Annotated in this window: 104 protein-coding genes and 1 other RNA gene (2 of these 105 cut by a window edge); 52 read left to right on the plus strand and 53 right to left on the minus strand. The window is 45.0% G+C overall.

Annotated features, from left to right (window positions below; all coding sequences use genetic code 11):
* The 5 genes from E0Z06_RS02245 to E0Z06_RS02265 all read right to left on the minus strand — a co-directional run.
* Positions 1-2,047: the 5' portion of an AAA family ATPase gene (locus tag E0Z06_RS02245; protein ID WP_132581494.1), read on the minus strand. Its footprint begins 92 nt before the window's first position; only the first 2,047 of its 2,139 coding nucleotides appear in the window; it begins with the start codon at positions 2,045-2,047; its stop codon lies beyond the left edge, outside the window.
* A gap of 44 nt (positions 2,048-2,091) precedes the next feature.
* Positions 2,092-2,421: a hypothetical protein gene (locus tag E0Z06_RS02250; protein ID WP_207903127.1), complete on the minus strand. Its 330-nt coding sequence runs from the start codon at positions 2,419-2,421 to the stop codon at positions 2,092-2,094.
* A gap of 242 nt (positions 2,422-2,663) precedes the next feature.
* Entirely contained in the window at positions 2,664-2,879 is a 216-nt protein-coding gene (locus E0Z06_RS02255) for a hypothetical protein (RefSeq protein ID WP_132581496.1), read from the minus strand.
* 532 nt (positions 2,880-3,411) lie between these two features.
* Positions 3,412-4,689 (minus strand): tyrosine-type recombinase/integrase, encoded by a 1,278-nt coding sequence (locus E0Z06_RS02260; protein ID WP_132581498.1) that lies wholly within the window; start codon positions 4,687-4,689, stop codon positions 3,412-3,414.
* A gap of 302 nt (positions 4,690-4,991) precedes the next feature.
* Entirely contained in the window at positions 4,992-6,032 is a 1,041-nt protein-coding gene (locus tag E0Z06_RS02265; RefSeq protein WP_243695542.1) for a TlpA disulfide reductase family protein, read from the minus strand.
* A gap of 36 nt (positions 6,033-6,068) precedes the next feature.
* Here E0Z06_RS02265 and E0Z06_RS02270 point away from each other — a divergent pair, with 36 nt between their 5' ends.
* From E0Z06_RS02270 to E0Z06_RS02295, 6 genes are all read left to right on the plus strand, one after another.
* A complete protein-coding gene (locus E0Z06_RS02270) occupies positions 6,069-6,593 on the plus strand; it encodes a TIGR00645 family protein (protein WP_132581500.1) in 525 nt (174 codons plus the stop codon).
* A gap of 92 nt (positions 6,594-6,685) precedes the next feature.
* Complete coding sequence (locus E0Z06_RS02275) at positions 6,686-7,177, plus strand: MgtC/SapB family protein (RefSeq protein WP_132581502.1); 492 nt, start codon at positions 6,686-6,688, stop codon at positions 7,175-7,177.
* Positions 7,178-7,534: 357 nt separating this feature from the next.
* Positions 7,535-8,764 (plus strand): efflux RND transporter periplasmic adaptor subunit, encoded by a 1,230-nt coding sequence (locus E0Z06_RS02280; RefSeq protein ID WP_132581504.1) that lies wholly within the window; start codon positions 7,535-7,537, stop codon positions 8,762-8,764.
* Positions 8,761-9,984 carry an FtsX-like permease family protein gene (locus E0Z06_RS02285; protein ID WP_207903128.1) on the plus strand — a complete coding sequence of 408 codons (1,224 nt, stop codon included), beginning with the start codon at positions 8,761-8,763 and terminating at the stop codon, positions 9,982-9,984. The genes E0Z06_RS02280 and E0Z06_RS02285 overlap by 4 nt, the downstream gene beginning before the upstream one ends.
* Entirely contained in the window at positions 9,977-10,684 is a 708-nt protein-coding gene (locus E0Z06_RS02290; RefSeq protein WP_132581506.1) for an ABC transporter ATP-binding protein, read from the plus strand. The genes E0Z06_RS02285 and E0Z06_RS02290 overlap by 8 nt, the downstream gene beginning before the upstream one ends.
* Positions 10,685-10,746: 62 nt before the next feature.
* On the plus strand, positions 10,747-11,679 hold the full coding sequence (locus E0Z06_RS02295) for a dienelactone hydrolase family protein (protein ID WP_132581508.1): 933 nt from the start codon (positions 10,747-10,749) through the stop codon (positions 11,677-11,679).
* A 63-nt stretch (positions 11,680-11,742) separates the two neighbouring features.
* On the opposite strand, the gene metE is transcribed toward E0Z06_RS02295, so the two are convergent.
* Positions 11,743-14,064, minus strand: a complete 2,322-nt coding sequence (metE, locus tag E0Z06_RS02300) for a 5-methyltetrahydropteroyltriglutamate--homocysteine S-methyltransferase (RefSeq protein ID WP_132581510.1) — start codon at positions 14,062-14,064, stop codon at positions 11,743-11,745.
* Positions 14,065-14,196: 132 nt separating this feature from the next.
* On the opposite strand from metE, the gene E0Z06_RS02305 reads away from it, so the two are divergent.
* Positions 14,197-15,105, plus strand: coding sequence for a LysR family transcriptional regulator (locus E0Z06_RS02305; protein ID WP_132581512.1), 909 nt, complete (start codon positions 14,197-14,199; stop codon positions 15,103-15,105).
* Here the strand turns inward: E0Z06_RS02305 and E0Z06_RS02310 are convergent.
* The 3 genes from E0Z06_RS02310 to E0Z06_RS02320 form a co-directional block, all read right to left on the minus strand.
* Positions 15,066-17,012: an acyltransferase gene (locus tag E0Z06_RS02310; RefSeq protein WP_132581514.1), complete on the minus strand. Its 1,947-nt coding sequence runs from the start codon at positions 17,010-17,012 to the stop codon at positions 15,066-15,068. The two genes, E0Z06_RS02305 and E0Z06_RS02310, sit on opposite strands and share 40 nt — an antisense overlap.
* A 133-nt stretch (positions 17,013-17,145) precedes the next feature.
* Entirely contained in the window at positions 17,146-18,501 is a 1,356-nt protein-coding gene (gorA, locus tag E0Z06_RS02315; protein ID WP_132581516.1) for a glutathione-disulfide reductase, read from the minus strand.
* A 99-nt stretch (positions 18,502-18,600) separates the two neighbouring features.
* Entirely contained in the window at positions 18,601-19,176 is a 576-nt protein-coding gene (locus tag E0Z06_RS02320; protein ID WP_132581518.1) for a hypothetical protein, read from the minus strand.
* A 144-nt stretch (positions 19,177-19,320) separates the two neighbouring features.
* Here E0Z06_RS02320 and prlC point away from each other — a divergent pair, with 144 nt between their 5' ends.
* The 5 genes from prlC (at position 19,321) to E0Z06_RS02345 (ending at position 24,017) form a co-directional block, all read left to right on the plus strand.
* Positions 19,321-21,369 carry an oligopeptidase A gene (gene prlC, locus E0Z06_RS02325; protein ID WP_132581520.1) on the plus strand — a complete coding sequence of 683 codons (2,049 nt, stop codon included), beginning with the start codon at positions 19,321-19,323 and terminating at the stop codon, positions 21,367-21,369.
* Between the two features lie 73 nt (positions 21,370-21,442).
* Positions 21,443-21,940 carry a hypothetical protein gene (locus E0Z06_RS02330; RefSeq protein WP_132581522.1) on the plus strand — a complete coding sequence of 166 codons (498 nt, stop codon included), beginning with the start codon at positions 21,443-21,445 and terminating at the stop codon, positions 21,938-21,940.
* 75 nt (positions 21,941-22,015) lie between these two features.
* Complete coding sequence (locus E0Z06_RS02335; RefSeq protein ID WP_132581524.1) at positions 22,016-22,717, plus strand: DNA-3-methyladenine glycosylase I; 702 nt, start codon at positions 22,016-22,018, stop codon at positions 22,715-22,717.
* Positions 22,718-22,751: 34 nt separating this feature from the next.
* Positions 22,752-23,501, plus strand: a complete 750-nt coding sequence (locus E0Z06_RS02340) for a class I SAM-dependent methyltransferase (protein ID WP_132581527.1) — start codon at positions 22,752-22,754, stop codon at positions 23,499-23,501.
* A gap of 42 nt (positions 23,502-23,543) precedes the next feature.
* On the plus strand, positions 23,544-24,017 hold the full coding sequence (locus tag E0Z06_RS02345) for a peroxiredoxin (RefSeq protein ID WP_132581529.1): 474 nt from the start codon (positions 23,544-23,546) through the stop codon (positions 24,015-24,017).
* A gap of 22 nt (positions 24,018-24,039) precedes the next feature.
* Here the strand turns inward: E0Z06_RS02345 and gmhB are convergent, their stop codons facing one another.
* The 5 genes from gmhB to E0Z06_RS02370 form a co-directional block, all read right to left on the minus strand.
* On the minus strand, positions 24,040-24,588 hold the full coding sequence (gene gmhB / locus E0Z06_RS02350) for a D-glycero-beta-D-manno-heptose 1,7-bisphosphate 7-phosphatase (protein ID WP_132581531.1): 549 nt from the start codon (positions 24,586-24,588) through the stop codon (positions 24,040-24,042).
* A 13-nt stretch (positions 24,589-24,601) separates the two neighbouring features.
* Complete coding sequence (locus tag E0Z06_RS02355; protein WP_347812436.1) at positions 24,602-25,648, minus strand: glycosyltransferase family 9 protein; 1,047 nt, start codon at positions 25,646-25,648, stop codon at positions 24,602-24,604.
* A 7-nt stretch (positions 25,649-25,655) separates the two neighbouring features.
* Positions 25,656-27,116 carry a bifunctional D-glycero-beta-D-manno-heptose-7-phosphate kinase/D-glycero-beta-D-manno-heptose 1-phosphate adenylyltransferase HldE gene (gene hldE / locus E0Z06_RS02360; protein WP_207903130.1) on the minus strand — a complete coding sequence of 487 codons (1,461 nt, stop codon included), beginning with the start codon at positions 27,114-27,116 and terminating at the stop codon, positions 25,656-25,658.
* Entirely contained in the window at positions 27,116-27,697 is a 582-nt protein-coding gene (locus E0Z06_RS02365; protein ID WP_132581535.1) for an SIS domain-containing protein, read from the minus strand. The genes hldE and E0Z06_RS02365 overlap by 1 nt, the downstream gene beginning before the upstream one ends.
* Before the next feature lie 112 nt (positions 27,698-27,809).
* On the minus strand, positions 27,810-28,787 hold the full coding sequence (locus tag E0Z06_RS02370; RefSeq protein WP_132581537.1) for a hypothetical protein: 978 nt from the start codon (positions 28,785-28,787) through the stop codon (positions 27,810-27,812).
* Positions 28,788-28,939: 152 nt separating this feature from the next.
* Between E0Z06_RS02370 and waaA the strand changes: the two genes are divergently transcribed.
* Positions 28,940-30,955: a lipid IV(A) 3-deoxy-D-manno-octulosonic acid transferase gene (gene waaA, locus E0Z06_RS02375; protein ID WP_243695543.1), complete on the plus strand. Its 2,016-nt coding sequence runs from the start codon at positions 28,940-28,942 to the stop codon at positions 30,953-30,955.
* 44 nt (positions 30,956-30,999) lie between these two features.
* On the opposite strand, the gene E0Z06_RS02380 is transcribed toward waaA, so the two are convergent.
* A complete protein-coding gene (locus E0Z06_RS02380; RefSeq protein ID WP_011789342.1) occupies positions 31,000-31,761 on the minus strand; it encodes an IS5-like element ISSpu10 family transposase in 762 nt (253 codons plus the stop codon).
* Between the two features lie 185 nt (positions 31,762-31,946).
* Between E0Z06_RS02380 and E0Z06_RS02385 the strand changes: the two genes are divergently transcribed.
* From E0Z06_RS02385 to E0Z06_RS02400, 4 genes are all read left to right on the plus strand, one after another.
* Positions 31,947-33,947, plus strand: coding sequence for an SEL1-like repeat protein (locus tag E0Z06_RS02385; RefSeq protein WP_132581539.1), 2,001 nt, complete (start codon positions 31,947-31,949; stop codon positions 33,945-33,947).
* Between the two features lie 122 nt (positions 33,948-34,069).
* Positions 34,070-35,251, plus strand: a complete 1,182-nt coding sequence (locus E0Z06_RS02390) for an NAD(P)/FAD-dependent oxidoreductase (RefSeq protein ID WP_132586648.1) — start codon at positions 34,070-34,072, stop codon at positions 35,249-35,251.
* A 23-nt stretch (positions 35,252-35,274) separates the two neighbouring features.
* Complete coding sequence (locus tag E0Z06_RS02395) at positions 35,275-35,583, plus strand: hypothetical protein (RefSeq protein WP_132581541.1); 309 nt, start codon at positions 35,275-35,277, stop codon at positions 35,581-35,583.
* 13 nt (positions 35,584-35,596) lie between these two features.
* The gene (locus tag E0Z06_RS02400) at positions 35,597-36,562 is read left to right on the plus strand and encodes a DUF4862 family protein (protein ID WP_132581542.1); all 966 of its coding nucleotides are present in this window, start codon (positions 35,597-35,599) and stop codon (positions 36,560-36,562) included.
* Here E0Z06_RS02400 and E0Z06_RS02405 read toward each other — a convergent pair.
* The 8 genes from E0Z06_RS02405 to E0Z06_RS02440 form a co-directional block, all read right to left on the minus strand.
* Positions 36,559-38,643 carry a S9 family peptidase gene (locus E0Z06_RS02405; protein WP_132581544.1) on the minus strand — a complete coding sequence of 695 codons (2,085 nt, stop codon included), beginning with the start codon at positions 38,641-38,643 and terminating at the stop codon, positions 36,559-36,561. The genes E0Z06_RS02400 and E0Z06_RS02405 overlap by 4 nt on opposite strands.
* A 179-nt stretch (positions 38,644-38,822) precedes the next feature.
* Positions 38,823-39,383 carry a CBS domain-containing protein gene (locus tag E0Z06_RS02410; protein ID WP_132581546.1) on the minus strand — a complete coding sequence of 187 codons (561 nt, stop codon included), beginning with the start codon at positions 39,381-39,383 and terminating at the stop codon, positions 38,823-38,825.
* A gap of 76 nt (positions 39,384-39,459) precedes the next feature.
* A complete protein-coding gene (locus tag E0Z06_RS02415) occupies positions 39,460-39,786 on the minus strand; it encodes a hypothetical protein (RefSeq protein WP_132581548.1) in 327 nt (108 codons plus the stop codon).
* 119 nt (positions 39,787-39,905) lie between these two features.
* Positions 39,906-40,844: a diguanylate cyclase gene (locus E0Z06_RS02420; protein ID WP_132581550.1), complete on the minus strand. Its 939-nt coding sequence runs from the start codon at positions 40,842-40,844 to the stop codon at positions 39,906-39,908.
* A gap of 9 nt (positions 40,845-40,853) precedes the next feature.
* Positions 40,854-44,654, minus strand: a complete 3,801-nt coding sequence (locus E0Z06_RS02425; protein WP_132581552.1) for a response regulator — start codon at positions 44,652-44,654, stop codon at positions 40,854-40,856.
* A complete protein-coding gene (locus tag E0Z06_RS02430) occupies positions 44,647-45,219 on the minus strand; it encodes an Hpt domain-containing protein (protein ID WP_132581554.1) in 573 nt (190 codons plus the stop codon). Before E0Z06_RS02430 ends, E0Z06_RS02425 begins: the two co-directional genes overlap by 8 nt.
* Positions 45,220-45,361: 142 nt before the next feature.
* A complete protein-coding gene (locus E0Z06_RS02435; RefSeq protein ID WP_132581556.1) occupies positions 45,362-45,967 on the minus strand; it encodes a YkgJ family cysteine cluster protein in 606 nt (201 codons plus the stop codon).
* 167 nt (positions 45,968-46,134) lie between these two features.
* Positions 46,135-48,246 (minus strand): diguanylate cyclase, encoded by a 2,112-nt coding sequence (locus E0Z06_RS02440; protein ID WP_132581558.1) that lies wholly within the window; start codon positions 48,244-48,246, stop codon positions 46,135-46,137.
* 198 nt (positions 48,247-48,444) lie between these two features.
* Between E0Z06_RS02440 and E0Z06_RS02445 the strand changes: the two genes are divergently transcribed.
* Entirely contained in the window at positions 48,445-48,750 is a 306-nt protein-coding gene (locus E0Z06_RS02445; RefSeq protein WP_132581560.1) for a cytochrome c, read from the plus strand.
* Here E0Z06_RS02445 and recQ read toward each other — a convergent pair.
* Complete coding sequence (gene recQ, locus E0Z06_RS02450; protein ID WP_132581562.1) at positions 48,720-50,543, minus strand: DNA helicase RecQ; 1,824 nt, start codon at positions 50,541-50,543, stop codon at positions 48,720-48,722. The two genes, E0Z06_RS02445 and recQ, sit on opposite strands and share 31 nt — an antisense overlap.
* A 148-nt stretch (positions 50,544-50,691) precedes the next feature.
* On the opposite strand from recQ, the gene E0Z06_RS02455 reads away from it, so the two are divergent.
* The 3 genes from E0Z06_RS02455 to E0Z06_RS02465 all read left to right on the plus strand — a co-directional run bounded on the left by E0Z06_RS02455 (position 50,692) and on the right by E0Z06_RS02465 (position 52,855).
* Positions 50,692-51,144 carry a thioesterase family protein gene (locus E0Z06_RS02455; RefSeq protein ID WP_132581564.1) on the plus strand — a complete coding sequence of 151 codons (453 nt, stop codon included), beginning with the start codon at positions 50,692-50,694 and terminating at the stop codon, positions 51,142-51,144.
* 80 nt (positions 51,145-51,224) lie between these two features.
* Complete coding sequence (gene rarD, locus E0Z06_RS02460) at positions 51,225-52,136, plus strand: EamA family transporter RarD (protein WP_132581566.1); 912 nt, start codon at positions 51,225-51,227, stop codon at positions 52,134-52,136.
* A 41-nt stretch (positions 52,137-52,177) separates the two neighbouring features.
* Positions 52,178-52,855, plus strand: coding sequence for a DUF599 domain-containing protein (locus E0Z06_RS02465; protein ID WP_132581568.1), 678 nt, complete (start codon positions 52,178-52,180; stop codon positions 52,853-52,855).
* A gap of 57 nt (positions 52,856-52,912) precedes the next feature.
* Here E0Z06_RS02465 and dolP read toward each other — a convergent pair whose 3' ends face one another.
* The 4 genes from dolP to E0Z06_RS02485 are packed head-to-tail and all read right to left on the minus strand — an operon-like array spanning position 52,913 to position 56,241.
* Positions 52,913-53,482 carry a division/outer membrane stress-associated lipid-binding lipoprotein gene (gene dolP, locus E0Z06_RS02470; protein WP_132581570.1) on the minus strand — a complete coding sequence of 190 codons (570 nt, stop codon included), beginning with the start codon at positions 53,480-53,482 and terminating at the stop codon, positions 52,913-52,915.
* Complete coding sequence (locus E0Z06_RS02475) at positions 53,479-54,060, minus strand: SIS domain-containing protein (RefSeq protein ID WP_132581572.1); 582 nt, start codon at positions 54,058-54,060, stop codon at positions 53,479-53,481. Before E0Z06_RS02475 ends, dolP begins: the two co-directional genes overlap by 4 nt.
* Positions 54,061-54,081: 21 nt before the next feature.
* Positions 54,082-54,429 (minus strand): YraN family protein, encoded by a 348-nt coding sequence (locus E0Z06_RS02480; protein WP_132581574.1) that lies wholly within the window; start codon positions 54,427-54,429, stop codon positions 54,082-54,084.
* Between the two features lie 6 nt (positions 54,430-54,435).
* Positions 54,436-56,241: a penicillin-binding protein activator gene (locus tag E0Z06_RS02485; RefSeq protein ID WP_243695544.1), complete on the minus strand. Its 1,806-nt coding sequence runs from the start codon at positions 56,239-56,241 to the stop codon at positions 54,436-54,438.
* Between the two features lie 110 nt (positions 56,242-56,351).
* On the opposite strand from E0Z06_RS02485, the gene rsmI reads away from it, so the two are divergent.
* Both rsmI and rnpB read left to right on the plus strand, forming a co-directional pair.
* A complete protein-coding gene (gene rsmI / locus E0Z06_RS02490) occupies positions 56,352-57,203 on the plus strand; it encodes a 16S rRNA (cytidine(1402)-2'-O)-methyltransferase (protein WP_132581578.1) in 852 nt (283 codons plus the stop codon).
* Positions 57,204-57,222: 19 nt separating this feature from the next.
* Positions 57,223-57,603: RNase P RNA component class A (gene rnpB, locus E0Z06_RS02495), an RNA gene on the plus strand.
* Between the two features lie 114 nt (positions 57,604-57,717).
* Here the strand turns inward: rnpB and E0Z06_RS02500 are convergent.
* Positions 57,718-60,561 carry a TonB-dependent receptor gene (locus E0Z06_RS02500; RefSeq protein WP_132581580.1) on the minus strand — a complete coding sequence of 948 codons (2,844 nt, stop codon included), beginning with the start codon at positions 60,559-60,561 and terminating at the stop codon, positions 57,718-57,720.
* 246 nt (positions 60,562-60,807) lie between these two features.
* Between E0Z06_RS02500 and E0Z06_RS02505 the strand changes: the two genes are divergently transcribed.
* A complete protein-coding gene (locus E0Z06_RS02505; RefSeq protein ID WP_132581582.1) occupies positions 60,808-62,184 on the plus strand; it encodes an SH3 domain-containing protein in 1,377 nt (458 codons plus the stop codon).
* Positions 62,185-62,195: 11 nt separating this feature from the next.
* On the plus strand, positions 62,196-63,296 hold the full coding sequence (locus E0Z06_RS02510) for a dipeptide epimerase (protein WP_132581584.1): 1,101 nt from the start codon (positions 62,196-62,198) through the stop codon (positions 63,294-63,296).
* A 23-nt stretch (positions 63,297-63,319) separates the two neighbouring features.
* On the opposite strand, the gene E0Z06_RS02515 is transcribed toward E0Z06_RS02510, so the two are convergent.
* Complete coding sequence (locus E0Z06_RS02515; protein ID WP_132581586.1) at positions 63,320-64,156, minus strand: MurR/RpiR family transcriptional regulator; 837 nt, start codon at positions 64,154-64,156, stop codon at positions 63,320-63,322.
* 377 nt (positions 64,157-64,533) lie between these two features.
* Between E0Z06_RS02515 and mraZ the strand changes: the two genes are divergently transcribed.
* The 16 genes from mraZ (at position 64,534) to lpxC (ending at position 82,163) form a co-directional block, all read left to right on the plus strand.
* Positions 64,534-64,998: a division/cell wall cluster transcriptional repressor MraZ gene (mraZ, locus tag E0Z06_RS02520; RefSeq protein WP_132581588.1), complete on the plus strand. Its 465-nt coding sequence runs from the start codon at positions 64,534-64,536 to the stop codon at positions 64,996-64,998.
* A gap of 1 nt (position 64,999) precedes the next feature.
* A complete protein-coding gene (gene rsmH / locus E0Z06_RS02525) occupies positions 65,000-65,944 on the plus strand; it encodes a 16S rRNA (cytosine(1402)-N(4))-methyltransferase RsmH (RefSeq protein ID WP_132581590.1) in 945 nt (314 codons plus the stop codon).
* Entirely contained in the window at positions 65,937-66,245 is a 309-nt protein-coding gene (gene ftsL / locus E0Z06_RS02530) for a cell division protein FtsL (RefSeq protein ID WP_132581592.1), read from the plus strand. The genes rsmH and ftsL overlap by 8 nt, the downstream gene beginning before the upstream one ends.
* 14 nt (positions 66,246-66,259) lie before the next feature.
* Positions 66,260-67,993, plus strand: a complete 1,734-nt coding sequence (locus E0Z06_RS02535) for a penicillin-binding transpeptidase domain-containing protein (protein ID WP_243695545.1) — start codon at positions 66,260-66,262, stop codon at positions 67,991-67,993.
* Positions 67,983-69,440: a UDP-N-acetylmuramoyl-L-alanyl-D-glutamate--2,6-diaminopimelate ligase gene (locus E0Z06_RS02540; protein WP_132581596.1), complete on the plus strand. Its 1,458-nt coding sequence runs from the start codon at positions 67,983-67,985 to the stop codon at positions 69,438-69,440. Before E0Z06_RS02535 ends, E0Z06_RS02540 begins: the two co-directional genes overlap by 11 nt.
* Positions 69,437-70,813, plus strand: a complete 1,377-nt coding sequence (murF, locus tag E0Z06_RS02545) for a UDP-N-acetylmuramoyl-tripeptide--D-alanyl-D-alanine ligase (RefSeq protein WP_132581598.1) — start codon at positions 69,437-69,439, stop codon at positions 70,811-70,813. Before E0Z06_RS02540 ends, murF begins: the two co-directional genes overlap by 4 nt.
* On the plus strand, positions 70,807-71,889 hold the full coding sequence (gene mraY, locus E0Z06_RS02550; protein WP_132581600.1) for a phospho-N-acetylmuramoyl-pentapeptide-transferase: 1,083 nt from the start codon (positions 70,807-70,809) through the stop codon (positions 71,887-71,889). The genes murF and mraY overlap by 7 nt, the downstream gene beginning before the upstream one ends.
* 2 nt (positions 71,890-71,891) lie before the next feature.
* Entirely contained in the window at positions 71,892-73,244 is a 1,353-nt protein-coding gene (gene murD, locus E0Z06_RS02555) for a UDP-N-acetylmuramoyl-L-alanine--D-glutamate ligase (protein WP_243695546.1), read from the plus strand.
* Positions 73,241-74,452, plus strand: a complete 1,212-nt coding sequence (ftsW, locus tag E0Z06_RS02560) for a putative lipid II flippase FtsW (protein WP_132581602.1) — start codon at positions 73,241-73,243, stop codon at positions 74,450-74,452. The genes murD and ftsW overlap by 4 nt, the downstream gene beginning before the upstream one ends.
* Positions 74,445-75,545: an undecaprenyldiphospho-muramoylpentapeptide beta-N-acetylglucosaminyltransferase gene (gene murG, locus E0Z06_RS02565; RefSeq protein WP_132581604.1), complete on the plus strand. Its 1,101-nt coding sequence runs from the start codon at positions 74,445-74,447 to the stop codon at positions 75,543-75,545. Before ftsW ends, murG begins: the two co-directional genes overlap by 8 nt.
* The gene (gene murC, locus E0Z06_RS02570) at positions 75,542-76,996 is read left to right on the plus strand and encodes a UDP-N-acetylmuramate--L-alanine ligase (protein WP_132581606.1); all 1,455 of its coding nucleotides are present in this window, start codon (positions 75,542-75,544) and stop codon (positions 76,994-76,996) included. Before murG ends, murC begins: the two co-directional genes overlap by 4 nt.
* On the plus strand, positions 76,993-77,919 hold the full coding sequence (locus E0Z06_RS02575; RefSeq protein ID WP_132581608.1) for a D-alanine--D-alanine ligase: 927 nt from the start codon (positions 76,993-76,995) through the stop codon (positions 77,917-77,919). Before murC ends, E0Z06_RS02575 begins: the two co-directional genes overlap by 4 nt.
* Positions 77,920-77,924: 5 nt before the next feature.
* The gene (locus tag E0Z06_RS02580) at positions 77,925-78,677 is read left to right on the plus strand and encodes a cell division protein FtsQ/DivIB (protein ID WP_132581610.1); all 753 of its coding nucleotides are present in this window, start codon (positions 77,925-77,927) and stop codon (positions 78,675-78,677) included.
* Positions 78,674-79,909 carry a cell division protein FtsA gene (gene ftsA / locus E0Z06_RS02585; protein ID WP_132581612.1) on the plus strand — a complete coding sequence of 412 codons (1,236 nt, stop codon included), beginning with the start codon at positions 78,674-78,676 and terminating at the stop codon, positions 79,907-79,909. The genes E0Z06_RS02580 and ftsA overlap by 4 nt, the downstream gene beginning before the upstream one ends.
* 27 nt (positions 79,910-79,936) lie before the next feature.
* Positions 79,937-81,097 carry a cell division protein FtsZ gene (ftsZ, locus tag E0Z06_RS02590; RefSeq protein ID WP_132581614.1) on the plus strand — a complete coding sequence of 387 codons (1,161 nt, stop codon included), beginning with the start codon at positions 79,937-79,939 and terminating at the stop codon, positions 81,095-81,097.
* A gap of 154 nt (positions 81,098-81,251) precedes the next feature.
* A complete protein-coding gene (gene lpxC, locus E0Z06_RS02595) occupies positions 81,252-82,163 on the plus strand; it encodes a UDP-3-O-acyl-N-acetylglucosamine deacetylase (RefSeq protein ID WP_132581616.1) in 912 nt (303 codons plus the stop codon).
* A gap of 26 nt (positions 82,164-82,189) precedes the next feature.
* On the opposite strand, the gene E0Z06_RS02600 is transcribed toward lpxC, so the two are convergent.
* Entirely contained in the window at positions 82,190-82,663 is a 474-nt protein-coding gene (locus E0Z06_RS02600) for a DciA family protein (RefSeq protein WP_132581618.1), read from the minus strand.
* A gap of 155 nt (positions 82,664-82,818) precedes the next feature.
* Between E0Z06_RS02600 and secA the strand changes: the two genes are divergently transcribed.
* Together secA and mutT are read left to right on the plus strand one after the other, a co-directional pair.
* On the plus strand, positions 82,819-85,539 hold the full coding sequence (secA, locus tag E0Z06_RS02605) for a preprotein translocase subunit SecA (RefSeq protein ID WP_132581620.1): 2,721 nt from the start codon (positions 82,819-82,821) through the stop codon (positions 85,537-85,539).
* A gap of 193 nt (positions 85,540-85,732) precedes the next feature.
* Entirely contained in the window at positions 85,733-86,146 is a 414-nt protein-coding gene (gene mutT / locus E0Z06_RS02610; protein WP_132581622.1) for an 8-oxo-dGTP diphosphatase MutT, read from the plus strand.
* Here the strand turns inward: mutT and yacG are convergent.
* The 13 genes from yacG to E0Z06_RS02675 all read right to left on the minus strand — a co-directional run bounded on the left by yacG (position 86,143) and on the right by E0Z06_RS02675 (position 96,463).
* On the minus strand, positions 86,143-86,370 hold the full coding sequence (gene yacG / locus E0Z06_RS02615) for a DNA gyrase inhibitor YacG (RefSeq protein ID WP_132581624.1): 228 nt from the start codon (positions 86,368-86,370) through the stop codon (positions 86,143-86,145). The genes mutT and yacG overlap by 4 nt on opposite strands.
* A gap of 29 nt (positions 86,371-86,399) precedes the next feature.
* On the minus strand, positions 86,400-87,146 hold the full coding sequence (zapD, locus tag E0Z06_RS02620; RefSeq protein ID WP_132581626.1) for a cell division protein ZapD: 747 nt from the start codon (positions 87,144-87,146) through the stop codon (positions 86,400-86,402).
* 45 nt (positions 87,147-87,191) lie between these two features.
* On the minus strand, positions 87,192-87,800 hold the full coding sequence (gene coaE, locus E0Z06_RS02625; protein WP_132581628.1) for a dephospho-CoA kinase: 609 nt from the start codon (positions 87,798-87,800) through the stop codon (positions 87,192-87,194).
* 16 nt (positions 87,801-87,816) lie between these two features.
* Positions 87,817-88,695, minus strand: coding sequence for an A24 family peptidase (locus tag E0Z06_RS02630; protein WP_132581630.1), 879 nt, complete (start codon positions 88,693-88,695; stop codon positions 87,817-87,819).
* Positions 88,695-89,924: a type II secretion system F family protein gene (locus E0Z06_RS02635; protein ID WP_132581632.1), complete on the minus strand. Its 1,230-nt coding sequence runs from the start codon at positions 89,922-89,924 to the stop codon at positions 88,695-88,697. Before E0Z06_RS02635 ends, E0Z06_RS02630 begins: the two co-directional genes overlap by 1 nt.
* An 80-nt stretch (positions 89,925-90,004) precedes the next feature.
* Complete coding sequence (gene pilB, locus E0Z06_RS02640; protein WP_132581634.1) at positions 90,005-91,696, minus strand: type IV-A pilus assembly ATPase PilB; 1,692 nt, start codon at positions 91,694-91,696, stop codon at positions 90,005-90,007.
* A gap of 420 nt (positions 91,697-92,116) precedes the next feature.
* Positions 92,117-92,404: a NadS family protein gene (nadS, locus tag E0Z06_RS02645; protein ID WP_132581636.1), complete on the minus strand. Its 288-nt coding sequence runs from the start codon at positions 92,402-92,404 to the stop codon at positions 92,117-92,119.
* 1 nt (position 92,405) lies between these two features.
* Positions 92,406-92,759 (minus strand): type II toxin-antitoxin system RelE/ParE family toxin, encoded by a 354-nt coding sequence (locus E0Z06_RS02650; protein ID WP_243695547.1) that lies wholly within the window; start codon positions 92,757-92,759, stop codon positions 92,406-92,408.
* Between the two features lie 269 nt (positions 92,760-93,028).
* Positions 93,029-93,478 (minus strand): pilin, encoded by a 450-nt coding sequence (locus tag E0Z06_RS02655; RefSeq protein WP_347812433.1) that lies wholly within the window; start codon positions 93,476-93,478, stop codon positions 93,029-93,031.
* 2 nt (positions 93,479-93,480) lie between these two features.
* The gene (locus E0Z06_RS02660) at positions 93,481-93,906 is read right to left on the minus strand and encodes a pilin (RefSeq protein ID WP_279432805.1); all 426 of its coding nucleotides are present in this window, start codon (positions 93,904-93,906) and stop codon (positions 93,481-93,483) included.
* A gap of 381 nt (positions 93,907-94,287) precedes the next feature.
* Positions 94,288-94,956 carry a cold shock and DUF1294 domain-containing protein gene (locus E0Z06_RS02665; RefSeq protein WP_132581638.1) on the minus strand — a complete coding sequence of 223 codons (669 nt, stop codon included), beginning with the start codon at positions 94,954-94,956 and terminating at the stop codon, positions 94,288-94,290.
* Positions 94,957-95,069: 113 nt separating this feature from the next.
* The gene (gene nadC, locus E0Z06_RS02670) at positions 95,070-95,939 is read right to left on the minus strand and encodes a carboxylating nicotinate-nucleotide diphosphorylase (protein WP_132581640.1); all 870 of its coding nucleotides are present in this window, start codon (positions 95,937-95,939) and stop codon (positions 95,070-95,072) included.
* 2 nt (positions 95,940-95,941) lie between these two features.
* Positions 95,942-96,463: a TIGR02281 family clan AA aspartic protease gene (locus tag E0Z06_RS02675; RefSeq protein ID WP_132581642.1), complete on the minus strand. Its 522-nt coding sequence runs from the start codon at positions 96,461-96,463 to the stop codon at positions 95,942-95,944.
* A gap of 68 nt (positions 96,464-96,531) precedes the next feature.
* Between E0Z06_RS02675 and ampD the strand changes: the two genes are divergently transcribed.
* From ampD to lpdA, 6 genes are all read left to right on the plus strand, one after another.
* On the plus strand, positions 96,532-97,101 hold the full coding sequence (ampD, locus tag E0Z06_RS02680; protein ID WP_132581644.1) for a 1,6-anhydro-N-acetylmuramyl-L-alanine amidase AmpD: 570 nt from the start codon (positions 96,532-96,534) through the stop codon (positions 97,099-97,101).
* Positions 97,098-97,955 carry a regulatory signaling modulator protein AmpE gene (gene ampE, locus E0Z06_RS02685; protein WP_132581646.1) on the plus strand — a complete coding sequence of 286 codons (858 nt, stop codon included), beginning with the start codon at positions 97,098-97,100 and terminating at the stop codon, positions 97,953-97,955. The genes ampD and ampE overlap by 4 nt, the downstream gene beginning before the upstream one ends.
* Before the next feature lie 482 nt (positions 97,956-98,437).
* Positions 98,438-99,196 carry a pyruvate dehydrogenase complex transcriptional repressor PdhR gene (gene pdhR, locus E0Z06_RS02690; protein ID WP_132581648.1) on the plus strand — a complete coding sequence of 253 codons (759 nt, stop codon included), beginning with the start codon at positions 98,438-98,440 and terminating at the stop codon, positions 99,194-99,196.
* 63 nt (positions 99,197-99,259) lie between these two features.
* Positions 99,260-101,926, plus strand: coding sequence for a pyruvate dehydrogenase (acetyl-transferring), homodimeric type (gene aceE / locus E0Z06_RS02695; protein WP_132581650.1), 2,667 nt, complete (start codon positions 99,260-99,262; stop codon positions 101,924-101,926).
* 11 nt (positions 101,927-101,937) lie between these two features.
* Entirely contained in the window at positions 101,938-103,554 is a 1,617-nt protein-coding gene (aceF, locus tag E0Z06_RS02700; protein WP_132581652.1) for a pyruvate dehydrogenase complex dihydrolipoyllysine-residue acetyltransferase, read from the plus strand.
* A 140-nt stretch (positions 103,555-103,694) separates the two neighbouring features.
* Entirely contained in the window at positions 103,695-105,107 is a 1,413-nt protein-coding gene (gene lpdA / locus E0Z06_RS02705; RefSeq protein WP_132581654.1) for a dihydrolipoyl dehydrogenase, read from the plus strand.
* A gap of 75 nt (positions 105,108-105,182) precedes the next feature.
* Here lpdA and E0Z06_RS02710 read toward each other — a convergent pair whose 3' ends face one another.
* From E0Z06_RS02710 to E0Z06_RS02730, 5 genes are all read right to left on the minus strand, one after another.
* Complete coding sequence (locus E0Z06_RS02710) at positions 105,183-105,911, minus strand: GDSL-type esterase/lipase family protein (RefSeq protein ID WP_132581656.1); 729 nt, start codon at positions 105,909-105,911, stop codon at positions 105,183-105,185.
* A gap of 130 nt (positions 105,912-106,041) precedes the next feature.
* On the minus strand, positions 106,042-106,296 hold the full coding sequence (locus E0Z06_RS02715; RefSeq protein WP_132581658.1) for a TIGR03643 family protein: 255 nt from the start codon (positions 106,294-106,296) through the stop codon (positions 106,042-106,044).
* A 2-nt stretch (positions 106,297-106,298) separates the two neighbouring features.
* Positions 106,299-107,003: a cupin domain-containing protein gene (locus E0Z06_RS02720; RefSeq protein ID WP_132581659.1), complete on the minus strand. Its 705-nt coding sequence runs from the start codon at positions 107,001-107,003 to the stop codon at positions 106,299-106,301.
* Positions 107,004-107,016: 13 nt separating this feature from the next.
* Complete coding sequence (locus E0Z06_RS02725) at positions 107,017-107,388, minus strand: VOC family protein (protein WP_132581661.1); 372 nt, start codon at positions 107,386-107,388, stop codon at positions 107,017-107,019.
* Between the two features lie 113 nt (positions 107,389-107,501).
* Positions 107,502-108,017, minus strand: coding sequence for a malate synthase (locus tag E0Z06_RS02730; RefSeq protein WP_132581663.1), 516 nt, complete (start codon positions 108,015-108,017; stop codon positions 107,502-107,504).
* A gap of 136 nt (positions 108,018-108,153) precedes the next feature.
* Here E0Z06_RS02730 and E0Z06_RS02735 point away from each other — a divergent pair, with 136 nt between their 5' ends.
* Positions 108,154-109,656: a DUF3612 domain-containing protein gene (locus E0Z06_RS02735; RefSeq protein WP_132581664.1), complete on the plus strand. Its 1,503-nt coding sequence runs from the start codon at positions 108,154-108,156 to the stop codon at positions 109,654-109,656.
* 72 nt (positions 109,657-109,728) lie between these two features.
* Here the strand turns inward: E0Z06_RS02735 and E0Z06_RS02740 are convergent, their stop codons facing one another.
* Positions 109,729-110,172 carry a GreA/GreB family elongation factor gene (locus tag E0Z06_RS02740; protein ID WP_132581666.1) on the minus strand — a complete coding sequence of 148 codons (444 nt, stop codon included), beginning with the start codon at positions 110,170-110,172 and terminating at the stop codon, positions 109,729-109,731.
* Positions 110,173-110,603: 431 nt separating this feature from the next.
* Here E0Z06_RS02740 and glsB point away from each other — a divergent pair, with 431 nt between their 5' ends.
* A complete protein-coding gene (gene glsB, locus E0Z06_RS02745; protein ID WP_132581668.1) occupies positions 110,604-111,530 on the plus strand; it encodes a glutaminase B in 927 nt (308 codons plus the stop codon).
* A gap of 41 nt (positions 111,531-111,571) precedes the next feature.
* On the opposite strand, the gene E0Z06_RS02750 is transcribed toward glsB, so the two are convergent.
* The 3 genes from E0Z06_RS02750 to E0Z06_RS02760 are packed head-to-tail and all read right to left on the minus strand — an operon-like array spanning position 111,572 to position 114,061.
* Positions 111,572-112,066, minus strand: a complete 495-nt coding sequence (locus E0Z06_RS02750) for a GDYXXLXY domain-containing protein (protein WP_132581670.1) — start codon at positions 112,064-112,066, stop codon at positions 111,572-111,574.
* Positions 112,063-113,103 carry a DUF4401 domain-containing protein gene (locus E0Z06_RS02755; RefSeq protein ID WP_132581672.1) on the minus strand — a complete coding sequence of 347 codons (1,041 nt, stop codon included), beginning with the start codon at positions 113,101-113,103 and terminating at the stop codon, positions 112,063-112,065. Before E0Z06_RS02755 ends, E0Z06_RS02750 begins: the two co-directional genes overlap by 4 nt.
* Positions 113,093-114,061, minus strand: a complete 969-nt coding sequence (locus E0Z06_RS02760) for a DUF2157 domain-containing protein (protein WP_132581674.1) — start codon at positions 114,059-114,061, stop codon at positions 113,093-113,095. The genes E0Z06_RS02755 and E0Z06_RS02760 overlap by 11 nt, the downstream gene beginning before the upstream one ends.
* A gap of 151 nt (positions 114,062-114,212) precedes the next feature.
* Between E0Z06_RS02760 and E0Z06_RS02765 the strand changes: the two genes are divergently transcribed.
* Positions 114,213-115,343: the 5' portion of a M13-type metalloendopeptidase gene (locus tag E0Z06_RS02765; protein ID WP_132581676.1), read on the plus strand. Its footprint extends 939 nt past the window's final position; only the first 1,131 of its 2,070 coding nucleotides appear in the window; its start codon is at positions 114,213-114,215; its stop codon lies beyond the right edge, outside the window.

Consider the following 115,343-nt stretch of genomic DNA (forward strand, 5'->3'; position numbering starts at 1 on the left):
ACAAATAACTATCTAAAAGGTCTTCTGCAGCAATTTTGGAACCTTTATCAATATTGCCATTTGTAAATGCACTAATAAGCCGATGTCTATAAATACTATTGATGAGTGCAATACCAAGCTCTTTTTTAGCGGTGAAAATGGCTTCGTAAATATATTTTGGAATTATCGTATCCGTTGTAACATGTTTTCCTAATAGAATTGCAAACCAGCCTTTGCCGCAGTTAGAAGCCATAGTAAGCACTCTTTTACCATAGTCACTAATTACTCCTGACGTGAGTTCCGTCTTTGCCAGTGATATCGTTTTTGGGTCAACATAGACCTGATCTACTACGTTAGAAACAACGACTCCGTTACCTGATTTTATGAAGTCCACTTCAAATGTGTGTTCTGCATAATGGACAGATAACCAAATATTATTAAGGGTATATGAATCCAGATCCGATTTTCGAAGTTTTCCTGATGCTTCAGATGATGCACACTTTTTCTTAAATTCGCTGATCACTGGGGTGTCTAAAGGTTCTGGTATGGTGTTGATGAAAGATGAATCAAGATCAGTAATTATGGCACAGTTTTTTCTAATTCTTGTGTCGTGAAAAAGCTGGGCAACATTTTTGAATCCGGTGCTACGAATATTAATAAGGCTTATACCAAGTTCATCTAGACTAAGCCCTAGTACTTTTTTGAAAAGAATAGGTATAAGTATTTCTTCCGCATCACCTTCAATTAGCACAACGCTTTTAGCGAAGAGAAGATTGTTACGTACAGCGTCTAAGTAACGTTGAATACGTTCAATTTCGTTAGGTGATAAGTCTGTACTAGGTTGAAATGCTTCAGATACGCCATCAGAAAAACCAATTACGTTGATATTTTCAACATTACTCACTTCAGATATATGAGTAGAATGAGTTGAGTAAATAATCTGTGTATCAATGTAATTGAGCTTGTCGAAGAGACTTTTCTGGATATGAGTATGGATATGAGCCTCTGGCTCCTCTATCAGTAAAAAGTTTGCTATTGAATTCTTTTCTTTCTGATATTTGAATTCCAGTAATTTTAATGTAAGAAAAATGAGATTAGCACCACCTAGACTCAATTCATGAATGGCGCCTTCATAGCTCTCGTCTGACTCTCCTATAAATAACTTTAACGACTGAAATAATTTATCTGCCTCTTCAGGCAAATCAGAACGAATTGATAGTGAGTTTGGAGCGTATGTTTCACCTACAGTATCTTTTATAGTATTTTTTATATCTACTCTAATTGTCTGAACATCGTCTAGTTTCTCTATGGACTGATTAAGTTCTTGTACCTTAGTAACAATAGGAAGCATAACTGCGTTCGGTATTTCTCCACTTTTACTCTTTAGCAGTTTTAGCAGAGGGTTCGTTCTGTTGTTATGGAACTCTGCAACAACATCTCTTAGGGCTTGGACAAATGAAAGTGATATTTCTTTACTGACAGATAGAAAAGTTGGTAAACGTGCTCCAATAGTCGGCGAATCTATCTCGTTGTTGAAAATACATTTTTCAAAGTCACCTACCAATGATTTATAAATAACTTCATTAGTAAAATCTGCTGTGCTTCTTCCTGTAAAAAGCGTTTCATAATCATCTATTGTTATTTGTTCTCGGATAGCGTTCATTCCAACAGTATCAAGAGCTTTTAAAGCGGAAAATTTTAAGCGAACATCCTTTTTCGGTCTAAAAATCAGATTATAAGTAGCTTTTTTGACAACTGGTGTTTGAAGTTGTGCCGTGCCGTGCAAAAACAAAGCCTGTATTGCCTCGTCTGGTCCAATATCACTGAACTCAGCGCTGATAACAATCCAGTGGCCTCGCCAGTCCCCTATTTTTCTATTGAAATCTTGTTCCTCTAACTTAAATGCTAAACGGAGCATGTTATCGTCAAGTAGCAGCCGTATTGCTCTAAACGCGTTAGATTTCCCTGAACCATTTTCGCCAATAATCGTGTTCACGCCTTTATTAAATAGAAAACTCGTTCTGGCGAAATTACGATAGTTTACAAGCGACAGTTTTGATATGTACATGTTGTAAATTCATCCTTGCAATAATAACAATTTCAGTTGTGGCCCTATATACAGCCTCTTCGTTTGTAGCTGCCTTCCCAAGCTATATATCTACGCTCCCAAAGCTTTGCCGCCAACTCCTCGCGTTCCCACTTCTTTTCAATTTCTTTCTTATCGGGCAATTTGACACCTGACAGCTGTTGGCTGAACATGCGTGGGATCACATGGCTATAGTGGCGCTCTATCATCTCTATACTCGTACCACACTGACGAGCTAGCACATCAATAGTCACTTTTTGGGCAATAAGTTCCCATGTTATAAACGAGTGGCGTAAAGAGTAAAGTGTTCTTTTGCCATGAGGTGAATTGTCTAGCCCAAGATCTTTCAATGCCACGTAAAAGTGCGGCCTATTACTTTAGCTTCTTTACCATTTGGTAGCAGGAAAATTTTGTCTTCTGCTTTACGCGGGTACGGGCAGGAAAACGCTTTGCATGCTAGCGAACTACTGAAAGAGCGGAAAATATGAGCTTATACACAGCCTGGGTAAAGTGTCGACTGTCAGATTTGACTGCGCTCACTTACTTTAAGGTACAAGCTGCTTCACCGTAAAATATGGGACATCCGTGTCCACATTATTTATTTGGTATGGCAATTTGGGCTGCAGTAGTAGCAGCCGTCAAATTTATTATTTGGATACTGGCGATATGCTTCCTTTACAGCTGATTGGCAGGTGTCATGCTCACCAAGGGAAATCTGATTTTCCGCATTAGGTAAATACTGACATGTATTTGCATTGTGAACTTCATGCTCGCCTGTTGGTTGAGCGTTTTTATTGACGATGTATCTAGCCATAAACGGCTCCTAAATTGTAGTAAGTTAAAGCCCCAGTAATTAAGGGGCTTTCGACATAGATCAATTGGGTGTAGATCTGTAGTGTTCAGGGACCTTCGTACCATCTTTCTTGGTATACGGTGGAACGTGAACTTTCTTCTTGCCGCTTTGCGTCTTAGCCATGCTAAAAACTCCTGGCTTGAAAGTTAATGTCTGGCTGCTACAATTCAGATCCTGCTAAAGGGGTAGCAACCGCTCTGGTTGATACTAAGATCTCTGACCGATTCGCACTCGGTTAGAGATCACATCAACTCTCACCAACACAACATATAGTGGTGTCATATCAAGATAGTGCGGCTATGTAGATATTGCAAGGTGGGAAACTGTATTTTTAAACAGTTATTTGGGTCGGTTAGTAATTACTAACTGGTTAACATATGTGTTTAAAAGGTGTACAGTATGGCAAGCTTTTTTTGTGCAATAAATTTATTTGTTCTATCAATATTTTTTTATAACACCATCCCTTAACGATCTTATATTTGCGGTTAATGAGCTAAATACTACCTCGGCTCTTGTAGTTCTTTTCCCAGAGAGTAAATCGTTTTTCCCACAAGCGGCTCAGCTTTTCCCCATTTTTCCATTTTTGTTCAATTTCTTCTTTTTTGGGCATATCCACTCCTGACAACTGCTGGCTAAACATGCGTGGTATTACATGGCTGTAGTGTTTTTCAATCATTTCGATACTGGTGCCACACTGGCGGGCTAGTACGTCTATCGTTACGCTTTGTGCAATTAGCTCCCAAGTGATAAATGAGTGGCGTAGTGAATATAGTGTTCGTTTACCGTATGGTGATTTGTCTAATCCAAGATCTTTAAGTGCATTATTGAAGGTGCGGCCAATCTCATTGGTAACAGAGCCGTCGGGCAAACAGAAGATTGCGTCTTGTGGCTTACGATTTGGAAAGCGTTCAGTTAACCTTAAAATGGTATTTTGAATAGCGCGTTTGCAAACAACTTCCCTTGTTCCTGTGTGAATCGTCGTTTTACCTTTGCGGATACTGATAAAAAAAGTAGCCTTATCACCATGGCGTTCAATGTGCAGGTCGCTCCATGTCAGATTGTCTACTTCAGTTCCTGGGCGCATGCCCGTATAAATAACAAATTCTGCGTAGTCCTGAGTAAGTTCGCGGATTTGTCGAGTGATCTCTTTCCGACCGTTTGTTTCCAGTTCATAGAGGTGATCCATCACTTGCTCAAAGTCGGCAGGTGTTAGTGAAGCTCGTCTTACTGTATTTGTCCCTTTGACTGACAGCCCCGGAATTTGATTGTGAAGCATCCACTTATTCTCGACCGCTTCTTTAAACACCATTTGCATCGCTGCGTTGTGATTTAGGATGGTTGACTTAGCTGGTTCACGACCAATTTTCTCGATACGCCACTTATCAAATTCTCGCAGTATATCGCTGTCGATGCTGGTTATCGGCGTACGGTCGAAAAATGGAATGTGGTATTTACGCAGAACAAGTATGTAGTCTTTATAAATAACCTTGCCTGTGCCACGGTAAAGTTCGGCCTCCATAGTCTGAATAGCCTTTTCCGCAACATCTTTGAATTGTTTTGAGCTAATCAATGTGCCTGTTTGATGGCGTATCTGATACTCGACCATCATCCTGTAAGCGATATCGATTGCTTTAAGCTTGTCTAGTTGTTTGGTTGCACGAGAGTACCACTTGCCCTCAACCTGAAAACGCGCATACCACCACTTGCTATTTGACTGCTTGAAGATGTGTGCATCGTCACTAATTTGGTGACGCTCAGTTTGCTTTGCCATAACGTTCTCATGCGAAGTTTTTGCAAAGTTTATAGCAAAATCATAAAAAACAGTAGTATGCAAAGCGCAATGAGCGTTCAAAATCCGCCGGGGGAAACTCCGTGTCGGTTCGAGTCCGACCCTAGGCACCATATATTCAATATTCTGCTGTTTGGCAGTACACGCGAAAAATAACTGACGCCAAAAGTATAATTTCTTCGTAACATAAACGCAGGAGATGCTGCGGCTAATAAGCAGTTATATGCACTAGCTAAAGCCGTTGCTATGCACTAACTGGTTGCGCAACCCAAGTTATTAACCAATCAAAAATACTGCTCAATACTTTGCTGTAAACTGGCTGCCGATAGCTCGCCCATATGGCTATGTACCAATTGACCGTTAGCATCAAAATACAAGGTAACGGGTAAACCAAACGCGCCCATACTGGTTGCCATATCACCTTTACTATCTAACAGCACATGCTTAAAGCTCAAGCCTTTCTGCTGTAAAAAATGCTCAACGGTATGACTGGGTTCTTGCTGATTAAGCAGAATAAATTTCACATCGTTATGGCGTTGTTCCGCCTGCTGTAACACTGGCATTTCACGCCGACAAGGCGGGCACCAAGTAGCCCATAAATTAACCACCGTTGGCTGTTGTTGACTAATTTCTGGCAGCGTTACAGTTTGACCGTCTAGCTGCATAAAGCTGCTGTGCGGTAACACCAATTGCTCGCGCCCTGCGCTAATTACTAAGCTAAAAACCACATATAAACCTGCCATTGTTAATACACCAGACAGCAAGGCCTTACGTAAGTGTCGTTGGCGTAACTGTAAAAACAACACCACGACAAAGCTAAATAAGGCAGCCGTATAATCGATACCACGATCTCGTATATCAAACATCTGCCAAACGCTGTCGTAACTATCAGCAAAGCGCAGCACAAACACCAATCTACCTATCACTAACCCGGCCAACAAAATCAGCATTAACGCGTTTGACGCCTTTTCTTTCTTTTCTGTGTCGCCCTTTTTTGCGGCTAATGAGCTGACGGTAAAACCAATAATGACACTAATTAACACCAGTAATGGCGACACCGGTAAAGCCAAAGAGCCAATGTTAACCGTTATCATTATTTCTCCATTTTCATCATTATAAAAACTGGTTGGCGTTGCTGAATATCCTAACTCTTGCGGCATCGTAGTATTCGCATTAACTGCTTCAATACCATTTCTATTCGCTTTTTGATCGTATTTAGTGCCGTCTTTACCTAACACAGTGTAATGCAGCAATAATACATGAGCCGGATCATGAAATGGTAACGGCGATAAGCAACTACTGTTTCCGAAATGTAACAGACTCATATATAATTTACTCCTTCTTAAAAGTATGAGAGCTGTATGTTAGAAAAAATTGAACAAAGTTTGGAAACGACTATTTTTAGAAGTCGCTGGATATTAGCGCCGTTTTATGTCGGTTTAATTCTTAGTGTATTTATATTATTTATTAAATTTGCTCAAGAGTTATGGCATTTGATCACGGGAGTTTTTAGCGCGACTGAAGCAGACGTTATCGTTGGTATGCTGGCGTTAGTTGATATGTCTTTGGTAGCCAGTTTGTTACTAATGATTATATTCAGTGGGTATGAAATATTTATATCAAAAATCGATATTGGTGATCACAAAGACCGTCCAGATTGGATGGGTAAAGTTGATTTTTCTGGCTTAAAATTAAAAGTTATTGGCGCTATCGTTGCCATTTCTGCTATTGATCTTTTAAAGTCATTTATGGATATATCTGCCGATATGAGTGATGCAAATGAGAATAGTTTAAAGTGGAAAGTCATCATTCATATGGCGTTTGTAGTGTCTGGCGTACTCTTTGCCATAATGGATAAAGTTGCGGGCGATACAAAAAAACATTAGTGAATTCAGTCTCAGTCAGACACGCCGACTCGCATCATCGTAACGTTTCCAAGTATACATTTGACAACAGTACGAAAACATAAGAGGTAACTATGGAAGTTTGGCTAGATGAGATAGTAAACACTATTAGAGATGAATTTTCTGATCTGCCGGATATAGCGGGTGTAACAAGGATAACCGTCAGATTGTTGTTGGCGGCGATACTTGGCGGCCTACTTGGGTTTGAGCGAGAGCAAAAAGGTAAATCGGCAGGGTTGAGAACGCATATGCTCGTTGCGCTTGGCGCTGCGCTTTTTGTGCTCATTCCACAACAAGCGGGCGTGTCGGATGCTGACCTAATGCGAGTATTACAAGGTTTAATCACAGGTGTTGGTTTTCTTGGTGCGGGGACAATCATTAAAAGTGCTGGGGGCGAGGATGTCAAAGGATTAACTACCGCAGCTGGGATCTGGTTAACTGCAGCAATCGGCATGGCAGCTGGATTAGGTCGTGAGGCAACAGCTATTCTCAGTACTTTGTTGGCACTATTTATTCTTTATGTAATACCTAGATTTATTCTGATATTTGAAAATCGAATTAAGTAGGTGTGATTTTAAAGATTACTATTCTATGAGATGTGTCTACATAAATCAGACTATCTGGCGTAGATGCCATTGTCATGTTAACGATGCTAGGTACTTCAAAAGAGGCAATATCTATATTAGTTAAGGTAATATTTTGTTTAATCGCGTGTCATCAGCAAGGCATTTAAAAAATTTCGTATGTGCTGACTGAGTGGCTGGTTAATTAAATTTTTAGATTATTAGCCGATTTATAATCTAACAATAATATTCTCGTTTAAACATGTGTTTATTAGCCCATAATACAAACCGCCTAGCACATTGCGAAATCGTACCTCGTACATGCTATTCTTCTAATCTAAACCATATTGGAGAGATCGATTGCACGCTAGCCGTTATAAGCCGTTAATTATTATCTCGCTGTTGCTCTTTACCGTGGGCTTTGCTGTGCTGCGTTGGTGGCAGGGGCCTAAGCTTGCTGGCTATGTTGTTGCGTCAACGCCGCTGGTACAAACCGTGGTAGCAACCGGGCGGGTAGTTACCGTGTCGCGGGCGCAAGTAGGCAGTGAAATTACCGGTGTTGTGCTAGAACGCCATGTAAAAGAGGGTGACCAGGTTGCCCCAGGTGATGTGCTATTAGTGTTACGCGCTGACGATATTGCTGCGCAAGTGCGACAGGCTGAAGCTGCACTAATGGAATTGACGACAAGCACACGGCCCCAAGCAGCAGTAGCCATGAATAATGCTGAAACCCAGTTAGCTCAGGCTAATCGCGAATTAGCGCGGCGGCGCGATCTGACTCAACGCGCATTATTACCAGCAGAAGCACTAGAGCAAGCAGAGCAAGCGCAGCGTTTAGCGAGTAATGCTTATGAAACGGCACGGCTAAACGCAGCCGCGTTAGCCGGCAATGGTGTTGAAGAGCAGCAGGCGCAACAGCGTCTTGCCGCGCTGCAAGCGCAGCTAGCCAAAACGATAGTGCGCAGCCAGGTAGCTGGCACCGTGCTAACACGTAATGCCGAGCCTGGCGACTTAGTACAGCCAGGCAAGGTGCTGTTTACTATTGCATTAGCTGGCCATACTGAAATTTTAGTACCCTTAGATGAGCGTAATTTATCGCGACTAGCCTTGCAGCAACCGGCTTTTGCTATTGCTGATGCCTACCCTAATCAGCCGTTTGCCGCACACGTTAACTTTATTGCGCCCAGTATCGACCCGCAGCGCGGTACGGTAGATGTGCGCTTAAGTGTGGTGCCAGAGCCAGCGTTTTTACGCCAAGATATGACAGTATCTGTGAATATTGAAACCGGGCGACGCGAGCAGGCATTAACCATTGCCAATGATGCGCTAAGTGCAGTGCAGGCCGACCATGCGCAGGTGTTGCTAGTGCGCAGTGGCAAAATACAACGACAAACCGTGGGCTTAGGCTTACGGGGTTTAGTTAGAACCGAAGTGCTAACGGGTTTACACGCCGGTGATCAGGTGCTTGCCGATGCCGCTTCTACATTAGAAGAGGGTACGCGGGTGCGTTTTGTTGAGCAAAACATGCTACCCAATAGCGGTACTAATAGTGCAAATACCCGCAACGAACTACCGGTAAAGCTTAATTGACGCGCTTTTTTGCACGGCTATGGATAGAGTGGACAATTGCACTCGGCTTTTTGCGTGAGGGGCGAGCGCAATCGGTAATGATTAGTGTTGGTGTGGCCGTTGGCGTGGCAGTAATTGTGTTTGTTACCGCGTTAATTCAGGGGTTACAGTCGAACATTATTGAACGCACCCTTGGCACGCAAGCACATATTCGTTTAATTTCGCCCGATGAAGTAAACATTGTGCTGCCCACAGCAAAGGGTACCTTGCAATTAATACAAGAAGATAAACGTGCCCAGCGTTTGCGTTCAATTAATAACTGGCAGCAAATTAGTGCTAGCTTAGACCAATTACCGCTACTTACCGCTGTGTCACCGGTGGTATCTGGCCCTGCCTTTGCTCGGCGTGGTGAGGCCGTTGGCTCTGTCGCTTTGGTCGGGATAGATCTTGCGCGTTACCAAAAAATTATTCCATTAAAAAACTATCTGATTGGTGGCCAACTACGAGTAGGGGCGGGCGATGCGCTTATTGGTAGTCAATTAGCCAAAGATCTGGGTGTGCAAGTGGGCAGTAAGCTACGCTTAGATACTGGGCAGCAAAATAGTGCGGTGGTTAATATTGCCGGTATTTTTGAATTGGGTGTGCGCGAGCTAGATGCGCGTTATGTGTATTTAGATTTAAAGCAGGCGCAGTCGCTACTGGGTTTGCCTGGCGGGGTTACGGTAATCGATCTTAGGGTTGCTGATATCTTTGCCGCCGAAACCATAGCCGGCCAAGTTGGGCGTTTAACCTCGTTACAAGCCGAAAGCTGGATAAAAACTAACGCGCAACTTATGAATGCGCTTACCGCGCAAAGCCTGTCGACCAATATGATTATTGTGTTTGTTGCTATTTCTGTGGCCTTTGGTATTGCTAGCGTGTTGTCAGTTAGCGTAGTGCAACGCACGCGTGAAATTGGTATTTTGCGAGCAACAGGTGCCACACGACAGCAAATTTTACGCATATTTTTAATTCAAGGCGCGGTGTTTGGCTTGTTAGGCTCGCTGATTGGCACCGGCGTTAGCTATGCGCTAGTGTGGGTGTTTAATCGCTTTGGCCCTGGTTTATTTTATATTCCGGTATCTAGCACACTCATTTTAGTTACCATGTTATTAGCGACGCTAACCGGAGTGTTGGCCGCGGCTGTGCCATCGCGCCGTGCGGCAGCGCTAGACCCGGTAGTAGCGATCCGTTATGTCTGATAATACGCGCGAGGTGCTGCGCCTCGACAACTTACGCAAGTCTTATAACCTTGGTCAGCCGAACGAAATTGAAGTGCTGCATGGTATTAATTTTAATATTGGCCGTAATGACTTTGCGGCCTTAGTTGGCCCGTCAGGGTCTGGTAAGAGTACGCTGCTAAATATTCTCGGCTTGCTAGATAAGCCCACAAGCGGCGAGCTGTATCTACTAGGCCAAGCTACCAGCGGCATGGATGATGCCACACGTACAGCGCTACGTGGAAGCAGTATTGGCTTTGTGTTTCAGTTTCATCATCTTATTCAAGCTTTTACAGCGCTAGAGAATGTGCTGATGCCGTTAATGCTTACCCGAGGTAAACCTGATAAGTTGGCACTGCAGCAAGCGCATGAGTTATTAGCTGCAGTGGGTTTAGCAACGTTTGCCAATAGTAAGCCTAATCAGCTATCGGGAGGGCAACAACAACGCGTGGCTATTGCTCGGGCACTGATCACCGAGCCTGCGTTGCTATTAGCCGATGAACCCACGGGTAATTTAGATACGCGTACAGCGGCAGACGTGTTCGACTTATTTCGTAAGGTTAATCGTGAGCGCGGCTGTGCGGTGTTGTTGGTAACACACGATCCACGCTTATCAGCATCTTGCGAGCGTACCATTAACCTAGTTGATGGCCGTATTGAAAGTGACACGTTGAATAACTAAACACGGATCGATTTTTCAAAATGAACCGTAGTGCTAAATGAACAGAACACGGAGCAACATCGATGAAAAATACAGTGCGTCAGCTACTTAAAACAGAATTTAAGCCAGAATCAGAGCAAAAACCACAGTTACCAGCTCAAGCTTATAAGTTATACGATAAATACGCTCACGGCATGCTAAGTCGGCGCGATTTCTTTAGTGCTATGGCAGGTTTAGCCGTTAATGCGGCATTGGCGGCTACCTTTATTAATAGCATGTTGCCCAACTATGCGTTAGCGCAGCAGGTATCGTTTAACGATGATGATATTACTGCTAGCTATCAGAAATTTACTTCTCCGCAGGGATATGGCGAAGGACGAGGATATTTAGTTAAGCCAAAACATCTAACTGCTGCGACATCAACGGTATTAGTGATCCATGAAAACCGCGGTTTAAATCCTTATATAGAAGATGTTGCTCGCCGCTTAGCTAAAGCCGGCTTTATTGCCTTTGCACCGGATGCCTTATGGCCGCTGGGCGGTTATCCGGGCAACGATGATGAAGGCCGTACTATGCAAAGTAGCCTGCAGCCAGAAAAAATTGTTGCCGATTTAAAAGCTGCCGCAACCTGGCTGAAACAGTTAGATGGTGGTAATGGCAAGCTTGGCGTCGTTGGTTTTTGTTTTGGCGGCTCTATGACCGGCCGTTTAGCCGCTGAATTGCCCGAAGCAGTAAACGCTGCCGTGCCTTTTTATGGCGCACCACCGGCGGCCGATAGCATTGTGGATATTAAAGCGCCAATGTTAATACAGTTGGCTGAACTTGATGAGCGGGTAAACCAGCAATGGCCTGCTGCAGAAGTGTTATTTAAGCAGCATAAGTTGAATTACAAAATTGAAATTTACCCGGCGTCTCACCATGGGTTTCATAATGACTCTACTGCGCGTTATAATAAAGAAATGGCCGACTTAGCTTGGCAGCGTACATTGGCCTTTTTCCAGCAGCATTTAAGCTAAATAAAATATTTTACGGTTTAACAAGAGCCAATTTCTAATTGGCTCTTGGCGACGTAACTCGTTTTAGGCTACTTGTTCTGCGGCTGCAGCGCGCAGGGCTTTAGCTGCGTCGACCATGTTTTGTAGAGCAGGTATTACCTCATCCCATTGCCGAGTTTTTAGGCCGCAGTCTGGGTTTACCCACAAGCGTTGCGCTGGAATACGCTCGGCGGCTTTTTGCATTAGCTTAGTAACCTGTTCAGCTGCAGGAATATTTGGCGAGTGAATATCGTACACGCCTGGCCCTATCTGGTTCGGGTAGGCAAACTGTTCAAATACATCGAGTAATTCCATATCAGAGCGTGAGGTTTCTATAGTGATAACATCGGCGTCCATGTGGGCAATGGCAGCAATAATGTCATTAAATTCTGAATAACACATATGAGTGTGAATTTGCGTTTCGTCTTTTACGCCGTTAGCGCTAATACGAAAGGCTTCTACCGCCCAGTCTAAATAGCTCTGCCATTGTGCTCGGCGCAGCGGTAAGCCTTCGCGCAGCGCTGCTTCGTCAATTTGAATTACGTTAACACCGGCTGCTTCTAAATCTTGTACTTCTTGGCGCACTGCTAACGCAAGTTGCAAGCAGCTATCGCGGCGGCTTTGATCGTCACGCACAAAAGACCAATTTAAAATAGTCACCGGGCCGGTTAACATGCCTTTCATCGGTTTGTCGGTTAGTGACTGGGCGTATTTAGTCCAGGCCACTGTCATGGGCTGCGGCCGGCTAATATCACCGAATAAAATGGGTGGTTTTACACAGCGCGAGCCATAAGACTGCACCCAGCCAAACTGGCTAAAAGCATAACCTTGCAGCTGTTCGCCAAAATATTCGACCATGTCGTTACGTTCAGCTTCGCCGTGCACCAATACATCTAGCCCCAGCTTTTCTTGTTCGCGTACCGCGTATTCAATTTCGGCTTTCATTTTTACTTCATATTCGCTGGCACTAATGCTGTGCTTTTTAAAGGCAAGCCTTGCTTGGCGAATTTCTTTAGTTTGCGGAAATGAGCCAATCGTGGTGGTGGGATACAGTGGCAATGGCAAATGCTTAGCTTGTTTCGCTGCGCGCACGCTATAACTACTTTGGCGTTTGCCTAGCTGTGCGCTAATGTTACTTACTGCCGCTTTTACTGCCGGGTTATGCACGCGAGGCGATGTATGGCGGCTGTTAATCGCAGCAAGGTTATCGGCTAGTTCACGGCCTACCGCATTTGGCCCGTCGTTTAGGGCTTTACCTAGTACAGTTAATTCGATTAGTTTTTGCTCAGCAAAAGCCAGCCAGCTAAGAATATCGGTATCAAGTTTTGTTTCATTATCCAAGTTTACCGGCACATGTAATAGCGAGCACGAAGGCGCTAACCATAAGCGCTCAGCCAGTTTAGCGGCTATAGGTTGCAGGTAAGCTAGTGTGATGTTTAAGTCGGTTTTCCAGATATTCCGGCCGTCAATAACACCCAGTGACAGCACCTTATCGCTGGGTAAGCTTGCCACAACTTGCTCAAGTTCGGCTTTACCGCGCACTGCATCAAAGTGAATGCCGGCAACGGGTAGGTTTAATGTTAACGTTAAATTATCGCCCAGGGTACCAAAGTAGGTGGCGAGTAATAGTTTAACAGGGCTAAATTTTAACGCCTGATAAGCCTGAGTTACCGCCTCTTGCCATGCCTGATCCAACTCGGTTACTAACGCGGGTTCGTCAAGTTGCACCCAGTCGGCACCGGCTTCGGCTAGCTCGATTAACAACTGTTGGTAAACTGGTAGTAGTTTATCTAACAGGTCGAGTTTGTTAGAGCCGTCTTTCTCTTTGCTTAGCCACAAGTAAGTGACTGGACCAATAAGTACCGGCTTAAACTTAACGCCTTGGGTTTTTGCTTCAGCTACTTGCGCCAAAATACGCGCACTATTAAGCGTAAATACGGTATCGGTTGTTACTTCAGGCACAATGTAATGGTAGTTCGTATCAAACCATTTAGTCATTTCGCCAGCGTGTATGCACTGGCATGGGCTATCGTTAGCCGAGCGGCCGCGCGCAATACGAAAATAATTGTCCAGCTCGCTATCGTTTAAATGCGCTACCCGCTTAGGGAGATTGCCTAAGGTGAAGCTCATATCGAGCACCTGGTCGTATAGTGAGAAATCACCAACAGGTACAAGATCTAAGCTTTGTTGTAACGTCCAGTTTTTACTGCGGATTTGCCCCGCGGTAGCCAGCAACTCGGTTGCTGTGCTGTCGTTTTTCCAAAAGCTTTCTAACGCAAATTTTAATTCGCGCTTATTGCCAATACGCGGAAAGCCTAAGTTATGTAATTTTACTCGTTGTAACGAAACGTCGTGTGCAGTAGCCATAGTCACATCCTATTTATAATTCAATTTAACCATCTAGACGTCTAAATCTTATCGTGTAATATGTATGACTTGAAATGGTATGTTTTCATAGATAAATGAATATGGCTCATCAGTGGCAGGCGCGAGAACAACATGATTGAAAAAATTCACTTAAGTGTACTGCGCGAAATATCTCGCAATGGTTCATTAACGGCAGCGGCGAATAGATTGCACCTAACGCAGTCGGCGCTTAGCCATACCATAAAAAAACTAGAACGGCAGATTAATGTGAGCCTATGGCTGAAAGATGGCCGCAGTATTAGGCTAACTGAAGCAGGGCAATATTTGTTAGAGCAGGCCAATAGATTATTACCGCAGTTTGAGCGGATGGACGATACATTAAAACAGTTTGCTAACCATGAAACCGGCAGTTTACGTATTGGCATGGAATGCCACCCCTGTTATCAGTGGTTGTTAAAGGTTGTGCAGCCATTTTTAGCCCAATCGCCAGGGGTAGATATTGATGTAAAACAGAAATTTCAGTTTGGTGGTATGGCGGCACTGTTTAATTACGAGATTGATTTACTGATCACACCTGATCCAATAAATAAAGATAGTATTGTGTTTGAACCGGTGTTTCCGTATGAGCAGGTATTAGTGGTTAGCGTAGACAACAAGCTCGCTGCACTAAAACAACAGCAACACATTACGCCGCAACAGCTTTGTGATCAAACCTTGCTAACTTATCCGGTTGAAACCGCGCGCCTAGATATTTTTCAGCAGTTTTTATTACCAGCGCAATGTATGCCAAAACAGCATAAAACGCTGGAGTCTACCGATATTATTTTACAGATGGTGGCAGCGAATCGTGGTGTAGCAAGCTTACCTAAATGGCTAGCGTTGGACTATGCGAAAACACTGCCGCTACATATTATTCGCCTAGGTCGTAGCGGTATTTATAAGCATATTTATATCGGTTATCGCAAACAGGAGCGAAGTAACCGGCATATTCAAACCTTTATTCAGTTAGCAAAGCGAAGTAATTCATTGGGTAGCCTTTGACTAAAACGCACTTTGCCAAGCTGAGAAAAGTGATCGCCATCATCCCAAAATTTTTCCTGGCATGACAGTAAATCTCGCGAGAAATCAAATTGCATTAAGGCATTTTGGGAAATAAAGCGTAGCTTTTTATCGGCTGGCAGATGGCGGCTAATATACTGATCTAGTTCATCAAACGGTTGTTGTTGGCCGTCTCGTAACGTGAAGGCGTAGTTACAGCCCCGTTGTAGAATTTGCCGCGTGCTGATATGCGGTTCAAGTCGACTACCAAACCAGGTAACAGGGGTAAAGTTACTAAGCTCAGTAAGATACTGCATCACCTTATCTACGTTATCGGTGTTAACACTAATGCCCGTAACCGGTTCTGACAAGGCTAAACGGCTAAACATTGCTCTACTGCCACTATCGCCTTGTTTATCGCGCAGTAAGTAAAAACCACCCTGTTCAAAAATAATGTGTTTGAATAAGGGTTGCTCAGTAATCAAGCGCTTTACATCGTTATATTGGCAGTTTGGGTCGTACTTATGTGGGCGGCAACCAACACTGGTAATACCAACAATAAAAGCATCATTAAACTTTGTCGTTACAGTGCTAAATAGGTCAATGGCATGGCTATCGCCAATAATAAGTATGCCTTTACCATACTGGTTAAAGCACTGTTTAAGCTTAGCGCGATAAGGGGCGGTGAGTTTATCAATATTAAAACGGCAGGCCGTTAACTGTTGTAAGCCGTCTTCTTCTATGGCTTGTTGCTTTTGTGCCGCCACATTTTGGCTGATAACCTGATAGGTCTGTTTAATAATATCGCTTTGCCGTTGTAACCAATAGTTTTTCCCATTAGTAACAAAAACTACCGCACCTAATAGTGCAACTGAAACCGCAAAGTACAGCGGTACTGCCTTGTAGAGGTCAAAAACCCGGACTAATTTTTTAAAGCGAAACGATTCAATATATTGATAACTAAGCCAACCAAAAATAAAGGATAACGGCACGCCAATAGCGAACCAGTAATGCGGCAAAAACAAATACCCCAGCACCACTAACGGCCAATGCCAGAGATAAATAGAATAAGAACTAGAGCCAATTTTTTGCAATACGATATTGTTAGTTACAACGCTGTTTTCGCGCTGGGCCTGAATAACGAGAAATGTACCAACAACAGGAGCTAAGGCTAAGTAACCCGGCCAAGGGTTGTGTTCTGAAAATAGTAGGTAGCTGCTTAATATCAGTAATAAGCCTAGCCATTCTACCGGCAATTTATGTTGAGCTTTAAGTGTAAATGGATATAGAAACGCGACGCCACCAATTAGCATTTCCCAAGCGCGGGCGGGGAAGAGGAAATAGGCAGCTTCAGGCCATAAACGCGTGGTAATAATGCTATAAGCTAAACCAAGTAAGGTAGCGGCGATAACTAAACGTTTCAGTATTTTTAGTGAAAAAACGTAGGCCAATAGGCTAAGCACTAACGGATAAATAAGATAAAACTGCCATTCAACCGATAATGACCAAGTATGCAATAACCATTTTTCTTTTGATGCGGAAGCAAAGTAACCAGATTCTAGCCAGTAAGTGATATTTGAAATAAAGCCAATACTGCTGGCAACGTGCTTGCCTAAAGTACGAAACTCAATCGGCGTCAAATAAAGATAACCCAATAGCAGTAATACACTGCATAACGCCGCTAGCGCTGGGATAATTCGGTTTGCGCGAGCAACATAGAAGCCAATTAACGAGAATTTTTGTTGCTGCAAGCCATTAAAGATAATGGCTGTCATTAAATAACCAGAAATAACAAAAAATACATCAACACCAGCAAAGCCACCGGGTAGCCAAGTTGGCTGAAAATGAAAAAGTAGCACAGCAATAACCGCTATGGCTCTTAATCCGTTGATGTCGCTACGAAAGTGCAAAATAGGCTAATTTTAAGTTATGGGTTTGTTGCATTTTAAAGCAATGCATCGACAGATCAAGGTTTGTCTGGTTTTTACACAAAAAAATAGCTCAGGATGCGTTAACCTGAGCTAAGTCTACAGAGATGATAATTTAACGTAAGGTAACAAACTCTTCGGCACTGGTAGGATGTAACGCTACCGTGGCATCAAAATCGGCTTTAGTTGCGCCCATTTTAATGGCTACAGCGAAGCCTTGTAGTACTTCGTCCATGCCTTCGCCAATACCATGTAAACCTACTACTTTTTCATCGCTACCAGCACAAACCAATTTAAACCGGCTTAGCGCACGGTGTGGCGTAATAGCGTTATACATTGCGGCAAAGTTTGAGCGATAAACTTTTATGTTTTCATTGCCATATTGTTGTTTGGCTTCGTCTTCAGTTAAACCAATAGTACCGATTGGCGGGTGGCTAAATACAATGGTTGGAATTAAGCGATAATCCATATGTGCATCGCTCATCTCTTTATTAAATAGTCGCTCAGCTAACATACGGCCTGCTTTTACTGCTACCGGTGTCAGCTGAGCTTCGCCGGTAATATCACCTACCGCGTAGATGCCTTTAACATTAGTATTTTGGTATTTATCGGTGCGAATAAAACCGTGTTTATCAACAGTGACACCGGCTGCAGCTAAGTTTAGTTGGTCGGTTGCAGGTTCGCGGCCAATGGCCCAAATTAAGCAGTCAACATCTGTAAATACAGTGCCATTATCACAATGCACAGTTAAATTAGTGTCGCTTACTTTTTCAACTTTAGTCACGTTAATATGGGTATGTAGGTTTAGTTTATCTTGTGCCATGCGTTCTAATAGCATGTCAGTAATGTCGTGATCAAAATAACGCAGTGGTCGATCTTTGCGCACCAGTAAATGGGTGTCGCTGCCTAGAGCATGCAGTACGCCAGCAATTTCTACTGCGATATAGCCAGCGCCAATAACTAAAGCTTTTTTCGGTTGAGTAGTGAGGGCAAAAAAACCGTCGGAATCTATGCCATGTTCTGCGCCTGGAATGGCCGGAATAGACGGTCGGCCGCCAACGGCAATAGTAATATGATCCGCCGTGATCTGCTCGCCATTAACTTCAACCGTGTTGGCATTGATAAAGCGGGCAAAGCCTTGAATATAGCTAACGCCGTTGCTGTCAAAGCCGCGTTGGTAACTACCATGAATGCGTTGAATATAAGCTTCACGGTTTTGCACTAAGGTAGCCCAAGTGAAATTGTTTTGCGTGACGTCAAAGCCGTAGGCTGCGCTGTATTTTAATGCTTCAGCAATATGCGCGCCGTACCACATCACTTTTTTTGGTACGCAACCCACATTAACGCAAGTGCCGCCGACAACTTTAGCTTCTATTACCGCTGCTGTTGCCCCACGCATTGCGGCGCGGTTGGCGCTGGCAATACCGCCGCTGCCGGCACCTATAGTAAGAAAATTAAAATGACGCGTCATAACACTGTTCCGTGATCACTAAGTATCAACAGTTTATATGGGGTCAAACGAGATTTTACAAGCCCAGCACTAAATAGTGCTGGGTGTAGAGGCTTAAAACTAGAGCTTTTTCAGATCTATGGCATTGGCCAATTCTAATAGGGTGCTTTGCGCGGCTTTATCACCACTTAGCGTAACCATGGCACCGCTTGGCGTTACAAACTGAATTTCCACGCTATCGCCATCAATTTTTTGTACCGCTTGAATACCTTGAATTTTTGTTAGTTTACCACCCGACATAGCAATCATTGATGGGTTGCTTAGCATCATTGAAAAAGCTTGTAGCATAGGTGAATCCATCATCAGTTGAATTTCTATGCGACTGTTGTCGTTGTAGTAGGCCCTTGATGCGTTAATACCGCCGCCAAACATTGCCGCACCGGCCACGTCGCTGCTGGCTTCGTCAGCCTTCCAGCCAGACGGCGGCGCAGGAAAAACCTTTTTTACTTGCTCACCTTTTTCTTGGCGGATTAGCGTGCTGGCATAATCAAGCTGGGCAATAGCTTGCGACAGCTCACCGGCTTTATAATGTTTAGTTGCTGTTGTTATGGCCTCATCAATATCATCTGCACTTGCGGGCATACTTAACAGTGCCGTTAAGCCGCTAATAAGCAGTGTTTTATGTAATGTTTTCATGTGAATCTATTCCCTTGATTAACAAACTGTGCACATTATAGACAGGCAAAAGCTATTCTGCCAATAGGCTAAAACTGTGTTGATAATGGCACAGTGTGCCCCAACATTAGGCTTAATCAGTTACATTTTTATAAAAGGTTTATTATGACTGCTTCTGACAACGTGTTGCTATCTTTTACCGGCTTACCGCCTTTTTCGCATATTACGCCTCAGTTAGTTAAGCCCGCAGTCGAGCAGGCTATTGCGCAGTCTAGAGCGGCGGTAGAGCGGGTTGTTGCGGCTTCTGACGTAAGTTGGCACAGCTTAGTCGAGCAGCTAGAGCAAGATAGCGAGCGCTTAAGCAAACTGTGGTCACCGGTGTCACATTTAAATTCGGTATTAAACAGTGCAGAGCTACGTGAAGCTTACGAAAGCTGCTTACCGTTGTTATCCGATTACAGCACCTGGTTGGGGCAGCACGAAGGTTTATATCAAAAGTATCAGCAACTGGCACAAAGTGCTGACTATGCTAATTTAACCCCAGCGCAACAAAAAGTGATTCAAAACGCGTTGCGCGACTTCAAACTGTCTGGCATTGGTTTGTCGACAGATAAAAAACAGCGTTATGGCGAAATACAAAGCCGACTATCTGATTTAAGCTCGCAATTTTCTAATAATACCTTAGATGCAACTCAAGCCTGGTTTAAGCAAGTAACGGATGAAGCTGAACTTGCCGGCATACCTGATGATGCCAAATTAGCTGCGGCAGAAGAGGCAGCCAGCCGAGAGCTTGGCGGTTGGGTATTTACGCTAGAATTCCCCAGTTATATTGCCGTAATGACCTATGCGGACAATCGCCAGCTCCGCGAAGAGCTTTACAGCGCCTATTGCACGCGTGCCTCTGATCAAGGCCCTACGGCAGGGCAGTTTGATAACACAGCTATTATTGAAGAAACCTTAGCATTAAAGCATGAGTTAGCGCAGCTGCTTGATTTTAATAATGCGGCAGAAGAGTCTTTAGCTACCAAAATGGCACAAAGCCCCGACCAAGTTTTAGCATTTTTACATGATTTAGCCACGCGAGCTAAACCTCAAGCTGAGCAAGATTTAGCAGATTTAGCCGCGTTTGCAAAAGAGGAATTTGGCATCAGTCAACTTGCGGCGTGGGATATTACTTATTACGCCGAAAAGTTAAAACAGGCCCGCTACGCGATTTCTGATGAACTGTTACGGCCGTATTTTCCAGAACATAAAGTGGTTGCTGGTTTATTTACGGTATTAAATAAACTGTTTGGTGTTACGGTAAAACTGCGCACGGGTGTTGATGTATGGCATAGCGACGTTAAGTTTTACGATATTTTTGATGGTAATAATGAGCTGCGCGGTAGTTTTTATTTAGACCTCTATGCTCGACCGCACAAGCGTGGCGGTGCGTGGATGGATGACTGCCAAGGGCGCAGAATTTTACCCGATGGCACGGTGCAAGCGCCTATCGCTTATTTAACCTGTAACTTTAATAAGCCAATAGGTGGCAAACCAGCGTTGTTTACCCATGACGAAGTAGTGACATTATTTCATGAGTTTGGCCACGGTATTCACCATATGCTAACTAAGGTAGATGCAGCCGCTGTTGCCGGTATTAATGGTGTGGCGTGGGATGCGGTGGAACTACCTAGCCAGTTTTTAGAAAACTGGTGTTGGCAAAGCGAAGCGCTAGCGATTATTTCCGGTCATTATAAAACGGGTGAGCCCTTACCTCAAGATTTGTTAGATAAAATGTTAGCGGCCAAGAACTTTCATTCAGGCCTATTTTTAGTGCGTCAGTTAGAATTTGCTTTATTTGATTTTAGGCTACACGCCGAGTACGACCCAGAGCAGGGCGGCAGGGTACAGCAAATGCTAGACGAAGTACGTGCCGAGGTGTCGGTTATAGTTCCGCCACGTTTTAACCGCTTTCAGCATGGCTTTAGCCATATTTTTGCCGGCGGTTATGCTGCAGGTTATTACAGTTATCTGTGGGCCGAAGTGTTATCAGCCGATGCGTTTAGCCGGTTTGAAGAAGAAGGTATTTTTAATGCTAATACTGGCTACGATTTTTTAACCTGGATTTTAGAGCGTGGCGGTAGCGCTGAACCTATGGAACTGTTTAAAGGTTTTCGTGGCCGTGAACCGAGCAATGCCGCACTGCTGCGACATATGGGTTTAACTTGCTAGGTTTAATTAATGATTCATTGCCAATTCACACCGGCTCTGCCAAGCTAAATGTCAGACCGTGGAGGATAATAGAATGCGCACTAAGTTATTAATACTTATCATAACAACCTTAACATTGACCGCCTGTCAGCAGGGTCAAGCTGGCAGTGATAGCTCAGTAGAGCGTTTACCACCTAACCCGGTAGTAGAGCCAATTGATCCCGCGACAAACCCGATTGGTGCGGTTAAAGCGAGGAAGCAACAAATGGCAGAGCAAATAAACTTACCGGCAATGCGTGCAGAAGTGATGGCCATGATAGGTGAAGCAAAAGCCGATGATGTGCAGCAGTGTCGTGTTGTTGGTTTTGGCAGCAAACCCTGCGGTGGCCCAGCTAGCTATATTGCTATATCCACTAAAGACGGCAACGAAAACAGCATAATGGCTTTGATTAGCCAATATAACGCTGCGGTAAAATCAGAGAATGATCGTTTAGGTTTAATGTCAGACTGTGCTGTGGTGCCTAAACCTGCGGTAACGTTAGAAAACGGGGTGTGCGTGTTAACCTCGGCAACTGACCGCGCAACATTCTAAAGCACCTAAGGTGCAACCCGCATTTAAGGTAGTGGTTAAGGCCGCTACCTGCATTGGCTTTTAAAGATGAATAACATGCAAACAGTAGAACCTTTTACACGTATATATCAGCGCGCTTGTGAGCGTAAAGCTGGCGCTCTGGCGTTAGAGGCGTTACTTAGTAACTGCGCGAGTGCCGAAGATATTGCCGTAATACCTGATAATCTTTTGTTGGGTGAATTGACAAAAAAAGTATTTCAATCAGGCTTTGTCTGGCGAGTAGTACGGCAAAAGTGGCCTGGTTTTTGTGACGTGTTTTTTGATTTTAATATCGAAAAAATACTGTTAATGAGCGATGAAATGCTGGAAGAAAAAGCGCGTGATGTGCGTATTATTCGTAATGCTAATAAAGTATTTACGGTTCGCCATAACGCTTTGATGATTCACGATCTTGCCTTAGAGCACGGTAGCTTTGCCCGTTTTATTGCCAACTGGCCAACGGAAAACATTATTGGCTTGTGGGCATACTTAAAACAGCACGGTGCACGTTTAGGCGGTAATACTGGGCCTTATGCACTAAGGGCTATAGGTAAAGACACCTTTATTTTAAGTACCGATGTTGAGGCCTATTTGCGTGCAAGCAAGGTGTTTGACGGCGGTATTACTAGCAAGCGTAGTTTGGCACAAATTCAGCAGCAATTTAACGTGTGGCAGCAACAGTCAAACCGTAGCTTGCAGCAGATTAGCCAAATTATTGCCTTTAGTGTTGGCGATAACTATGTCGGCATGTTGCAGTAAAATAATAATCTGACACAGTTTTTTAAGTGAAAATATGCACAGTACTTATTATGTTAGTAACACTGAACTGCCGGCTGAGCTTGCTATTCAGTTACAGCGATTTGGCTTGCAGCCAATAGCCACGCCTACTGGCTGGTATCTCGCTTGGCAAGATAACGCGCTAGTGCTGTTACATACTGATTTACCTAAGCAAGGCGCTATCTTAGTTGATTTTGCCAGCGGTGCTGCTAGTTATCGACGTATGCACGGCGGTGGCAAAGATGAAGCTATTGCTAAAGCCTGTGGGTTAAATAAAAAACGCAATTTGACCGTGCTTGATGCCACTGCGGGTTTAGGCCGTGATGCCTTTGTGTTGGCAAGTTTAGGCGCGAGTATTACTTTAGTTGAACGCAACCCCGCTATTGTTGCCTTACTGTTTGATGGTTTGCGCCGTGGTGCAGAAATAGCTGAGCTAAGTTGGCTGCCTGAGCGTATGAAACTACTGCATAGCTCAGCGCTTGACGCATTACAGCAACATAGCTCGGTCGATGTAGTCTATTTAGACCCGATGTTTCCAGCGCGAGATAAAACCGCATTAGTGAAAAAAGAAATGCGCGCATTTCATGATGTGGTGGGCAGCGACACCGATGCCGATGCGTTATTGGCACCGGCACTTAAGCTGGCGCAAAAGCGTGTGGTAGTAAAGCGGCCAAGTTATGCTAGCTTTCTTGCTGAGTTAGCACCAACCATGTCGGTAACCAGTAAAAATAACCGTTTTGATGTGTACATTAACGCAGCAATTTAATGAACTTCGATTTGTAGCTATTAACTTAAGAAGGAAACAATAATGATTAAAGTAGGCGATAAGTTACCAGAAGTAAGTTTTTCACAACTGACTAAAGAAGGTGTAATGAACCCGACCACCAGTCAAATTTTTGCGAATAAAAAAGTGGTATTATTTGCAGTGCCTGGCCCATTTACACCAACCTGCTCGGCGGCACACTTACCTGGTTATATTACGCTAGCTGACCAAATTAAAGCCAAAGGTATTGATACCATTATTTGTACTGCGGTGAGTGATGCCTTTGTGATGAGCGCATGGGCAAAAAGCCAAAATGCAGAAGAAATTGTATTTTTAGCCGACGGCGGCGCAGCATTTCATAAGGCGACTGGCTTAACGATGGACACCGCTGACTTTGGTGGTGTGCGTTCACAGCGTTACGCCATGATCGTCGATAACGGCGTAGTAACCTTATTAAACGTAGAAGCACCAAAAACCTTTGAAGTGAGCAAAGCCGAAGTGGTATTAGCTGCACTGTAAACATCAGGCCTGACTGCGATTACTAGAGCGCAGTCAGCGCCGTTTTTATTGACGGCCATACTTCATCGGCACTGGCTTTATCTGCTTCAGTTAGGTTTTGTCCAGACAATACTAAAACTTTACGCGCAATACCGGCAGCTTTAGCCGCTTGCATATCGGCTTTTTTATCACCTAGCATTAAGCTTTGCGCTGGGTCTATCTGATATTTCTTTATCGCTTGCAATAACATACCAGGCGCAGGTTTACGGCAGTCACATTCGGCTTGATAGGGCGGTTTCGCATTAATCGGGTGATGTGGGCAAAAATACACATCGGTTAATTTAACCTGATGCGCTTCAAACTGGGCTTTCATCCAAGCGGTAAGTTGCCAAAACTTGGCTTCGTCGTAATAGCCACGGCCAATACCAGATTGGTTAGTCACCACAATTAATAAATAACCTTGTTGTTGTAAATGCCGACAGGCAGCAAATACACCGTCAATAAACTCAAATTGCTCTGGCGAGCTAACATAACCATGGTCAACGTTAATTACGCCGTCTCGATCTAAAAAAGCGGCTTTGCGTAATGACATTATAAGCGCACCATTATAATTTCTGCTCCGTTACAACTTTATCAAACATTGAAGCAACCGCAGCTACCGAGATTTTTTGCATAATATTGCTGCCTTTTACTCTGGTGCCCCATTTTAACTCAGAGGCCGTTTTGCCTTTTTGCTCCAGCAAGCTTTGGTGGTAAACCTCAACCACATACTGACGAAATAAATACGGGCCGGTGCGGTCGGGGTTACTATGGCCATATAAACCGATAACGGGCGTGCCTACGGCTACGGCCATATGAGTTGGCCCAGTGTCAGGCGCTAGCACAACACTGGCATGCTTAAGTACGGCTAGTAACTGTTTTAACGTGGTTTTACCGGTTAGATCGGTAATAGTGCAGCTGGCTGAAGCTATAATAGCTTGGCTTAAATTGCGCTCTAGCTCGGTTGGCCCACCGCATAACATAACGGCAAAGCCCTTGCTCATGGCGTAATCGGCTAAGGCCGCGTAGCGCTCTGGCAACCAATTACGTTCGGCTTTGGATGCTGCAGGGCTAATAACAAGTACGCGGCTATTACCGGTGGCGGCAAGCTGCTGTTTGGCCCAAGCTTCGTCTTCGTCTGTTATAGGTAACTGCCAGGTTGGTGCTTGTTCTGGTACGCCAATAGCTTTGGCAAACTGGCGAAAACCATCTAGTACATGACTGCGCGGTGCGGCTTGTACACGATGGTGCATAAATAACGCGTGTAGCTCTTTTGCGGTATGCCAATCAAAACCAATTTTTTTACGCGCTTTAATAAATAGCGAAGCTAAGTTAGCGCGAAACGCTACCTGCATATGCAATAGCACATCGAAATGTTCATTTTTTAATTGCTGTTTTAACTGCCCGTAAGCGGCTTTGCCTTGTTTTTTATCAAATACTACCAGCTGAACACCTGGCAGGCCTTCGAGTAAGCGCGCTTCAACCTTGCCAATTACCCAAGTTATATTTGCCTTTGGATACTGACGCTGAATACTCTGCACGACAGAAACGGCATTACACACATCGCCAATGGCTGATAAGCGCAAAATGCAAATGGAGTTAAGTTGCTGCACAGACAAATTAGCTATTTCCTTTTAGATCTTGAATTTTGCGGATCACTTTACTGGTAGAGCGGCCATCAACAAAGGTAAGTACCTGTACTTCGCCACCATGCGCAATAACCACATCCGCACCAATGATAGTATCTAGGCTGTAATCACCGCCTTTTACCAATACATCGGGCAAAATTTGGCTAATTAGCTGCAGTGGCGTGTCGTTTTCGCTGGCATCATCACCAAAGGGCACAACCCAATCAACACTGGCTAAGCTGGCTAATACCGTTGCGCGGTCTTCAAGGGTATTAATTGGTCGCTGTTCGCCTTTTAGCCGCCGTACTGAGGCATCTGAATTTAAGCCTACCACTAAGCGGTCGCCTAAGGCTTTGGCTTGGGCTAGGTAGCGCACATGGCCGGCATGCAAAATATCGAAACAGCCATTAGTAAAGACAATGCGCTCATTATTTTGCTGGGCAAATTGAATATGCTGCAGCACTTTATCAAATGGCGTTTGGTAGAAATCGCCCTGGCGGAATAAGTCTTTATTTAGCTTTATCGCCAGCTCTTTGGGTGACACTGTAGCCGCGCCAACTTTACCTACAACTATACCCGCGGCTAAGTTAGCTAACTGGGTAGCATCACTAAGTGACAAACCGGCACTTAACATTACCGCTAAGGTAGCAATAACGGTATCGCCGGCACCGGTAACATCACTGACTTCTAGTACTTGAGCTGGAAAATGATGATGCTCGTTGGCGGTAATTAAACTCATACCTTGTTCGCTACGGGTTAATAAAATAGCCTTAACTTGTGCGCGCTGTATCAGCATGCGCGCCGAACTTAATATCAGCTCTAGAGAATCTGTTTTACCACCAGCGGCTTTAAATTCACCCAAATTAGGCGTAATAACATCAGCACCGGCATAAACCGATAAGTCGGCTTGTTTGGGGTCAACTAATACCGTTTTTCCAGCCATTTTAGCTAGTTGAATCATTTTGCTTATTTGTTGCAGCGAGCCTTTATTGTAATCGCTAAACACAATAACGTCGTAAGTTTGATAAATGCCGGCAAAGCGCTCTGCCAGCAGTGTGGCGTCGGCAAGGCTAAACATTTCTTCTTGGTCTAAGCGCACTATTTGTTGCTGGCGCGACACCACGCGCATTTTTGCAATGGTCGGTTTAGTGTTCTGGCTAAATAACTCAGAATGAATATGTTCACCCACTAATAGCTGCTGCAACGATTCACCAGCACTGTCGTTGCCAATAATGCCCAGCAGGCCGGTTTTACCATCTAAGTGGGCAATATTACGCGCTACGTTGGCGGCACCACCGGCTTTATCTTCTATTTTACTGATTTTCACTACTGGCACGGGCGCTTCAGGTGAAATGCGTTGTGAGTCGCCGTTAAAATAGCGGTCAAGCATAACATCGCCAACCACCAATACTGATGCCGATGATAGGTTCTGTAGCAGGCTTAAATCAATCATTAATGGCTACCTGTGATGGCAAAGTCGAGTGCTTCACACAGCCAATGGCCAATAAACATATGCACTTCTTGAATACGCGCAGTTTCGTCGTTGTTAACGATAATAGCCAGTTTAGCAATGTCTTTTACTAAACCGCCATCTCGACCGGTTAGAGCCACAGTATAAGCGCCAAGCTCGTTAGCGGCTTGTAAGGCCAAATTAATATTGGGGCTTTTGCCTGATGTGGTTAAACCAATAACCACATCTTCGGCGCGCACTAAACCTTTAACTTGGCGCTCAAACACGCTGTCAAAATGGTAGTCGTTAGCATGAGCAGTTAAAATGGAGGTGTCGGTGGTTAAGGCAATAGAGGCCAGTGGGCCGCGCTCGGCTTTATAACGCACCATAAATTCTGCGGCTAAATGCTGGCTATCGGCGGCGCTGCCACCGTTACCCATCCACACCACTTTGCCACCTTGGGCTAGGCCATGTTGCACCGCATTAAACAATTGCATCGCATCGTCATGGTAGGCTTCTACAGTGGCAAAAGCGTCACGGTGGCGCTGTAAACTATCTAAGAAACTTTGCTTTAAATTTGACATATTAGGGCCCTGCGTTGCGGCATCAGTAAACGTATTTTAACGGATCTTTACTGTTGCAGAAGTACTTTTTACAGCTTATCCCAAAAGCTAGTGTAACGGGAGAGTTCGCTGATTATGACTGTGACGGTTCAAAAATTGCTTTAAAATAATCGAGTACATAGGTTAAGCCCGGAATAATATTGAGCTTTTGTTGTAACGGCTGCGCCAGTGCTAGTTTAGCTTGATTCGCTATTTCTGCTTGTGCTAATGCGCTGGTATAGATCAATCCTTGCTCTAGGCATTTAGCAATACGCGTTGGCTGATCTTTTGCTACCGGAATTGCTACGATATTTTTCTGCAATGCAATGGCTTGTCCCATAATATCACCGCCACCACTAACAATAAGTTTAGCGTGCTGCACTAAGGTCATTAACTCGGCGTTGGGAATGCTTTTTACCAGTTGAATTTGCCCCGTTTCCGCCAACGTGCCTTGATAGTTAGCGCCGGTTACTACTATATGTTGCAGTTGTGGTTGCTTAAGTAGTTTAGCCGCTTGGTAAAATACTTCAGTAGCTGGCACACCTTTGTAGGTGTGGCCACCCCCACCTGCGGCCCAAAGTACAAAGTCTTTGCCAGTTAAATTGGCAAACTCTGCGGGTAGATTAGCAGCTGGCTGGCTAAACACTGGGCCAATAAACTGCGGTTGCTTTGCCTTGCATAGGGCTAATTTAAGTTTTTCTAGCCAAGTAAAATCGCCATCAACAAATTTAAACTGGGTGATCCAGTGCGCATCTAAATACGGCAAACGACTGAATGAAAAGCCACGCTTACGCTTTTTCTTATGTTGACTAATAAACACAACTTTACTACCACAGGTTTTGGCATGACGCACTTGTGATGCGCGGCCCGAGCAATCAAATACTGTAACATCGGGGCGTATTTGCGTTACCAGTTGATTAACCGCCGTAACTTCTTTAGTTGGGCTGTTGTTTAATAAGAAATATGGAAATGGGCAACTGGTAGCATAGGGCGCATCTTTACTTAAAATAAAGCTGATTTCTGCTGCAGGCCAGTGCTGCTTTATGGCTTGGGCGATAATAAGTGAGCGCATGTATTCGCCCGTGCCTTGAGCGGAAGATACGGGTATAAACAGAATTTTCAATGCGTTGGCCATTATAAACAACAAGCGATTTGGGTGTGACAAGTTTAACAAATTGCAGTGTAACAAGCTATTCTGTGATAATAGCGGCGTCTTTTATTTTAATGTTCAAGGTACTGATGATAAACCGGCTGTTTTACTCTTTGATTTTATTGTTGTGCTGGCCGCTGGTTATTGCTTACTTGTTGTGGCGCTCAGTTAAAGATCCTGCGTATCGTCAGCGCTTTGCTGAGCGTTTTGCTGTTAAGTTGCCATCAAACCGGGCAAAAAACGGCATAGTGCTGCACGCGGTGTCGGTGGGGGAGTTTAATGCGGCAAAACCGATTATTAAACAATTGCTACAACAATACCCACAACTGCCTTTAACGTTAACCTGTACTACGCCTACTGCGTCTGCTGCTATTTTGCAGCTACAAGCTGAACAGCCAACAATTCAGCACTGTTATCTGCCGTTTGACTATCCGATCCTTGTGCGTCGTTGGCTTAAGTTTATGCAGCCACAACTGTTTATTATTTTAGAAACTGAGTTATGGCCCAATTTATTGGCCAATTGCAAAGCTTTTACGATACCTACTTTAGTGATTAATGCTCGGCTATCGGCGCGTTCAGCCAAGGGATATCGGCGTTTCAGCTGCTTTACTAAAGCCATGCTGGCGGACATTAGCCAAATTCTAGCCCAAGATCGTGCGAGTGCGCGCCGGTTTCAAGCTTTAGGTGCTAAGCAAGTACAGGTTGCGGGCAATATAAAATACGAATTATCGATCCCCGAAACCAGCATTGCGCTGGCGCAACGGATTAAACCTTTAATACAAGGGCGGCGAGTTTGGGTTGCTGGCAGCACGCATGCCGGCGAAGATGAAATATTACTACAAGCGTATCAACAATTAAAAATAGACCACCCAGAACTACTATTAGTGCTAGCGCCACGGCATCCAGAGCGATTTACGGCCGTTGCTGAGTTGTTGCAACAACAAAAAATAGCTTACGTACAACGCAGTAGCGGCCAAGCACCCAGTAGTGGCACTGAGGTATGGCTGATTGATAGTATGGGCGAGCTATTAACATGGTATCAGCTTGCAGATTTTGTGTTTATTGGCGGCAGTTTAATTGCACGGGGTGGCCATAACCCATTAGAAGCAATGGCGTTTGCTAAAACAGTGTTGTCTGGCCCCTATATATTTAATTTTCAACAGGTATTTCAACTACTACAAAAGCAAGATGCCTATTTTTCGGTATCAGATACCGCCTCCATTGTGTCGCGGGTGCAGCAGCTTATTACGCAGCCTGATCTGGCCGTACGCACTGGGCATAAAGCGTTTGCATTATACCAACAGCAACAAGGGGCCGTGGCGCAAGTTATGGCCAAGGTTGCGATATTATTACCTATGGCTGGTATTAAAACCTGGTGTCAGGGCGCGAATGTGGCGTGGTTTGACCCCGATTTTTACCCTGAATTTGAGCTAGCGTACTTTCAACCTGAATTTTGGCAACGTCGAGGTTTAGTAACGGGGCAGTCAACCGGGCGAAATACCGTGTGGTTTGTGCAGCAAGATAATAAACAGGCGGTATTGCGCCATTATTATCGCGGCGGTTTAGTCGGTAAAATAAATAAGGACACATTTTGGCCTAGCCCAGTGTTAAAGAGCCGCGCTATGGTTGAGTTTCGCTTATTGCAACAGATGCGCTTATGGCAGTTACCCGTGCCTCGCCCCTGTGCGGCGTTATACCAAGCAGATCGCTTTGGTTACCGTGCTGACATTTTGATTGAGCGCATTAGCTCATCAACAGAGCTTGCGCAGCTATTAGTAACACGAGCATTAAACAAAGCGGAATGGCATGACCTAGGGGTATTGATCGCGAGGTTTCATCAATATGGTGTGCACCATTCTGATCTTAATTGCCACAATATTTTATTAGATAACACAGGCCAGTTTTGGCTGATTGATTTTGATAAGTGCGAGATAAGACCGCAGGGCGGATGGTGTCAACAAAACCTAGCTCGCTTACAACGCTCTTTGTTAAAAGAACGTAGTTTACAGCCTGCATTTAACTGGGATATAGCACAATGGCGCTGGTTAGTTGCCGGTTATAATGCACAGTTTACAAATAAGGCCAATTAAACTCGGTAATTTTCTAGGGCCTGTTGATCTTTGCTGTTTATAATTTAGCCAACCCACATTGGCAGCCATATAAGGCAGCAAGCCAAGGCCAGTGTACTTGCATAATTCCGGGCTAATTTATCATACCTTGTTGCTACTGAGCGGTAATGTTTTAGCCTGGCAAACACGTTCTCAACCAGATGGCGATATTTGTACAGACACCAGTCAATATCGCCATTACCAATCTTCGAATTACGCTTGCGCGGTATGTTAGGGACGCCCTTTTTTTCTCGGATCTGCTCTCGTATCTTCTCGCTATCATAGCCCCGGTCAGCGATAACGTGTTCGGCATCAGGCAGTTGTTTTAGTAATTCTATGGCTGCTTTACTGTCATGAACCTCACCGCCTGTCACAATAAAATCTATTGGCAAGCCGCAACTATCCACTGCCATATGGATTTTCGTCGTGTTACCACCACGACTTTTCCCAATCGCTTCTTTATCTTCTGAGCGAGCACCTGTCGCATGCTGATGCGCTTTGACGATGCTGCCGTCTATAAATTCCCACTCTAAATCAGCCAATTGCCTTAACTCTGCGAATAGCTGCATTAGAATGCCTTTCTTAGACCACAGGTTAAAACGCCGGTAGATGGCGCTCCAATCTCCAAAAGCTTCTGGCACATCGCGCCAAGGGCAACCGACCCGCATCCGATACAAAATGCCTTCGAAAGTATTTCTGTGTTCCGGCTTGTCATATACGCGGCCCGTTTTAAGCATCAATCTGATTAGCTTTGACCAGTACTCGTCTGTTAACATTGTTCTTGGCATGATGGGTTGTCATGGTTAGTTTTTGGCGAAAGTAATTATACCAGCCCATCATGCTGTCTAATAATCCATCACGAAAGATCAACAAGCCCTAATTTATTCACCCGACATTCACTTTTTATCTCTCGTTCCGGCTTGGTGCTGGCGCATTTGTTTGATATAACAAGGTGAAATGGAGGGTAACATCGATGCGGCTAAATAAAATAATAATAGGCTTGATGCTAACCAGCTTTATGTTAGTGGCAGAATCGCAAGACATTGCCGCAGCTAAAGCGGCTTATGAGCAAGGCGATCACGCTAAGGCAGCGCAACTATGGCTTGCTTTGGCAGAACAAGGCAACACTACGGCTCAGTTTGAGTTAGCCAAGTTATATTCGCTGGGGCAGGGTGTTGAGCAAGATGCACTGCAAGCGGCGTACTGGTTGGAAAAGGCGGCATCGAAAACCGCAACCAGCGATAAAAATTCGATAAAACAGCCAGACATTACCGCGCTAACCGCTGACCGCAACGAAGTGGCCGATTTACCTGTGTTAGCGCTTAGCGAAGCCAATTTTGCTAATGGTATGCGCTTGTTTCAGCAAAAAAACTATGCGGCAGCTTACAGCCATTGGTATCCGTTGGCTCTGTCTGGCGTACTTGATGCGCAGTTAAATTTAGCCGCTATGTATGCCAACGGTGATGGTTTGAGCAAGAGTGACGCAAAAGCCGTGCGATGGTTTACTGCCGCCGCAGAACAAGGTTCTGCACAAGCGCAGTATCAGCTTGCCCTCGCTAACGCCAATGGCAACGGTGTCGCGCAAGATGACGCCTTAGCCGTATATTGGTATCGCAAAGCCGCAGAGCAACAATATAGGTTAGCGCAGTATAACCTTGGGTTTATGTATGCCAACGGGCGCGGCGTAACCCAAGATGATGTGAGTGCTTTATTATGGTATGAGCGCGCCGCCGTACAGGGCGATGTTGACGCGCAATATCTTGTTGCAGAGCGATACCGCACAGGCAGAGGTACGAATGCGGATATCAATAAAGCGATAGGTTGGTATCAACGAGCTGTTGAGCAAGCGCATAGTCGAGCTATGTATCAGTTAGCGCAATACTATTTGCAGGGTATTGGCGTGAGTAAAAATGAATCTCGCGCTTTTGACTTATTTAACTTAGCGGCGGCTAAAGGCATTGTTGAAGCTCAGCGCGAAGTCGGCATTAGTTATTCACTAGGCCGAGGTGTGCGTAATAACTATGATAAAGCGCTTGGCTTTCTTGAAAGCGCTTGTGCACAAAAGGATAGCCAAGCGTGTTATCAGCTGGCCGTGCATTTTGATGAGGGCTTAGGTGTAAAGGCGGATGCGAGTCGTGCGATGCCATTGTTTCGGCATGCAGCTACCGCCGGTAATGTTGACGCACAGTTTCGTTTAGCTGCCATGCTTAGCCAAGCAACGGAGCAAAACATTGATGACGTTGAGGTATTTAATTGGTTTCTTAAAGCGGCCGAGCAAGGGCATGCTCAGGCGCAATACTTAACGGCAATACGTTATGCCGACGGCAATGGTACTGCAAAAAATGATACTGCGGCGGTAAAGTGGTATCAGCTTGCGGCAGAGCAAGGCGTGTTATTTGCGCAGTACAACCTAGGGTATATGTATGGCGCAGGCCGTGGTGTTGCGCAAAATGATGAAAAAGCTTTGTATTGGTACACTAAGGTTGCGCAGCAAGGCGATGCCGATGCGCAGTTTAATTTGGGCTTGCGCTACGAAACCGGCCGCGGCGTGCGCCAAGACGATAATCAAGCGGTACATTGGTATCAAAAATCCGCAGCACAAAATCATTTACGTGCGGTGGCCAACCTCGGTTATATGTACGAAAAAGGCTATGGCGTTAACTTAGATGAGCGTAAAGCCTTTGAGTTATATCAGCAGTCGTTATCAGAGCAAGTGCCAAGGGCATTAACCGCACTTGGCCTATTTTACAAAAATGGCCGGCAAGTAAAAGCGAGTGATGAAAAAGCCGTAGAACTCTTTCGCCTAGCCGCCGAGCAGGGCCATGCAAATGCACAATATAATTTGGCGTGGATGTACGAGTATGGCCGAGGGGTAAAGAAAGATTTAGTTAAAGCCCGAGATTTTTACCAACTTGCAGCCGAACAAAATGAACCCCTAGCACAGGCACAATTAAATCGTTTACTAAACCTATAGGTTGCTTAGGGCGGTGTTGGCAGGCGTGAGATTTTTCTGTCTTAGCACTCGCGCTAATTGCATCTGGCAACATAGTCACCGACAATAGCCGCCTTTAGCGAATGGGCAGGTATATAGCCGTGATACAGCAGTGGGATGTTATTGTAATTGGTGCTGGCGCTGCCGGTTTAATGTGCGCAATAGAAGCCGGCAAACGAGGCCGTAAAGTATTAATACTGGATAACGGCAAACGCGTTGGCCGTAAAATTATTATGTCCGGTGGTGGTCGCTGTAATTTTACCAATATGTATTCCAGCCCTGAGAACTTCCTATCGCACAATAAGCATTTTTGTAAATCGGCGTTAAGCCGTTATAGCCAATGGGATTTTATCGCCCTAGTGCAAAAGCACAATATTGCTTACCACGAAAAAACCTTAGGTCAGCTATTTTGCGATAATAGCGCTAAAGATATTGTTGATATGCTGCTAACTGAAGCCAAAACGGCGGGTGTACAAATTGCACTGCAACAACAGATCCAGCAAGTGAGCAAAACGGAGGCGGGTTTTATTGTCGATACACCAGACGTTAGCCGAGCCTGTCACAGTTTAGTGGTCGCTAGTGGTGGCTTAAGCTTGCCCAATTTAGGCGCTACAGCCTTTGGTTTTCAACTTGCCGAGCAGTTTGGTCTTAACGTACTACCGCTTCGTGCGGCATTAGTGCCAGTAACGTGGCAGCCGGCAGACAAAGCCGTATTTGAAGAAATTAGCGGCGTATCATTACCGGTAACTGTCGAAGCAAATGGCACTCTATTTCCTGAAGATATGCTCTTTACACATCGCGGTTTAAGTGGGCCTGCCATATTACAAATTTCTAGCTATTGGCAACCGGGTGACGATATAACAGTAAACCTGTCACCAGAAACTGACATAAACGAATTTTTAACCAACCAACAGCAAAGCCACCCAGAGCAAGAATTAAAAACCGCTTTAAGCAAATTACTACCAAAGCGCTTAGTTGAAAAACTGTTAGACATGCAGCTTGTTACCAACCAGCCACTAAAAGCTTTACACAATAAAACCATACAAAACATTGCTAATAGCCTACACAGTTATATTTTTAAACCCAACGGCACTGAGGGTTATCGAACCGCAGAGGTCACCTTAGGTGGTGTAGACACCAATGATTTATCGTCAAAAACCATGGCCGCTAAACAGCACGATAACCTATTCTTTATTGGCGAAGTAGTAGACGTTACCGGCTGGCTAGGGGGATATAACTTCCAATGGGCCTGGGCCAGCGGCTGGGTAGCAGGGCAGTATTGTTAGTGTTAATTACTAAGTGAATAGATATGAAAAAACTTTCTATAGTACAAAAAAAGCAGCAGCAATATGTAATGAGTGCAGTAACTGCGTTAGAGCAACAAGCGTTAACAGAATTAGCGGGCGTGGTGCAGTGTTGGTTTAGTTTTGATTATGAAGCTTTTCCAATTAGCTTATTAGCACGGGTGCAATTTGCTGAACAGGCGGCACTTGATGCGGCGCAGCCGCAGTTAGCGCTGTGGCAAAAACGTTTTAGCGGTTTAATGCTAAAGCGTGGCGTCATTTTAAAAGATATGCGTAAGCATTTAGTGTTTACCACCCTTAGCCCCGACGACTAGAAGGCTATTTATAGTGAAATATTATCTTGGCGCTTATGCGGCGTCACCAAATCACAGTACTTGGAATGCCGCACTAGAAACGGCGTACTACACCGAACTAAAAAAACTGGATAGATTAAAAGGCTTAGAGCATCCATTTTATGGCAGTTTGCATCAATATGACGATGCGTGGTTTTTGGCAAATATAGCGCCGGCTTGGAATTACGTATTTACCTGTATTCCCGGCACTATGAATGCGTTGGCAACTAACCCACAGTTTGGTTTGGCGTCAAATGACGAGGCAGGTCGTGCGGCAGCTCTGCAGTTTATGCAGCAAGCTTGCGCAGCGGTTGCTAAGTTGAATCAGCACGTAGGTAGGCAAGCGGTTACGGCGATTCAAATTCATACTGCACCGGCACGCCACCGTGCGTCGTCATCAACCGCAGCGTTAGTTAAATCGTTAAATACGCTGGCCAGCTGGGATTGGCAAGGCGCGCGCATTGTTATTGAGCATTGCGATGCTTATGTTGATAGCCATGTACCGTCAAAAGGTTTTTTGTCGTTAGCCGATGAAATAGCGGTACTTTGTGAAGTAAATCAATATACTGCTGCGCCGCTTGGCATAGTAATTAACTGGGGTCGTTCGGTATTTGAAGCGCGTGAAATTAATGGTGCGGTGGCACATATTCAGGAAGCGCTGGCGGCTGGCGTGTTAGCGGGTGTAATGTTTTCTGGTGTGTCAGATCAAGACAGTGAGTATGGCGCATGGCGTGATAGCCATCAACCGCCTAAAAGCAGTGCGTTGATTCAACACGGTTCACCAGTCTCGTGGATGACAGAACAGACAATGCACGATTGTTTAGCGGCTTGCACTGATCCTGAGCAGTTACTGATACTGGGCGCTAAAATTGGTATTCGACCACAGGATGCAACAGTAAAGCAGCGTATCGCTTATATTCACGATACGCTGGCTATTTTACAACGCTATTTTACGCGCTAGTTCGATGGCGTGCGGTACTTTTCAAACCAAGCAAGCATGTATTCTACTTTTTCAATCATGCGGCTTGGTCGGTTAGATATGCCGTGAGGCGAACCCGGCACCCGTACCATAGTAGTATCAATGCGGCGTAATTTTAGCGCTTGATAAAACTGTTCTGATTCCGAGATTGGCGTACGACGGTCACTTTCACCGGTAATTAAAATTGTTGGTGTTTGCACATTGCCAACTAAACTTAACGGTGAACGCTGCCAGTAATGTTCAACGTTTTCCCAAGGCACGCCTGGAAATTGGTGGAAGGTTTGGTAGGTGTAAGAGTCGCCAGTAAGCACCTTGCTTAACCAGTTAATTATCGGTTTGACAACGGCTGCGGCTTTATAGCGGTTGGTTAAGCCAATAGCATAGGCAGTAGCAATACCGCCGGCTGAACCACCACCAATAAACAGATTATTTTCATCAACAAAGCCTAACTTAATCATCGCGTTTACACCGCTATCATGATCGGCGTAATCTTCTGGCGAGCTATATTTGTTGTGTAACAACATGGCAAAACGTTCACCATAAGATGAGCTACCGCGGTGGTTATCGAAAAATACTACGTAACCTTCTTTGGCATAACGCTGCATTTCTGCGCTCCAGTGCGGACCATAGGCTAGATGTGGCCCGCCATGAATTTCCAGTATTAATGGATATTTTTTTGTTGGGTCAAAGTCGGGCGGCGTCATATACCAGCCTTGCATTTCTTCGCCATCAAACGACGATTTATAAATAACCTCATGGGTTTGCGCGAGCTTTTTATGCGCTAATAAGTCTTCATTAAGTGCGGTAAGTACCGTGGCTTTACCTTTTTGTAAAACGGCCACTTCGCTTGGACGCTGGCTAGTACCGTGGGTATAGGCAATAACACCGTTAGCCGATACGCTATATTGGCCACTTAAATACGGCTGAGGCTGCGACACGCCGCTTAAATTTGCCGTAAGCTCTGTTAGCTTGCCGTTAGTGGTAAGTGTGCCTAACTTACGCATGCCGCGCTGGTCGTATTGTACGATAAAGCTAGAATTGCTCTGCCAATTTGGGCTTTCTATGCTTAGGTCTAAGTTTGCTGCTACATCGCTAATTTCGTTGTTTTTTAACGACAGTATTTTTAACTTGCTGTTGGTATAAGGCACTAAATCGTTACTTTGCCATAAGAACGCCAGCTGTTTACCGTCAGCAGAAAATACCGGCGAGGACTCATCGCCTGCCATTTCGGTGAGTGCGGTAAGTTGTTCTGTCGCTAAATCTAAACGATATAAATTGCTATCGCGCGGCTGAAATTCCCATTCAGGGCTTAAGTTAGCTGAAAATACTAAGGCGCTACTATCGGGTGTAAAGCTAAGATCGCTACCGTAATTAAAATCGCCTTTAGTTAGCTGGCGCTCAGTGCCACCAGCGCTAGGTAAGACAAAAATTTGCCGAAATTCTGGTTTTAAAAAGCCTTGGCCATCAGCTTGATAACGTACGCGGTCAATAACAATGGCTGATTCTGACCAGTTTGCCCCTTTGGGCTTTTTAACCTTTTTAACAGTTTGCTTTACTGCAGCTTCTTGGGCCGCCACGTTCATGGTAAAAGCTAATTGTTTGCCATCGGGTGACCAGGTGAGGTTGCCTGGGCTAGCTTGTAGCGTAGACAACTGCGCAGTTTTGTTTTCTGCCAACCAATGTAGATGAATTTGCCGCTTACCACTAACATCAGAAATAAACGCTAGCTGTTTACTATCGGCAGACCAACGCGGCTGGCTGTAGTTAAATTTATCGGCAAATAGCGGCAGCTGCTTACCGGTTTTAACATCAAGTAACCACAGTGTAGTGTGGGTGCTGTCGGTCATAATGTCATTGCTGGCGCGCACATAAACTATTTTGCTGCCATCGGGCGAAATTTGTACGTCAGCGGCGTATTCTAAATCGAAAATATCTTCTGCTTCAAAATATTGGCTGCTAGTGATGCTAGTGCTAGTAGACGTTGGTGTTTGTGCAAATAAAGCGTTGCTGCTGAATAATAAACTAGCAGCAACAGCAAGTGCACATTGGCTAAAAATTGGCATAGGCTCCCCGAATAGTGCAAATTAGAATAGGCTTAGCTTCAAGCTATCCTGATCTGTAATTAAGTACAAACCTGTTCGCGGTAGAGTGTGCATTTTAAGCGGCATAGCCCAATTGGGTTGGGCTAAAGCAGGTATTAAAGCCCCAACTGATTTATGTTATCAGTTGGGGTGATTTGTTATTACACGTTTAGGCTATCGAAAATATTTAAAAAGGTGGGTGTTTGCTGAATATGCAAATTTACGCGCAACCGTCTAGCTATATCTTGGCCACTAATAATACCGCGTATTTGATGGCTTTCTCGATCAATAACTACGCAGTGCAATTCACCACTAGATTGCAGTGTGTTAACGACATCGGCAATATTACACTGTTGTAATTGTTGGTAAGCCAGCGCTTTAATGCGCTCGCGTGGCCGCATTAAATCGGCTACCAAAATATCACCACGGCTGTCACCAAACGCGATACGGCGCATAATGGCTTGATCTGAAAGTTGATCTATATGCAACAAACCAACTAAATGGCCATCGTTATCTACCACTAATTTTAGTTTGGTTTGTTCTTGCTGCATCATATCTAAGGCATCACGAGCAAAACTAGAAGCGTTAATCATGTTTGGCAGGCTGTGCTTAAAATCAGTTACTACTGACATTGCCGGCGAGTTTAATGTTTTATCATTAAAGTCAGACGGTTGTACTAAGTGATCAATCGCTTCAACATCATATAAAGCTAAGGTTTTCATTGTATCCTCACAAACCGACCATTAAGGTTTAGTCGGCGAATTAGCAAATTAATTTAAATAAATTATCTATTTAGGATTAAACAGCGGTGGAGGATAAACCAGGTGGAGCACGAGCCTGAGGTGTTGTTAGATACGCATTCGCGTTACTAGCCGTTAAGGTTTCAATAATAAAATACTGAACAGAGGCTAACGTTAGCTCAGTAGGCTCTGGCAATGCCGGTTGTGGGTCGTCAGTATTGTTGACGTCACATTCAACAAAGCACTGCTGAGTTTGAGCTGTAAGGGCGTGAAATTGGGTATCGGCTAATGGCGATAAGCGCGCGTCATGTACGGCAAAAGCCTGTGGTGTACACAGTAAGCTTAAATACAGTAATAAGGCAAAACTACTTAGCCAGCGCAACAACGATAACCTTTATTTAGTAAACTAACGTCAATTAACTATGCTGGCGCTTGCTTATTTATGCAAGGCATAGCAGGTAATAATTGCGATAAAACGTGGCTTTTTTCTGTTAAACGCGCGATTTAGCTAATGTCGTGTTCTATGCTAAAGCCATTACGGCCATTTTTCTTGGTGACATACATTTGTTGATCGGCGCGAGCGGTTATTTCAACACTATAACCGTTATGCGGTGTTGCCATGGCAATACCTATGCTGATACTAACAAGGCCTAGCGGTGTTGCTGGGTGTGGGATCTTTAATTTGTTAATGGCTGCGAGTATTTTTTGCGCAAGAACGACAGCACCTTGGCTGTCGGTGTCGGGTAGCACCACAACAAACTCTTCGCCACCATACCGAGCCACTAAATCATTAGGGCGTAAACAACAGCTGCTCATGGCCTGAGCGACTCGGCGCAGCGCATCGTCGCCAGCTAGGTGGCCTAAGTGGTCGTTGTAAAGTTTAAAATGATCAATATCAATTAATAGTAGTGCTAAAGGCGCGCTTTGCCGTTTGCAGACCGCCAGCTGTTTATTTAAAAACTGGTCAAAATAACGACGATTATACACGCCGGTTAAACCATCCATAAACGCCAGTGAACGCAGTAAATCGGCTTGCTTTTTTAATGTTAAGTGGGCTTTAACTCGGTTTCGTAAGGTATTAGCATTAACCGGCTTTTGTAAAAAATCGACCGCACCGGCTTGCCAACAGGCATCTTCGTCCTGTTGTTGTTGCCCAGCAGTAACAAAAATTACCGGAATGTTGGCAATGGTATCTTGAGCTTTCATTAAGCGGCAGGTTTCTAAGCCATCTTGTATGGGCATAACGACATCCATCAAGATTAAATCTGGCATGCTGTCTAAGCAAACTTTAATAGCTTGCTCGCCTGAGGTTGCCATTAAAACTTTGTAATCGTCACCCAATATTTGGTAGATAATTTGAATATTAATTGGCTGATCATCAACCACTAAAATTACCGCTTTATTAGAAAAAGCGGTTAAGTCGAATGGTGCTAAATTAGACATAAATGCACATTACTTTTCATTTAACAGTGGTTTAAGTATCGCAGCTGCGGCATCAAATGCCAAGGCTGAAATCTCTTGGTTTAAATTGTGCACTAATGTGGGGTAGCTAGCCTGCAGGGTATGAGATAACTGCCTAAATAACGGCAGTGCTGCCATATTTGCCGAGTTAAGATAAAGCATTAACTGCTGTAACTGTGCTTGTATATCCTGATCAGACAGCATTTCTAAGCTCGCCGTGTTGTTTTTCTCGGAAGCGGTTTCGTCATCAAGTAGTTTAAGTAGGGTTATTGCAATGGCTTGATAAGCGCTAATGCTCGCTAAGGTTGTATCTAGATTAAGCGTACTGATGTTGTTGTTTTCTTTCAGGCGCTGCTCTTGCGCCGCGGCGAGTTGGCTTATAACCGTAAAACCAACTGTGCTAGCTGCTCCGTTAAGGCTATGAAACAGTAGCATTGCGGTTTTTACGCTGATGTTTTCTTGGCGTAATTGTTCAGTGCAGTGCTGTAAATCGGCACTAAATTGGCGTAGTACTTTAGTATATAGCTCAGCTGAATAGCCCAAACGCGCATAGGCTTGTTGTAAACTGATATGTTGTTGTTGGCAAAAGCTTAAAACCTGCGGGTTAAAAACGCTAGCTCGGCTAGGCAGGGTAGTGCTTGCCGCACGCTGGCAGTGTTTGAGGGTTTTAGTTACGACTTCATCTAGCGAAAACGGTTTGGCGATATGGTCTTGCATACCCGCAGCAAGACAGGCAGCTTTGTCACTGGGCAGGGCATTGGCGGTCATAGCAATAATGGGCAAATTAGCAAGCTGCGGTTGCTGACGAATATACTGCGTTGTTTGATAGCCATCCATTTCTGGCATTTGAATGTCCATTAGCACAACATCATAACGTGTCGGTTGCTGCGCTAACATGGCAAGCGCTTGTTCGCCACTGCTGGCAATATCAACTATTGCACCTTGGGTTGCCAGTAGTTCACTGGCAACCAGTTGATTAGTGGCGTTGTCCTCGACTAGTAATAGGGTAATATTGCTAAGCGGAATATCGTGATTAAGCTTGGGCGCTGTTGGTGCAGTAATCGGGTTTTCATGTATTGCTGAATAGACTGCAGTAAGCATCATGTCATGGGTTATAGGTTTAATTAAAAAGCCATCGAGTAACTGATCGGTACGCTCGGTGTGCTTGGTTAAAATTTCTTTACCATAGGCACTAATCATTACGACCTTTGGTGCGGGCTTATTAGCGTTGTTAAGTTTTACATACTCTGCAAACGCCAAGCCATCCATCGTTGGCATTTGCCAGTCGACAAAAATCAGCGCATAGCCCAGCTGCTGCTTACTGGCTTGCTCAACTAACGTTATCGCTTGCTCAGCGCTCTGTGCGATATCGACTTGCCAACCAAAAGCGCCAGCCATTTCTTGTAAAATTAGCCGCGCGTTATCGTTATCATCAACAATCAGCACTTTTAAATCGGCTGGTAAATGCTTAAGTAAATGGGTTTGGCTTGGGTTATCTTCAGCCGCCTGATGCAAGGTGAGATCAAAAGTAAATTCACTGCCTAAGCCAAGCTCGCTTTGCACAGCTATAGTGCCATCCATTAGGTTAATTAAGCGCTTACTAATACTTAGGCCCAAACCTGTTCCGCCGTAGCGTCGACTAATAGAGGACTCTGCTTGATGAAAGCCACTAAAGATGGATTTTTGCTGCTCTGGACTCATGCCAATGCCGGTATCTCGTACACTAAAGAGTAACTTAAGCTGGTTTTGTGGCAGTCGTTGAGCGCGAATTGAAATAATAACTTCGCCATGTTCGGTAAACTTAATGGCATTTCCGGCTAAATTAAGTAGGATTTGTTTAATGCGTAAACTATCACCGAGTAATTGCTGGGGTACGTCTGCAGCAATATGGTAGAGCAGCTCTAGTTCTTTTTCTTGCGCGCCTGAGGATAATAAAATACTAATATCTTGCAGCAAGTTTGGCAGGCTAAACGGATGCGGGTCGAGTTCAAGTTTGCCGGCTTCAACTTTAGAAAAATCGAGAATATCGTTTAGTAAGGCAAGTAATGACGTGGCCGCTCGCTGCGTTTTTTCAATGTAATCTGCTTGACGATTATCGAGTTGCGTATTCGCGGTAAGTTGTAACAAGCCTAAGATAGCATTCATCGGTGTACGAATTTCATGGCTCATATTCGCTAGAAAGTCAGATTTCGCTTGGTTGGCAATTTCAGCTTGTTCTTTGGCTTGGGCTAATTCTGACTCACGTTGTAACTGCTCGGTAAGGTCAAAGGCAATACCAAGATAACCGACACGTTGATTATACTCGTCGGTTAGGGCACTAACATTTAGCTTTACCTGCACGCTAGCACCTTGCTTAGTAACGTAGGTCCAGCGCTTTGACTCTACCCAGCCTTCCCGAGCTTTGGCAATAAGGCTTTCAAAGTCTTCATGAATATCTTTACCCAGCTCAGCCCTAAGTTTAACCGCATGACGTTGCAACTCATCAGGTAAATGAAAAATAGCCGGCGTGCATTTTTGCAGCACTTCGCTGGCTTGATAACCCAGTAAGCGTTCTGCTGCTGGGTTAAATGCGGTAATAAAGCCACTGGTATCGGTGGCTATAATGGCATAGCCCGCGCCGCTTAATATACTACGCTGCAGCGCATTTACTCGTGATATTTCGTTAGTACGAGCATCAACCAACTGTTCTAATTCGATATTAGCTTGCTTAAGCGTGTTTTCAGTAATATGCGAAAGCTCGGCTTTATGTCGCATTTTTTGTGTACGACGCATAATCAGTAATTGAACTAAAAATACGATTAAAGCAATAACTAAGCTAGCCCCTAAAATTTCGCGAAATAATACGCCTTTAGAGGGGAGCTGTAGTTTATTTATAAAAACTTGGCTCGGAGTCAGTGTTAATTGCCAGTGCCGGCCTAATAAGTTCATGTTGAGTTGTTGTTGATGTGCAATGAGGTGCTCTGCCGCTTGGCCGCGCTGAAAAAACGTTAAGGGCGTAGTGTCGGTAACATCGGCAATAGCTAAGGTTACGTCGCTTTGTAAACCACTTACTGTGCTTAGCACCTCATCAATTAAAATGGGCGCATAGCTCAAGCCATATAACTGTGCTAAGCGTGCTTCTGGCGCGGTAGGTATGCTTGATGTGTAATAAATTGGCAATAAAATAAGAAAACCTTGTTGGGTTTTTTCGTTGGCTTGCACTAAGGTAACCGGCGCGGTTAAACGCGATTCATTGGTAAGTGCGGCATCGAGCGCTGCCTTGCGACGCATAGGTTCTGAACCAATGTCAAAACCTATCGCTTCTAAATTACGCTGTTCTGGCTCAATATATTGAATAACAAATAGGCTGTCGTTATGTGGTTGAAATTGTTCAATAGTAAAGTTAAAACCTGGGCGCTCTTTAGCCATTTTCGCTAAGAATATGGCTTTTTCATTAGGGTTTAGATAACGAATAATACCAAAACCACGAGCACCGGGAAACTCATGGCTATAATCACGGTTTTGTGAGTAGCTTAAAATCAGCTGATAACTCAACTGTTCTGGTGTTACTGTCATGACCGCTGCACGCGCGCCGCGTAAACCATACTCATACAGCGCGATATTATCACGCACGCCGTCGGCTATTAGGTTTAACCGCTGCATTACTTCCTGTTTTATGCGCTGCTGCTGCTCAGCTTGCTTTAGTGAAACGAAATGGTTAGCGGTACTATAACCGAGTAGCAAAATACACAGTGGTAACCAAAGCGAAAGCAACAGCTTGCTAACGCGGGAGCTGAAGTTACGCTCAGTCATCGGTTTTCGCCTTAGGCCCAGTTGCGACAAAGGGCTGTAACAGAGTGGCCGCCTCTGCAAAATTTAGCTCTGAAATAAAGCGATTAAACTTAACGGCAGCTAACGGCGTTAAGAGATGCGCTAATGCGGCTTGGTTGGCATGCCATAATGCAACAGCGTGCATATCTTGTTGCTGTAATAATGTGAATAATTGTGAGATAGTGGAAGTGGTTTGTATATCAGCGAGTGCTAAAGATATGTCAGTCGTTATGGCATTAGCTTGAAACTGGCTTAATGCTGCGCGAATTGCCACACCAGTTTGTCGGTATACGTGAATAAATGGACTGATAGCTAGTTGCTGACCGTTATTGCCAGTTTCGATGGTGAGTTCTAACGTTTTACTTAAGTTAGCGAGTTGTTCTGCGCCTAAGGTGGCATAACCGCCGCGTAGTTTGTGTAGCAGGTGTTGTAGCTCATTCGTATTGTTGTGCAACACATACTGCTGTATTAGCGCTATATTCGTCTCAGTATCGGCGAGCATACTATTAATCATTTGCACCAACTGTGCCTGATGCTGTTTTGACATCAATAGTACAGCGTTAAATCGGTCATAATTTACCAATGTCACTTTATATTGCCCTGCCAGAGTGCCGAGTTAACAGCTAAACCGTATCTATTGTTTTAGCATAGTGCTTCCATAGGTTAATTACTACTAGCTGCGCTAGAGATTATGCGCTTTGCTGCTCATCACTGCCGCCACTAAACCAGGCTTTAAACAGTACTTTTTCTATGGCCTGCTGCAGCGCTTGGTTAATCGGTAAGTGCTGTTTGCCAAGTTCATAGTCAAGTTCATTGACTTGCTCTTTAGCCATAATCATCAACGGCGGCGGATCGGACTCTAGTGCAATCAACGATTCTTGATAAGCATGGGCTTGGTCTAGTTTAATAATTTTACAAGTAGATAGTGCGGTTTTGCCGTTTTTGTCACGATAACCGGCCGCACCAAATAAACGGCAGATGCTTGGACGTTGTTGATATACGCTACATTGCCCTTGTTTGCCGTCAAATGACAATTTTTGATAAAAAAAGCAGCCTTGAGGGTCGGTTAAGGTTTCGAGTTGTGTCAGTGTCTGTTCCGCTTTACCTTGATCAAACAAGTATAATGCCAGCGGCAACATTTCAAGCACCGTCGCTTCTATCGTCGGTTGCAAGCAGCATTCACCGCAGCCAGTGCGGCAACTTAAACCGCGCTGTTGTTGGTAGACTGAAAATGTTGTCGCTATTTCGCCATACACAGCCTCAACACGACGCGATAACTCACGCAATCGTTGCATAAAGACCTCTAACGAAATAACTGTAAATTTAGGTTTGCCTATTAAGGATCGACGAGATGTCGAGCGAACATTTTACCTAGTGAATAAAACTATCAGCAATAGGGAAATGAAAATAAATGCAAAATAATTCGTATTAGTTGCTTAGTCATAGCCAATTGAACACGGCACTATTTTTTAGCCTGATGGCGCTGCACATCTGCATCATTGCTATCGAATAGTTGTATGCGATTTGCGCCTTTTTCTTTGGCGATGCTACAGACTATATAGGCCTTTTCTAAAATTATCTTTGCACTGTTATCTTCTGGTTGAATCTCCGTAATGCCGATACAGGCACTGACATGATGAATAGTATCCTGCCATGTAAAGCTAAACTCTCGCACAACATCCAGCAACTTATAGGCTAAAGCAAAGGCTTCATTGGCACTTTTACCTGTTAGCAAAATTGCAAATTCGTCGCTGTCTAGCCGTGCTAATGGGCCGTTATGATGCGTAACTTGTTTTAAGGTGTCACTTAACTGCTGCAAAAACATATCAGCTGCAACGCGGTTGCAATTATTACTAATGGTGCGGTACTGATCTACATCGATATACAATACGCAGCCTTTGCCTACTCCCTCTTGGCTACACAATGTATTTAGTTGTTGCTCAAAGTAGTAGCGGTTATACAGCGTGGTTAAATGGTCATGGTTAGCTAAATATACTAGCTGTTCATCCGCTGATTTTTGTTCAGTAATATCAATAATTGAGCCGTGAACAATCGCGTTAGTGCTGGCATCTACTACGCCAGCCCGCAACGATATTCGTGCCCAAAATTGGTGATTATCAGCGTGTAAACAGCGAGCGTCAAAACGGCTAATTGTGCCCAGCGGCTGCGCATGTAACGCTAGTATTTGCTGCTCTAAGGTGGTCGCTATACTCGTGCCGGCAGTAGCGCGTTTTAATTGCTCTATGTTTGGGTAGCCAAACATATCTAGTAATACACTGTTGGCATTAAGCACTTTACCCGCTGTGGTGGTGCTGAACATGGCTTCAGCAGCTTGATGAAAAGCAGCTTGATATTGAGCATGCTCGGCTGCTGTTATGTTAGATATTAGCGGGCTAATTTGTAATTGATGCAGATTAAAGCTAGTGAGTGCCAGGCTGAGCAACACTAATGAAATCGGAATATACGACCAATTAAAATTGGCATGTAAGTAACCGGCTTGACCTAGTGTTAACAGCAACGCACTAATTAAGGTAAAAACACAGGCCCAAACAAAGCTGCGTGTTTGCGCTGGGCCTTTGATGCTTAAACGCAGAGCCAGCAAGATACTGCTGAACAACGCCCAACCAAGCGCTGCAAATAACAAATATAACCGAGTTTGACCGCCAGCAAAGAGCGGGCTAAACAACAATGATAATGCTAAAAAACAGCTAAGATAATTAGTTAGTTGCCACCAAAAACTTGTTAAGCCGCGCATGGCGTAACGAATAAACATATTAAAACAAAATAGGTTAGCACCTACTACTATATATAAAATCGCCTGATTTATTTCTGGGTAGCTAGGCCATAATAGGGCAAATGCCATGCCGTTGAGAATGCCAATGGTGAGGGCAAAACTAATAAAAAAGCCAGCAAAATAGACATAGTGTTTGGCTTTATGCTGCGCCAATAAAATGAGGTTATATAACGCCAGTAATAATAAAAAGCCTTGTAATAAACCATCTAACATTGCTTGGCGTTGTTTGGCTGCAGTAAATTGTTCGAGCGGCCATAACTGTAATACGTTGGGAATAATTGCCGCATCTTGTATTTTAATAAAAATATCAATTTCTTCAGCTACCGGCAGTTTTAGGCTTACAGCAAAACTGCGAAATGGCATGGCACGTTCGCGATAGGGGTAATCGGTACCAGAGCGGCTTAATAAGCGAATATCTTGGTTTTGTCGATTTACTTGATAAATTTCAATTTTGTCAGCTAATGGAAAGTTATATTCCAATATCGATTCGATAACTCTGTTACTGGTATTTTTTATACGGGCAAAAAACCAAATAGCCTCTCGCTCACTAAATAGCAAACGGGGTGCTTCGTTTACTAATTTAAAGTTATGGTGATGTTCTGGATCTGAGAGTAAATCGTCTAAATTGAAGTTGCTTGGCGTAGCTTGAAAATACACTTGGCTTAAAATTAGCCGCTCGGTAGGCGCACTTTGTAGCTGGTTTGTTCCGGCATGAAACGCTAAAGCTCTAGGGCTAAATAGACACAAGAGTAATAAAACCCAGGGCAGAACGGTTGGCACGCTATAAGCTCCTACATATACCAGTATGGTAACTCATTATTTACTTTTCAAACAGTAACATACAGCAATATAGAGTGTCAGTATAAAACGGTGAATAATAACTAAGCTAAGTTAGAGGCGAATAAATACATCTAGAGTTTGAGCATTTCGTAACTTAGGTTATAACTACACTAAGCAAAAACTACCAGAGGGGAAATTATGATACGACCTATATTAGCTATTAGTATACTGCTTGTTACTTCGGCAGCGGCCGGTGCGGATGCGCAGGCTGGTAAGGCAAAAGCAGGTGTATGCGCGGCTTGCCACGGCAGTAATGGCATTTCTATTATTCCTGATTACCCCAATTTAGCCGGACAAAAAGTAAAGTACTTAGAAAGCGCGATTAAAGCTTATCGCGATGGTGAGCGTAAAAATGCCATTATGTCACCTATGGCAACTGGGCTAACAGAAGCTGATGTCGCCAACCTAGCCGCTTACTTTGCCAGCTTGCCTGCTGGCGGTTGATTATCTGCTGCTAAATAGTCGCTAATCTCATCAATAAAGTCGGCACCATAGCGGGCTAACTTAGTTTGGCCTACACCTGATATTGCTAACATACTGCGGTTGTCGGTTGGCAGTTGTTGGCACATGTCAATTAAGCTGGCATCACTAAATACCACAAAAGGTGGCACATCGTCGCGCTTAGCAATGTTTTTACGCAGGTTTTTTAACCGAGCAAACAAGGCACGATCGTATTGTTGCTTACTGAGGCGATCAGGCTCGCGTTTTACGCTTTGTAACCTAGGAACGGCTAGCGAAAGCGGTGTTTCGCCACGTAACACAGGGCGTGCAGCTGGTTGTAGTTTTAGTACTGAGTGCGCGGTAATATCCTGCTGTAGCAGGCCAAAGTGAATAAGTTGACGCAATATACTTAGCCAATAGTCATGGCTTAATTCTTTGCCAATACCCCAAGTTGATAATTGGTCGTGCTTTAGTTCGGTAATTTTTTGATTTTGGCCGCCACGCAGTACATCGATAACATGATGCATGCCAAAGCTTTGACCTACCCGATATACGCAAGATAGTGCTTTTTGTGCCAACTCTGTACCGTCAAACTGTTGTGGCGGTTGCAAGCAGGTATCACAGTTGCCACAGGGGGTTTGTCTGGCTTCGCCAAAGTAATTTAACAGCACGAGACGTCGGCAGGTTTGCGCTTCGGCAAAAGCCGCCATGGCTAAAAATCGCTGCCAGGTTACTTCAGCACGCTGGGTGTTTTCTTCTGCGTCTAACCAGCGTTTCATTTTACCGATATCAGCAGGATCAAATAGCAACATGGCTTCGGCGGCTAGGCTATCGCGGCCAGCTCGGCCTGTTTCTTGATAATAGGCCTCAATGGTTCGAGGCAGTTCGTAGTGTAAAACAAAACGAATGTTCGATTTATTTACGCCCATGCCAAAGGCAACTGTGGCGACAATTAACTGATAGTCGTCACGCTTAAACGCATCTTGCACGGTATTACGCTCGTCATTGCTCATGCCGGCATGATACGCCGCGGCATTAAAGCCACGTTGTTTAAGCTGTTCTGTTAGCTCATCTACTTTGCGCCGCGAGCCACAATAAATAATGCCACTGGCGCCGTCTTGCTGCTGTAAATAATTTATTACCTGCTCAAGAGGGCGAAATTTTTCTTGTACGGTGTAGCGAATGTTAGGCCGGTCAAAGCTGCCCACATGCACCAAAGGCTGCTGTAAGTTGAGCTGCTGTATAATATCATGGCGAGTTGCAGCATCGGCAGTGGCGGTAAGCGCCATTACCGGCACCGACGGGAAACGTTGCTTTAGCAGGGCCAATGCCATGTAGTCTGGACGAAAATCGTGGCCCCACTGTGAAATACAGTGTGCTTCATCAATGGCAAATAAGCTAACGCCAACGTCGACTATGCGCTCTAAAAAGTGCGGTTGTAATAAGCGTTCAGGCGCAACGTAAAGTAGCTTAAGTTCACCACGGCGCAACCGAGAAAACACCTGCAATACTTCATCGCGGTTTAAGCTGCTGTTGACGAATTCTGCGGCTATACCATTAGCTTTAAGTGCATCTACCTGATCTTTCATCAGTGACATTAGCGGCGACACCACAATAGTTACCTGAGGTAGCATTAATGCCGGCAATTGATAGCATAACGATTTACCGCCGCCAGTAGGCATTAATACAAAGCTGTCTTGGCCTTGCAATGCCGTTTGGATCACGTCTAGCTGGCCGTCACGAAATTCGCTATAGCCAAATGCTTGTTTTAACAACGACAACAAATTTTGTATCACTTAACGCCCATAGTTAATAAAGTGCATTGCGGCGCTTATGATAATGGCACGGCGGCGAAACAACAAATTGTCTGTAAAGTCTTGCCTATGATTTCTGCTTCGGTAGACTGAAACGTCATTTGTTAAGGTCTTACCAGTTAGGAGTTTTATGCCAGATAATCCGTTATTACCTCTGATTGCCCAAGTATTTGATCAGATGCCTTTCAACCGTTTACTGGGTTTAAAAGTGACCCGTTTTGCCGAAGACAGCGTTGAAGTTTGCTTTAATTGGTCTGAGCAGCTGATTGGTAACCCGTTACAACAAATTCTACATGGTGGCGTTATTTCTTCGGTATTAGATGTCGCTGGCGGCATTATGGCGGTATCTAGTGCACTAGGGCGCTTAACTGATGTTGCACCAGAGCAGTTATTTGCGCGGTTAGGTAAAATGAGCACTATAGATATTCGCACCGATTACTTAAGGCCAGGACGTGGTGAGCGTTTTATTGCCTCGGCGCGAGTTATTCGTTCGGGTAATAAGGTTGCAGTATGTCGCATGGAACTGCACAACGAGCAAGGCAAGCATATTGCATTAGGTACAGGCACTTATTTAGTCGGCTAACCCATTTTTATCGGTAAGTGTTATGCGTATATTGTTGTGCTGCGCGTATAATGGCGGCTTATTGTCTGGAGCTTGCCTGAATGTCGTTAAGTCGTGAACAAAAGCTTGGTGGTATCTTTGCTGCCAGCGCCTATAGCTTATGGGGTGTCGCCCCATTATATTTTAAACACATTGATTACATACCGGCTGCAGAAATTCTGCTGCACCGCATTATTTGGTCTTTTCTGTTACTGTTTTTTATCTTACTGGCATTAAAGCAAAGCGATAAGGTATTGGCGGTGTTACGCAAACCCAAAACGTTAGCTTGGCTATTTATTGCGGCAATATTACTCGGTGGTAACTGGGGGCTGTTTATTTGGGCGGTTAATAATAATCACATGCTGGATGCTAGCCTAGGTTATTACATCAACCCCTTGCTTAATGTGTTGCTGGGCATGTTATTTCTAAGTGAGCGTTTGCGTAAATTACAATGGGTCGCAGTAACCTTGGCTTGTACTGGTGTGGTTATTCAGGTTATCACCTTTGGTTCATTCCCTTGGATTGCGCTAACGCTTGCCAGCTCGTTTGCTATCTATGGCTTAATTCGTAAAAAATTAGCGGTAGATGCCGTTACCGGCTTATTTTACGAGTCATTATTATTACTGCCCATAGCGTTAGGCTATTGGTGGCAATATGCCGATAGTAGCGCCGCAAACTTATTAAACAATAGTTGGCAGTTAAATAGCTACCTTATTGCCGCAGGTTTGGTAACCACAGTGCCATTGTTATGTTTTATTGCTGGTGCCCAACGTTTGCAGCTTTCTACCATGGGCTTTTTTCAATATATCGGGCCAAGTTGTATGTTTGTGTTTGGCGTCTGGATTTATCATGAGCCGCTAGCGGTAGAACGACTATTTACGTTTGGCTTAATTTGGTTGGCTTTACTAGTGTACTCGGTAGATGCTTTACGTTTTAATATACGACGTAACCGACAAAGCAAAAAATTAGCCTAGTTGTTTGTATAACCTTAACCCGGTGCCAATGGAGTAATAACGTGATCAGCAGTATTGATTTAATTGCCCTTGCTTGGTTTTTCAGTTTGTGGATTGGCTACACGCTATTTGCCAAAAAACGCGCTAAATTAGTGAGTTGTTTGTCGTTTGAGCTAAGGCGCAAGCGCACAGACTGGATGCGAAAAATGCTGTCGCGTGAAAACAATATGCCCGATGTGGGTTTAATTTCGACGCTAGAGCGTAACGTGGCATTTTTTGCCTCGAGTTGCTTGCTAATTATGGCGGGTTTAATAACGGCAATGAGTTCGGCAGAGCAAGTTAATGCCATGCTAACTCAGTTAATGCCTTGGTCGACCTCTACCGCTAGTGGTGTGCAGCTAAAGTTACTGTTATTGACCGGTATTTATGTGTTTGCCTTCTTTCAGTTTACTTGGTCGCTGCGTCAATATGGCTTTTGTGGGGTATTAGTTGGTGCGGCACCAGATGGCCGTGATATGACCGATGATGATAAGCAACTTTATGCTAATCGCACCGCTAAGGTGCTAGATCAGGCTAGCCACTCGTTTAACTACGGTTTAAGAGCGATCTATTTTTCATTAGCGGGGTTAAGTTGGTTTATTCATCCGTTGTTGTTAATTTTTGCCACGGTATTAGTGGTGGTGGTATTAAAACAACGAGAATTTCATTCTGCAGTATTAAAAGCGCTACGCGAGTGTTAATTACGGCGTAACTAATAAGATAACGGCAGCAAAGGCTGCCGTTATTGTTACGGATACTTAGCGAACCTCAAAGGCTTTTACTACCCGAGATACGCCATCAACATGGCGGGCAATATCCACGGCTTTATCTGCTTCTACTTGGGTTACTATACCCATTAAAAACACTTCTGCGTTTTCGGTAATAACTTTAATATTTAAGCCACTTACTTGTTCGTCGGCAAGTAATTTACTTTTCACTTTAGTTGAAATCCAACCGTCGCGAGTGCGTGTGGTCATGGCAGTAACATTGCCAAGACGAATTTGGTTTTGCACATCGCGCACGCCATCAATTTGTGTAACTAATGCTTGGGCTTGTTGGCGGATTTGTTCATTAGTGGTTTGTCCGGTTAAAAGAATAACGCCGTTGTAACTGGCAATATTAATATTGCTCCCTTCTGCGGTTGTCGGGTCGTCTGCAAGCGCACGTTGTGCTTTTAATACCACGTTTTTGTCATCAATTTGTGCACCCAGCGTGCGACGATCGTTCGCGGATGTAACCGCAGTAGCGCCGCCAGCAACAATTGCAGCAGCGCAACCTTGTAGCAATGCGAGTATAGTAAAAGCGCAAATAATGTTTAATTTGTTCATAAATCCTCTTGTTGTGGAAACAACGTTATATCAATAAGTTCGCATAAGCTGTGCAGTAAAAAAGTATAACATTCGAAGATACGCGCGCGGCGTTGTGATGGCACTTTTAATTCAACGTCTTGTTGGTTAAGTAAACCTGACAGTTCGCCACTGCCTTCTACTGTTAACGCTATAATTTTCATGTCACTGGTCAGTGCAGCTTCGACCGCTTTTATCAAGCAGGGTTCGCTGCCAGTAAGAGATATCACCAATAACACATCATTACTCGTGCCTAAGGCTTTAATTTGCCGAGCTAAATAATCAAGCTGATGGTTATGTTGCAAGCTACTATTTTGTGCTTGCAACGCCACAGCAGGTAAACATGGACGCTCTGTTTCAAATTGGTCGAGTAATAGCTGTGCAACGTGATGGGCTAATGCTTGAGTTGCACCATCACCGCAGCAAATTACCTTACCGCCACTGACTAGGTTGTTCACAATAACACAGGCGGCATTCTCCAGCGGTGCCGCTAGGCTTTCGCCGGTGGCAATCATAGTTTGAATGTTTTCGCTAAATAGCTGACGAATATGTTCTTGCATCAGAAGATCCTGCTGGTTGTACTACTGAGTAAAGGCATTTTTTATCCATTGATATTGATAGGGTGCTTGGCCTTCTATTGCCATAACATCAAGCCGGCAAGCATGTTCTGTTAAGCGATGCTGTTGTAAATACCAGCGGCTAGTGCGCAAGAGCTTTTGCTGCTTACTACGCGTAACCGCAGCTGCTGCACCGCCAAACGCGTTGCTAGCACGATACTTAACTTCAACAAACACTAAACAGCTACCTTCACGCATAACTAAATCAATTTCGCCCAGTTTGCATTGAAAGTTTCGTTGCACCAGCTGTAATCCCTGATTTTGCAGATAATCGAGCGCTAATTGCTCATACAGCTGGCCAAGTTTATTCATGCTGAATTAGGGCTCCTGCACGGTGCGTAACCGGTTGTTGCGATAGTTAGCCCAGCTAAGCTGGCGCACTATGCTGCCGTTGTTATTTAGCCGTAGTTGCCCAGTTAAACCTGAGAACACCGTAGACGGAAGCTGTTGCTGTTGCCGCAGGCTACCTATCAGTTGATAGGCATCATACCCCATAGCAAATAAGCGCTGTAGCGCTTCATCTTGCTCGGCAAATAGCTGTTGATATTGCTGCCTTAACGGCGCACTACTTTTTTCCCCTAACATCCAAGGAATTTCGGTAAAAATTAAGCCGTTTAGATCACGTAAATCAGTGCTGTCTAAACTGGTACTGTGGCTGCGAGAGCTGGCAAATATCGGTAGCTTAGGCGCCGTCTCGCTTAATGAAACATCAACAAAAGGCTTAAATAAACGGGTTTGCACCGGATCGGCAATTAAGTAAATAGCATCAATATCTAATCGGCTATGTGGATCAGACTCTAGCTTTTGCGGTATCAGGTTGCTGATTTGTTTAATACGCTCTTTACTGCGGTCGGTTTCTAATAAGCGGTTAATTAGCTGTTCTAATTCATCTTTATTATTAAACTGATATAAGTTTGGCGCACTGTGGCCTAAACTTTGCCAGTTAGCTGCAAAGCTTTGTTGCATGCGTAAGCTAATATTATTGGCCGAGCTGATAATTGCTGGGTGTTTATAATTTTTTTGCGCAAACAGTCGTGCCATCTGTGCGGCTTCATCTTCCATACTCAAAGCAAAGTAAAATTGCTCTGGTTTTGCGGCAATATTGTTGTCTTTACTATTTAAAAACAATGTTGGCCAACGCCAGTTTTCGATGAGGCTAATGTTATCTACCTGATCTTTAAGTAAAGGGCCGATAACGAAATCTACCTGAGCTTGTGTTACCTGCTGCTGAATAACCTCGATTGGCTGCTGACTGTCAATAAACACAATACTTGTGGCGGTATTCGTTGTTGCTGCCGCTAAAATACCATATTGAACGGCCTGCGCGTGTTGGCGAAATTGGCCTTCTAAGGGTAAAAGCACGGCAATACGTTTTGGTTGATAGGGTTTAAGTGTAACTAGCTTCTGAACCGCTTCGGGCATATTTTTTAATGCCGGAAAGTCATTGTTTTGATGCAACCAATTGTAAAAGGCTTGCTGTAACGCTTCAGGTTGGCCAATAAAACGTCGGCTTAATAACGCTAAATTTAACCAGCTTACCGCATTTCCTTGCGCACCTGTGCGTAAGCTTTCTAGCTGCGAATCAGTGAGTGCTGATAAATTTTGCCAGAGTAAGTCTGCATAATCTGGGTAGGTATTTATTGCATCAGTTTGGCGTTCTAATTGTAACAAGCTTCGAACAGCCGAGAGATGGCGTTGTTGCTGACTAAAATACTGGCTACTTAGCCATAAGAACTCGGTGCGGTCGACAGAGGCTACCGTGTTGATATCTGTAGTATCAATAAGTTGAGTTAGACTTTGTTGTTGATGTGTTGCCAAATAGGCCTGTAATCGCGGTAGCACGCTTTGCTGGCGGATCAGGGCATAAGGGCTGGCTTTTAGATTTTCGACAATGGCTAAAGCCAGTAAATAGTCTTGCTCAGCAATCGCTTGTTTTGCGGCTTTAAGTAAATGGTACTGCTGTGGCTCCGCCTGATAATTAGCCGCTAACTTATATAGCTGGCGAGCCGACAGTTGCTTAGCGCCTTTCTCACTGGCTTTAACGGTTTCAGGCTTGGTTGGTGATGTTTTTATTGGCCCTTGGGTACAACTGATAATTGCACCACTTAGGCAGAAAAATAACACGGTCTTTAATTTGCTGGAAGTCACAATGCGCAGTACCATAGCTAAACAATGGTCTTATCTTACTGAGACTGCCGGTTAAGCTCAATTAAATAGCGTACATTAATCACAAAATGGCAAAAGATAACGGTTTTTTATATGTAGTGGCGACACCGATTGGCAATTTAGATGATATTAGCCAGCGTGCTATTAGTACTTTGCAGCAGGTAGATTGGATAGCCGCTGAAGATACTCGGCATACCGGCAAGTTATTGCAGCATTTAGGGATCTCGGCAAAAACCATTGCGCTGCATGATCATAATGAAAAACAGCGCGCGGCCAGCATTATTCAAAAATGTTTAGCCGGTGAGCATGTTGCGTTAGTCTCTGATGCTGGCACACCGCTGATTAGTGATCCCGGTTACAGCCTAGTTCGGCAGTGTCGAGACGCTGGCGTGCGGGTAATTCCTATTCCTGGGCCTTGTGCGTTAATTACCGCCTTATGTGCAGCGGGTTTACCGACTGACAAATTTCATTTTATTGGTTTTCTGTTACCGAAAAGCCAGCAGCGACAAAACCAGCTAGCCGACATACCCAATGGCGTTGGCACTATTATTTGTTATGACACCGCACGGCGCATTAAAGATACTTTACTAGATGTGGTGGCGGTATTTGGTGCAGAACGTGAGCTAGTGTTAGCAAAAGAGCTAACTAAAACCTTTGAGCATTTAGAATACGGTACTGCGGCACAAATTACTGCTTGGTTAGAGCAGGACCCACAGCGTTGTCAGGGAGAAATGGTGTTAATGATCGCACCTACACCCAAAGCGGATAGCGAAATAAGTGACAGCGCGCAAACGACACTGAAATTACTTTTAGCCGAACTACCAGTGAAAAAGGCGGCAGCCCTAGCCGCAGAAATACATGGCGAGAAGAAAAATGCCTTGTATAAATTGGCACTGCAATGGGCTGGTGAAAGCGAATAAATAGCGTATAATCGCGCCGTGAGTTGGCCAAGGCAATCGCTGCTTGCGTAAGCAAGGGGAGGAAAGTCCGGGCTCCATAGGGCAGAGTGCCAGGTAACGCCTGGGGGGCGCGAGCCTACGACTAGTGCAACAGAGAGTATACCGCCGATGGCTTAGCCTTTGCTAGCAAAGGTTAGGATCAGGTAAGGGTGAAAGGGTGCGGTAAGAGCGCACCGCGCGGCTGGCAACAGTTCGTGGCACGGTAAACTCCACTCGGAGCAAGATCAAATAGGCTCTCTTTGGCGCGGCCCGCGTTGAGAGCGGGTAGATTGCTTGAGGCTTAGGGCGACCTAAGTCCTAGAGGAATGATTGCTACTCTGGCAACAGAGCACAGAACCCGGCTTAATGGCTGGCTCACATCTAATAAAATAGAAAACCGCAGCTTTAACCCGCTGCGGTTTTTTTATTGGTGAAAAAAAGCCCACAATAAAGTGGGCTAAGCATCACCAGGAGTAGACGGTGGTAAATTAATTAACTACATAAACTTATATTCGACTAGTAGCGTGTAAGCGCGGCCACGAGGGTCGGCGATACGCGTTTCCCAACCAGCACCGGCAGCAAAGTCGCCCTGATGCGCAGTAAATGGTGGGTCTTGGTCAAATAGGTTTTTGATGCCAAAGGTCAGACTTAAATCATCTACACCCTTATAGGTAACGCTATAGTTATAAGTAACATAGCTATCAACGTTCGGGTTCCAATTAGCTGGGGTATAACTGCCATTGGCCATACTTACCGGTAGTTCGTCTTTATAACCATCGCGATACATTTGCGTAAAGCTGTGGCTCCAATCGCCATGTACGTAACTTAAATTAAGTGTGTGCTTCCATTTAATCGGTAGGTTGTAATAACGCACATACTCACCCACTAAATTTTCGCTATATGGCAAGCTTTCAAGGCCTTTAGATTTAAAGGTATCAATATAGCTACCGTTTAAATTAACGCGCCACATACCACCAGCGAGTTCACCAGTTAAGTTGGCATCAAGCTCAATACCGCGGGTTAAGGTGCCGCCCGAGTTAACATAACGACGGTCAATGGCGATAACTTCACCTTGTGCGTTACGGATCCAGTTAGCGGTAAACTGGCTGTAATTTTCGATAAGTACATCACGTGGTGCCGAACGAATAGTGTCGGTACGTTCAATTTCCCACCAGTCGACGCTCATGTTGAAGTAATCAACTGGTACGACAACAAAACCCAAGCTCTTTTGCTTAGATTCTTCTGGTAATAAGTTTTCTTTACCACCAAAAATTTCGTCAGGGCGAATACTTTCACAGCCGACGATATTTTCATTTGCTATGCCACCAGGGCAGGTTGCTGGGTCGGCTAGATCAAGGCCAGTATATTGTGACTCGGTTACGCCGTTAAACAATTGGTTGAACGAGGGTACTTTAAAGCCGGTGCTGTATGCACCGCGGAACATCAGCTCTTCGATTGGTCGATAACTAAATGATACTTTCGGGTTGGTCGTACTACCAAAGCCATCGTATTTGTCATAACGAGCAGCAAGTGTGATATCTAAGTTATCCAGTACCGGTAAATACACCTCAGCAAATACTGCTTTAATGTCGCGGCTTACTTTATCTAACACGTTGGCATTATCAAATGGCGCGTTAAATATCGGCCGCATTTCTGCACGCTCATCACCATTAAATTTAAACTCTTCACGACGTAAATCAACACCGGTGGCCATCATAATAGTGCCACCAGGCAAATCAAAACCTACCTCGCCAGAAAATGTTGCGTCAATTTGCGTCATAATTGACTCGCCACCATACAGCTCAACGCCACTAGCTGACGCGGCGTTTAGTGCGGCCATGCCCTCTGTGGTTTGACTTTGGCCGGGCAGTAAAAATGGATTGATTAAACCACTACCCAGAACGTCTTTTAACTCAGCGGTGTAATGGAAACCTGAACCTAATGTCGAGCTTGATTCACTAGACGCACGTGACACACCCACGTTGTAATCCCAGTCAGCTATTACACCTTCAAAAGCGGCTAATAAACGGTATGATTTAGTTGTGGTATCAATTTCACGCGGGCCGCAGGCTACACAGCGCCAACGATAGGCAATACGCTCGCCATAGTTCAGTTGAGCGGCGCCAAAATAATCGGCTAATGCATTATAAACGGCATCGTAGGATGCGCCGGTGCTTGGGTACCAGGTCTCAGGCGTAAAAGTAGAGCCTGGAGAAATTTGATTTGGCTCAAACGCTTTACTTACGTCAATTTGTGATGCAACAAATTCAAGTGTTGCCATGTGATCTTCGGCCAGTTTAAAGCTGGCACGGCCAATAAAGTCTACACTTTCCTGTGGTTGCTGAATACGTGCCGCTGCCGGATAGTCATAGGCACAGGCGTAACGTGATGAGGTTGAATTCCAAAGCTTCTCATCGTAAGGCCCCATCAAGTCACCACCTGACGCACAACCTGCGCCACCGGGTAAATCTAAGATATTAATCGCCGTCATAGATTTGCCATCTAACGGGTCAAGTAAACCGGTGCCAATTAAATTTGCATCGGCAGCGCCACGGTTAAATACGGTTGCAAATGGCGTGCCTCGGCTATCTGGTGATAAACCCCGATCGGCTTGAAACGAGCTAGAGAACTTACGGTCGTCACCGCCAAGCACTTCATTTTTCTTGTATGACACGGTACCAAATACGTTCCAGCCATCTTTATTAATGTCGCCCGTACCAAATAAAATATTAGTACGATAGATATTACCGCCACCGGCTTCGGTATGGTCAACAAAGGCTGAGGCTTCAGCACCGGTGTAATCACTTTTGGTAATAAAGTTAATTACGCCGCCAATAGCATCGGTACCATATACGGCAGAAGCGCCGTCACGCAGCACTTCCACGCGTTCCAATGCAGCAAAAGGAATTGAGTTTAAATCTACTGCACGGCCTTTTAGGCCATGGGTTGCGACCCTGCGACCATTTAGTAAAACTAATGTTGCATCTGAACCCTGACCGCGCAAGTTAGCGCCAGACACGCCATTATTACCGCGTTGATCCTCATTTACGATACCGCCATTACTGGCTAAGTTATCTGACGAGTTACCAGCAATATTCATTTGTAATAATAATTGCTCTGCTGAGGTAATACCTGCCGCATTGATATCAGCTCTGCTAAATACCGTTATTGGCAAGTCACCTTCGATAGTTGTACGTTTGATACTTGAACCGGTTACGCGAATTCGTTCAACTTTGGCATTAGGGTCAGTTGCTGCATCTTGCTGAGCGGCATCCTGGGCAAACACTTGTGTGCTCAAGCCTGCTAGGGCAAGGGCTTGAATGAGTTTATTCAACTTCATCGTTATTTCTCCTGGGAGTTGCGTTATTTTTATTGCTATTCGTTACCCGGGTCTGCACGCCCGTTTTAGCTAAAATGCATAATGTTTATTTTCTGCACAAAATGAACATAGCAACATTTCTTTCCTTTTGAAAATAATTTATGCTTAATTTTTAAATATATTGGAATATTTCATTCCTTAACGTTAAATTGACGCTAATAGCCAAAAAGAAATTCGTCAAATGAATCTGTGGCAGAGGAAGTAAATATGAAGAAAATAGTGAGCTTAGTCTGTATGGGGTGGATATTTGCGCTTACTTCAATATCAGCTAACGCTTTCAGCTCTGACGTACCTTTGCTGCAAGTTGAACATTTAAAACCCCAGTTTTGGCAGGCAAAATTAAATAATGCCGATGTTGTGATACTGACACCTGAGCAGATTATGGGGCGAAATCAACAAACCTTTGCGTTACAAAGTGAAATGCAATTGTTGCAAGATTTGCCAGCGCAGTTCACTGACGCCGAATTGGCGCAGATTATTAATCGGGTAAGCAAGGTCGCTACTGATGCGAGGTTTTATGCCAATGGTATTAAGCTAAGCGCAATGCATTGGGCAGCCTATCAGCAGTTATTAGCGTTACCGCAACTTAAACCACAGAATACTGTGCGGTTCGGTTTAGTGGTAAAGCGCACTGCATTACGTAGTTTTCCAACCGATGATCGAGTATTTAATGCAGAAGCAAACAAAGACTTAGACCGCTTCTCTGAAACGGCATTATTTCCAACTGATGCCGTGGCGGTTTTGCACACTAGTGCTGACAAAAAATGGCTGTTAGTGCAAAGCTTTAACTATACCGGCTGGGTAAAAACGGCTGATGTTGCTATGGGTAGCAAACAGCAGGTGCTAGCTTATGCTGAGCAGCAACCCTTTGTCGTAGTAACCGGCGCAACTGTACGCACTGCGTTTAACCCAGAAATAGCGGCAGTGTCTGAATTGCAGTTAGACATGGGTATTAGGTTGCCCCTGCAAAGCGCAGCGGATGTCGGCTTTATTGTGCACGGACAAAACCCCGCGGCGAGCTACATTGTGCAATTACCGCTACGTGATGCCAATGGCAATTTAAGCTTTACCAGTGCATTGTTGCCATTAAGTGCTGATGTACATCAGGGCTATTTGCCGTTTACCGCTAATAATATTATTGGCCAGGCGTTTAAGTTTCTTGGCGAACGCTATGGTTGGGGCCACGATTATAATGGTCGTGACTGCACCGGTTTTACTTCTGAAATTTTCCGTAGTTTTGGTTTTTTAATGCCACGAAATTCAGGACAACAAGGCAATGGTCAATATGCTGAGAACACTCGTTTTACTAACGCCAGTAGTGCTGAGGATAAGCTAAGCGCTATAAGCAAAGCGCAGCCAGGCGACTTACTGTATTTCCCAGGGCATGTGTCATTGTATTTAGGCATGCTGGGTACACAACCGTTTATGATCCACGATGTTAATACACTTATTTATCCGCAACAAAATGGCGAGCTATATCAAGGCACACTTAACGGCGTAGTCGTTACGCCGCTATTACCACTTAATGCCAATGTCGAGCAGTCTTATTTAGATGCGCTCTATGCTGTTAAATCACTGCGTTAATAAGGGCAATAATGAAAATAACAGATATTAGATTAGGTATGCTGCGTGTACCTTTAAAAACACCCTTTAAAACAGCGCTGCGTACGGTAAACACCATTGAAGATATTGTGGTTATGGTAGAAACCGACACTGGCCACGTTGGCTATGGTGCAGCGCCTGCTACAGCGGTAATTACCGGCGATATTCATGGCTCTATTATTGCGGCAATTCGTACCGTAATTAAGCCAAAACTCATTGGGCAAGATATTGCCGATTTGAACCATATAGTCCGGCTGATACAAAATTGCATAATGAAAAACTTCAGCGCTAAAGCTGCAGTAGAAATAGCTGTTTATGACTTATTCGCCCAGATGTTTAAGGCGCCGTTATATAAAGTGTTGGGTGGCGGTGTGCCAAAAATTACCACCGACATTACGATCAGTGTTGATTACATCGACAAAATGGTCGCTGACTCATTAGATGCAATTGAGCGCGGCTTTGAAACGCTTAAAGTCAAAGTGGGCAAAGATATTGGTGTTGATATTGAACGAGTTAAAGCCATTTATGCTGCGGTTGAAGGCAAAGCATTAATTCGTTTAGATGCCAACCAAGGCTGGACAGCTAAAGAAGCGGTATACGCGCTACATAAGCTTGAAGATGCGGGTGTTCGTTTAGAATTAGTTGAGCAACCGGTAAAAGCCTATGATTTAGAGGGGCTAAAATTTATTACCGAACGTGTGCATACACCGGTTATGGCGGATGAAAGCAGTTTTGGCCCCCGCGAGGTTATTGACCTAATTAAAATGCGCGCGGCTGACATCATCAACATTAAGTTGATGAAAACGGGCGGCATTGCCAATGCCATTAAAATCGCCGACATTTGCTCGTTCTACGATATGCAATGCATGATTGGCTGTATGCTTGAAGGTAGTATTAGCGTGGCTGCAGCAGTACACGTGGCTGTGGCTAAGTCTGATATCATCACTAAAATTGACCTAGACGGGCCATCGTTATCGTTGTTTGACCCGGTAACTAGCAGTGTGAAATTTAATGATGCTGATATTACTATTGGTGATGCGCCGGGTTTGGGTATTACCGCAATCGAAAATTTAGAGCTGTTACCTAACCACTAACTTAAGCTAGCGGCGAAAGGCCGCTAGAGTAAATCATCTATCTCGGCGGGGGTTTTTAGCTGATGCTCAACATTGTGACGTTGGCATAATAGTAAATACAAAATATGGCACAGATGTTGTTGCGCTAGCTGCACAAGTATAGGATTAATCCGTTCATTCTCGTCGCCGCTTAGCGCATATAACGCTGTAGTTGCTGCCATACTTAACGCGTTAGTTTTATAACTGGTTAAGCTAATGAGCGGAATATTTTTATGTGTGGCGTAACGCGCTAGTTTAAGTAAATCGGGTTCTTGCCCTGATTCTGATATCAGTAACATCACACTGTTGCTATTAAGAGTACTAGCCATTTGCACAACTAAACTGGGGTCGCTATGCAGTATGGCTAATTTACCTAACTGTAATAAGCGAAATTGTAGATCTTGCGCCACAATGTTTGACGCGCCAAACCCTGAAATAAGTATTTTATCGGCCTGGTTTACGCTGTTGGCGGCATCTAATAATAGCTTTTCGTCATTAACGTCTAAAATACCGCGTAAATGGCTGTGCAAACTAAACTGCAACTGCTCCACTAAGGTAAACAAATCACTTTGTACTGGGTTTAATTCTGGGCTGTCACGGTTTAACGTTGAGGCGGTTATTACCGCTTCACTGACAGCGAGTTTTAAATCAGGATAACCTTTATAGCCTAACTTCTGACAAAACTTAACCACGCTAGACTGACTAGTACCTACGGCATCTGCTAACTGTTGCGATGAATAGTCACGTAACAAATTCGCATTATCGAGAATAAAATCTGCTAGTTTGCGTTCGATCACTGACATCTGTTCAAGCATGCCGCGGATCTTAAGTAAACACATCATAAAGTTGTTATCCTCTTGCGCAGTTTTATACCACGTCTGATTTTTAGGAATTTGTTATTAACTATGTGACTAAGTATTGAATAATTTATTCTAAATTAGCAAGCAACGCGGTAAAAAACATCAATTTAGTCGCCAGCTTGTATTGATGGGCGATGCCGCTATAGATTTTTCACTATATTTTATTTTTCTGACCAAAATCATCATCTTCGCTGTAGCACTTATATCCAGTGTGATCACAATCGATCAATCACTTTGTTTTTACCTTGACAATGGTCAAACCTGCACCCTAAACTGTGTTGTTGTGGGGTTTTGTGGGTAAAAGTGGATCAAAAAGCTTACTCGCAAATAAAATTAATAAATAATTGCACAGGAAGCTTATGTTTCGTGGCTCATTTACACTGACATTAGACGAGAAAGGACGGTTAGCGATACCTACGCGCTACCGCGATTTTCTGCTGTCTGATGCAAAGGGCCACCTCATTTGTACCATAGATTTACATGACCCCTGCTTACTATTGTACCCGCTTGCCGAGTGGGAAGAAATTGAAGAAAAGCTAAAACGCTTGTCTAGCTTAAACCCGCAAGAACGCCGCTTACAGCGCGTATTGTTGGGTAATGCGACCGACTGTGAAATGGATAAAAATGGCCGTATTTTAGTGCCGGCATCACTACGTGAGCATGCCGGTTTAAGCAAAAATATCCGTCTAGTTGGTCAACTCAATAAATTTGAAATCTGGGATGAAACTGCCTGGCATGACCGTCTAGCTGCTGATATTGCACTAGAGCAGGCTCAAGCGGGTGAGGTTGAATTGTCAGAAAGATTACAGGACTTTGCACTGTAGAATGAATGCATCAGCCCACATTTCCGTATTATTGCAAGAAGCAATAGACGGCTTAGCACTGAAAAACGATGGTTGCTACCTTGATGGCACCTTCGGTCGTGGTGGGCATAGCCGCGCAATTTTAGCTAAGTTAGGGCCAAACGGCCGCTTGTTCGCTATAGATCGCGACCCTACTGCAATAGCCTCGGCTGAGCAGCTAACCGCTGACCCACGTTTTCATATAACCCATAGCCCGTTTGCTGCTTTAGCAACTATTGCCGAACAGTTAAGCATTGTTGGCGCTATAGATGGTATTTTGCTTGATCTTGGTGTGTCTTCACCACAGCTAGACGATGCCGACCGCGGTTTTAGCTTTATGCGTGATGGCCCATTAGATATGCGTATGGACCCAAGTTCTGGTATTAGTGCGGCTAATTGGTTAGCGCAGGCTGACGTAGAAGATATTAGCTTTGTGTTACGGGAATATGGCGAAGAAAAATTTGCTTGGCGTATTGCGCAAGCCATCGTTGCCGCGCGTAGTGAAGCCGCTATTACCCGCACTGCACAGTTAGCTAAATTAATTAGCGACAGCGTGCCAAAAAGCAATAAAGAGAAAAAACACCCTGCAACCCGCAGCTTTCAAGCCATTCGTATTTATATTAACAGCGAGCTGGAGCAGGTTAATCAGGCATTGCATGCGGCTATGCAGGTATTAAAACCTGGCGGCCGCTTAGTCGTTATTAGTTTTCACTCGTTAGAAGACCGCCTAGTAAAGCAGTTTATGCGTCGCTTTGCTAAAGGTGAGCCAATACCGCGCGGCATTCCGCTAACTGCAGCGCAAATGAATCAGCGCACCGAGCTAACCTTAGTTGGCAAAGCCATAATGCCTTCTGAGCAAGAGCTAGAGTTAAACCCGCGAGCGCGCAGTGCCGTGCTTCGTATCGCACAGAAGCAAACGCATGACTAATATTAAATTGCATTGGCTTATTGTTAACGACTGGCACCAGCAAAAGAAGCTGGTTTTGTTGTTATTGGCCTGCATAATTTCGGCGTTAGTTGTAGTGCATTTTGCCCACCTCAATCGTCAGTTAACTATTGCCCAAGATGACCTTTATCAGCAGCGCGACCAGCTGGATATCGAATGGCGTAATTTAGTGTTGGAACAGCGTGCGTTGTCGGAACATAGCCGGGTTGAAGATATCGCTCGTAATCGCTTAAATATGCATCGCCCTGCCGGCGCGCAAGATATTGCGGTAACTGTGCCATGAGTCGGGCTAAGAAGATGTCTCAAGCTAAAGGTCGTTCGGTACCATCGGTACTTGGCTGGCGTTTTGCTTTTGTTTTAATGACCTTGGCCGGTGTGTTTAGCGCTTTAGTAGTGCGTGCCGCTTGGTTACAAGTGGTTGAACCAGAAATGTTAGTAAGCCAAGGTGATATGCGCAGCCTAAGGGTTGAGGCTGACACGGTATTACGCGGTATGATCTTTGATCGCAACGGCGAAGAGCTGGCGATGAGCATACCGGTTGAGGCTATTTGGGCCGACCCCAAAGTAGTCATCGAGCGTCATGCTTCAGCTGACGAGCGGCGCTGGCACGCACTGGCTGACATTTTACAAATGAGTTCAGCACAGCTACTAACTAAAATTGGCGACAACCCGCAGCGGCGGTTTGTTTATTTACAGCGTCAGGTTAATCCTGCCGTAGTCGATTACGTTAAAAAGCTAAAAGTGCCGGGCATTTATTTTCGCCAAGAGTCGCGTCGCTATTACCCTGCGGGTGAAGTTACTGCTCAGCTAATTGGCTTTACCAACGTTGATGATATTGGCGTTGAAGGCATAGAAAAACGTTACGACGAGTTTTTAACGGGCGCTGCTGGACGTAAAGTATTTCGTAAAGATGCCAAAGGTCGTGAAATAGAAGTAATAGAGCGAGCCAAGGCGCAGCAGCCGGGTAATTTGCATCTTAGTATTGATCAGCGTATTCAAACTGTTACTTACCGCGAACTAAAAAAAGCGGTGTTATCACATGGCGCTACCTCAGGCTCAGCTATTGTGGTGGATGTGCAAACTGGCGAAGTGCTTGCCATGGTTAACAGCCCATCATTTAATCCCAATAATCGTGGTAATGCTCCGGCCTATTTGTTTCGCAATCGCGCCATTACTGACACCTTTGAACCCGGTTCAACCATGAAGCCTCTAGCGGTATTAAGTGCGCTTGAGTTTGGTGCGACTAAGCTAGGCGCTACTGTTGATACCAGCCCAGGTTATATGCGCATTGGCGGCAGCTGGGTGCGTGATGCTAATAACTATAAAACACTTAGCCTAACCGGCATTATTCAAAAATCGAGCAACGTGGGTGTAAGCAAGCTAGTGCTGTCTATGCCGCATGAGCACGTACTTGGTTTGTATAGCAATATGGGGTTGGGTATTGATACCGGCCTTGGCTTAAATGGCGAAAGTAGTGGCATGTTAAGCCATCGTCGGCGTTGGTCGGATTTTGAACGTGCTACTTTAGCCTTTGGCTATGGTTTGTCAGTTACTGCAGCACAGTTAGCCAGAGCTTATGCCACTATGGCCAATGGTGGTATTAGTCGTCCGCTGACTATTTTGAAAAGTGAAAATCAGCAGCCGGGTGAGCAAGTGCTAGATAGCAGAAATGCGGCCGCGATGTTGGAAATGATGGAAGCGAATATTATGCCCGGTGGTACTGCCACCCGAGCTCAGGTTAAAGGTTATCGCGTGGGTGGCAAAACAGGTACCGCGCGTAAAGCCATCGCTGGTGGTTATGGCGAAGATTATATCGCCTCGTTCGCCGGTGTCGGCCCTGTGTCTAATCCTCGCTTAGCTTGTGTCGTGGTTATTAATGAGCCCGCAGGTGATTTTTATCACGGTGGTGAAATAGCGGCGCCGGTTTTTGCCAATATCATGGGTGCAAGTATGCAGCTGTTAAATTTAACACCAGATGCACTAAACCAACCCAAGCTTTCTGCAATAACAGGGGGTAGCAATGCCGGTTAATTCTAAGCAGTGGTTGGCCTTGTATGCCAATGATGTACCAGATGTTGAGCTAGAGCAGTTACAGCTAGATAGCCGTAACGTTGGCGTTAATGACGTATTTTTAGCTATTCCTGGTGTGCAACAACATGGTAAACAGTTTATTAGCCAAGCTTTAGCGCAAGGCGCGGGTTTGGTGCTAACCAACGAAGGTAGCTACAACGACAAACGTGTGGTGGTATTGCCAGAACTGGTGCAACTACTGCCGGCACTGGCCGCAAATTTTTATCAGCAACCGGCGCGACAACTGCAATTAGTTGGTATAACCGGCACTAATGGTAAATCCAGCACGGCATTTTTTATTAGTCGTTTAGCTGAGCAATTAGCTCTGCCCGCTGCAGTTATTGGCACGCTAGGCTATGGTTCGTGCAGCAACCTAACGCCGTTGCCAAATACCACACCGCATTATGTTGATATACAACGTATTTTATCACTTAGCGTGGTTAATAATGCCAAGTTAGTTGCTATGGAAGTGTCGTCGCATGCGTTAGCGCAGCATCGGGTTGCGGGTTTATTGTTTGATGTCTCGGTTTTTACTAACCTAACCCGCGATCATCTAGATTATCACGGCTCTATGGCCGAATACGCCGCAGCAAAAGCGACGTTATTTACGCCACAGTTAAGCCGTGCTGCGGTAATTAATGTATCTGATGAATTTGGCCGTAAGCTGGCCGCGCAAAGCCAAGTTCCGGTATTTGCTTATGGTAAAGCTGAAGACTGTGCCGGTTTTAGCCAGTATCTTGGTTATTCTAACGTTGTTGTGACCACCGAAGGTTATCAGCTTAAACTAAGCAGCCACTTATCTGAACAACGGTTTTATTTACCGCTGTTAGGCGAATTTAATATTCAAAATACACTGGCTGCAATAGCGAGTTTATTGGTGCTTGGCTATGACTTCGCTGCAATTATTACTGCTTGCAGCCAGCTACAACCGGTGCCAGGCAGAATGGAACAGTTTAAGTTTCCACAAAATTTTACCGCCGTTGTCGATTACGCTCATACCCCAGATGCATTACAGCAAGCGCTACAGTCATTACGTTTACATTGTAAAGGCCGCTTATGGTGTGTGTTTGGCTGCGGTGGTGACCGTGACCGCGGCAAACGGCCAATAATGGGCCAAATTGCCGAGCTTTATGCCGACCATGTAATTGTTACTGCTGATAATCCGCGCAGCGAAGATGTTGTTGCTATTTGCGAAGATATTGCCGCAGGTATGAGCCCTGACGGCAGCTATACCATTGAGCCTGATCGACAAAGTGCCATTAAGCTAGCGCTGATCAGCGCACAAGCACATGACATCGTGCTTATCGCTGGTAAAGGGCATGAAACTATTCAAATTATTGGTACTGAGCAGCGGCAATATGATGAACGTGCTTATCTTCGCCAGCTTATTGCGGAGATGCCAGCATGATAAAATTAAATTGTGCAGAAATTGCGTTAATGCTCGATGGTAGCTTAGTCGGCCACAACGTCAGTATTTTAAATGTCAGTACAGACAGCCGAACTATTGCGAACGACGATTTGTTTATCGCCTTAAAAGGCCCTAATTTTGATGGGTCAGCATTTATTGCAGAGGTAAAGGCTAAAGGTGCGGCAGCGGTTGTTGTAGAGCAAGCGGTAAATGTCGATATTCCACAAATTATTGTGCACGACACTCATCTGGCATTAGGCCAGTTAGCGGCTGCGGTAAAAGCCCGCTTAGCGGTAAAAACGGTAGCAGTAACTGGCAGTGCGGGTAAAACTACAGTCAAAGAAATGATCGCGGCTATCTTAAGCCGACGTGGCCGTGTGTTAGCTACGCAGGGCAATTTTAATAATGATATTGGCGTACCGCTTACTATGTTGCGTCTTAGCGAAAAGCATGACTATGCCGTGCTTGAACTGGGTGCTAATCATCAAGGTGAAATAGCCTATACCACTGCGCTGGCAAAACCCGATGTTGCCATTATTACCAACGTTGCCGCTTCGCACCTAGAGGGTTTTGGCGACGTAGATGGGGTGGCGCGGGCAAAAGGTGAAATTTTTAATGCTATTACTGAGCAAGGTTTAGCCATTATTCCAGCCGACAGCCAGTATTGCGATTATTGGCTACAGCGTTTAGCCGGTAAGCAGGTAGTGCAGTTTTCTGCCACTAAAACGACGGATTACTGCGCACAGGCAATAGTTCTAGACGACCACGGTTGTGCCGGTTTTGAATTGGTTTGCCCACAAGGTAAGCAGTTTGTACAGTTAACACTGCCTGGTAAGCATAATGTTTCTAATGCCTTAGCTGCTGCCGCCGCGAGCATTGCTGTTGGCGCAAGCTTACTCGACGTGCAATTAGGTTTAGCGCAAATGCCCGCCGTTAAAGGCCGTGCCAATATTAACATGCTGTCACCGCAATTACGTCTGATTGACGATACCTACAATGCCAATGTTGAGTCAGTTAAGGCCGCGATTGATTTGTTAACGGCGTTTGTTGGCTATCGCATATTAGTGCTAGGCGACATGGCGGAATTGGGTACTGACGCCCGTTTATACCATGAAGAGATAGGTTTATACGCACAAAAAGCAGGTGTTAATCTGTTGTTCACCCTTGGCGTGTTATCACAGAGCGCCAGCGATTTGTTTGCTGGACAAGGCGCTCATTTTAGTTCGCGCCAAGCGCTTATTCAGCGCTTAATGCCAATAGTATTAGAACAACAGGAAGTCACCCTGCTAGTGAAAGGCTCGCGTAGTGCGAAAATGGAATTAGTCGTACAAGACTTGCTAGAAAGATGTCAGCAGGAGAGTCACCCATGCTAGTTTGGTTAGCCGAGTACTTAACCCAGTATTTTAATGCGTTTAACGTGTTTAGTTATCTAACGTTTCGCGCCATTTTGGGTATTTTAACCTCGTTATTTTTAAGTTTATATTTAGGGCCTAAACTCATTGCCCGCTTACAACGCATGCAAATTGGTCAGGTTGTGCGTGGTGACGGCCCAGAAAGTCATTTCTCGAAAAAAGGCACGCCTACGATGGGCGGCTTGCTAATTTTGGGCGCGGTGTTAATAAGTACCTTACTATGGGCTAATTTAGAAAATAAATATGTCTGGGTAGTACTTTTTGTTTTAGTCAGCTTTGGCTGGATTGGCTTTGTCGACGACTATCGCAAAGTGGTGCGTAAAGACCCTAAAGGCCTAATTGCGCGCTGGAAGTATTTTTGGCAATCCTTATTTGCTATTGCGGTGGCTGCGTTTTTGTATTTTACCGCCGAACGTCCAGCCGAAACCGCATTATTAGTGCCTTTTGTTAAAGACGTTATGCCGCAGTTAGGCTTATTGTTTTTAGCGCTAAGCTATTTTGTTATTGTTGGTACTAGCAATGCCGTAAATCTTACTGACGGCCTAGACGGCTTAGCCATTGTGCCAACCATTATGGTAGCTGCCGCATTTGCCATTATTGCGTACTTAAGTGGCAACGTTAATTTTTCTAGTTATTTGCATATCCCTTATTTGCCTCACGCCAGCGAACTGGTGGTGGTTTGTGCCTCCTTGGTCGGCGCTGGTTTAGGCTTTTTGTGGTTTAACACCTATCCAGCCCAAGTATTTATGGGTGATGTGGGTTCATTAGCTTTAGGTGCCGTGCTAGGTGTCATTGCCATTTTAGTAAGACAAGAAATCGTGCTGTTTATTATGGGCGGCATCTTTGTTATGGAAACGGTCTCGGTCATTTTGCAAGTAGGCTCTTATAAGCTACGTGGTCAGCGCATTTTCCGAATGGCACCTATTCATCATCATTACGAACTAAAAGGCTGGCCAGAACCGCGGGTTATTGTGCGGTTTTGGATCTTGTCGATCATTTTTGTGCTGGTTGGCCTAGCCACCTTAAAGCTGAGATAACAATGATGCCGACGATAACACAGGTTGCCATCACGCAACGTTTAGCAAAAAAACGCATCGCCGTTGTAGGCCTAGGTTTGTCTGGGCTGGCTACGGTGCGTTTTTTACTAAGCTTGGGCGTGAAACCCGTGTTAATGGACAGCCGTATTAAACCTGCCGGTATTGAGCAAATAGCAGCAGAAAAAGTAGACGGTATTTACTTAGGCGAACTAGATGCGAATCGCTTAGCGAAAATGGACATGATTATTCTAAGTCCGGGTTTATCGCCAACGCATCCTGCGCTTCGTTTTGCCGTTGCTCAAGGCGCTGAATTAATAGGCGATGTTGAGCTGTTCGCTCGTTTCAATCAAAAACCGGTTATCGCTATTACCGGCTCTAATGGTAAATCTACGGTAACTAAACTGGTTGAAGCCATGCTTAAATGCAGCGGCGTTAATGCGTTAGCGGCGGGTAATATCGGTTTGCCAGTACTAGAGGCTATTGCTCAGCCTAGTGTTGATGTATTTGTGCTGGAGTTATCAAGTTTTCAGTTAGACACCACGTTTAGCTTACAAAGCGTAGCCAGCACTATTTTAAATGTCAGTGCCGATCATCTAGATCGCTATCACACTATGTCAGCCTATACCGAGTCTAAACAGCGGGTATACCAGCATACGCAATTGGCAGTGTTTAATTTAGATGACAGCGCTACCACCCCAGAACAAACCGCGCAAACACTGGGTATTAAGTTAGCCGATGCGGCATACGGCGTTGCCGAGTGCGAGGGGCAGCGTTGTTTAATGTTGGCCAGTGAGCCGCTACTAAACGTTAGTCAAATGACCATATTTGGTGCACATAATGAATTTAATGCGCTGGTTGCTGCTAGCTTAGCGCTGGCTGCTGGCGCTAGCCGTGCCGGTGTTGTGCAAGCACTACAGCAATTTGAATCGCTACCACATCGGTGTGTTTTAGTAACTAATAGCAATAACGTGCGCTGGGTTAACGACTCTAAAGCAACCAATATTGGCGCGACATTAGCAGCCATTGCCGGTTTACGGCCCAGTGTTAGTGGCAACTTAATTTTAATTGCTGGCGGTGACGGCAAGGGCGCGGATATGCGCGAGCTAAAGCCGGTACTGGATGCGGATGTACAGCAGCTTATTACTCTTGGCCAAGACGGCCCAGCTATTGCTGAATTAAAAGCGAATAGCATTCCAGTTAAAACGCTACAAGACGCCGTTAAAGTAGCTGCGCGCTTAGCCAAACCTGGCGATATGGTGTTGCTGTCGCCAGCTTGCGCTAGCCTAGATATGTTTAAAAGTTACAGTGATCGTGGTGAGCAGTTTGCCTCCGCGGTTAAGGCGGAGGTGCTATGAAGCAGCTTGCGCTAACGTTGTTTAAAGCATCTTGGTTTAACCCAATACAAGGTATTACTAATTGGTGGAGTGCCGACGACACAGCACCTTACGACAAGCTGTTTTTAACCCTACTAATGCTTATTGTCGCGCTTGGCGTGGTAATGATTACCAGCGCATCTGTGCCTGTAGCAACGCGGCTATACGATAACGAATTGCACTTTACTATTCGCCATTTACTGTATTTGGGCATAGGTTTTGGTGTGGCTTTACTGGTGATTAATATTCCAGTGCAATGGTGGCATAACAGTAATATGCTGTTGTTATTTGCCGCGTTAGCATTACTTATTGCTGTATTATTGGTTGGCCATAATGTTAACGGTAGTACGCGGTGGTTATCTATCGGCCCTATCGGTTTACAAGCGGCTGAACCCGCTAAGTTGTTTTTCTTTGTCTATTTAGCCAGCTACCTAGTACGACGCCATGAAGAAGTGCGTGAAAATATTAAAGGCTTTATTAAGCCATTGTTAGTGCTATTCGCTTTTGCGGTATTACTACTAATGCAGCCTGACTTAGGCACGGTTATTGTTATGTTTGCTACTGCTGTTGCGCTGTTGTTTTTAGCTGGCGCCAAGTTGTGGCAGTTCTTCTGCTTGATTTTTACTGGGCTACTGGCCATTGGCGTATTGATTGTTTATAGCGAATACCGCTGGAAACGCGTTACGGCCTTTCTTGACCCTTGGGCTGATCCTTTTGGTAGCGGTTACCAGCTTACTCAGTCGTTAATGGCATTTGGTCGTGGTGGCTGGTTTGGCCAAGGCTTGGGTAATAGCATTCAAAAATTAGAATATTTACCCGAAGCACATACCGACTTTATTCTGGCGGTTATCGCCGAAGAAACTGGTTTTATCGGTGTAACGATATTATTGAGCCTGTTATTTATGCTGGTATATCGCGCGTTGTGGATTGGCCAGCGTGCGTTAGAAAAACAAATGAGCTTCCATGGTTTTCTTGCTTACGCCTTAGCAATTTGGATTGGTTTTCAATCTGCGGTAAATATTGGTGTAGCTACCGGCGCGTTGCCAACTAAAGGTTTAACTTTACCCTTTGTTAGCTCAGGTGGTAGTAGTTTAGTTATTATGCTGGCCGCTGCCGCGTTATTATTGCGTATTGATTTTGAAGTGCGGTTAAAGGGTAAGCATGCCATTAGCGGAGGTCGCAATGACTAAACCGCGTATTCTAATTATGGCCGGTGGCACCGGTGGCCATATCTTCCCCGCACATGCGGTAGCAACCGCGCTTAATGCCGCAGGCTGGCAAGTGCATTGGTTAGGCACGCCAACCCGTATGGAAGCGACCTTAGTGCCACAGTTTGGCTGGGCATTTCACACTATCAACGTTGAAGGTTTGCGCGGTAAAGGCCTGCTATCACTGCTAAAAGCGCCATGGATGTTACTAAAGTCGGTGTGGCAAGCGCGTAAGGTTATCAATAGTGTGCAACCGGATATCGTATTGGGTTTTGGCGGTTATGCCAGCGGCCCAGGTGGTGTAGCGGCATGGTTGAAGCGCTTACCGTTATTAATTCATGAACAAAATGCTATAGCCGGTAGTACTAATCGTTTACTGGCAAAACTAGCTAGCAAAGTATTGGTGGCATTCCCCGCTGCATTTGCGGGCCATGCTAAACAGCAAGTGGTGGGTAATCCGGTACGGACAGAGCTGCTTAGCATTGGCGCAGATCATGACTATAGCGGTAGCCTTAAAGTATTAGTTATGGGTGGAAGTCTTGGCGCCAAAGTATTGAACGACACCTTACCAACTATCTTTGCCAAAGCGGCTAAACAGGGTGCAATTGCCGTGCGGCATCAAACTGGCAAAGCATCGCAACAACAAACGCAACAAGCCTATTGGCAAGGCGGCGCGGGTCAGCTAACGGCAGAAGTGAGTGCTTTTATTGACGATATGGCCAAGGCCTATGCGTGGGCTGATGTCGTAATTTGTCGTGCAGGCGCGTTAACCGTAAGCGAAGTCGCTTGCGCCGGTATTGCCGCAGTCTTTGTGCCGCTACCTACGGCAATTGATGATCATCAAACTGCAAATGCGCGCTGGCTTAGTGAGCAAGGTGCAGCCCAGTTAGTGTTGCAGCGTAATTTGGACGAGCAGCATTTGCTGCCGTTATTGCAGCAATGGTTAGACAATAAAACATCGTTACAGCAAATGGCCGCCAAAGCGCGTGCCTGTGCCTTAGATCATGCAACAGCACAGGTAGTGGCGTTATGTCAGCAAGCCGTTGGTCAGCAAGTAACAGGACAACAGATATGATTACTACTCCACAACAGAAAAAATTAGCTATGCGCCGGGTCGAGCGTATTCACTTTGTTGGTATTGGCGGCGCCGGTATGGGCGGTATTGCCGAGGTACTCGTTAACGAAGGCTACAATATTTCTGGTTCAGACATTGCGCCAAATGCCGTAACTGAACGCCTTATTTCTATTGGCGCCCGTATTAGTTTTGGCCATGCTGCAGAAAACGTAACGGGTGCTAGCGTAGTCGTGGTATCTAGCGCCATTAATAGCGCAAACCCAGAGGTTGCCGCCGCGCGTGAGTTTCGTATACCAATAGTGCGTCGTGCGGAAATGTTAGGCGAATTAATGCGGTTTCGTCATGGTATTGCGGTGGCCGGTACGCATGGTAAAACTACAACAACCAGTTTGTTGGCGTCAATATTTGCCGAAGCGGGCACTGATCCCACATTTGTTATCGGTGGTTTACTTAACTCGGCCGGTGCCAATGCTAGGTTGGGTGCAGGGCGTTATCTAATTGCTGAAGCTGATGAAAGCGATGCATCGTTTTTGCATTTGCAGCCATTAGCAACCGTAGTTACCAATATTGAAGCTGACCATATGGATACCTATCAAGGTGACTTTGAAAAGCTTAAAGCCACCTATTTAGAGTTTTGCCACAACCTGCCGTTTTACGGCGTTGTTGTAGTTTGTATTGACGATCCGGTACTGCGCAGTTTAATTGTGCAAATTAGTCGCACGGTTATAACCTACGGCTTTAGCGATGACGCTGACTATGTAATCAGTGAATTTAGTCAAACCGGCACACAAAGCCAGTTTACTATTACTGATGGCAGCGGCAATCAGCGTGAGGTAGCACTTAATTTACCTGGTAAACATAACGCATTAAATGCCACAGCCGCGTTTGCTTTAGCGGCGGATGAAGGCATTAGCGAGCAGGCTATTTTGGCGGCGTTAAGAAAATTTGAAGGCATTGGTCGGCGCTTTCAGCAATACGGTGAATTTGACACCGGTAAAGGCAAGGTGGTGCTGGTAGACGATTACGGCCATCATCCAACTGAAGTCGCTGCAACCATTGCCGCTGCTCGTGCAGCTTGGCCCAATAGACGTTTAGTTATGGCTTATCAACCGCACCGCTATAGCCGTACCCGTGATCTATACGAAGACTTTGCCAAGGTACTTTCAACTGTTGATATGTTGCTGTTGCTTGAAGTGTATAGTGCTGGCGAGCCAGCCATTGCCGGCGCTGATAGTCGCAGCTTATGTCGCTCAATTCGGGCGCGCGGTGCATTAGACCCCATTTATATTGCTGAACCCACAGATTTAGCGCCAAGTTTAGCCACAGTGTTACAAGATGGCGATGTATTGCTAACCCAAGGTGCAGGTAATATCGGCAGCTTAGTAAAGCAGTTGGCCGCTATGCAATTGAATATTAATCAACTTAAAGCCAGTGCAGGAGAAAAAGCATGAGTAGTGGTGTTAATGCTTTTGGCAAGGTAGCGGTAATGTTTGGCGGTAATTCGGCCGAGCGCGAGGTGTCGCTGCGCTCTGGTAACGCGGTATTACAAGCACTAACCAATGCTGGGGTAGACGCTTATGGTTTTGACCCAAAATATCAGGCGTTAACTGAATTAACTACGAGCGGTGCGCAACGTGTATTTATCGTATTACACGGCCGTGGTGGCGAAGACGGTACTATGCAAGGCGCACTGGCGCAACAAGGTTTACCTTATACTGGCAGCGGAGTACTAGGCTCAGCACTGGCAATGGACAAAATTCGCTGCAAGTGGTTATTTCAAGCGCAAAAATTGCCTACGGCGGCTTTTGCGGTAGTGCATAGTCAAGACACCGATTTTGCCGGTTTATTAGCCAGCTTAGGTGGCAAGGTTATGGTTAAGCCCGCCAATGAAGGTTCAAGCATTGGTATGAGTGCAGCTAATAGTGCTGCCGAGCTAGAGCAGGCTATTGCCGCAGCATTAAAGTACGATAGCGAAATTTTGGTAGAACGTTGGATCAACGGTCGTGAATTTACTGTTGCTATTTTAAATGGTCAGGTGTTACCGATAGTAGAAATGCGCACACCGCGCGCGTTTTATGATTACGAAGCAAAATATCAGGCTAACAGTACAGAGTATTTATGCCCTGCGCCGTTATCGGCAGAGCACACCGCCATGATGCAAAACACCGCACTTAACGCGTTTAATGCGGTAGGCGCAACCGGCTGGGGCCGAGTAGATATTATGCTTGACCAAGATGGGCAGCATTATTTGCTAGAAGTGAATACTGTGCCGGGCATGACGGAAAAGTCATTAGTGCCAATGGCGGCTAAAGCGGCTGGCATGAGTTTCCAGCAGTTGGTGCTGGCGATATTAACCCAAGCGCAAAAGGCCTAATAACCATGAACTGGCGTTTACCTAAGCTGCAATTTAAACAACAACCCGCATTTTATGCGGGAGTGGTGTTTTTTATTGTCGCTATGGCTGCGCTAGCGTGGGCAGGCGTAAAAATAGCCGACTGGACACAAAGCCAGCAGAGCGCGCCAGTAAAACAAGTAAAGTTATATGGTGATTTTCAGCATATCGATATAGGAACCCTGCACCATAAATTGCAACAGCAGTATGTAGGTAACTTTTTTAGCGTGAACGTGGATCAAGTGCAGCAGTTCCTGTTACAGCAACCTTGGGTTTATCAGGCAGCCGTGCGCAAACAATGGCCTGACGCTTTGGTTGTGGTTGTGACAGAACAACAGCCGGTAGCAATTTGGAATCAGCAGCAATTATTAAATGAACAGGGTGACGTATTTCAAGCACCCTTACAGCAGCTGAAAACGGAACTTCCAATGTTAACCGGCCCAGAAGGCAGCCAGCAGGACGCACTAACCATGTTCCGCCATATGCAGGGCTTATTGGCCCTGCATAAATTTAACGCTGTAGCGCTGGGATTAACCGAGCGTTTTTCTTGGCAATTAAGCTTAAGTAACGGCGTAGCCTTAAAGCTTGGCCGCGAAGATACCTTAAAACGGGTGCAGCGCTTTATTGAGCTCTACCCAGTAATTAGTAAACATAAAGCCGACGCCGTAGCCGAAGTGGACCTACGTTACGACACTGGCATAGCAGTGCGTTACAGTACTGAACAAAAGAGAAAAGCATGACAAAGTCGTTAGAGAGAGATCTAATTGTTGGCCTGGATATCGGCACTGCGCAGATAAAAGCAGTGGTGGGCGAAATAACTGCCGACGACAAGCTAAGTATTGTCGGTGTAGGTACTCATGTATCCCGCGGTATGGATAAAGGCGGTGTTAACGATTTAAACCTAGTAGTGCAAGCGGTGCAACGCGCAATAGATGAAGCTGAACTGATGGCCGATTGCCGCATTTCATCGGTGTACTTGGGTATTACTGGCAAACATATTCGCTGTCAAAACGAAAGTGGCATGGTGCCGATTAATGATACTGAAGTCACTGCTGAAGATGTCTCTAACGTTATTCATGCGGCTAAATCAGTGCCTATCTCAGCTGAACGCCGCATGCTACATGTGTTGCCGCAAGAGTTCTCAGTAGACATGCAAGAGGGTATTAAAAGCCCAATTGGTATGTCAGGGGTAAGAATGGAAGCGCGTGCGCATATTATTACCTGTGCTAATGACATGGCAAAAAATATTGAAAAGTGTGTTGAACGCTGCGGCTTGCAAGTCGATCAGCTTATTTTCAGCTCACTAGCGTCTAGCTTTGCGGTACTAACCGATGATGAAAAAGAGCTTGGCGTGTGTGTGGTTGATATGGGCGGTGGCACCATCGATATTTCTATCTATACCAATGGCGCACTGCGACACACTGCGGTTATTCCGGTGGCGGGTAATCAGGTAACTAGCGATATTGCAAAAATTTTCCGTACCCCGCTTAGCCATGCTGAAGACATAAAGGTGCAGTACGCCTGTGCGCTGCGCAGCATGGTAGGTAAAGAAGAAAGTATCGAAGTACCCAGTGTTGGTGGCAGGCCCGCTCGGTCAATGTCGCGTCATACACTAGCTGAAGTAGTAGAACCACGTTATCAAGAGCTATTTGAACTGGTGCTAGAAGAAATAAGAAGCAGCGGCCTTGAAGAGCAAATAGCCGCCGGAGTGGTACTAACCGGTGGCACATCTAAGATGGAAGGTGCGGTAGAGTTTGCCGAAGATATTTTTCAAATGCCGGTACGCGTAGGTCAACCTATGCATGTTACGGGTTTAAAAGAATACGTACAGGACCCAGCTTATGCCAGCGTGGTAGGGCTATTACTGTACGGTAAAGATGCACGCCATCAGCAGAAAAAGTCTGTCGATGTGCGAGATTCAGTGAGCAGTTTCGTTAAGCGGATCAGCAGCTGGTTTAAAGGTGAATTTTAAAGTAAGCGTAGAAACGGAGAGAGAGCTATGTTTGAATTAATGGAAAACCACAGCCAAGAAGCTGTAATTAAAGTAATTGGTGTTGGCGGCGGCGGCGGTAACGCAGTTGAATATATGGTCGCCAGCAATATTGAAGGCGTAGAGTTTGTGGTAGCAAATACTGATGCCCAAGCGCTGCGTAATTCTTCAGCTAACATCACGCTGCAGTTAGGCGCAGGTGTAACTAAAGGCTTAGGTGCCGGTGCAAATCCTGAAATAGGCCGACGTTCAGCTGAAGAAGATCGCGAAACCATCAAAAAAACCATTCAAGGTGCCGATATGGTGTTTATCGCAGCTGGTATGGGCGGTGGTACCGGTACAGGAGCAGCGCCTGTGGTTGCTGAAGTGGCGCGTGAGTTAGGTATTTTAACGGTAGCGGTGGTTACTAAACCTTTCCCGTTCGAAGGCAAAAAACGCACAGCTTATGCTGAAGAAGGCATTTTAGAGTTAAGTAAGTATGTTGACTCGTTAATTACTATCCCTAACGACAAACTGTTAAAAGTGTTAGGTAAAGGTACGACTTTATTAGATGCGTTTAAAGCAGCAAATAACGTATTACTTGGTGCAGTGCAGGGTATTGCTGAGCTAATCACTCGTCCGGGCTTAATCAACGTCGACTTCGCTGACGTACGTACGGTTATGTCTGAAATGGGTACAGCTATGATGGGTAGCGGCACAGCTTCAGGCCCAGATCGTGCAGAGGAAGCAGCAGAGCAAGCTATCTCTAGCCCACTGTTAGAAGACATTGATTTGTCCGGTGCTAAAGGTATTTTAGTTAACATTACTGCTGGTTTAGATATCAGTATTGAAGAGTTTGAAATCGTAGGTAATGCGGTAAAAGCTTTTGCTTCTGAAAATGCGACGGTAGTAGTTGGTGCGGTAATTGATCCTAATATGCACGACGAACTGCGTGTAACTGTAGTAGCAACCGGTATTGGTGCCGATCGTCGCCCTGATATCAGCCTAGTGCAGAATAGCCGCCCAGAGCCAATGCCAGTGTATGTGCAACAGGGTAACACTATGCAAAAATCTGCGCCGCAGACCATGCGTGATGAAGCGCCTGCAATAGCAACAAAAGCACAGCCGGAAAGCAAAGCGAATATTGATATATTTGATATTCCAGCGTTTCTACGCAAACAAGCCGACTAGGTCTATATTGAGTAATTGGTTAGTAGCCGGTTAGTCGCTGGCAAGGCTGGCAGCATAATTAAGCTGCGGTTCAGTGAAATTTGGCATAATTGCCACATTTATGCTAAGCTTCGCCGCCATTTTGTGATTGCTTATATTTGAGCAGGAATAAATTATGATTAAACAACGTACTATCGACAAAATAGTCACCTCTATCGGGGTGGGGTTACACAAAGGCGAAAAGGTTACGCTTACTCTCCGACCTGCGCCAGACAACACGGGTATCGTGTTTCGTCGTGTTGACCTTGATCCGGTAGTCGACTTCAAAGTAGCGCCTGAGTTAGTGGGTGATACCGTGATGTGTACCTGTTTAATCAATGAAAATGGCGTGCGTTTGTCTACTACTGAACACCTGATGGCAGCCATTGCCGGAATGGGCATCGATAACCTAATTGTTGAAGTAGACTCTGCTGAAATTCCAATTATGGACGGCAGTGCTAGCCCTTTCGTTTATCTGCTGCTTGAAGCCGGTGTCGCCGAGCAGCGCTTAGCGAAGAAATTTATTCGTATTAAAAAAGCAGTACGGGTAGAAGACGGTGATAAATGGGCCGAGTTTAAACCCCACCATGGCTTTAAAATCGACTTTGCTATTCAATTTGATCACCCTGTTATTGCCGAAACTGTGCAGCATATGCAGCTTGATTTCTCTGCCGCTGGTTTTATTAAAGATATTAGCCGTGCGCGCACTTTCGGTTTCTTGCATGAGGTAGAGTACCTGCGAGCCAATAACCTGGCCTTAGGTGGTAGCTTCGATAATGCCGTGGTATTAGATGAATACCGTGTGCTTAATCAAGATGGCTTGCGTTATGAAGACGAGTTTATTAAACACAAAATTTTAGATGCAGTTGGCGATCTCTATATGGCCGGCTACAGCATTTTAGGTGAGTTTAAGTCGTTTAAAACTGGACATGCTTTGAATAACCAATTGCTTTGTGCAGTATTAGCTAATCAAGAAAATTGGGAATTTGTTACCTTTGAAGATAAAGCACAAATGCCAATTTCATATTTAGCACCGCAGCTAGCCTAAGAATAAGTAATAGCAGAAACCCGGTTTTACCGGGTTTTGTTGTTTTTGGCCTCAGCGTTTTGTGCCAATTTTAACAGCGCTTGCTTTAATGGGCCATCGCTTGATTCTGCGGCAGCACGCAGGCTTTGTGCCGCTTGTTCTGATAGCTGATAGCTGGTTTTTTGAGGAATGGGCAAGCTGTAGTGATTAATTTGGCCGTTCGGTGACGCCTCAATGTCAATTCCGGCTAAATCAGGCAAGATTTTTTTACGAAAATTGTCTAGAATAGCGTCGCGCTGCAATTTTAACCGGGTTAACCACGGCGCTGACGCTGATAAAATAACAGCCCGGCCATCACGAATGCAGCTAACTTGGCAAAAGCTAAGTTGCTCTAGTTGTAACACCTCAGCCAACACCTTGTTTAGCTGCTGCACTAGACTGACTTGCTGTTGCTGCGATGCCAGCGTACTGTGCGACAGCACTTTACTCACATCCAGCGGTTTTTGGGTGTAACGGGCCATAGCCTAAAGCACCTGCAACAAGGGATACACCTAAGCAGTGTAACAGCTTCTACTAACACAGAGAATGTTACACCTTGAAAGCGTTAGCATCGGGCACCATATCTAGCGTAATATGCTGATGTTTTAATATTTTAACTTAAAATGGTATTTGGATAATGTTTGGAAAACTTTTTACCAAATTATTTGGTAGCCGCAACGACCGCTTCTTAAAAAAATTAGAAAAACAAGTACAGCAGATCAATGCGTTAGAGGCAGAGTTCGAAGCCTTATCCGACGACCAGCTGAAGAGCAAAACGCAAGAGTTTAAGCAACTACTTGCCGATGGCAGCACGCTAGATGATATTCTGCCGCAAGCGTTTGCTACCGTGCGTGAAGCCAGTAAGCGTGTATTTGGTATGCGCCACTTTGACGTGCAGCTAATGGGCGGTATGGTGCTGCATCAGGGGAAAATCTCTGAAATGCGCACCGGTGAAGGTAAAACCCTAACGGCTACGTTACCGGCTTACCTTAACTCACTGAATGGCGGTGGCGTACATGTTATTACCGTAAACGACTACCTTGCCCGTCGTGATGCACAAACTAACGAACCGTTATTTTCTTTTCTTGGCTTAACCGTTGGCGTAAACGTGCCAGGCATGGCGCACCCAGATAAACAGCAAGCCTACGCCGCTGATATTACCTATGGTACTAATAACGAGTTTGGTTTTGACTATCTGCGCGACAACATGGCGTTTTCGCCACAAGAGCGTGTTCAGCGCGATCAAGCCTTTGCTATTATCGATGAAGTTGACTCAATTTTAATTGACGAAGCGCGTACGCCGTTAATTATTTCTGGTCCAGCTGAAGACAGTTCAGAGCTTTATAAACAAATTAACTTATTAGTGCCTCAGCTGGTGCGGCAAGAAAAAGAAGATGAAGAAGGCGCACATGGTGACGGCCATTTCACTTTAGACGAAAAAGCGCGTCAGGTTTACTTAACCGAGCAAGGTCAAATTAAAGTTGAAGACATGCTGCGCGAGCATGGCTTAATTCAAGAGCATGACACCTTATTCTCCGCCGCCAATATTACATTGTTGCACCACGTATATGCCGCATTGCGTGCGCACCAGTTATTTAAGCGTGACGTAGATTACGTCGTAAAAGACGGTGAAATAGTTATTGTTGACGAACACACTGGCCGTACTATGGAAGGCCGTCGTTGGTCAGAAGGCTTACACCAAGCGGTTGAAGCCAAAGAAGGCGTAAAAATTCAAAATGAAAACCAAACCTTAGCCTCTATTACATTCCAGAATTACTTCAGATTATACGATAAGTTATCTGGTATGACGGGTACGGCAGATACTGAAGCATTTGAATTTCAACAGATTTACGGCCTTGAAACCATCGTAGTGCCAACCAATCGGCCCATGGTGCGTAAAGATATGGCTGATCTGGTGTATTTAAATGCTGAAGATAAATACCAAGCCATTATTGCTGATATTATTCAAACGCGTGATGCCAACCGCCCAGTGCTGGTAGGTACAGCCTCTATTGAAAGTTCAGAGTATCTGTCTAACTTGCTTAACAAGGCAAAAATTAAGCACCAAGTATTAAACGCCAAATTCCACGCTAACGAAGCGCAAATTATTGCCAATGCTGGCCAACCAGGTACGGTTACCATTGCTACCAACATGGCAGGTCGTGGTACAGATATCGTACTTGGCGGTAGTTTACAGTCAGAACTGGCGGCCTTAGGTGCTGATGCCACAGATGCAGAAAAAGCCAAAGTAAAAGCCGATTGGCAAGCTCGTCACGATGCGGTAATTGCCGCTGGCGGTTTGCATATTATTGGTACTGAGCGTCATGAGTCACGTCGTATCGACAACCAGTTACGTGGTCGTTCTGGCCGGCAGGGCGATCCAGGTTCAAGCCGGTTCTACTTGTCGTTAGACGATGCCTTAATGCGTATTTTTGCTTCAGACCGTATGGCTGGCATGATGCGTCGTTTAGGCATGGAAAAAGGCGAAGCTATTGAACACCCTTGGGTAAGTCGTGCCATTGAAAATGCCCAGCGTAAAGTAGAAGCGCGCAACTTTGATATTCGTAAACAATTACTTGAGTTTGACGACGTAGCTAACGACCAACGTAAAGTCGTATACGAACAACGTAACGAATTACTAGACGCGACCGATATTAGCGAAACCATTAGTGCTATTCGCACCGACGTAGTTGATGGCGTACTTAGTCAATATATTCCGCCACAGTCGTTAGATGAAATGTGGGATATACCAGGCTTAGAACAGCGCTTAAAAGCAGATTACTTACTCGACTTGCCAATAAGCCAGTGGCTGGCAGACGATAAAAAGCTGTTTGAAGAAAAGCTGCGTGAACGCATTCAACAAGAAGTTGAGCAAGCTTACGCACTTAAAGAGCAAATGGTTGGCCCAGAAGTACTGCGTCAGTTTGAAAAAGCTATCATGCTTCAAAGCTTAGACACGCACTGGAAAGAACATTTAGCCGCAATGGACCACCTACGCCAAGGTATTAATTTACGCGGTTATGCGCAGAAAAACCCGAAGCAAGAATATAAACGCGAAGCCTTTGAATTGTTTTCTGCCATGTTAGAAAACCTGAAAATTGACGTAGTGGGTGTATTAGGCCGCGTGCAAGTGCGCGCCGCAGAAGATGTAGAAGCCGTTGATGAGCAGCGCCGTAAAGCAGATGCCGTGCCGCATGATTATCAACATGACGAAGCAGAAAGTATTGGTAGCGACCTACCCGCTGATATGTCAGCAGCTACGCCAACATTTCGTGAGCACGACAAAATAGGCCGTAATGATGCTTGCCCCTGTGGTTCGGGCAAAAAGTATAAGCAGTGTCACGGTAAGTTGGTATAAGCCAAACTCGCCATAGGGTACATAAAGTCGGCTTCGGCTGCATACTGTTCATTTAAGCAAGATCCGGCTTGCTCTAAGCCAACCGTTGAAGGCAAGGATGCCTGAAGCGAGCCCCCAAGGAAGGGTTCACGGCGTGTTGGTGTGAGCAAGCCGGATCTTTCGCGTTACTAACTGGCGAGCACGTGCAGAAACAATGCAAAATACCCCTCAATATAAAGTCATACACGTTGCCGTTGGCGTAATTATGCGCGATAAGCAAATTTTGCTTGCGTTACGTAGCGCTAAACAGCACCAGGGTGGTAAGTGGGAGTTTCCTGGTGGCAAAGTAGAGCCAAGCGAGAGCGTGCAACAGGCGTTGTTACGCGAGCTACACGAAGAGATCGGCATTAACGTAACCGCAAGCTGCGCATTAATGCAGCTTAAGTATAACTACCCAGAAAAAACCGTGCTGTTAGATGTATGGTTAGTAAGCGAATTTACTGGCGAGCCACAAGGCCGTGAAGGTCAGCCACTGCGCTGGGTAACGGTGGCAGAGCTTAGTAGTATCGAATTTCCCGATGCCAATCAGCCAATAGTGCAACGCCTTGTGCAGCAGTTTGGCGTTTAGTGTTGAAAAAATTCGTTATCTTGAGCCATAAACTCTTGCTCAAGCTCAGCCAAATATTCTTCTGATAGCTGGTTATCTATCGCTGTTTTATCGGCAATGCGATGGTTTTCCGCTGCCCAATCGCCTAAGTCTATTAACTTACAGCGCTCCGAGCAAAATGGCCGAAAAGCGGCGTCAGCAGACCATACTACATCAATATTACAGGTCGGGCATTTAACTTTCATTTAGCTACTCCAAATACGTACTACAAGCCTTAACAACAAGCTAATGCAAAGTTGATGCTCTTATCGCTGTTGCAGCGGCCGGTTTCGTCACATAACTGCATAAAACGAATAGCATACCGATACTTGTTACCACTTACTGTTGGGTAAACGCCAGCAGCTAACGGATAGCGAATACGCAATAATTCGGTCTGTTCAGTGTTACTTTGATAAAAACCATTATTGGCTACAGCATCGGCAAACTGGCCTTTTTCGCGGCAAAAGCCTAAAACAAATTCTACCGTTTGCTGCAATAAGGCAAACTCATTATACCAGCTCGTCGCCATTTGTTTGCGTTCTGCCAAAGGTAAATTAGACCAGTAATGCAATTGCGGCACGTCAAAATAACAAGCGCCACCTGGAATAGAAAAGCGTTGCCGCAGCGGCGCGAGAAATTTATCTTCTTTTAAGGTGCCAACAAATTTACCGCTGCGTAGCAGTTCACTTTGTAGTCTTACAGCTTGTTGTAATACCAATTTTAGCTTGTCGTCAGAAACCGAAGGGTGGTTCGCCCAAGCTACCAGCGCATTTTCACAGCGCTCGCAATCTTTAATCAGATCGGGGCGAATATCATTGCGATCAATTACTTCTATTAAATCAAATAGCGTATTAAAAAATGCCTGCTGCTGCCATTCGCTGTCTAACGGCATCAGGTTATGAAGTTGCGTTAACAAATACTCTAAACGCAGATAGGTACGAAGCTTTTCATTTAACGGATGTTCGTAAATAAGTTCAGTCATGTGTCTGTCGTTTACGCCTGTTGTGACAGCTCACTGCATACTTAGTTACGGTATTGCTGCCGCCTGCTGCAAATATTGCTGATGCAAGCGACTAACTTTGGCGACTAAATCAGAGATACTGCTGTCATTGGTAATTATATCGTCGGCCAGTTTTAGCCGTTCGCTACGCGATATCTGCGCTGCCATTATCGCCTTTATTTGCTGCTCGTCGGCTTTATCCCTAGCCATGGCACGGCTTAACTGCAAGCTTTCGGGTAAATCTATTACTAATACCCGTTGTACATACTGGTTAAGCTTATTTTCTAACAGTAACGGTGCAACTAATAACGCATAAGGAGATGTTAGTTTCTTTAATTGTAATAGCAATGTTTGCCGTATTGCTGGGTGTAATAATTGTTCAAGCCACATTTTATCGCTGGCACAGCTAAACACCCTCTGACGCAGCTCGGCTCTATTAAGTTCACCGCTAGTAAGTAATATACCTTCGCCAAAGTATTGCGTTATAGCCTGCAAGCAGAGCGTGCCAGGCATAACAACTTCTCGGGCTACGATATCGGCATCAACATGTTGTACGCCTAACGCAGAAAACAACTCGGTTATCGTCGTTTTGCCACAACCAATGCCACCAGTAAGACCAACAATAAAACCAGACACTACAAGCCCCCCGACACTACAAATTTAAATAGCGTAAGTAGGCATTGGTTAATTGCTCGCCCCATAACATGGCTATCCAGCCTGCCGCTGCAATATAAGGCCCAAACGGAATAGGTGTGCTTCTATCCTTGTCTTGCACACTAAGCAGCGTAATACCAACCACCGCACCCACTAAAGACGACAGTAAAATAATCAGCGGCAACTGCTGCCAGCCCAGTAAGGCGCCAAATATGGCCAGTAATTTAAAGTCGCCATAACCCATGCCTTCTTTGCCGGTTAATAACTTAAATAACCAATACACCGACCATAAGCTAAGGTAGCCCGCAGCGGCGCCGACCATAGCTTGTGCTGGATTAACAAAAGCTGAATCGCTAAGGCTAAATAACAACGCAAACCAGAGTAAGGGTAGGGTAATTTGATCGGGTAGCAACATCTTATCAATGTCGATAAAAGTCAGCGTAATTAACGCCCAGGTAATAACAATAAATACTATAGCGGCAATACCAAAGCCTAGCTGCCAGGCTACTACGGCCGACATTACCGCCGTTAATAATTCTACTAACGGGTAACGTGCGCTAATGCTGGTGCGGCAATTACGGCATTTGCCTTTTAATAGCAACCAGCTAAGCACAGGTATATTATCACGCGCCTGAACCATAGCATTACAGCTTGGGCAAGCCGAGCGTGGCGTTGCTAGGTTAAATTTTGCCGGTGCTTGTGCTGTGCCATCAGGGCTAAAGTACGCCTGATATTCCTGCCGCCAGTCGTTTTCCATCATTTTTGGTAGGCGATAAATAACGACATTTAAAAAGCTGCCAATGATTAAACCTAAAATTACGGCAATAACAATAAATAATACTGGAAAAGCAACTAACGCTTCGGTAACTGACGACATTATATAATAGATCCCATCTGGAAAATGGGTAGGTACATGGCAATAATTAAACCGCCTATTAATACACCCAATACCGCCATAATTAGTGGCTCTAACAACGCCGTTAAACCGTCAACTGCATCGTCAACTTCTTGCTCATAAATATTAGCGACCTTAGCCAGCATGCTATCAAGCGCACCGGACTCTTCACCAATTGATACCATTTGCACCACCATTTCTGGAAACTGGTCGGTTTGCTTCATAGCCAAATGCATCTGGTTACCTACTGAGACCTCTTCGCGAATAAACAAAATGGCATTTTTATACACTTCATTACCCGCTGCGCCAGCAGCAGATTCCAGCGCTTCAATTAGCGGCACACCGGCAGCAAAGGTGGTGGAAAGGGTACGCGCATAACGTGCTACCGCGGCTTTATTTAAAATACTACCAATAACCGGTAGTTTAATAATGCGGCCATCTGCCCAAGTTCTAAACGTTAAATTATTAGCGTAAGTTTTTTTTACGATATAACCAAAAGCAAATATTGCAGCTAATACTAGCCACCAATACTCTTGCATAAACTCTGATATGCCCAACACAAATAAAGTAAAGGCAGGCAGTTCTGCGCCAAAACCAGCAAAAATTTCGGCAAATTGCGGCACGACAAAAATAAGCAAAATAGAGGTGACTATGGCCGATACTACGAGTACCGCAATAGGGTAAAACATAGCTTTTTTAATTTTCGATTTAAGTGCTTCGGCTTTTTCTTTATAAATAGCCAGTCGGTCAAAAATTTGGTCTAACGAGCCTGATGCTTCGCCCGACTTTACTAGGTCGCAATATAAATCATCAAAATACTTAGGGTGTTCGCGCAATGTTTCTGATAATGGTAAACCGGCTTGCACTTTTACCGAGATTTTCTGCATTAAGGTACGTAAACTTTTATTATCTGCGCCATTAGCAATAAGATCTATCGACTGCACTAATGGCACCCCAGCACCTAGCATGGTGGCTAACTGCCGAGTAAAAATTGCGATATCTAAAGCGGTAATTTTTTTACCGTCGCCAAACAGTGATTTAGGTTTGCGCTTTACGCCCGATGGCGTAATACCTTGCTGGCGCAGCAATGCCTTAGCTTCCGCTATGCTAGTGCCTTTTATTTCACCATCAACTTTGCTGCCGCGGCGGTTTACACCTTTATATTTAAATACTTCCAGCTCTTTTATTTTAAGTTGTTGTGCCTGAGCCATAGTGGTTTCCTGTTACTGTGCCTTGTTAGCACCTAGTTTATTTATTTATATCATTTTATGTAAGCTAGGTGTAACTATGTTTAGCCTTTGGTTACGCGATTAATCTCTGCCAAGCTGGTTAGGCCAGCCGCGGCTTTAATTAAGCCCGATTGGCGCAAATTATTAACCCCATCGGTTTGGGCCTGCGCGGCAATATCTAACGAGTTACCGCCTTGCATAATAATATCCGCCATTTTCGGGCTAATGGGCATTACTTCATATATACCCACCCGGCCTTTATAGCCATTGGTGCAATATTCGCAGCCTACCGGCTTAAATATTTTTACGCTGGGCAACTGCTGGGCAGTAAAACCTTGTTTTAATAACTCTGCCTCTGGTAGCACTTCTTGCTGTTTGCATTGGCTACATAAACGCCGCGCTAGGCGCTGGGCAATAATAAGCGATACCGAGCTGGCTACGTTATACGAGGGTACACCCATGTTAAGTAAGCGAGTTAGGGTTTCCGGTGCCGAGTTAGTGTGCAAGGTTGATAATACCAAGTGGCCGGTTTGTGCCGCTTTAATTGCTATTTCGGCGGTTTCTAAATCTCGAATTTCACCCACCATTACCACGTCAGGGTCTTGGCGCAAAAACGCTTTTAAGGCCGTAGCAAAGGTTAAGCCAGCACGCGGGTTTACCTGCACTTGGTTAACGCCGGCTAAGTTAATTTCTACCGGGTCTTCCGCAGTAGAAATATTGGTTTCGCTGGTATTTAAAATGGCTAAGCCGGTATACAGCGATACGGTTTTACCTGAACCGGTAGGGCCGGTTACTAAAATCATACCTTGCGGTTGGGCTAGCGCGTCTAGGTACAGTTTTTTCTGGTGTTCTTCATAGCCCAACACATCAATGCCTAGCATGGCGCTGTCAGAGTCGAGAATACGCATTACTATTTTTTCGCCCCACAAGGTGGGTAAGCTACTGACACGAAAGTCGATAGACTTCTTTGCCGATAGTTTTAGCTTAATTCGGCCATCTTGCGGTACCCGTTTTTCCGCAATATCTAAGCGCGCCATTACTTTTAACCGCGCCGATAAGCGAGTAGACAACAATACCGGTGGGCTGGCTATTTCATGCAAAATGCCGTCGATACGAAAGCGAATACGGTAGGTTTTTTCGTAGGGTTCAAAGTGTAAATCTGACGCGCCCTTACGAATAGCGTCTAACAGCATTTTATTAATAAAGGCGACAATCGGCTGGTCGTCTTTATCTGGCTGCGCGCCGTCGTCTTCCTCTATTTGCTCAATACCTAACGAGCCTAAATCCCAATCGGCATCGGTAAAGTCGCCGCCTAAATTGCCGTCAAACAGCTTGTCTATTAGCGCTTGCAGTTTTTTAAAATCAACCACAATAACTTCAGCATTTAAACCGGTGTTAAATTCAAAATCTTCAATGGTTTGAATGTCGGTTGGGTCAACCACCGCTAAATACATACTGCGGCCACGTTTACCCAATGGCAGCATATTGGTTTTGCGAATTAGCTTTTCGTTACGTAAATCTTCTGGCACGTAGGCCATATCAAAATGGTCTAAATCTAGGCTAATGGCGTGGCCAATACCACTAGCGGCGCTGGCTAACTCTTCTGCGCTAATCAGCTTTTCGTTAATTAGTAATTCAGGCAGATTTTTAAACTGGCTGCCTTTTTCGTTGACAATTTTCGTGGCTTTATCGCCATCAATAATTCGTAGCTGTACTAAGCGCCTAAATAACGTAGATGTAGTGGTTACGGCCATTAAATAAACACATCCTAATTAGTGCTAATTACACTGAGTATAGTCAGTTGATTATGCCAGTAAATGCCGGTTATTCAAGTTTTAACCCGAGTGTTGCAGCTTAACAGTTAGTAAGTAAAAAAAGCAGTTTGTATTTACGCAAGGCTAATTTAATTAAGCAATACAAGAAAAGTCAGAATAACACCGTTAGCGGGCTTATTTACCCTTGGACCAAGCCCGCGCCGAAATACGTTACGCCACGTATAAAGCTTGGCTGCTTGGTAGCGCGCACTTTAAACGGCCAAAGCTGCCTGTGTCGCCCAGTAGAAAAACGCGCAGCGAGTAGTGAGTAGTTAACAACTGAACAAACAACTGAACAAACAACTGAACAACTGGATCTGACCCTGACCCCGAAGGTTCGAAGGTTGCGAAGGTTGAAGGTTAATTGAGTGCTGCAAGTACATGTTTAGGGTCACGCTCAATGGCTCGCAACAATGCTTTTGCTGGGCCGGTTGGTTCTCTACGGCCTTGTTCCCAATTACGTAAAGTACCCAACTGAACATCAATTAGGTCAGCAAAAGCAGCTTGACTTAGATTCGTACGCTGACGTATTTCTTTAACTTTAATAGCGGCAATAAAGGTTTCACGACAAGGCTGGCGTTCACCACGAACAATTTCATCCATTTGCTGCACACTTTCTAGAAGCTCATTAAACAAGTTGTCGTTCATGCTACCACCTCTCGATTATATCTTTTAATAATTTCAGCTGTTTATCGGTTAAAGTAGTTTGTTCGCTCTTTGGGTATATTAACAATAGTCGTATATGACTGTTGGGCTGTACGTAATAGTAAATTACTCGGACTCCACCGCTTTTGCCCTGACTTTCAGAGCCCCAGCGAACTTTACGTAAACCTCCGCTGCCTTTTATTACTTTTCCAGCTTCTGGCTGATTTACCAAAAATTGTTGAAATTTACGATATTCATCGTCAGGTATCAAGGCTTTAAGGTGTTTGGTGAAAATGGTTGTTTCAACAAATATCACAAACATTCTCAGACGCTGCGCCAATGGCGTACTTGATGTCATTATGCGGTAAAGAAATACCGTCGTCAATTCGAAAAAAATGCTGATTCTGATTATAACAATTTAACACTTGGATCTGACCCCGAAGGCTGTTTAAACAACAGATAGCGGCGCAACTCAGCAGGCCGGTGTCACCCCGCAAGACAGTGCAGCAGTAGCAGCAGGACGATGACTAATTAACAATTGGATCTGACCCCGAAGGTTCGAAGGTTTTGTAAATCGCCGAAACAAGATAATTAACAATTGGATCTGACCCCGAAGGTCTTGACGGTTCAGCAAATACCTGCCGCTATACAAGACCCCGACTGCTGCCAAACCAAAGCGCCACTAGTTGGAGCTGGCGTTAAAATGTAGGTTTCTGAATCTAACTCTGCAGCTGCTGTCAGTGTTATAACACCAGTGCTTGTCGTAATTGCAGCCAAAGCTACTCTGGGGTTTGAAGTTATAGTGCTGAATGTTACACCGAGTTCCGCTTCAGTATCGCAGTTAACCAACTGCCCTTGGCCTCTGGTTTGATAACAAACATCAATAGCATTTTTTAATGTAGATGCTTGTAGCACAACTTCGGTAAATTTTGTTCTTTTAGCGTAGGTTTGGTATTGCGGAATGGCTAAAGAAGCGAGTATACCGATAATCGCTACTACAATCATCAGCTCTATTAAAGTGAAACCTGATGATAGATAAAAGGAAGGCGATAGCCTTCCTTTGTTTAAGAAACGCACTATTAACAGATACCGTCTTGAATACAAGATCCTGTTTGAACCCACGTTAAGGTTCCGTCAACTGGAGTTGGCGTTAAAATAAATGTTGCGTTGTTAACAGTAGCTGCACCAGTGGCGGTAATCGCTGCCGTAGTGGCTGCAATAGCTACCGAAGTAACGTTAGTACCAGCTGCGGCGCCAGTTAAATCTGAACCAATTTCAGCAGCGGTATCGCATTTTGCTAAATCACCAGCACCTCGGGTTTGGAAGCATACGTCTACAGCGCTTTTAACAGACTGAGCAGCTAAAACTACTTCGGTAAAACGAGATTTTTTGGTGTAAGTTTGGTACTGCGGTAACGCGATAGCTGCTAAAATACCTATAATCGCTACCACGATCATTAATTCAATTAAGGTAAAACCTTGTTGTACGCGTTTCATGTTGTTCATGTGTATCTCCTGAGTTTAAATCGCCGTTGGGCTGTTATATATTTTGGCCGTTTTTGCTAACGGCGCAAGCTATTTATAAAAGTTTTGGTGCGTTTTTAATAAGTTATTGCTATATAACAAGATTATTAATTAATTGCGCAAAAAAATAACTTTTTAATAGTACTAAAGGATTAGTTTTGTAGTCTAATATATGTACCTATTAAAGCAGTTTTTAGGCGGTTTTTGCATTCTGTCGCTACTATTAAACCATTTACCGCTACCCGAAGCCTTGTTGCCAGCGTTAATTACTTAGAGGGTCAGATCCAGAATTAACAAGTAAATAACAGTTGGAGCTGACCCTCTAAGTATGAACCAGCGTTAATTATTGGCTCTAACCCTAGGTTAGGCCCATATCGCCATACGGGCTAAAAATTGCTGCCCCCATGGTGAAAGCAGGCAAATAATTAACAGGCTGTTACCTAAAATAACTAAAGCAAACTCGCGGCGAAATGAGCGTTTACTGCGTTTATGCGCTAATTTTTGCTGGGCGATATACGCACCTGGCCAGCCGCCAATTAAGCTAAATAGTTGCAGGCTTTCTTCTGTTAAGCGGCTGCCGTGACGGGCGATGGCGGCGTCTTTGTCGGCCTTATATAGCCAATAGGTAAACAAGCTGGCTTCTATATAAAGTAGGGGTAGCACATATAACAGCTTGCCAAATAATAAGCCGAGTATAACGGCAACCAATACGATGATACGAAATATTAAGGCAATGTAGTTGGTGTGGGCAATGTCTCGCTCGCCTGCCAATTTAAGCTTAGAGCGTGTTGCCGCGATTTGGTTGGTGTTTGTCTTGGCGTTAGCGCTAATAAGCTGCCACGGTGCGGCGATGTTGCGGCCTTTGTGGTCTTGTTGCAGGCTAAATTGTAGCCGGTCGCCGTTTTGTGGCCGTAGGTTGCGCTGTGTATTATCACGAATGTGAAAAAACAGTTTCTCAGTAGTTTGGTCGCAGACGACAAAGCCGTAGCCTTTGTCGTCATGCCAATATACTACTGTGCCACTGAGTTGCATTCGGGTGTCCTGTAAAACGGTTATGGCGCTATGACTCGTGGTGCGAGTAAAAGTTTAATTGGCCACGATAACGCCGTTACTATTTGGCTTAAAGCGCGCGGCCTAGCTACAGGTTAGAAGTTAACATTTAAGCGCATAGATAAATCTACCGCTTGTACATGCTTGGTTAGCGCGCCACTAGAAATATAGTCTACCTGCGTTGCTGCTAGCTCGCTTAAACGCTCACTAGTTATGTTGCCTGACACTTCAAGTTTAGCCTTGCCGGCGTTAAGCGCTACAGCTGCGATAATATCGGCCAAGCTGAAGTTGTCTAACATAATAATATCGGCGCCGGCAGCAAGGGCTTGGTTAAACTCCTGCATGTTTTCGGTTTCTACTTCGACCGGTTTACCGGGAAAGTTATGTTTTGCTGTTGCAACTGCATTAGCAATAGAACCTGCGGCGGCAATGTGGTTTTCTTTTATTAAAAAGGCATCGTATAAACCAATACGGTGGTTTTTACCGCCACCCATGGTAACGGCGTATTTTTGTGCAAAGCGCAGGCCAGGAATGGTTTTACGCGTATCTAACAACTTGGTATTAGAACCGGCTAAAAACTGCACGTAGTAAGCGGTGGTGGTTGCGGTGCCGCTTAATAGCTGCATAAAGTTTAGCGCGGTGCGCTCGCCAGTTAACAAAATGCGCGCTGGGCCGCTAAGTTGGCACAGCACTGCATTGGCTTTTATTTTATCGCCATCTTTTACGTGCCAGGTAATGCTTACTTCGTTACCTAATTGCCGAAATACTTCGTCAACAAAAGCAGTGCCGCAGATCACGCAATCTTCGCGAGTAATTATAGTGGCGGTAGCTTGCTGTAGTGGCGGAATAAGCGACGCGGTAATATCGCCGGTATCTAACGGCATAAAGCCAAGATCTTCGGCTAACGCACTGCTAACAGCGCGAGTAGTTTCTTGTTGTAAGTGCGTAGTATAGTTAGTGTGCATAATTAATTGTGCTGGATCAGCGTAAGTTGATTATCTTGTTGGTGGAATTCTAACTGTTTTAGGGCGCTCATGCCCAGTAATATCTCGCTGCTACCCAAATTTGGCACTATTACTGCTGCAATGTCGTACAAAATAATATCGCCCAGTTGCAGGCTCTGTACACGGCTTTGATAAGCTTGGGTTGTGCCGTTGGCGGTGTTAACTAATATCGCTTTGCCAAATGCTAAGTTAAGTTGTTGCGCGGTTTTATGATCAATTGCCAGCGTGGTTGCGCCGGTGTCGAGCATAAAATTAACCGGCGTATTGTTAACTAAAGCGGTGCCAACATAGTGGCCACTTTTATTCCGCGTTAACACTGTACGGGTTTCACCATGGCTGCCGCGGACACTATGCAGCTGGCGGTTCGGATTAAGTTGCTTAGTAATGGTGTCTTGAAAAAATAAAAACAGTAGCAGCATTAAAATAAGCCAAGCAATAATGGCAAAGGTCTTACCATACTTGTTGGCGGGTTCAGGTGCTTGCATTAATAATCCTCAGCACAGACAATAGCGTCATAGCTTACTGACACCGCCAGATAAAGGCAAAATTTCTGATGACTACGCTGAAGTTCCTGACGCTACCTGAGATGTTTATTCGCCAAAGCCCACATTGTGATGCTCGCCCTGAAGGTGAAGCCGTTAGCCTGCTAGTGATCCACAATATTAGCTTGCCGGCAGGGCAATTTGCCTCAGTGCCCGAGCAGAGCCATGTTGATGCATTATTTATGGGCACATTAGATACGAATGCTGATGCCAGCTTCGCCTGTTTGCAAGGTTTAAGGGTGTCGGCACATTGCGTAATTTGGCGTGATGGTCGCATTTTCAATTATGTGCCATTTTCGCATCGGGCTTGGCATGCTGGCGTAAGCCAATTTGCTGGACGCGAGCGTTGCAACGATTTTTCTATTGGTATTGAATTAGAAGGCACCGACAATTTGCCGTATACTGAGCAGCAATATCAAAGCTTGGTTGCGCTCACTTATTTTATTGTGCAGCAACATCCAGCGATTACGCCAGAACGTATAGTTGGGCACTGTGATATTGCGCCGGGGCGGAAAACTGACCCTGGCATCGCGTTTGATTGGATGCGCTACCGAAGTGCGGTAAGGGAGTTTTTTCTATGACATTAATTAGTATGTTGCTAGCGTTAATTATTGAACGTTTGGCAGTACGCAGCGACACATGGCAAGCTAGTGGCTATTGCCGTGCTTATGTGCGTTTTACGGCAAATTCAGGTTTAGCTAAATTAGCGCACCATCGTTTGGGGCAGTATATTTGGTTATTACTACCGGGCGCCGTAGTAGCGCTGCCGTTATATCTGGCTGGCAGCCATTTATTGTATTTAGTGGTAAACACACTAGTGCTGTTAGTCGGCATTGGTTGTTGGCATTATCGTCAGTTATATAAGCAATATTTAAATGCGATGGACCGTGGTGATGAAGAAGCCGGTTTTATTGCTATGCAGCAAATTCGCACTGATATGGGCAGTAACCGCGAGCAAAGTAGCTATGGCCAAATATTGGTATGGTTAAATTTCCGCTATTACGCTGCAGTGGTGTTTTGGTTTTTAATCTTAGGTGCGTTTGGCGTTATTACCTATGTGCTAGTGCGTCATTTACAAGAAGCGGTAGCTGAAGATGACACCGCAGCGTACGCCGCTTGCCTGCGTACTGAGCACAATGCTGTACCTTGTATTGCGCACTGGGCTAATTGGTTTCCTACTCGGTTATTTGCCTTAGGCTTTGCTTTGGTGGGTAATTTTTCTCGTGCCTCGGCAAGTTTGCTGGGTTACTTTTTAGATTTTACCGCCGACAACGAAGAAGTATTGGCTGAAGTGGCAATGGCCGCCGAGCCTATACCCGCGGAAAGCTTAAATACATTAGAAGATAGCAGCACTATGTTGCAGCTGGCAAAACGTAATATGTTGTTCTTTTTAGCTTTTGCGGCAATTCTTACCTTAACGGGTTGGTTGGGGTAAACTGGTATAGTAGTTTTTTCTAACTTGCTTAGTCACGCTAACACGCCGTAAACCCATCCCTGGGGGCTCGTTTTCGCCCGTCCAGGGCTGCAACGGTTAGCTTAGCCTAAGCAAGTTCTCACTTCTTAGAAGTTATTCGCTATCGGTTAGAACCCTTCAGCGCGCAGCGACAGAGTGTCTGAGCCCTGCCGAAGGCAATAGGGCGAGTTGCTGGCGCGAGCACAGAAGGCGTTGCAACCGGTAATGAAACTTAGTAATACCTGTTTACTACTATCCGGTCATACCAATTTTTACAACTTCAGCTAACTGTCATTAATTTTGAGCTATTGCTCTAACTATATTCCGCTTTTGCTTTCGCCAATATTCTCTGCTTTATTTACTTACTAAGCAGAAACTGCTACCTTATCGCCACTTAAATATTATTGGTAAGACCAATTTACATTGGCAGTTTAAGCCCTACTACAGGAAACGCCTAAAGCAGCATGGCAGATTTGAAAATTAAACCAGCAAAACTCTCTGATCGCATAGTCGAGCAACTAGAAAATATGTTGCTTGAGGGGAGCTTTACGCCTGGACAAAAACTGCCGCCAGAACGTGATCTTGCCGAGATGTTTGCGGTGTCGCGGCCATCGCTACGCGAGGCAATTCAAAAGCTGGAAGCTAAAGGCTTAATTACGCGACGCCAAGGTGGCGGTACTTATGTTTGCGATAATTTGGCAGTTGGCCTTACTGATCCGTTGTTTGAGCTAATTGCTCGGCATCCTGAATCGCAATTTGATTTACTAGAGTTTCGTCATGCGTTAGAAGGCATTTGTGCCTACTACGCGGCACTGCGTGGTACAGAGGCAGATTTTGCGCAAATTACCGCGCAATACAACGCCATTTGCCAAGCGCAACAGTTAAATGATTTAGAAGCCCAAGCCAAAGCCGTGGGCGGTTTTTACTTAACAGTGGCCGAAGCGTCGCACAACGTGGTGTTATTACACCTAGTGCGCGGTTTAATGCCGCTGGTAGAGCAGAATATTCAATTAAATTTGGAAACGCTGCAGCAAAAAGAAGGCATTGTCAGCCAGCTGAATTCGCATCGGCAACGGTTGATGCAGGCGGTCATTAATGGTGAGCCCGAGCAGGCACGCCAAGCTAGCAATGGTCATCTGGCCTATATAGAAGAAGCACTGTTGGAAGTAGGCAAAGAACGTTCACGTATTGAACGAGCGTTGCGTCGCACCCAACAGGGATAATCATCATTTTTAACGCGCATAGGCAGGTGTAGCACCGGCGCGCATAACCAAAGGAACCTCGATATGTCTGAAGTCAGTAAAGTTGACATTGACGCTCTAGAAACGAAAGAGTGGCTTGAAGCGCTGGAATCAGTTGTTCGCACTGAAGGGGTAGAGCGGGCGCAGTTTCTGCTTGAAAAAGTATTAGAAGAAGCCAAGCTAGAAGGCGTAAGCATGCCTACCGGCATTACGACTAACTACATTAATACTATTCCGCCGCAGCAAGAACCGGCTTATCCGGGCGATGCTAACCTTGAACGCCGCATTCGTTCGGTGATCCGCTGGAACTCTATAATGATAGTGCTGCGCGGCTCGAAAAAAGAGCTAGATTTAGGCGGCCATATGGCGTCTTATCAATCTGCCGCCGCATTTTATGAAACCTGTTTTAACCACTTTTTCCGTGCGCCAAACGAGAAAGACGGTGGCGACCTAGTTTACTATCAAGGCCATATTTCTCCGGGTATTTATGCCCGTGCCTTTGTTGAAGGCCGCTTAACAGAAGAGCAGTTAAACAGTTTCCGCCAAGAAACGGACGGTAACGGTTTGCCTAGCTACCCACATCCGAAATTAATGCCTGAATTTTGGCAGTTTCCAACAGTGTCGATGGGCTTAGGCCCAATAGCCTCTATTTACCAAGCTCGGTTTTTAAAATATTTACACGGCCGTGGTTTAAAAGACACCAGTGCACAACGCGTATACGCCTTTTTAGGTGATGGCGAGATGGACGAGCCAGAATCACGCGGCGCTATTTCCTTTGCTGCCCGTGAAAAGCTTGGCAACCTGTGTTTTCTAATTAACTGTAACTTGCAGCGCTTAGACGGCCCAGTAATGGGTAACGGTAAAATTATTCAAGAGCTAGAAGGCCTATTCCGTGGCGCTGGCTGGAACGTAATTAAAGTTGTGTGGGGTCGTGGTTGGGACAAACTGTTAGCCAAAGACACCACGGGTAAGCTGTTGCAGCTAATGAACGAAACCATTGATGGTGACTATCAGCGCTATAAAGCCAACGATGGCGCCTATGTGCGGAAAAACTTCTTTGGTCGTTATCCAGAAACTCTGGCTTTAGTAGCCGACATGACCGATGAAGAAGTTTTTGCCTTAAAACGTGGCGGCCACGAACCATCAAAACTGTATGCGGCGTTTAAAGCGGCGCAAGAGTGTACCGACAAGCCTACTGTTATTTTAGCCAAAACCGTAAAAGGCTACGGCATGGGTGATGCGGCTGAAGGTAAAAACATTGCGCACCAAGTGAAAAAAATGGACATGACGCACGTGCTGTTGCTGCGTAAGCGTTTAGGCCTTGAAGATTACATTACCGAAGAGCAAGTTGCCGACTTACCTTATATTAAGTTGCCAGAAGGCTCGCCAGAGCTGAAGTACTTGCACGACCGTCGTCAAGCGTTGCATGGTTATACGCCGGTACGTTTGCCGAAATTTACTAAGCCATTAACGCTGCCAGAGTTAAGTGCATTTGATGGCCTATTAGAAGAGCAAAAACGCGATATTTCTTCAACTATGGCGTTTGTGCGTATGCTAAATATTCTGCTAAAAGACGAGCATATTGGTAAGCAAATAGTGCCTATTGTTGCCGATGAAGCGCGTACCTTTGGTATGGAAGGTTTATTCCGCCAAATTGGTATTTATAACCCAGGCGGTCAAAATTATAAGCCAGAAGATCACTCGGTAGTAAGCTATTACAAAGAAGACGTGGGTGGCCAAGTACTGCAAGAAGGTATTAACGAGCTAGGCGCCATGTCATCTTGGGTTGCCGCTGCTACCTCGTATAGCACTAGCGATTTACCGATGATCCCGTTTTATATTTACTACTCGATGTTTGGTTTCCAACGGGTTGGCGATATGGCGTGGTTAGCCGGTGATCAGCAAGCGCGTGGTTTCCTTTTAGGTGCTACTGCAGGGCGTACTACACTTAACGGTGAAGGCTTACAGCACGAAGATGGTCACAGCCATGTATTAGCTAGCACAGTGCCAAACTGTGTATCGTACGATCCAACCTATGCGTATGAGCTAGCCGTGATTATACAAGACGGTATCCGTCGGATGTATGGCGAAGCGCAAGAAAACATTTATTACTATATTACGGTAATGAACGAGAACTACCATCACCCAGCTATGCCAAAAGGCGCGGAAGAAGGTATTCGTCGAGGTATTTATAAGCTTGAGTCGTTAAATGGCGATCGCGGTAAAGTACAGCTATTAGGTTCGGGTACCATTTTAAAAGAAGTACGCAAAGCCGCAGAGATATTAAGCAAAGATTACAACGTAGCGTCAGATGTGTATTCAGTTACCTCGTTTAACGAATTAGCGCGTGACGGCCAAGATGTCGATCGTTTTAACATGCTGCACCCAGATGCAGAAGCGAAAACGCCTTACATTGCGACAGTAATGAACAGTGCACCCGCTATTGCCGCTACCGACTATATGAAAAACTATGCTGACCAAGTGCGTGCTTTTGTTCCAGCAGTATCTTACAAGGTGCTAGGCACTGATGGCTACGGTCGTTCAGATAGCCGTGCTAACTTACGTCGGCACTTTGAAGTAAACGCCAGCTACATTGTGGTTGCAGCACTGAGCGAGCTAGTTAAGCAAGGCGAGTTGAAAAAAGACGTGGTAATTGATGCGATTAAGAAATTTGGCATCGACACCAATAAAATCAACCCGCTGTACGCATAAGAGGATTAGCCATGACCATTGAAATTCATGTTCCGGATATTGGTGCTGACGAAGTTGAAGTGACCGAGATTCTGGTTAAGGTTGGCGACAAAGTGGTTGCCGATCAGTCACTATTAAGTGTTGAAGGTGACAAAGCCGCAATGGAACTGCCAGCAGCAGAAGCCGGTGTGGTAAAAAGTATTAATGTAAAAGTAGGCGACAAGGTGAAAACCGGTAGCCTAATGATGACCTTTGAAGGTGAAAGTGCAGCACCCGCTACAGCGGAAAAAGCTGAAGCAAAACCGGAAACGGCAGCTGAAACTAAGCCTGTAGCCGCCGCGCAAGCGACAACGGCGTTACAACAGGTAAAAGTGCCAGATATTGGCGGTGACGCGGTTGAAGTTACTGAAATAATGGTAAAAGTGGGTGACACCGTTACTGAAGATCAGTCACTACTTAGTGTTGAAGGCGACAAAGCGGCAATGGAATTACCGGCACCGTTTGCTGGTAAAGTAACAGAAATAAAAATTAAGATTGGCGATAAGGTTTCTACCGGCAGCCTAATTATGGTGTTTGAAACTACAGGTGGCGCAGTTGAAGCGACGGTAGAGGCTCCGGTAGCTAAAGCTGAAGTTAAAACTGAAGCCGCACCAGTTGCCGCTGCAGCTAAAGTAGACACTGCCGTTAGCGTAAGCAATGACAGCTTTGTTGCTAATAGCGCCTATGCGCATGCCTCACCAGTAGTGCGCCGCCTAGCCCGCGAGTTTGGCATTGACTTAGCCAAGGTTACAGGTTCAGCGCGTAAAGGCCGTGTAGTTAAAGAAGACGTACAACAATACGTGAAGCAGCTAGTGCAACAGGTTAGCTCAGGTGCAATAAGTTCGGGCGCTGGCAGCAGCATGGGCTTTGATCTTATTCCTTGGCCAAAAGTTGATTTTGCTAAGTTTGGCGAGGTTGAAACTAAAGCTTTATCGCGTATTCAAAAGTTATCGGGCGCTAATTTACATCGTAACTGGGTACGCATTCCACATGTTACCCAGTTTGATGAAGCCGATATCACCGGTTTAGAAGACTTCCGCAAAGAGCAAAACGCCCTTGCCGAAAAGAAAAAACTGGGTGTTAAATACACACCGCTGGTGTTTATTATGAAAGCGGTCGCCAAAGCACTGGAAGATTACCCCACATTTTGCAGCTCGCTGTCAGATGATGGCGCTAGCTTAATCTTGAAAAAATATGTGCATATAGGTATTGCTGTAGACACACCAAACGGCTTAGTTGTGCCAGTGGTAAAAGATGTAAACAAAAAAGGCATTATTGAGCTATCGCGCGAACTGCAAGATATTTCGGTAAAAGCGCGTGATGGCAAGCTTACCGCCAGCGATATGCAAGGTGGCTGTTTTACCATATCTAGCTTAGGCGGTATTGGCGGTACAGCGTTTACGCCTATTGTTAACGCACCAGAAGTGGCCATATTAGGTGTGTCTAAGTCGGATATTAAGCCAAAATGGAATGGTAAAGAGTTTGAACCTAAACTTATGCTGCCGCTAAGTATGTCGTATGATCACCGGGTGATCGACGGTGCATTAGCTGCTCGCTTTACCGCAACGTTGGCAAGCTACTTGGCCGATATCCGCCAAATTATAATGTAACTAGGCAAATTGTGTCCCGTACAGAAAAGTTACGGGACATCGTTCAGGCAGGGTGTTAAAATTCTGCCACTTTTTTCGCCTGATGGCTGTAGCTTAAGTTAAGCCGTCAGTAAACCGACCCGATAATGAAAGGTAATAAGATGAGCAACGAAATCAAAACCCAAGTTGTGGTGCTGGGCGCTGGCCCTGGCGGTTACTCTGCAGCATTTCGCGCAGCAGATTTAGGCTTAGAAGTTACCCTAGTTGAAGCCCGCAGCACCTTAGGTGGTGTGTGCTTAAACGTAGGCTGTATTCCATCTAAAGCGTTATTACACGTTGCTAAAGTTATTGATGACGCGCGTGATATGGCGGCACACGGTGTTACTTTTAGCGCACCGCAAATTGATTTAGACAAAATACGCAGCTGGAAAGACAAAGTTATTAGCCAGTTAACTACTGGTTTATCTGGCATGTCAAAAATGCGTAAAGTTAAGGTAGTTAACGGTTACGGTAAATTTACCGGTGCTAATACCTTACAAGTAGGCGATACCACTATTACTTTCGAACACGCTATTATTGCTGCGGGTTCAGAGCCAGTATCACTGCCGTTTATTCCAAAAGATGATGACCGTGTTATCGATTCAACCGGCGCTCTGGAATTAAAAGATATTCCAGGTGAAATGCTAGTATTAGGCGGCGGTATTATCGGCCTAGAAATGGGTACGGTGTACCGTGCGCTAGGTTCTAACGTATCAGTAGTAGAATTTGCTGATCAGTTAGTACCAGCCGCTGACGCTGACTTAGTTAAAGCTTATACCAAATACAACAAAGCCAATTACAACATTATGTTGTCAACTAAAGTTGTCGGCGTAGAAGCGAAGAAAGACGGCTTATACGTTACTTTTGAAGGTAAAAACGCACCAGAAAAAGCCGTACGTTATGACAAAATTTTAGTTGCTGTTGGCCGTAAGCCAAATGGTAACTTAATGGACGCGGCTAAAGCCGGTGTTAACGTAGATGAGCGTGGCTTTATTAACGTAGACAAGCAACTACGCACTAACGTGCCGCACATTTATGCCATCGGCGACGTAGTAGGCCAGCCAATGTTAGCGCACAAAGCGGTACATGAAGGCCACGTAGCTGCCGAAGTTATTGCCGGTATGAAACACTACTTCGACCCACGTTGCATTCCATCAGTTGCCTATACCGACCCAGAAATGGCGTGGACTGGCATAACTGAAAAAGAAGCCAAAGAGCAGGGTTTAAAAATAGAAACGGCAACCTTCCCATGGGCTGCATCAGGCCGTGCTATTGCTTCTGCCCGCACAGAAGGCTTCACTAAGTTAATATTCGACAAAGAAACCCACCGTATTTTAGGTGGCGCTATTGTGGGTATTAACGCCGGTGAAATGTTAGGTGAAATTTGTTTAGCCGTTGAAATGGGTGCCGACGCAGAAGACATCGCGTTAACCATTCACGCTCACCCAACATTGAACGAGTCTATTGGTTTAGCTGCCGAAATGTACGAAGGTTCAATCACTGACTTACCAAACCCGAAAGCGAAGAAAAAGTAATTTTTTGCTAGCAATGAATAGCCAGTAACGAAAAAGGCCGCAATAGCGGCTTTTTTTATTGGTAATAATAAATTGTTAATTATGGCGCTTTAGCATTGTTTGGTTAATAAACTCGGCCCATTTTTCGTAGCCAGTTAGGTTTAAGTGGATACCGTCATTAGTAAACTCGGTGTTTAATGTGCCACTTGGTGATAACACGGCGTTTATGTCGATATAGCTGACGTTTGCCATATTGAGCTGTTGCAATTTTTGGTTAAGCTTAGCAATTTTTATATTGATATCGTGGCAACCAAATGGCGCTTTTTCTGGTGCGCAATACAGTGTCGATTGCACAATAACCTTGGCGTTGTTGTGTGTTAATTTGCTAATAATGCTTTGGTAATTCGTAAACACGTCATCAACGCTGGCCTCACGAAAAAAGTCATTAATGCCAAACATCAGCAGATATACCGCATAGTGCTTTTTATAAACGGAGTCAATGCGCTGCAATATTAACGTTGAAGTGTCACCATTAATACCGCGATTATCTACGTCGCTTCTGTCTAACAGATCAACCCAGTCACCCCGATGTGAGATCGAATCGCCGACGATAGCTATAGTGGCATCGTGTTTTGACTGCTGATGTAAATTAACTTGCGTTTGCCATTCGTCGTTATGTTTTTCTTGCGCTGGCGTTTCGGTTACTAATGCTAAGATTTCGCGCAGTTGCGGTTTAGGAAAAATATTGTGAGTAATGCTAAGTGCGCCCCAGGTATAACCTAATAGCAGCGTAACGATGAATAAAAACACCAGTTTTTTGCTCATGTGCTGAATACCAAATTTATGTTGGAGCTATTTTATCATTAGTAATGACGGTATTCTTAATATATTAGTTAAATTTTCGTTATGTAAATAATGACACTAGGCTAGAGTGACAAATATCGGGTGGAATAAGCTATCTGGTTTTATACTGGCTGGGGCAGTATGCGCGGCTAATGTCGGGGTGACGTAGCTTTAAGTGCTTAGTTTTGCGGCCGTGTACGCGTGTTCGCCATAAGCGAAATGATGAGGCCTTAAGTTGTTGCCGCATCAATGTAATTAGTGCGCTTTCATTTAAACCGTAAAGCTGTTCTATGGCTTCAAATGGCGTGCGATCTTCCCACGCCATTTCAATAATTCGCGCTAAACTGGCAGCATCAAATTGTTGCATAATTATGTTGTCATCGGTGGCGGGTTAATAAAGCGATCACCCATTAAACCAGCATCAAGATGGCCAACTTTAACGTAAATTAAAGCGCCCTCTGCTAGCGTAAACGGCGTGTGTTTACTGTATCTAGGGTTTCTTAACCAGCTACCGGCAGGGTATTGGCCGTACTCATCACAAAACAGCCCCTCTAACACCAGTATTTCTTCACCACCGGCATGAATATGCTGACTAAACTGCGTATTTGGCGCCCAGCGCACTAATGCCGTGCTTACAGCGTTGTGCTCATGCAGTGGTAACACAGATAAACCGGCAACTAAACCTTGTCGCCAGTTGGCTTGCTTTGTGTTGAGTACGAGCTGCGTCGTATCTTCAGCAGCAAATTGCCATAACTTAACTAAAAGTGTGCAGCCGTTAATTGAGAACGGTTGATGAGAACTCCCCGGTGGGTTGCGTAAATAGCTGCCCGCAGGGTAGTCGCCATGCTCGTCAGAAAATATACCGTCGAGCACTAGGATTTCTTCGCCGCCATTATGAGTGTGCGCACTGTAGCCACTACCAGGTGCATAACGCACTATACTGGTGGCGCGAGCAACTTCAGCGCCGGCTCGGTCTAACATCATGCGGCTGACGCCAGCAAGCGGTGAATCAATAAACTGGTAGTGCTCAGGTTGTATCACCACACGCTGGCTAAAGTTGCTGTTAATCTGCATATTTGGCTACGGCCTAGCCAAAATAGCTAAAACACAGTTTATTGCCGTCGGCGTCTTTAACATAAGCGCCGTAAAAAGTGTTTGCAATGCGCTGGCCCGGTGCGCCGTCGCAGCTGGCGCCAAGAGCGATAGCTTTATGATATAGCGTGTCTACTGCTGCTTTGCTACCGGGTGCAAACGATACCATATTGCCATTACCCGGCTGTGCGGGTTCCTTATTAAACGGCACACATATCGCTAACATGGGTTCTTTCATGGTTTTACCAAAAAAACTAATACGGTCCATATCTAGCAATATTTTTGCACCTAACTCCGCAAATAACTCGCTATAAAATGCTTTTGCTGAGGCTAAATCGCTGACACCTAAGGTTACGTAATTAATCATATTTAAAGCTCCAAAATTATTCAGTTTAATAAACTACAGGCGTTATACGCTACGCCGGTCAAAATGGAGCAATGTTTTTATAATTTTATTTTTTTAACGTGGTTAATTCGTACCTAGCTTAGCGAGTAACTTAATCCACCTTTGCAGGTAAAGCGCTTATCGCCTTTATGTATGCTATTAACTTGGCGCCCGGTAACCATGCTGAACCAAATGTTATCCGGTGCTGCAGTTTGTAATTGAATATCATCAATGCAGGCTTGGTCTTGGCAACCGGTTGTACCACTGCGATTTAAAACTAGCTCGATATGGCGGCCGTTGTTTTTTAACACTATGGAGCTGGGCGCTTCGCGGTGGCCGCTTAAGGCAACAAACTGGGCTGGGTTTTCTAAGCCGCTGGTGCTGCCATCAGCAAAAAACGCAAGTAACTGCTGATAGTACACTACGTAACTGCATACCTCTTTATGCGAACCTTGTTGCAGTGGAAAGGTTTTATCTAAAAAACCTTTTGAATAATCCATGACTTGTCGGACATGGCGTTGATTAAGCTCGTTAATTACGCTTAGCTCAGTCGCCATCCAAGCGGTCTGGTTTGGCGTGGTCGTGCTGTAATGTTGGGCCAGTGTTGTCATGATGAAGTCCTCGTTATTTTTGCTGTTGTTAACATGTTTAACAAAAGGTACTGCTGTTGCTATCGGTTAAAAACTAGTCTAGTCTAAAATATTGAGTAATTTCACAATAGAAATTTTACAGTGTAAATTTTACAAAATGAAAACGAATAAAAGCCTAATTAGAAAGTCGCATTTTCTTGGTACTAAAATCCGCAACTTGAGAAAGCGCAACAACTTAACGATGGAAGATTTATCGACGCGCTGTATTCGGATTAACCCGGAACAGGCACCGTCGGTATCTTATCTGTCGATGATTGAGCGCGGTAAGCGCACGCCTAGTGTTGGCATGCTGGAAGTCATAGCTACTGTTTTTCAAAAAGACTTGGACTGGTTTTTAGATGGTGACGATGCTGTGCCAGATTTAAGGCCGGAAAAGGGCAATAAAGGTGGTATTAGCGGTATTGCCTTAGAGCCAGGTTTTTTATTTTCGAACGATATTTTACAAATTGCTATACCAGAAATGCTGTCACAAACTGGCACCAGCGGTAAGCAGTTTGCGCAGTTACTGATCCGTGCTCATCAAGAACACAACCAAAACCACTTTCCTGAGTTAGAGCGTGCCGCGGAAGATGTCGGCCAAAAACGTATGCCATTGAGTGTTGATGATCTAATGCGCATTACTAAACAACTTGGCTTAACCGTGCGTTGGTTTAACGAGGCACCAAAAGAGTTATTAGACGAGTTGGGCGTATTATCAAAAAATGTGTCAACTTCTTATTTTACGCCACCTGGTACACTGTATTTAAACAGCTTACTTAAAGCTGTACCAACAAGGCTTAAATATGAATTGGCGGTACACATTGGCCATGCGGTGCTGCATAACAAGGATGGCGTTAAAAGCAGTATGTCGATAGGTGGCGCGCACGACAACGAGCCATCACAATCGAGTAGTGTGCAACCACAAGATATTTTGCATGCCTGGCGCGATTTTGAGTCGAGTTTTTTTGCTGGCGCGTTACTTTGCCCTAAACTACCGTTTCGCCAATTGCTTGACCGGCAGGGTTATGAAATAAGCTCGCACTTACAAGCTGGCGTGTCAGCTTCTGTCGCCATGCGTCGTATGACAGCCGTATCGCCTTATACACATTGGCATTATTTTGATGCCTATACCCCTGGAAAATTAAAAGCAGTATACCGTGGTAATGGTATACCCCTGCCGTGGGGCAATATGCGCCAAGTGCAAGATCCTTGTCAGCACTGGGCGGTGTTTCGTATGTTTGATGTTGACGATGTAGCCAGCTCGGCGCAATTGTCACTGCTTGACGTTAATGGTATGCCACGAATTTATTGTTGTGAATCAACTAAGGTAAAAGATCTAGCGGGTAATACGCATGTGCTTTGTGCCGGTATAGATTTAAATCCAGCTTTGTTAGCGCAAGGTGTAGACGCCGATAGCATGGCCGGTGAGTTAAAACAGTTATGTGTGAGCAGTGCCGGTGGTGCAAAAATTCCAGCAACAATTAAAGCGGCATTAAGTAGTGTCGCAAATATTTTAAATATTAATTGGGTAGCGCGCAGTGTACAAAAGCCGGCGCAGCTAATTTGCGCGCGGGGCAATAGTTGCCCACGTAGCCCAGAGTGTTACCGATGTGCTGGCTAGAATATCGTGTGTTTGTTGCTGGAATGGCAAAGCGGCAGGTTAAATTAACAAGCCGCTTTAGGTTATAACAATTTAAGAAACAATTTGCTTGGTGAATAACGGTGACGCTTCAATATTATTCGCTGCTTGTGTTTTAGTAATTTCAGCAACGACAAAGCGCATGGCGGTGCCTAAAACCTTTACCTGCACTTCATCGCCTACATCTTTACCTAACAATGCTTGCCCCAGCGGTGACAAAATGGACAACTCGCCTTGTTGCAGATTAGCATCCGGCGTTGCCACTAAGGTTAGCCAACTGTAGCTATTATCGTATGGCGATTCTAAATATACTGCACAGCCTAAGCTTACTTTTAGTGGCGTGGCACAATTTTGTTTACGCAGTTTGCGATCTTCTAGTTGCTGCATCGTATTGTGCAACATTAATGGTGTTAGTGGCACCAAAGCAGACATTAATAAACAACGTCGGGTTTTGGTGCTTAGTGAGCTAAAAAAAGCTGAAATTTGATTTAATAACATATAGCCTCCAGAGCATGCGTAATTGGAACATGGTTAGATAACAGTGTGGCTAAATAGGCGCGAATACGGTTTTCACCGTTCGGTATAGTACTGTGAGACATCTAGAGGAGTTAAAGCTAATTCACTATAGGCTGCGTCTCGTTGTGTTGCTACTGAGTCACTGTTGCTAATACCATAGCTAAACTCGTGTTTAAAAGCAATAAACCAAGCAGTTAACTTGTAATTATATTGTGTTAGGTAGTAAATTAGGTTGAGATTGCCGTAAAGTTAAGTTTGGATGCGCGTTTAAGTACAAAAAGTAGCCGCAGCCTACGTTTTTGTTGGATTTCTTATGCTTGTCGCTAATTGTGTGACGGTAGCTACCTGAATTTAAGCTTAAAATAGTGCATACTGCGCAGCAAATAATGAACCTAAATTTGTTATAGGTGTTTATGAAACAACCGCATGCCATTACCTCGATATTGCAGCAATTGTTGCAGCAAAGCCAACCGCTATACCGTGAGGGTAAAGTGGCCAATTATATTCCCGCTTTAGCTAACGTAGCACCTGAGCAGGCAGCTATCGCGGTAGCGACTATTGATGGTCAACTGCATACAGCAGGTGCAGCTGATACCGCGTTTTCATTGCAAAGTGTGTCTAAAGTATTTGGTTTAGTTATGGCGATGAATCGTCTTGGCGATGATTTATGGCATCGGGTGAATATGGAACCATCTGGCTTGCCCTTTAACTCAATTGTGCAATTAGAGTGGGAAAAGGGTATTCCGCGAAATCCAGTAATTAATGCCGGCGCTATTGTGGTGTCTGATGTTTTGGTTAGTCATTACTCCGCGAGCAAAAATGCGTTTTTAACCTTTATTCGTCGCTTAGCCAATAACGAGCATATTTACGCTGATCAAGCTGTGTATTTATCTGAGCTTGAACACGGCAATAGAAACGCCGCGCTAGCTTACTTGATGAAAAGCTTTGGTAATATTGAAGCTGAAGTGCCGCAAGTGTTAGCGCATTATTTTCACCAGTGCGCTACTTCAATGAATTGTCAGCAACTCGCTACATCATTATTGTTTTTAGCTAATCGCGGTGTGCAACCACATAATAATGAACAGGTATGTAGCCGACGTGATGCCCATCGGGTTAATGCCATTTTATCTACCAGTGGTATGTATGACCAGTCGGGTGAGTTTGCGTTTAAAGTGGGGTTGCCAGCCAAAAGCGGCGTCGGTGGTGCTATTGTTGCCATTGTACCGCAGTTTGGTGTAATTACCGCATGGAGCCCCGCACTGAACAAATTTGGCAATTCAGTAGTTGGTATGCAACTAATTAGTTTATTTGCTGAAGAATTAGGTTTGTCGTTATTTTAATAGTACGGCCATTTAATACGATAAACGGCCGTTTACACTACTTAGCGCAGGTTATCACCCAACAGGTTTAATTCAGCGTCTAGCATTACGGTTAGTAGCGCTTTACCGTTGCCAGCAATACGAAACTGGCCATAGCGCGCTTGCTCATAAACATCAGCTGTACCTTCAGCAAAAAAGAACGCATTGGGTCCTATGCTAATGATGTTATCGCGTTGGCGCAGTAATACTGCAACCAGCGCAGGGTCGGTTGGTAAATCGTTGGCGACACTGTGCAGGCTGGCCCGCTGCTGGTTATCTAGGCTTAGCCAAGCGAATTTATACTGCGCAGCGTCGTCGGGTAGGTCGCGATCAATAGCAAAGGCCAGCGCCATATAATCACCCTGCATTAACGAGCGCGGATCAACCGGTGCTAGCTCAATATTAACAATTTGGCCATCGGCTAATGTGCGTTCAAACTGCCAAATGGTATAGCTGGTGACAATAAGTATTAATGCAATTGCGCTAGCGATGGCGAAGCGTTGCAGGCGTTGCGTCATAATAACCTCTTCTGATAGCGCTGTAATAAGGCTAAACCCACTAGCAATACGCCACCGCTTAATGCGAGTAGGCCCGATTTATAAAATAAGCTGAGGTGCATGCTGTAATAGAACTGACTAAGGGCTACTAGCACGCTTAGTAGGCTTAATGCGTACCAGCGTATGCTGCAGGCATAAAAGCAGGCCAGCATAAAAGCAGCACTAATCAGTAAACCAGATGCAGGATACAGTAGCACGCATAGTGCTGCTGTTACGCTAAGTAGTAATAAGCGGCTAGGTACTGTGGCAAAGCGGCTAAGCCAAAATACCGTGCTAAGCAGCAAGATCGCACCCAATGCGCTGTATAGCGTGCTTGCCATGTATAGATGGTCTGCGGGCCAATAGTAATCATCGACATAAAATATACCTTGGCCATGCAACGCCAGCCAAAGTGTTGCCAGTGTTACAACTTCAAGTACGCTTTTTATGCGGCTTGCCATGGCCAGTGTTGCCCACTTTGGGCGGCTACACCACAGTACCAAGCAGCCTAATGCCAGTAAATTGCTACCTAGCGCTAACCACAATGAAGAGTTAAGCAGTGAAATTAAACACACTAAACCAATGCTTAAACTTACACGTTGATGCAGCTGAGTTAGTGGGCTAAATAACAATACCGCGCTAATTAAGGCACAGCCATAACGGGCTAGTTCGTCGTCAGAATTAAATGCGCTGTATATGGCGTAAACTAATAGACCTTGGCCAGCTAACGCCACCGCAGTCGACATTTGCTGTAAAAAATCTTGGCGTTGCATTGCCAGCCAGCACGCCGCGCCCAGCAATAACGCACCGACAACAAAACACACGCTATCGTTTTCTGCTAAAGCAATAATAGGGCCGATAAAGGCGATAAGAATTAAAATTGAGGCAATCCAAGCGGCAATGCCAAGTATTACTTGTAACCACCAAGGGGTATCGTTTTGCTGCAGTTTTAGGGCTTGGGCTTGATCAATAATACCGGCCTGCTTTAATGCTGACGCTAAACTTAAATTACGCGGCATGGTTTGGCTCCTGCATTAATTTTTTTAACCAAACGGCGGCGCTAGCGCTACTGCCAATAACAAATACAGCCAGTAAGTTAGCGATAAAAAAGAAGTCATCAGTTTCAAGCAATCTTGCTAAGGCGGCGGTTGCTAATCCAATAGCACTGAATAACAGCAGGGCAAAAATAAACAAATCGCGTTGCATGCGAAAGTACCAAAATGCGAGTGCGGCTGCGATAAACAAATAACAGACCAAGTTAGCTTGGTATTGGTTGTCCCAAACACCGACCATAGCACCAAAAGTAAGCGGTATTAGTAGCGCAACTGCGCTAAGCCAGAGTAGTGGCTTAGTGTTGCTAGGCAACATTTTAGGTAAAGCAAGCAGGCAAAATAAGTGTAATAGTAAATTTGCTAAAGCCATTTGTAGCAGGGGTTCTGCGCGCTCTAGCAGCCAAAACATTTGATTTGTTTCAACGTATAACCACAAGGCTAATTCAAGTAAACAAAACCATAATAAATAGCTGCCGCGGCTTTTCGACAATAATACCAAAGGGGTTATTAACACCGCCCAGCTAGCGAATAATTGCCAAACATCGGCACCAGTTTGATAAGTTTGGCCAATTAATGCCAGCAAGGCTCCAGTAAATAGGCTGCAGCCGAGTAAAGCCGCGCGTTGCCACTGGCTATGCACCGGACAAAATATCGCCACAGTACCACTAACTACTACTGCTGCTGCGGCTAAACTAAGCTTGCTGAAATAGTGCATTAATGGCCAGTTGTAGGCAAAAAAGAAGATAACCGCACTGCTTAGTAGTAATACACTGCCAAAGAGTAAAACTCGGTTAGCATGGGCTAGCCAATCATCAATAGTCGGCTGTAATGGCACATGTTCAGACGCTTGTTGTAACTGTAAACTGTTAAGTTTTTGTTGCTCTGCCCAGCTAAATAGCTGGTTGGCGTTCTCTAATCTATCCATGTATGCCGTCTTAAGTACGGGTAAGTTATTAGCATCATAGCGTTTTTATAACTTGTTACAACTTCTACTAACATTGAATTTGTGCTGGTGCCTAGGCTCAGGTTAGTATGTAGGCGCGTTAAAATTTGTAACCTAATTTAGGAAAACAAGAATGAAAAAGCTTACCTTAGCCGCCGCCTCAGTTGCGTTAGCACTTGGCCTAACGGCGTGTAGCATTCAAGACAATTCACGTAATAAAATTCAGGTAGTCTCAGAAGTAAAAGCGCCGCTTGTATCTGGTGTTGATACCCAGTACTTTGATCCGGCCGTAAAATTCTCTGAAGATTTCTTTATGGCGATTAACGGCAAATGGCTGGCAGAAACCGAGATCCCAGCCGATAAAGCCTCTTATGGCTCTTTCCATGTGCTGGCCGACAACTCACAAAAAGCCGTTAAAGCCATTATTGATGAGGTCTCTGCCCGTACCGATTTAAAACCAGGCTCAGACGAGCAGAAACTGGGCAGCTTCTATAACAGTTTTATGGATGAAGCCACTATTGAAAAGCTGGGCTTAAGCCCGCTGAGCCCGCAGCTGGATGCGATTAAAGCCGTGACTGATAAAGCTCAGTTGCCAGCGTTATTTGCCCGTTTGCAGCGCGATGGCGTGGCTATTCCATTTGGCTGGTTTGTAAACAACGACGCGAAAAACTCGACCGAATATGCGGTGTATTTAGGTCAGGGCGGTTTAGGCCTGCCAGACCGTGATTACTACTTTAAAGATGATGAAGCGTCACAGAAAATTCTTACCGCGTATCAGCAATATTTAACCGACATGTTCAGCCTGGCCGGTTACGCTGATGCCAAAGCGGCGGCACAGCGTGTATTTGCGCTAGAAAAAGCGCTGGCCGAGCACCACTGGACGCGCCTGGAAAGCCGTAACGCCGATAAAACCTACAACAAAATGTCAGCGGCCGATTTAAACAGCAGCATGGGCAGTTTTGACTGGGCAGCATTTGCGCAGGGCGTAAAACTGGATGGCGTAGCGGATATTATTGTGCGTCAGCCAAGTTATTTTGAAGGCTTTGCCAAAGTGCTCGACGCAACAGACGTGCAAAGCTGGCAGGATTACCTGAGCCTGAAAACCATTCATGGCTACGCTGACAAATTAAGCAGCAACTTTGCTGACCGCCGCTTTGCTTTCTACGGCACTACACTAAGCGGTATCCAGGAGCAACAACCACGCTGGAAACGTGCGGTTGATGCCTCGGATCAGGTGTTAGGTGAGCTGACGGGCAAGCTGTAT

Source organism: Rheinheimera sp. D18 (assembly GCF_004345025.1).
GTDB classification, from domain to species: Bacteria; Pseudomonadota; Gammaproteobacteria; order Enterobacterales; family Alteromonadaceae; genus Alishewanella; species Alishewanella metallidurans.

Excerpts from the sequence above, each read along its gene's own strand:
- E0Z06_RS02255 (WP_132581496.1), bottom strand. The coding sequence starts at position 2,879 with ATGGCTAGATACATCGTCAATAAAAACGCTCAACCAACAGGCGAGCAT.
- E0Z06_RS02260 (WP_132581498.1), bottom strand. The coding sequence starts at position 4,689 with ATGGCAAAGCAAACTGAGCGTCACCAAATTAGTGACGATGCACACATC.
- E0Z06_RS02265 (WP_243695542.1), bottom strand. The coding sequence starts at position 6,032 with ATGAGTCTGTTACATTTCGGAAACAGTAGTTGCTTATCGCCGTTACCA.
- E0Z06_RS02270 (WP_132581500.1), top strand. The coding sequence starts at position 6,069 with ATGTTAGAAAAAATTGAACAAAGTTTGGAAACGACTATTTTTAGAAGT.
- E0Z06_RS02275 (WP_132581502.1), top strand. The coding sequence starts at position 6,686 with ATGGAAGTTTGGCTAGATGAGATAGTAAACACTATTAGAGATGAATTT.
- E0Z06_RS02290 (WP_132581506.1), top strand. The coding sequence starts at position 9,977 with ATGTCTGATAATACGCGCGAGGTGCTGCGCCTCGACAACTTACGCAAG.
- E0Z06_RS02295 (WP_132581508.1), top strand. The coding sequence starts at position 10,747 with ATGAAAAATACAGTGCGTCAGCTACTTAAAACAGAATTTAAGCCAGAA.
- metE (WP_132581510.1), bottom strand. The coding sequence starts at position 14,064 with ATGGCTACTGCACACGACGTTTCGTTACAACGAGTAAAATTACATAAC.
- E0Z06_RS02305 (WP_132581512.1), top strand. The coding sequence starts at position 14,197 with ATGATTGAAAAAATTCACTTAAGTGTACTGCGCGAAATATCTCGCAAT.
- gorA (WP_132581516.1), bottom strand. The coding sequence starts at position 18,501 with ATGACGCGTCATTTTAATTTTCTTACTATAGGTGCCGGCAGCGGCGGT.
- E0Z06_RS02320 (WP_132581518.1), bottom strand. The coding sequence starts at position 19,176 with ATGAAAACATTACATAAAACACTGCTTATTAGCGGCTTAACGGCACTG.
- prlC (WP_132581520.1), top strand. The coding sequence starts at position 19,321 with ATGACTGCTTCTGACAACGTGTTGCTATCTTTTACCGGCTTACCGCCT.
- E0Z06_RS02330 (WP_132581522.1), top strand. The coding sequence starts at position 21,443 with ATGCGCACTAAGTTATTAATACTTATCATAACAACCTTAACATTGACC.
- E0Z06_RS02335 (WP_132581524.1), top strand. The coding sequence starts at position 22,016 with ATGCAAACAGTAGAACCTTTTACACGTATATATCAGCGCGCTTGTGAG.
- E0Z06_RS02340 (WP_132581527.1), top strand. The coding sequence starts at position 22,752 with ATGCACAGTACTTATTATGTTAGTAACACTGAACTGCCGGCTGAGCTT.
- E0Z06_RS02345 (WP_132581529.1), top strand. The coding sequence starts at position 23,544 with ATGATTAAAGTAGGCGATAAGTTACCAGAAGTAAGTTTTTCACAACTG.
- gmhB (WP_132581531.1), bottom strand. The coding sequence starts at position 24,588 with ATGTCATTACGCAAAGCCGCTTTTTTAGATCGAGACGGCGTAATTAAC.
- hldE (WP_207903130.1), bottom strand. The coding sequence starts at position 27,116 with ATGATTGATTTAAGCCTGCTACAGAACCTATCATCGGCATCAGTATTG.
- E0Z06_RS02365 (WP_132581535.1), bottom strand. The coding sequence starts at position 27,697 with ATGTCAAATTTAAAGCAAAGTTTCTTAGATAGTTTACAGCGCCACCGT.
- E0Z06_RS02370 (WP_132581537.1), bottom strand. The coding sequence starts at position 28,787 with ATGCGCTCACTTATTATCGCCCAAGCCATAAAGCAGCACTGGCCTGCA.
- waaA (WP_243695543.1), top strand. The coding sequence starts at position 28,940 with ATGTTCAAGGTACTGATGATAAACCGGCTGTTTTACTCTTTGATTTTA.
- E0Z06_RS02380 (WP_011789342.1), bottom strand. The coding sequence starts at position 31,761 with ATGCCAAGAACAATGTTAACAGACGAGTACTGGTCAAAGCTAATCAGA.
- E0Z06_RS02385 (WP_132581539.1), top strand. The coding sequence starts at position 31,947 with ATGCGGCTAAATAAAATAATAATAGGCTTGATGCTAACCAGCTTTATG.
- E0Z06_RS02395 (WP_132581541.1), top strand. The coding sequence starts at position 35,275 with ATGAAAAAACTTTCTATAGTACAAAAAAAGCAGCAGCAATATGTAATG.
- E0Z06_RS02405 (WP_132581544.1), bottom strand. The coding sequence starts at position 38,643 with ATGCCAATTTTTAGCCAATGTGCACTTGCTGTTGCTGCTAGTTTATTA.
- E0Z06_RS02410 (WP_132581546.1), bottom strand. The coding sequence starts at position 39,383 with ATGAAAACCTTAGCTTTATATGATGTTGAAGCGATTGATCACTTAGTA.
- E0Z06_RS02420 (WP_132581550.1), bottom strand. The coding sequence starts at position 40,844 with ATGTCTAATTTAGCACCATTCGACTTAACCGCTTTTTCTAATAAAGCG.
- E0Z06_RS02425 (WP_132581552.1), bottom strand. The coding sequence starts at position 44,654 with ATGACTGAGCGTAACTTCAGCTCCCGCGTTAGCAAGCTGTTGCTTTCG.
- E0Z06_RS02430 (WP_132581554.1), bottom strand. The coding sequence starts at position 45,219 with ATGTCAAAACAGCATCAGGCACAGTTGGTGCAAATGATTAATAGTATG.
- E0Z06_RS02435 (WP_132581556.1), bottom strand. The coding sequence starts at position 45,967 with ATGCAACGATTGCGTGAGTTATCGCGTCGTGTTGAGGCTGTGTATGGC.
- E0Z06_RS02445 (WP_132581560.1), top strand. The coding sequence starts at position 48,445 with ATGATACGACCTATATTAGCTATTAGTATACTGCTTGTTACTTCGGCA.
- E0Z06_RS02455 (WP_132581564.1), top strand. The coding sequence starts at position 50,692 with ATGCCAGATAATCCGTTATTACCTCTGATTGCCCAAGTATTTGATCAG.
- rarD (WP_132581566.1), top strand. The coding sequence starts at position 51,225 with ATGTCGTTAAGTCGTGAACAAAAGCTTGGTGGTATCTTTGCTGCCAGC.
- dolP (WP_132581570.1), bottom strand. The coding sequence starts at position 53,482 with ATGAACAAATTAAACATTATTTGCGCTTTTACTATACTCGCATTGCTA.
- E0Z06_RS02475 (WP_132581572.1), bottom strand. The coding sequence starts at position 54,060 with ATGCAAGAACATATTCGTCAGCTATTTAGCGAAAACATTCAAACTATG.
- E0Z06_RS02480 (WP_132581574.1), bottom strand. The coding sequence starts at position 54,429 with ATGAATAAACTTGGCCAGCTGTATGAGCAATTAGCGCTCGATTATCTG.
- rsmI (WP_132581578.1), top strand. The coding sequence starts at position 56,352 with ATGGCAAAAGATAACGGTTTTTTATATGTAGTGGCGACACCGATTGGC.
- E0Z06_RS02500 (WP_132581580.1), bottom strand. The coding sequence starts at position 60,561 with ATGAAGTTGAATAAACTCATTCAAGCCCTTGCCCTAGCAGGCTTGAGC.
- E0Z06_RS02505 (WP_132581582.1), top strand. The coding sequence starts at position 60,808 with ATGAAGAAAATAGTGAGCTTAGTCTGTATGGGGTGGATATTTGCGCTT.
- E0Z06_RS02510 (WP_132581584.1), top strand. The coding sequence starts at position 62,196 with ATGAAAATAACAGATATTAGATTAGGTATGCTGCGTGTACCTTTAAAA.
- E0Z06_RS02515 (WP_132581586.1), bottom strand. The coding sequence starts at position 64,156 with ATGATGTGTTTACTTAAGATCCGCGGCATGCTTGAACAGATGTCAGTG.
- mraZ (WP_132581588.1), top strand. The coding sequence starts at position 64,534 with ATGTTTCGTGGCTCATTTACACTGACATTAGACGAGAAAGGACGGTTA.
- rsmH (WP_132581590.1), top strand. The coding sequence starts at position 65,000 with ATGAATGCATCAGCCCACATTTCCGTATTATTGCAAGAAGCAATAGAC.
- ftsL (WP_132581592.1), top strand. The coding sequence starts at position 65,937 with ATGACTAATATTAAATTGCATTGGCTTATTGTTAACGACTGGCACCAG.
- E0Z06_RS02535 (WP_243695545.1), top strand. The coding sequence starts at position 66,260 with ATGTCTCAAGCTAAAGGTCGTTCGGTACCATCGGTACTTGGCTGGCGT.
- E0Z06_RS02540 (WP_132581596.1), top strand. The coding sequence starts at position 67,983 with ATGCCGGTTAATTCTAAGCAGTGGTTGGCCTTGTATGCCAATGATGTA.
- murF (WP_132581598.1), top strand. The coding sequence starts at position 69,437 with ATGATAAAATTAAATTGTGCAGAAATTGCGTTAATGCTCGATGGTAGC.
- mraY (WP_132581600.1), top strand. The coding sequence starts at position 70,807 with ATGCTAGTTTGGTTAGCCGAGTACTTAACCCAGTATTTTAATGCGTTT.
- murD (WP_243695546.1), top strand. The coding sequence starts at position 71,892 with ATGATGCCGACGATAACACAGGTTGCCATCACGCAACGTTTAGCAAAA.
- ftsW (WP_132581602.1), top strand. The coding sequence starts at position 73,241 with ATGAAGCAGCTTGCGCTAACGTTGTTTAAAGCATCTTGGTTTAACCCA.
- murG (WP_132581604.1), top strand. The coding sequence starts at position 74,445 with ATGACTAAACCGCGTATTCTAATTATGGCCGGTGGCACCGGTGGCCAT.
- murC (WP_132581606.1), top strand. The coding sequence starts at position 75,542 with ATGATTACTACTCCACAACAGAAAAAATTAGCTATGCGCCGGGTCGAG.
- E0Z06_RS02575 (WP_132581608.1), top strand. The coding sequence starts at position 76,993 with ATGAGTAGTGGTGTTAATGCTTTTGGCAAGGTAGCGGTAATGTTTGGC.
- E0Z06_RS02580 (WP_132581610.1), top strand. The coding sequence starts at position 77,925 with ATGAACTGGCGTTTACCTAAGCTGCAATTTAAACAACAACCCGCATTT.
- ftsA (WP_132581612.1), top strand. The coding sequence starts at position 78,674 with ATGACAAAGTCGTTAGAGAGAGATCTAATTGTTGGCCTGGATATCGGC.
- ftsZ (WP_132581614.1), top strand. The coding sequence starts at position 79,937 with ATGTTTGAATTAATGGAAAACCACAGCCAAGAAGCTGTAATTAAAGTA.
- lpxC (WP_132581616.1), top strand. The coding sequence starts at position 81,252 with ATGATTAAACAACGTACTATCGACAAAATAGTCACCTCTATCGGGGTG.
- E0Z06_RS02600 (WP_132581618.1), bottom strand. The coding sequence starts at position 82,663 with ATGGCCCGTTACACCCAAAAACCGCTGGATGTGAGTAAAGTGCTGTCG.
- secA (WP_132581620.1), top strand. The coding sequence starts at position 82,819 with ATGTTTGGAAAACTTTTTACCAAATTATTTGGTAGCCGCAACGACCGC.
- mutT (WP_132581622.1), top strand. The coding sequence starts at position 85,733 with ATGCAAAATACCCCTCAATATAAAGTCATACACGTTGCCGTTGGCGTA.
- yacG (WP_132581624.1), bottom strand. The coding sequence starts at position 86,370 with ATGAAAGTTAAATGCCCGACCTGTAATATTGATGTAGTATGGTCTGCT.
- zapD (WP_132581626.1), bottom strand. The coding sequence starts at position 87,146 with ATGACTGAACTTATTTACGAACATCCGTTAAATGAAAAGCTTCGTACC.
- E0Z06_RS02630 (WP_132581630.1), bottom strand. The coding sequence starts at position 88,695 with ATGTCGTCAGTTACCGAAGCGTTAGTTGCTTTTCCAGTATTATTTATT.
- E0Z06_RS02635 (WP_132581632.1), bottom strand. The coding sequence starts at position 89,924 with ATGGCTCAGGCACAACAACTTAAAATAAAAGAGCTGGAAGTATTTAAA.
- pilB (WP_132581634.1), bottom strand. The coding sequence starts at position 91,696 with ATGGCCGTAACCACTACATCTACGTTATTTAGGCGCTTAGTACAGCTA.
- nadS (WP_132581636.1), bottom strand. The coding sequence starts at position 92,404 with ATGAACGACAACTTGTTTAATGAGCTTCTAGAAAGTGTGCAGCAAATG.
- E0Z06_RS02650 (WP_243695547.1), bottom strand. The coding sequence starts at position 92,759 with ATGACATCAAGTACGCCATTGGCGCAGCGTCTGAGAATGTTTGTGATA.
- E0Z06_RS02660 (WP_279432805.1), bottom strand. The coding sequence starts at position 93,906 with ATGAACAACATGAAACGCGTACAACAAGGTTTTACCTTAATTGAATTA.
- E0Z06_RS02665 (WP_132581638.1), bottom strand. The coding sequence starts at position 94,956 with ATGCAACTCAGTGGCACAGTAGTATATTGGCATGACGACAAAGGCTAC.
- nadC (WP_132581640.1), bottom strand. The coding sequence starts at position 95,939 with ATGCACACTAACTATACTACGCACTTACAACAAGAAACTACTCGCGCT.
- E0Z06_RS02675 (WP_132581642.1), bottom strand. The coding sequence starts at position 96,463 with ATGCAAGCACCTGAACCCGCCAACAAGTATGGTAAGACCTTTGCCATT.
- ampD (WP_132581644.1), top strand. The coding sequence starts at position 96,532 with ATGACTACGCTGAAGTTCCTGACGCTACCTGAGATGTTTATTCGCCAA.
- ampE (WP_132581646.1), top strand. The coding sequence starts at position 97,098 with ATGACATTAATTAGTATGTTGCTAGCGTTAATTATTGAACGTTTGGCA.
- pdhR (WP_132581648.1), top strand. The coding sequence starts at position 98,438 with ATGGCAGATTTGAAAATTAAACCAGCAAAACTCTCTGATCGCATAGTC.
- aceE (WP_132581650.1), top strand. The coding sequence starts at position 99,260 with ATGTCTGAAGTCAGTAAAGTTGACATTGACGCTCTAGAAACGAAAGAG.
- aceF (WP_132581652.1), top strand. The coding sequence starts at position 101,938 with ATGACCATTGAAATTCATGTTCCGGATATTGGTGCTGACGAAGTTGAA.
- lpdA (WP_132581654.1), top strand. The coding sequence starts at position 103,695 with ATGAGCAACGAAATCAAAACCCAAGTTGTGGTGCTGGGCGCTGGCCCT.
- E0Z06_RS02710 (WP_132581656.1), bottom strand. The coding sequence starts at position 105,911 with ATGAGCAAAAAACTGGTGTTTTTATTCATCGTTACGCTGCTATTAGGT.
- E0Z06_RS02715 (WP_132581658.1), bottom strand. The coding sequence starts at position 106,296 with ATGCAACAATTTGATGCTGCCAGTTTAGCGCGAATTATTGAAATGGCG.
- E0Z06_RS02720 (WP_132581659.1), bottom strand. The coding sequence starts at position 107,003 with ATGCAGATTAACAGCAACTTTAGCCAGCGTGTGGTGATACAACCTGAG.
- E0Z06_RS02725 (WP_132581661.1), bottom strand. The coding sequence starts at position 107,388 with ATGATTAATTACGTAACCTTAGGTGTCAGCGATTTAGCCTCAGCAAAA.
- E0Z06_RS02730 (WP_132581663.1), bottom strand. The coding sequence starts at position 108,017 with ATGACAACACTGGCCCAACATTACAGCACGACCACGCCAAACCAGACC.
- E0Z06_RS02735 (WP_132581664.1), top strand. The coding sequence starts at position 108,154 with ATGAAAACGAATAAAAGCCTAATTAGAAAGTCGCATTTTCTTGGTACT.
- E0Z06_RS02740 (WP_132581666.1), bottom strand. The coding sequence starts at position 110,172 with ATGTTATTAAATCAAATTTCAGCTTTTTTTAGCTCACTAAGCACCAAA.
- glsB (WP_132581668.1), top strand. The coding sequence starts at position 110,604 with ATGAAACAACCGCATGCCATTACCTCGATATTGCAGCAATTGTTGCAG.
- E0Z06_RS02750 (WP_132581670.1), bottom strand. The coding sequence starts at position 112,066 with ATGACGCAACGCCTGCAACGCTTCGCCATCGCTAGCGCAATTGCATTA.
- E0Z06_RS02755 (WP_132581672.1), bottom strand. The coding sequence starts at position 113,103 with ATGCCGCGTAATTTAAGTTTAGCGTCAGCATTAAAGCAGGCCGGTATT.
- E0Z06_RS02760 (WP_132581674.1), bottom strand. The coding sequence starts at position 114,061 with ATGGATAGATTAGAGAACGCCAACCAGCTATTTAGCTGGGCAGAGCAA.